The 114137-nt window shown below is 59.5% G+C and carries 99 protein-coding genes, 4 tRNA genes, 5 pseudogenes and 2 riboswitches (1 of these 110 cut by a window edge); of the genes and pseudogenes, 71 read left to right on the top strand and 37 right to left on the bottom strand.

Annotation, left to right across the window (positions count from 1 at the left end; genetic code table 11):
* Window positions 1-69: 69 nt before the first annotated feature.
* The 6 genes from M2401_RS20890 (at window position 70) to arfB (ending at window position 5764) form a co-directional block, all read left to right on the top strand.
* The gene (locus M2401_RS20890; RefSeq protein WP_259105767.1) at window positions 70-768 is read left to right on the top strand and encodes a ScpA family protein; all 699 of its coding nucleotides are present in this window, start codon (window positions 70-72) and stop codon (window positions 766-768) included.
* Between the two features lie 183 nt (window positions 769-951).
* Window positions 952-1722, top strand: coding sequence for an SMC-Scp complex subunit ScpB (scpB, locus tag M2401_RS20885; protein WP_259105707.1), 771 nt, complete (start codon window positions 952-954; stop codon window positions 1720-1722).
* A gap of 191 nt (window positions 1723-1913) precedes the next feature.
* A complete protein-coding gene (locus M2401_RS20880; protein ID WP_259105706.1) occupies window positions 1914-2105 on the top strand; it encodes a DUF1289 domain-containing protein in 192 nt (63 codons plus the stop codon).
* A gap of 185 nt (window positions 2106-2290) precedes the next feature.
* Entirely contained in the window at window positions 2291-3496 is a 1206-nt protein-coding gene (gene rluB, locus M2401_RS20875; protein WP_259105705.1) for a 23S rRNA pseudouridine(2605) synthase RluB, read from the top strand.
* Window positions 3497-3936: 440 nt separating this feature from the next.
* Window positions 3937-5340, top strand: coding sequence for an amino acid permease (locus M2401_RS20870; RefSeq protein WP_259105704.1), 1404 nt, complete (start codon window positions 3937-3939; stop codon window positions 5338-5340).
* Between the two features lie 10 nt (window positions 5341-5350).
* A complete protein-coding gene (gene arfB / locus M2401_RS20865; protein ID WP_259105702.1) occupies window positions 5351-5764 on the top strand; it encodes an alternative ribosome rescue aminoacyl-tRNA hydrolase ArfB in 414 nt (137 codons plus the stop codon).
* On the opposite strand, the gene M2401_RS20860 is transcribed toward arfB, so the two are convergent.
* From M2401_RS20860 to phhA, 6 genes are all read right to left on the bottom strand, one after another.
* Entirely contained in the window at window positions 5761-6972 is a 1212-nt protein-coding gene (locus tag M2401_RS20860) for an MFS transporter (protein ID WP_259105700.1), read from the bottom strand. The two genes, arfB and M2401_RS20860, sit on opposite strands and share 4 nt — an antisense overlap.
* Before the next feature lie 222 nt (window positions 6973-7194).
* Complete coding sequence (locus tag M2401_RS20855) at window positions 7195-7377, bottom strand: hypothetical protein (RefSeq protein WP_259105699.1); 183 nt, start codon at window positions 7375-7377, stop codon at window positions 7195-7197.
* Between the two features lie 71 nt (window positions 7378-7448).
* Window positions 7449-7592, bottom strand: coding sequence for a hypothetical protein (locus M2401_RS20850; protein WP_259105697.1), 144 nt, complete (start codon window positions 7590-7592; stop codon window positions 7449-7451).
* 191 nt (window positions 7593-7783) lie between these two features.
* A complete protein-coding gene (locus M2401_RS20845) occupies window positions 7784-8974 on the bottom strand; it encodes an amino acid aminotransferase (protein WP_259105695.1) in 1191 nt (396 codons plus the stop codon).
* On the bottom strand, window positions 8975-9331 hold the full coding sequence (locus tag M2401_RS20840; RefSeq protein ID WP_259105693.1) for a 4a-hydroxytetrahydrobiopterin dehydratase: 357 nt from the start codon (window positions 9329-9331) through the stop codon (window positions 8975-8977). It abuts the gene before it with no gap.
* 13 nt (window positions 9332-9344) lie between these two features.
* The gene (phhA, locus tag M2401_RS20835; protein WP_259105692.1) at window positions 9345-10145 is read right to left on the bottom strand and encodes a phenylalanine 4-monooxygenase; all 801 of its coding nucleotides are present in this window, start codon (window positions 10143-10145) and stop codon (window positions 9345-9347) included.
* Between the two features lie 245 nt (window positions 10146-10390).
* Here phhA and M2401_RS20830 point away from each other — a divergent pair, with 245 nt between their 5' ends.
* Entirely contained in the window at window positions 10391-11974 is a 1584-nt protein-coding gene (locus M2401_RS20830) for a sigma-54-dependent transcriptional regulator (protein ID WP_259105691.1), read from the top strand.
* A gap of 84 nt (window positions 11975-12058) precedes the next feature.
* On the opposite strand, the gene M2401_RS20825 is transcribed toward M2401_RS20830, so the two are convergent.
* Complete coding sequence (locus tag M2401_RS20825) at window positions 12059-12325, bottom strand: DUF2790 domain-containing protein (RefSeq protein ID WP_259105689.1); 267 nt, start codon at window positions 12323-12325, stop codon at window positions 12059-12061.
* A 468-nt stretch (window positions 12326-12793) separates the two neighbouring features.
* Here M2401_RS20825 and acs point away from each other — a divergent pair, with 468 nt between their 5' ends.
* The 7 genes from acs to argR all read left to right on the top strand — a co-directional run bounded on the left by acs (window position 12794) and on the right by argR (window position 20735).
* Complete coding sequence (acs, locus tag M2401_RS20820; protein WP_259105687.1) at window positions 12794-14749, top strand: acetate--CoA ligase; 1956 nt, start codon at window positions 12794-12796, stop codon at window positions 14747-14749.
* Window positions 14750-15467: 718 nt separating this feature from the next.
* Window positions 15468-16244 (top strand): ABC transporter substrate-binding protein, encoded by a 777-nt coding sequence (locus M2401_RS20815; RefSeq protein ID WP_259105684.1) that lies wholly within the window; start codon window positions 15468-15470, stop codon window positions 16242-16244.
* Between the two features lie 92 nt (window positions 16245-16336).
* On the top strand, window positions 16337-17026 hold the full coding sequence (locus M2401_RS20810; protein WP_259105682.1) for an ABC transporter permease: 690 nt from the start codon (window positions 16337-16339) through the stop codon (window positions 17024-17026).
* Window positions 17023-17721, top strand: coding sequence for an ABC transporter permease (locus M2401_RS20805; RefSeq protein ID WP_259105680.1), 699 nt, complete (start codon window positions 17023-17025; stop codon window positions 17719-17721). The genes M2401_RS20810 and M2401_RS20805 overlap by 4 nt, the downstream gene beginning before the upstream one ends.
* A 3-nt stretch (window positions 17722-17724) precedes the next feature.
* Complete coding sequence (locus tag M2401_RS20800; protein ID WP_259105678.1) at window positions 17725-18837, top strand: succinylglutamate desuccinylase/aspartoacylase family protein; 1113 nt, start codon at window positions 17725-17727, stop codon at window positions 18835-18837.
* Window positions 18838-18853: 16 nt separating this feature from the next.
* A complete protein-coding gene (locus M2401_RS20795; RefSeq protein WP_259105676.1) occupies window positions 18854-19618 on the top strand; it encodes an ABC transporter ATP-binding protein in 765 nt (254 codons plus the stop codon).
* 133 nt (window positions 19619-19751) lie between these two features.
* On the top strand, window positions 19752-20735 hold the full coding sequence (gene argR / locus M2401_RS20790) for a transcriptional regulator ArgR (RefSeq protein ID WP_259105674.1): 984 nt from the start codon (window positions 19752-19754) through the stop codon (window positions 20733-20735).
* A 301-nt stretch (window positions 20736-21036) separates the two neighbouring features.
* Here the strand turns inward: argR and M2401_RS20785 are convergent, their stop codons facing one another.
* From M2401_RS20785 to M2401_RS20775, 3 genes are all read right to left on the bottom strand, one after another.
* Window positions 21037-23493, bottom strand: coding sequence for a TonB-dependent siderophore receptor (locus tag M2401_RS20785; protein ID WP_259105673.1), 2457 nt, complete (start codon window positions 23491-23493; stop codon window positions 21037-21039).
* 99 nt (window positions 23494-23592) lie between these two features.
* Window positions 23593-24543, bottom strand: coding sequence for a FecR domain-containing protein (locus M2401_RS20780; RefSeq protein WP_259105671.1), 951 nt, complete (start codon window positions 24541-24543; stop codon window positions 23593-23595).
* A 2-nt stretch (window positions 24544-24545) separates the two neighbouring features.
* Window positions 24546-25055 carry a sigma-70 family RNA polymerase sigma factor gene (locus tag M2401_RS20775; protein ID WP_259105669.1) on the bottom strand — a complete coding sequence of 170 codons (510 nt, stop codon included), beginning with the start codon at window positions 25053-25055 and terminating at the stop codon, window positions 24546-24548.
* Window positions 25056-25582: 527 nt separating this feature from the next.
* Between M2401_RS20775 and M2401_RS20770 the strand changes: the two genes are divergently transcribed.
* From M2401_RS20770 to astE, 7 genes are all read left to right on the top strand, one after another.
* Window positions 25583-26803 (top strand): aspartate aminotransferase family protein, encoded by a 1221-nt coding sequence (locus M2401_RS20770; RefSeq protein WP_259105667.1) that lies wholly within the window; start codon window positions 25583-25585, stop codon window positions 26801-26803.
* A gap of 139 nt (window positions 26804-26942) precedes the next feature.
* Window positions 26943-27959 carry an arginine/ornithine succinyltransferase subunit alpha gene (aruF, locus tag M2401_RS20765; RefSeq protein WP_259105665.1) on the top strand — a complete coding sequence of 339 codons (1017 nt, stop codon included), beginning with the start codon at window positions 26943-26945 and terminating at the stop codon, window positions 27957-27959.
* Window positions 27960-28158: 199 nt separating this feature from the next.
* Window positions 28159-29184 carry an arginine N-succinyltransferase gene (gene astA, locus M2401_RS20760; protein WP_259105664.1) on the top strand — a complete coding sequence of 342 codons (1026 nt, stop codon included), beginning with the start codon at window positions 28159-28161 and terminating at the stop codon, window positions 29182-29184.
* Window positions 29181-30650, top strand: a complete 1470-nt coding sequence (astD, locus tag M2401_RS20755; RefSeq protein ID WP_259105766.1) for a succinylglutamate-semialdehyde dehydrogenase — start codon at window positions 29181-29183, stop codon at window positions 30648-30650. The genes astA and astD overlap by 4 nt, the downstream gene beginning before the upstream one ends.
* Window positions 30651-30710: 60 nt before the next feature.
* A complete protein-coding gene (gene astB / locus M2401_RS20750; RefSeq protein WP_259105662.1) occupies window positions 30711-32057 on the top strand; it encodes an N-succinylarginine dihydrolase in 1347 nt (448 codons plus the stop codon).
* 32 nt (window positions 32058-32089) lie between these two features.
* Window positions 32090-32380: a topoisomerase II gene (locus M2401_RS20745; protein WP_259105660.1), complete on the top strand. Its 291-nt coding sequence runs from the start codon at window positions 32090-32092 to the stop codon at window positions 32378-32380.
* A 13-nt stretch (window positions 32381-32393) separates the two neighbouring features.
* Window positions 32394-33401 carry a succinylglutamate desuccinylase gene (gene astE / locus M2401_RS20740; RefSeq protein ID WP_259105658.1) on the top strand — a complete coding sequence of 336 codons (1008 nt, stop codon included), beginning with the start codon at window positions 32394-32396 and terminating at the stop codon, window positions 33399-33401.
* 75 nt (window positions 33402-33476) lie between these two features.
* Here the strand turns inward: astE and M2401_RS20735 are convergent, their stop codons facing one another.
* Complete coding sequence (locus M2401_RS20735) at window positions 33477-33986, bottom strand: 6,7-dimethyl-8-ribityllumazine synthase (protein WP_259105656.1); 510 nt, start codon at window positions 33984-33986, stop codon at window positions 33477-33479.
* A gap of 117 nt (window positions 33987-34103) precedes the next feature.
* A riboswitch (FMN riboswitch) is annotated at window positions 34104-34265 on the bottom strand.
* Window positions 34266-34481: 216 nt separating this feature from the next.
* On the opposite strand from M2401_RS20735, the gene ltaE reads away from it, so the two are divergent.
* From ltaE to M2401_RS20700, 7 genes are all read left to right on the top strand, one after another.
* Window positions 34482-35486: a low-specificity L-threonine aldolase gene (gene ltaE / locus M2401_RS20730; protein WP_259105655.1), complete on the top strand. Its 1005-nt coding sequence runs from the start codon at window positions 34482-34484 to the stop codon at window positions 35484-35486.
* Window positions 35487-35612: 126 nt separating this feature from the next.
* Window positions 35613-38237: an alanine--tRNA ligase gene (alaS, locus tag M2401_RS20725; protein WP_259105653.1), complete on the top strand. Its 2625-nt coding sequence runs from the start codon at window positions 35613-35615 to the stop codon at window positions 38235-38237.
* A gap of 92 nt (window positions 38238-38329) precedes the next feature.
* On the top strand, window positions 38330-39562 hold the full coding sequence (locus M2401_RS20720; protein ID WP_259105652.1) for an aspartate kinase: 1233 nt from the start codon (window positions 38330-38332) through the stop codon (window positions 39560-39562).
* Between the two features lie 194 nt (window positions 39563-39756).
* Window positions 39757-39945 carry a carbon storage regulator CsrA gene (csrA, locus tag M2401_RS20715; RefSeq protein WP_002554426.1) on the top strand — a complete coding sequence of 63 codons (189 nt, stop codon included), beginning with the start codon at window positions 39757-39759 and terminating at the stop codon, window positions 39943-39945.
* Between the two features lie 62 nt (window positions 39946-40007).
* Window positions 40008-40098: transfer RNA gene (locus M2401_RS20710), tRNA-Ser, on the top strand.
* 107 nt (window positions 40099-40205) lie between these two features.
* Window positions 40206-40282, top strand: a tRNA-Arg gene (locus M2401_RS20705).
* Window positions 40283-40355: 73 nt separating this feature from the next.
* Window positions 40356-40432: transfer RNA gene (locus tag M2401_RS20700), tRNA-Arg, on the top strand.
* A 164-nt stretch (window positions 40433-40596) separates the two neighbouring features.
* Here M2401_RS20700 and M2401_RS20695 read toward each other — a convergent pair.
* Window positions 40597-41103, bottom strand: coding sequence for a cell envelope protein SmpA (locus M2401_RS20695; RefSeq protein WP_259105594.1), 507 nt, complete (start codon window positions 41101-41103; stop codon window positions 40597-40599).
* A 321-nt stretch (window positions 41104-41424) separates the two neighbouring features.
* Between M2401_RS20695 and mgtE the strand changes: the two genes are divergently transcribed.
* Window positions 41425-42867: a magnesium transporter gene (gene mgtE, locus M2401_RS20690; RefSeq protein ID WP_259105593.1), complete on the top strand. Its 1443-nt coding sequence runs from the start codon at window positions 41425-41427 to the stop codon at window positions 42865-42867.
* 135 nt (window positions 42868-43002) lie between these two features.
* Here mgtE and M2401_RS20685 read toward each other — a convergent pair whose 3' ends face one another.
* The 3 genes from M2401_RS20685 to M2401_RS20675 form a co-directional block, all read right to left on the bottom strand.
* Entirely contained in the window at window positions 43003-43335 is a 333-nt protein-coding gene (locus M2401_RS20685) for an Arc family DNA-binding protein (RefSeq protein WP_259105592.1), read from the bottom strand.
* A 372-nt stretch (window positions 43336-43707) separates the two neighbouring features.
* Window positions 43708-43893, bottom strand: coding sequence for a PA3371 family protein (locus M2401_RS20680; RefSeq protein ID WP_259105591.1), 186 nt, complete (start codon window positions 43891-43893; stop codon window positions 43708-43710).
* A 29-nt stretch (window positions 43894-43922) separates the two neighbouring features.
* Window positions 43923-44147, bottom strand: coding sequence for a hypothetical protein (locus tag M2401_RS20675; protein ID WP_259105590.1), 225 nt, complete (start codon window positions 44145-44147; stop codon window positions 43923-43925).
* Between the two features lie 318 nt (window positions 44148-44465).
* Between M2401_RS20675 and M2401_RS20670 the strand changes: the two genes are divergently transcribed.
* From M2401_RS20670 to M2401_RS20660, 3 genes are all read left to right on the top strand, one after another.
* Window positions 44466-44542: transfer RNA gene (locus tag M2401_RS20670), tRNA-Arg, on the top strand.
* 284 nt (window positions 44543-44826) lie between these two features.
* Window positions 44827-45966, top strand: a complete 1140-nt coding sequence (locus M2401_RS20665; protein WP_259105589.1) for a mandelate racemase/muconate lactonizing enzyme family protein — start codon at window positions 44827-44829, stop codon at window positions 45964-45966.
* Window positions 45967-46008: 42 nt separating this feature from the next.
* Window positions 46009-47304: an MFS transporter gene (locus tag M2401_RS20660; RefSeq protein WP_259105588.1), complete on the top strand. Its 1296-nt coding sequence runs from the start codon at window positions 46009-46011 to the stop codon at window positions 47302-47304.
* A 20-nt stretch (window positions 47305-47324) separates the two neighbouring features.
* Here M2401_RS20660 and M2401_RS20655 read toward each other — a convergent pair whose 3' ends face one another.
* Complete coding sequence (locus M2401_RS20655; RefSeq protein WP_259105586.1) at window positions 47325-48173, bottom strand: LysR substrate-binding domain-containing protein; 849 nt, start codon at window positions 48171-48173, stop codon at window positions 47325-47327.
* 222 nt (window positions 48174-48395) lie between these two features.
* On the opposite strand from M2401_RS20655, the gene M2401_RS20650 reads away from it, so the two are divergent.
* Together M2401_RS20650 and M2401_RS20645 are read left to right on the top strand one after the other, a co-directional pair.
* Window positions 48396-49487, top strand: coding sequence for an Ldh family oxidoreductase (locus tag M2401_RS20650; protein ID WP_259105584.1), 1092 nt, complete (start codon window positions 48396-48398; stop codon window positions 49485-49487).
* Between the two features lie 126 nt (window positions 49488-49613).
* A complete protein-coding gene (locus M2401_RS20645) occupies window positions 49614-49868 on the top strand; it encodes a DUF1652 domain-containing protein (RefSeq protein ID WP_259105582.1) in 255 nt (84 codons plus the stop codon).
* A 76-nt stretch (window positions 49869-49944) separates the two neighbouring features.
* On the opposite strand, the gene M2401_RS20640 is transcribed toward M2401_RS20645, so the two are convergent.
* From M2401_RS20640 to M2401_RS20630, 3 genes and pseudogenes are all read right to left on the bottom strand, one after another.
* Complete coding sequence (locus M2401_RS20640) at window positions 49945-50154, bottom strand: SPOR domain-containing protein (RefSeq protein ID WP_259105581.1); 210 nt, start codon at window positions 50152-50154, stop codon at window positions 49945-49947.
* A 118-nt stretch (window positions 50155-50272) separates the two neighbouring features.
* A pseudogene (locus M2401_RS20635) lies at window positions 50273-50407 on the bottom strand (carboxymuconolactone decarboxylase family protein); the annotation flags it as partial.
* A 59-nt stretch (window positions 50408-50466) separates the two neighbouring features.
* Window positions 50467-51939, bottom strand: a complete 1473-nt coding sequence (locus M2401_RS20630; protein WP_259105579.1) for an MmgE/PrpD family protein — start codon at window positions 51937-51939, stop codon at window positions 50467-50469.
* A gap of 118 nt (window positions 51940-52057) precedes the next feature.
* Here M2401_RS20630 and M2401_RS20625 point away from each other — a divergent pair, with 118 nt between their 5' ends.
* Window positions 52058-52957 carry a LysR family transcriptional regulator gene (locus tag M2401_RS20625; protein ID WP_259105578.1) on the top strand — a complete coding sequence of 300 codons (900 nt, stop codon included), beginning with the start codon at window positions 52058-52060 and terminating at the stop codon, window positions 52955-52957.
* A gap of 106 nt (window positions 52958-53063) precedes the next feature.
* Here the strand turns inward: M2401_RS20625 and M2401_RS20620 are convergent, their stop codons facing one another.
* The gene (locus M2401_RS20620; protein WP_259105576.1) at window positions 53064-53957 is read right to left on the bottom strand and encodes a LysR family transcriptional regulator; all 894 of its coding nucleotides are present in this window, start codon (window positions 53955-53957) and stop codon (window positions 53064-53066) included.
* 119 nt (window positions 53958-54076) lie between these two features.
* Here M2401_RS20620 and M2401_RS20615 point away from each other — a divergent pair, with 119 nt between their 5' ends.
* The 4 genes and pseudogenes from M2401_RS20615 (at window position 54077) to M2401_RS34660 (ending at window position 58498) form a co-directional block, all read left to right on the top strand.
* Window positions 54077-55471, top strand: coding sequence for a M20 family metallopeptidase (locus M2401_RS20615; protein ID WP_259105574.1), 1395 nt, complete (start codon window positions 54077-54079; stop codon window positions 55469-55471).
* A gap of 62 nt (window positions 55472-55533) precedes the next feature.
* Window positions 55534-56820, top strand: coding sequence for an MFS transporter (locus M2401_RS20610; protein ID WP_259105572.1), 1287 nt, complete (start codon window positions 55534-55536; stop codon window positions 56818-56820).
* 52 nt (window positions 56821-56872) lie between these two features.
* A pseudogene (locus tag M2401_RS34665) lies at window positions 56873-57640 on the top strand (MCP four helix bundle domain-containing protein); the annotation flags it as partial.
* Window positions 57635-58498, top strand: coding sequence for a methyl-accepting chemotaxis protein (locus M2401_RS34660; protein ID WP_409033961.1), 864 nt, complete (start codon window positions 57635-57637; stop codon window positions 58496-58498). The pseudogene M2401_RS34665 and the gene M2401_RS34660, both read left to right, overlap by 6 nt.
* Window positions 58499-58571: 73 nt before the next feature.
* On the opposite strand, the gene M2401_RS20600 is transcribed toward M2401_RS34660, so the two are convergent.
* On the bottom strand, window positions 58572-60770 hold the full coding sequence (locus tag M2401_RS20600; RefSeq protein WP_259105569.1) for a TonB-dependent siderophore receptor: 2199 nt from the start codon (window positions 60768-60770) through the stop codon (window positions 58572-58574).
* Between the two features lie 295 nt (window positions 60771-61065).
* Between M2401_RS20600 and M2401_RS20595 the strand changes: the two genes are divergently transcribed.
* Together M2401_RS20595 and M2401_RS20590 are read left to right on the top strand one after the other, a co-directional pair.
* The gene (locus tag M2401_RS20595; protein ID WP_259105568.1) at window positions 61066-61635 is read left to right on the top strand and encodes a TetR/AcrR family transcriptional regulator; all 570 of its coding nucleotides are present in this window, start codon (window positions 61066-61068) and stop codon (window positions 61633-61635) included.
* Between the two features lie 33 nt (window positions 61636-61668).
* Window positions 61669-62892, top strand: a complete 1224-nt coding sequence (locus tag M2401_RS20590) for a nitrate/nitrite transporter (protein ID WP_259105567.1) — start codon at window positions 61669-61671, stop codon at window positions 62890-62892.
* 12 nt (window positions 62893-62904) lie between these two features.
* Here the strand turns inward: M2401_RS20590 and M2401_RS20585 are convergent, their stop codons facing one another.
* The 5 genes and pseudogenes from M2401_RS20585 to M2401_RS34650 all read right to left on the bottom strand — a co-directional run.
* Window positions 62905-63633, bottom strand: a complete 729-nt coding sequence (locus M2401_RS20585) for a DUF4198 domain-containing protein (protein ID WP_259105566.1) — start codon at window positions 63631-63633, stop codon at window positions 62905-62907.
* A 166-nt stretch (window positions 63634-63799) separates the two neighbouring features.
* The gene (locus M2401_RS20580) at window positions 63800-65905 is read right to left on the bottom strand and encodes a TonB-dependent siderophore receptor (protein WP_259105565.1); all 2106 of its coding nucleotides are present in this window, start codon (window positions 65903-65905) and stop codon (window positions 63800-63802) included.
* A 251-nt stretch (window positions 65906-66156) separates the two neighbouring features.
* Window positions 66157-68274, bottom strand: coding sequence for a TonB-dependent siderophore receptor (locus tag M2401_RS20575; protein ID WP_259105564.1), 2118 nt, complete (start codon window positions 68272-68274; stop codon window positions 66157-66159).
* A gap of 112 nt (window positions 68275-68386) precedes the next feature.
* A riboswitch (cobalamin riboswitch) is annotated at window positions 68387-68593 on the bottom strand.
* Between the two features lie 35 nt (window positions 68594-68628).
* Window positions 68629-69228 (bottom strand): annotated as a pseudogene (locus M2401_RS34655) (methyl-accepting chemotaxis protein); the annotation flags it as partial.
* Window positions 69229-69483: 255 nt separating this feature from the next.
* Window positions 69484-70188: pseudogene (locus M2401_RS34650) on the bottom strand (MCP four helix bundle domain-containing protein); the annotation flags it as partial.
* Between the two features lie 435 nt (window positions 70189-70623).
* Between M2401_RS34650 and M2401_RS20565 the strand changes: the two are divergent.
* The 6 genes from M2401_RS20565 (at window position 70624) to M2401_RS20540 (ending at window position 76327) form a co-directional block, all read left to right on the top strand.
* Entirely contained in the window at window positions 70624-71145 is a 522-nt protein-coding gene (locus M2401_RS20565) for a DUF2946 domain-containing protein (RefSeq protein ID WP_259105562.1), read from the top strand.
* A gap of 126 nt (window positions 71146-71271) precedes the next feature.
* Window positions 71272-73386, top strand: coding sequence for a TonB-dependent copper receptor (locus tag M2401_RS20560; protein WP_259105561.1), 2115 nt, complete (start codon window positions 71272-71274; stop codon window positions 73384-73386).
* A 180-nt stretch (window positions 73387-73566) separates the two neighbouring features.
* Window positions 73567-74172, top strand: coding sequence for an SCO family protein (locus M2401_RS20555; protein WP_259105560.1), 606 nt, complete (start codon window positions 73567-73569; stop codon window positions 74170-74172).
* Entirely contained in the window at window positions 74172-74654 is a 483-nt protein-coding gene (locus M2401_RS20550; protein ID WP_259105559.1) for a copper chaperone PCu(A)C, read from the top strand. Before M2401_RS20555 ends, M2401_RS20550 begins: the two co-directional genes overlap by 1 nt.
* An 8-nt stretch (window positions 74655-74662) precedes the next feature.
* On the top strand, window positions 74663-75181 hold the full coding sequence (locus M2401_RS20545) for a GNAT family N-acetyltransferase (protein ID WP_259105558.1): 519 nt from the start codon (window positions 74663-74665) through the stop codon (window positions 75179-75181).
* A gap of 522 nt (window positions 75182-75703) precedes the next feature.
* The gene (locus M2401_RS20540; protein WP_259105557.1) at window positions 75704-76327 is read left to right on the top strand and encodes a LysE family translocator; all 624 of its coding nucleotides are present in this window, start codon (window positions 75704-75706) and stop codon (window positions 76325-76327) included.
* 444 nt (window positions 76328-76771) lie between these two features.
* On the opposite strand, the gene M2401_RS20535 is transcribed toward M2401_RS20540, so the two are convergent.
* Together M2401_RS20535 and M2401_RS20530 are read right to left on the bottom strand one after the other, a co-directional pair.
* On the bottom strand, window positions 76772-77146 hold the full coding sequence (locus M2401_RS20535) for a hypothetical protein (protein WP_259105556.1): 375 nt from the start codon (window positions 77144-77146) through the stop codon (window positions 76772-76774).
* Between the two features lie 136 nt (window positions 77147-77282).
* A complete protein-coding gene (locus M2401_RS20530; protein ID WP_259105555.1) occupies window positions 77283-78617 on the bottom strand; it encodes a PAAR domain-containing protein in 1335 nt (444 codons plus the stop codon).
* Window positions 78618-79208: 591 nt separating this feature from the next.
* On the opposite strand from M2401_RS20530, the gene M2401_RS20525 reads away from it, so the two are divergent.
* The 3 genes from M2401_RS20525 to M2401_RS20515 all read left to right on the top strand — a co-directional run bounded on the left by M2401_RS20525 (window position 79209) and on the right by M2401_RS20515 (window position 81197).
* Window positions 79209-79427 (top strand): DUF6124 family protein, encoded by a 219-nt coding sequence (locus M2401_RS20525; RefSeq protein WP_259105554.1) that lies wholly within the window; start codon window positions 79209-79211, stop codon window positions 79425-79427.
* 203 nt (window positions 79428-79630) lie between these two features.
* Window positions 79631-80425, top strand: a complete 795-nt coding sequence (locus M2401_RS20520) for an AraC family transcriptional regulator (RefSeq protein ID WP_259105553.1) — start codon at window positions 79631-79633, stop codon at window positions 80423-80425.
* 157 nt (window positions 80426-80582) lie between these two features.
* Complete coding sequence (locus M2401_RS20515) at window positions 80583-81197, top strand: LysE family translocator (protein WP_259105552.1); 615 nt, start codon at window positions 80583-80585, stop codon at window positions 81195-81197.
* Between the two features lie 137 nt (window positions 81198-81334).
* Here M2401_RS20515 and M2401_RS20510 read toward each other — a convergent pair whose 3' ends face one another.
* The gene (locus M2401_RS20510) at window positions 81335-82159 is read right to left on the bottom strand and encodes an NAD(P)-dependent oxidoreductase (RefSeq protein ID WP_259105551.1); all 825 of its coding nucleotides are present in this window, start codon (window positions 82157-82159) and stop codon (window positions 81335-81337) included.
* Window positions 82160-82480: 321 nt separating this feature from the next.
* Here M2401_RS20510 and M2401_RS20505 point away from each other — a divergent pair, with 321 nt between their 5' ends.
* Together M2401_RS20505 and M2401_RS20500 are read left to right on the top strand one after the other, a co-directional pair.
* Window positions 82481-83779 (top strand): MFS transporter, encoded by a 1299-nt coding sequence (locus M2401_RS20505; protein ID WP_259105548.1) that lies wholly within the window; start codon window positions 82481-82483, stop codon window positions 83777-83779.
* 71 nt (window positions 83780-83850) lie between these two features.
* On the top strand, window positions 83851-84984 hold the full coding sequence (locus M2401_RS20500) for a lactonase family protein (protein WP_259105547.1): 1134 nt from the start codon (window positions 83851-83853) through the stop codon (window positions 84982-84984).
* Between the two features lie 163 nt (window positions 84985-85147).
* Here M2401_RS20500 and M2401_RS34645 read toward each other — a convergent pair whose 3' ends face one another.
* Complete coding sequence (locus M2401_RS34645) at window positions 85148-86011, bottom strand: methyl-accepting chemotaxis protein (RefSeq protein ID WP_409033960.1); 864 nt, start codon at window positions 86009-86011, stop codon at window positions 85148-85150.
* Window positions 86006-86788, bottom strand: a pseudogene (locus tag M2401_RS34640) (MCP four helix bundle domain-containing protein); the annotation flags it as partial. The pseudogene M2401_RS34640 and the gene M2401_RS34645, both read right to left, overlap by 6 nt.
* A 462-nt stretch (window positions 86789-87250) precedes the next feature.
* Here M2401_RS34640 and M2401_RS20490 point away from each other — a divergent pair.
* The 4 genes from M2401_RS20490 to M2401_RS20475 are packed head-to-tail and all read left to right on the top strand — an operon-like array spanning window position 87251 to window position 91189.
* Window positions 87251-88855, top strand: coding sequence for a tetratricopeptide repeat-containing response regulator (locus M2401_RS20490; RefSeq protein WP_259105544.1), 1605 nt, complete (start codon window positions 87251-87253; stop codon window positions 88853-88855).
* Window positions 88852-89544 (top strand): sensor histidine kinase KdpD, encoded by a 693-nt coding sequence (locus M2401_RS20485; RefSeq protein ID WP_259105542.1) that lies wholly within the window; start codon window positions 88852-88854, stop codon window positions 89542-89544. The genes M2401_RS20490 and M2401_RS20485 overlap by 4 nt, the downstream gene beginning before the upstream one ends.
* A 59-nt stretch (window positions 89545-89603) precedes the next feature.
* Window positions 89604-90470 carry a hypothetical protein gene (locus M2401_RS20480; RefSeq protein WP_259105540.1) on the top strand — a complete coding sequence of 289 codons (867 nt, stop codon included), beginning with the start codon at window positions 89604-89606 and terminating at the stop codon, window positions 90468-90470.
* Window positions 90467-91189 carry a TylF/MycF family methyltransferase gene (locus M2401_RS20475; RefSeq protein ID WP_259105538.1) on the top strand — a complete coding sequence of 241 codons (723 nt, stop codon included), beginning with the start codon at window positions 90467-90469 and terminating at the stop codon, window positions 91187-91189. Before M2401_RS20480 ends, M2401_RS20475 begins: the two co-directional genes overlap by 4 nt.
* A 125-nt stretch (window positions 91190-91314) precedes the next feature.
* On the opposite strand, the gene M2401_RS20470 is transcribed toward M2401_RS20475, so the two are convergent.
* Window positions 91315-94866 (bottom strand): glycosyltransferase, encoded by a 3552-nt coding sequence (locus M2401_RS20470; RefSeq protein ID WP_259105536.1) that lies wholly within the window; start codon window positions 94864-94866, stop codon window positions 91315-91317.
* Between the two features lie 359 nt (window positions 94867-95225).
* Between M2401_RS20470 and M2401_RS20465 the strand changes: the two genes are divergently transcribed.
* Both M2401_RS20465 and M2401_RS20460 read left to right on the top strand, forming a co-directional pair.
* Complete coding sequence (locus M2401_RS20465; RefSeq protein ID WP_259105764.1) at window positions 95226-96467, top strand: glutamine synthetase family protein; 1242 nt, start codon at window positions 95226-95228, stop codon at window positions 96465-96467.
* 52 nt (window positions 96468-96519) lie between these two features.
* On the top strand, window positions 96520-97845 hold the full coding sequence (locus M2401_RS20460) for an MFS transporter (protein WP_259105534.1): 1326 nt from the start codon (window positions 96520-96522) through the stop codon (window positions 97843-97845).
* 129 nt (window positions 97846-97974) lie between these two features.
* Here M2401_RS20460 and M2401_RS20455 read toward each other — a convergent pair whose 3' ends face one another.
* The 4 genes from M2401_RS20455 to flgA form a co-directional block, all read right to left on the bottom strand.
* Window positions 97975-98721, bottom strand: a complete 747-nt coding sequence (locus tag M2401_RS20455) for a flagellar brake protein (RefSeq protein WP_259105532.1) — start codon at window positions 98719-98721, stop codon at window positions 97975-97977.
* An 82-nt stretch (window positions 98722-98803) separates the two neighbouring features.
* On the bottom strand, window positions 98804-99268 hold the full coding sequence (locus tag M2401_RS20450) for a flagella synthesis protein FlgN (protein ID WP_259105530.1): 465 nt from the start codon (window positions 99266-99268) through the stop codon (window positions 98804-98806).
* A gap of 50 nt (window positions 99269-99318) precedes the next feature.
* Window positions 99319-99639: a flagellar biosynthesis anti-sigma factor FlgM gene (gene flgM / locus M2401_RS20445; RefSeq protein WP_259105762.1), complete on the bottom strand. Its 321-nt coding sequence runs from the start codon at window positions 99637-99639 to the stop codon at window positions 99319-99321.
* Between the two features lie 158 nt (window positions 99640-99797).
* Window positions 99798-100556, bottom strand: a complete 759-nt coding sequence (gene flgA, locus M2401_RS20440) for a flagellar basal body P-ring formation chaperone FlgA (RefSeq protein ID WP_259105528.1) — start codon at window positions 100554-100556, stop codon at window positions 99798-99800.
* Window positions 100557-100636: 80 nt separating this feature from the next.
* Here flgA and M2401_RS20435 point away from each other — a divergent pair, with 80 nt between their 5' ends.
* From M2401_RS20435 to M2401_RS20405, 7 genes are all read left to right on the top strand, one after another.
* Window positions 100637-101569 (top strand): chemotaxis protein CheV, encoded by a 933-nt coding sequence (locus M2401_RS20435; protein WP_259105526.1) that lies wholly within the window; start codon window positions 100637-100639, stop codon window positions 101567-101569.
* A 44-nt stretch (window positions 101570-101613) separates the two neighbouring features.
* A complete protein-coding gene (cheR, locus tag M2401_RS20430) occupies window positions 101614-102441 on the top strand; it encodes a protein-glutamate O-methyltransferase CheR (protein WP_259105524.1) in 828 nt (275 codons plus the stop codon).
* 374 nt (window positions 102442-102815) lie between these two features.
* Window positions 102816-103226: a flagellar basal body rod protein FlgB gene (gene flgB / locus M2401_RS20425; protein WP_259105523.1), complete on the top strand. Its 411-nt coding sequence runs from the start codon at window positions 102816-102818 to the stop codon at window positions 103224-103226.
* Window positions 103227-103229: 3 nt separating this feature from the next.
* Window positions 103230-103673, top strand: coding sequence for a flagellar basal body rod protein FlgC (gene flgC / locus M2401_RS20420; RefSeq protein WP_259105521.1), 444 nt, complete (start codon window positions 103230-103232; stop codon window positions 103671-103673).
* Window positions 103674-103688: 15 nt separating this feature from the next.
* Window positions 103689-104378: a flagellar hook assembly protein FlgD gene (locus tag M2401_RS20415; RefSeq protein WP_259105520.1), complete on the top strand. Its 690-nt coding sequence runs from the start codon at window positions 103689-103691 to the stop codon at window positions 104376-104378.
* 28 nt (window positions 104379-104406) lie between these two features.
* A complete protein-coding gene (gene flgE, locus M2401_RS20410) occupies window positions 104407-105747 on the top strand; it encodes a flagellar hook protein FlgE (protein ID WP_259105519.1) in 1341 nt (446 codons plus the stop codon).
* Between the two features lie 278 nt (window positions 105748-106025).
* The gene (locus M2401_RS20405) at window positions 106026-108248 is read left to right on the top strand and encodes a flagellar hook-basal body complex protein (RefSeq protein ID WP_259105518.1); all 2223 of its coding nucleotides are present in this window, start codon (window positions 106026-106028) and stop codon (window positions 108246-108248) included.
* A gap of 213 nt (window positions 108249-108461) precedes the next feature.
* Here M2401_RS20405 and M2401_RS20400 read toward each other — a convergent pair whose 3' ends face one another.
* Complete coding sequence (locus tag M2401_RS20400) at window positions 108462-108638, bottom strand: hypothetical protein (RefSeq protein WP_259105516.1); 177 nt, start codon at window positions 108636-108638, stop codon at window positions 108462-108464.
* Window positions 108639-108879: 241 nt separating this feature from the next.
* On the opposite strand from M2401_RS20400, the gene M2401_RS20395 reads away from it, so the two are divergent.
* The 6 genes from M2401_RS20395 to flgK form a co-directional block, all read left to right on the top strand.
* A complete protein-coding gene (locus M2401_RS20395; protein ID WP_259105514.1) occupies window positions 108880-109617 on the top strand; it encodes a flagellar basal body rod protein FlgF in 738 nt (245 codons plus the stop codon).
* Window positions 109618-109664: 47 nt separating this feature from the next.
* Window positions 109665-110453 carry a flagellar basal-body rod protein FlgG gene (flgG, locus tag M2401_RS20390; RefSeq protein ID WP_259105512.1) on the top strand — a complete coding sequence of 263 codons (789 nt, stop codon included), beginning with the start codon at window positions 109665-109667 and terminating at the stop codon, window positions 110451-110453.
* 103 nt (window positions 110454-110556) lie between these two features.
* Window positions 110557-111270: a flagellar basal body L-ring protein FlgH gene (flgH, locus tag M2401_RS20385; RefSeq protein WP_259105511.1), complete on the top strand. Its 714-nt coding sequence runs from the start codon at window positions 110557-110559 to the stop codon at window positions 111268-111270.
* Window positions 111271-111283: 13 nt separating this feature from the next.
* Window positions 111284-112393, top strand: coding sequence for a flagellar basal body P-ring protein FlgI (locus tag M2401_RS20380; protein ID WP_259105509.1), 1110 nt, complete (start codon window positions 111284-111286; stop codon window positions 112391-112393).
* A 10-nt stretch (window positions 112394-112403) separates the two neighbouring features.
* Complete coding sequence (gene flgJ, locus M2401_RS20375) at window positions 112404-113645, top strand: flagellar assembly peptidoglycan hydrolase FlgJ (protein ID WP_259105507.1); 1242 nt, start codon at window positions 112404-112406, stop codon at window positions 113643-113645.
* A gap of 10 nt (window positions 113646-113655) precedes the next feature.
* A protein-coding gene (gene flgK / locus M2401_RS20370) for a flagellar hook-associated protein FlgK (protein ID WP_259105505.1) crosses the window boundary here: on the top strand, window positions 113656-114137 show its start. Its footprint extends 1588 nt past the window's final position; only the first 482 of its 2070 coding nucleotides appear in the window; the start codon lies at window positions 113656-113658; its stop codon lies off the right edge, out of view.

The following is a 114137-nucleotide window of genomic DNA, read 5'->3' as shown; positions in this document are numbered from 1 at the left end:
CCGTTCGCCCTGGTCTATGGCCAGGCGGTTACCCAGATGCCCCTGGACCTGTATATCCCGCCGGATGCCCTGGAGGTTTTTCTCGAGGCTTTCGAAGGGCCGCTGGACCTGTTGCTGTACCTGATCCGCAAACAGAACATCGATATCCTCGACATCCCGGTGGCTGAAATCACCCGGCAGTACATGGGTTACGTCGAGTTGATGAAGAACGTGCGCCTGGAGCTGGCGGCGGAATACCTGGTAATGGCGGCGATGTTGGCCGAGATCAAATCGCGCATGCTGCTGCCGCGCTCGGCCGAGATCGAGGAAGAGGAAGACGACCCCCGCGCCGAACTGATTCGCCGTCTGCAGGAGTACGAACGCTTCAAGGCCGCCGCCGAGGGTATCGATGGCCTGACCCGGGTCGGCCGCGATGTCAGCGTGCCCAAGCTCGATGCCCCCGAGGCCCGGGCGCGCAAGTTGTTGCCGGATGTCAGCCTCGAAGAGCTGCTGATGTCCATGGCCGAGGTGCTGCGCCAGGGCGATATGTTCGAAAGCCACCAGGTCAGCCGCGAAGCCCTGTCCACCCGCGAGCGCATGAGCGATGTGCTGGAACGGCTCAAGGGCGGTGGTTTCGTGCCCTTTGCCGAGCTGTTTACCGCCGAGGAAGGGCGTCTGGGGGTGGTCGTGACCTTTATGGCGATCCTTGAACTGGTCAAGGAATCCCTGGTCGAGTTGGTGCAGAACGAGCCGTTTGCAGTGATTCATGTGCGGGCGCGGGCGGAGTAAAACCAGACACCGAGCTGTCGCGTAGCAAACCCTGATCGGGGTGGGAGCGAATTTATTCGCGAAGAGGCCGGAGCACTCTATGCATCTTCATCATTCGAATTACCGCTTTCGCGAATGAATTCGCTCCCACAGAGATTTTGCTTCAAGCCATAAGAGTGCGTTGTTTTTGATGGAAGCTGATCGATGAACCTCAACGAACCCCGCGAGCTGGCGCAATTGCTCGAAGCTTTCCTGCTGGCCTCCGGAAAACCGCAATCGCTGGAGCGCCTGTTCGAGCTTTTTGAGGAAGGTGAACGGCCGGAGCCTGCAGTCTTCAAGAAAGCCCTGGAAGTGCTGCGCAAATCCTGCGAGGGGCGGGCGTTCGAGCTTAAGGAAGTGGCGTCGGGGTATCGCCTGCAGATTCGTGAGCGTTTTTCGCCCTGGGTCGGGCGTCTTTGGGAGGAACGGCCGCAGCGTTATTCCCGGGCGATGCTGGAAACCCTGGCGCTGGTCGCCTATCGCCAGCCGATCACCCGCGGCGAGATCGAAGACGTACGCGGTGTGGCGGTGAACAGCAATATCGTCAAGACCCTGCTGGAGCGGGAGTGGATTCGCGTGGTCGGCTACCGCGATGTGCCGGGCAAACCGGCGATGTTCGCCACCACCAAGGGCTTTCTCGACCACTTCAACCTGAAAAATCTCGACGACCTGCCGCCCCTGGCCGACCTGCGGGAAATGGAGCCGGACCCGATCCTCGATTTCGACGACGCCCCGGTCCCCGCCCATTTGCAAGCCCTGGCCGACGCCAGCCTTGATCCGGACGCCGAAGCCGAAGAACCCGACCCGCCTCGTGACGAAACCAGCTTCCGCAGCCTGCTGGCAGAACTGGACACCATGGAACAGGGTCTCAAGACCGACTTCGATGATTTATTGGTTGAAGAGAAGCCGGAAGACGATCAGGACCTGACTCATTGATGGGTGTGAATTCTGAATTTTGTGGGCGCCGAGTCCTATGGGAGCGAACTTTGTGGGAGCGAATTCATTCGCGAATAGGCCAGTACAGGCAATACATCTCTATCGCCTGAAACACTGCCCTTCGCGGATGAATCCGCACACAACTCCATTCCACAACGGATCCGTATGCTTATGAATGATGGAGAGAGGTTATGAGCACCCCCAAAGACCCCTGCATCAGCGTCTGTAAATTCGACGACGATATCTGTCGCGGCTGCGGGCGCAGCAAGCGTGAGATCAAGGGCTGGAAGAAGATGGACAAGGACGAGAAGCGCGCCGTACTGGTCGAATCGGCCAAGCGCCTGATCCAGCTCAAGGCCACCGGTCGGCGGAAAAAGAAGTAGCCGCGAAATTTTCAACTAGCCTGTGATGCGCAACCGGCGCCATGAGCGTATGATTCGCGACCTTTTGGCGTTTCATACGCGCCTCAGGCTTTCAGAATTTTGCCTCGCCGCTCCATGCGCGGCGCCAGGCTACGGTCACGTCGGTCCTCGACGGGCCATGAATCGACACACCGGGAGGTGTCCAGATGAGCGAAAAAGACAAGCAAGACAGCCAGGAAATCGGACCAGCAGGCGAAAAACTGCAAAAGGTTCTGGCCCGTATCGGCGTGGGTTCGCGCCGGGACGTGGAAACCTGGATCAGCCAGGGCCGGATCAAGGTCAATGGCAAGGATGCGACCCTCGGTCAGCGCGTCGATCTGCACGATGCCATCACCGTTGACGGGCGTGTCATCAAGCGCGAAGAAGCGGCCGAGACGGTCCGTCGCGTGATCATGTACAACAAGCCGGACGGCGAAATCTGCACCCGTGACGACCCGGAAGGTCGTCCGACCGTGTTCGATCGCCTGCCGCGTCCGAAAGAAGGCCGCTGGATCAATATTGGCCGTCTGGACATCAACACCACCGGTTTGCTGATGTTCACCACCGACGGTGAGCTGGCCAACCGCCTGATGCACCCCTCGTTCGAGATGGACCGCGAATACGCCGTGCGCGTACGTGGCGAAGTCGATGACGACATGCTCCTGCGTCTGAAGAACGGCGTGATCCTCGAAGACGGTCCTGCGCGTTTCACCGATATCCAGCAGGCGCCGGGTGGTGAAGGCTTCAACCGTTGGTATCACTGCGTGGTGATGGAAGGTCGCAACCGCGAGGTCCGTCGCCTGTGGGAATCCCAGGGTCTGGTGGTCAGCCGTCTGAAGCGCGTGCGTTACGGGCCGGTGTTCCTCAACTCCGACCTGCCCATGGGCCGCTGGCGCGAAATGAGCCAGCAGGAAGTCGACATTCTCAGTATCGAAGTCGGCCTGACTCCTGTGGCCCAGCCGCAGATGAACGCCAAGACCAAGGACAAGCTCGAGCGCCTGCAACGGCAATCGTCGCGTCCACTGGGCAAGGGCGAGCGTGTACGCACCCTGCGTCCGGCCAAGGACGGCGCTGCACCGGCCGGTCCACGTCCGGCTCGCGAGCCGCGCGTGACCGACACCGAGCGTTCGCGTCCGGCCAGCGTCAAGGGCGAGCGCCCGGCCCGCAAGCCGCGTGAGGATGCGGCCTCGCGTCCGGTGAAAGGTCGCGGTACGCCGGTTGCCGAGCGTCCAAACGAAACCAAGCGTCCGGCCAAGCCGGCAGCGAAGCGTCCAGGCATCTCCCTGGTCGACGACGCGCCGTCGGGCAAACGCCGCGGCCCGCCAGCCGCATCGGGCCAACGCCCGGGCTTCGGTCGCCGCAAGCCGCAATAAGGCTGCAGGCTGAAAAATAAACGCCGGTGTAAAACACCGGCGTTTTTTTTCGCCTGGAATAAAACAACATCTGACTTGAGTCTCGGCTCCCGCACTGCAAACCCAAGCCAGGCAGGCAAGGCCTGGGGCGGCTAATGTGGGAGCGAATTCATTCGCGAAGAGGCCAGTACATCCGATGTATTTTCATCGATTGGAGCACCGCTTTCGCGAATGAATTCGCTCCCACAAAAGCTTGTCACCCTGACACAAGGCAATCCTGACCATCTGTATGGTTTTTCCTACATCCCTGGCGTGTACAATGCGCCGCCTTTTCTCTGGGATTTAAACGCGCAAGCGCATCCCCCAACAACCAGGGCCTACCCGGCCTTGCGGCACTCCGTTGCGTCACGAGCGCAACGGGTTCGATTCCGTCACAGAGAAGAACAATCAGGTGACTATCCATGAGTGAACACATTTCCTCTTCCGGTGAGCTGAAGCGGGGCCTGAAAAACCGCCATATCCAGCTGATCGCCCTCGGCGGCGCCATCGGCACCGGCCTGTTCCTCGGTTCGGCCGGGGTGCTCAAGTCGGCTGGCCCGTCGATGATTCTGGGTTACGCCATTTGCGGCTTCATTGCCTTCATGATCATGCGCCAGCTGGGCGAAATGATCGTTGAAGAGCCCGTGGCCGGCTCCTTCAGCCACTTTGCCCATCAATACTGGGGCGGCTTTGCCGGCTTCCTGTCGGGCTGGAACTGCTGGGTGCTGTATATCCTGGTGGGCATGTCCGAGCTGACGGCCGTGGGTAAATATGTGCACTACTGGTGGCCAGAGATTCCGACCTGGGTCTCGGCGGCAGTGTTCTTCGTGATGATCAACGCCATCAACCTGGCCAACGTCAAAGTCTTTGGCGAGGCCGAGTTCTGGTTTGCCATTATCAAGGTGGTGGCCATCGTCGGCATGATCGCCCTGGGCAGCTACCTGCTGGTCAGCGGCCACGGCGGCCCCCAGGCGGCGGTGAGCAACCTGTGGGAACACGGCGGTTTCTTCCCCAACGGCGTGTCCGGCCTGGTCATGGCCCTGGCGTTTATCATGTTTTCCTTCGGCGGCCTGGAAATGCTCGGCTTTACCGCTGCCGAAGCCGATCAGCCGAAGACGGTGATCCCCAAGGCGATCAATCAGGTGATCTACCGCATCCTGATTTTCTATATCGGCGCCCTGGTCGTTCTGCTGTCGCTGACCCCGTGGGATTCGCTGCTGGCCAGCCTCAATGCCTCCGGCGACGCCTATAGCAGCAGCCCGTTCGTGCAGGTGTTCTCCATGCTGGGCAGCAACACGGCGGCGCATATCCTTAACTTCGTGGTGCTGACCGCTGCCCTGTCTGTGTATAACAGCGGCACCTATTGCAATGCGCGCATGCTGTTCGGCATGGCCGAGCAGGGTGATGCGCCCCAGGCCCTGGCCAAGGTCGACAAGCGCGGAGTGCCGGTGCGGGCGATTCTGGTCTCGGCACTGGTGACCCTGATTGCCGTAGTGCTCAACTACCTGATCCCGCAGCATGCCCTTGAGCTGCTGATGTCTCTGGTGGTGGCCACCCTGGTGATCAACTGGGCGATGATCAGCTACTCGCACCTGAAATTCCGCCAGCACATGCTGCGCATCGGTCAGGTGCCATTGTTCAAGGCGCTGTGGTATCCCTATGGCAACTACCTGTGCCTGGCGTTCGTGGTGTTGATCCTCGGGATCATGCTGATGATCCCCGGCATTCAGGTGTCGGTGTATGCGATTCCGGTCTGGCTGCTGGTCATGTGGGCCTGCTACGGGATCAAGAACAAGCGCAGCGCATCCGCCCTGACGCAGCTTTAGAGAACCACCCATGCTGGTGATTTCCAACAATGTGCATCTGCCCGATGCCGAGATCGAGTTGACCGCCATCCGTGCCCAGGGCGCGGGTGGGCAGAATGTCAATAAGGTCTCGAGTGCGGTGCACCTGCGTTTCGATATCAACGCCTCGTCCTTGCCGCCGTTCTACAAGGAACGGCTGCTGGCCTTGCGTGACAGTCGGATCACCAGCGATGGGGTGATCGTGCTCAAGGCCCAGCAGTACCGGACCCAGGAGCAGAACCGCGCCGATGCCCTGGAGCGCTTGAGCGAGCTGATCGTCAACGCCGCCAAGGTGGAAAAGAAACGTCGCCCGACCAAACCGACCCTGGGTTCCAAGACCCGGCGCCTGGAATCCAAGACCAAGCGCGGCAATATCAAAGCCGGACGGGGCAAGATCGACTTTTAGACTTCTTTGTTCTCGCGCATCACCTGCGCCTGTTTATACAAATAGATGCTCAAGCCCAGCCCGCTCAGGGCCGCCAGGGCCGCGAACAGAAAGATCGAAGCGAAGCCAAAGCCCGCCGCAATGGCCCCGGCCACTGGCCCGGTGATACCCAGGGACAGGTCGATAAACAGCGAATAAGCCCCCACTGCCGCACCGCGACTGGCCGCCGGCACCAGATTCACCGCCTCCACGCCCAAGGCCGGGAAGACCAGGGAGAAGCCAAAGCCGGTCAGCGCCGCACCCGCCAGGGCCAGGCCGGGTGTCGGTGCCAGCCAGAGCAACAGCAGGCCCAGGCTTTCCACCGACAGGCAGGCAATCGCCACGCGAAACCCGCCAAGCCGGTTGATGAAGTTGCCGAACAGCAGCCGCGCACCGATAAAACTGGCGCCGAACAGGCTCAGGCACAGCACCGCATTGGGCCAGCTGTGACTGGCGTAATACAGAGTGATAAAGGTGGCGATGGTGCCGAAACCGATGGAGCCCAATGCCAGGCCCATGCCGTGGGGCAATACCCGGCCCAGCACATGCAGGAATGGCAGACGCTCACCGTGGACGATGGGCGCGGCGGGTTTCTTCAGGGTCAGGAACATGCCCAGAGCGGCCAGCAGGATGATACTGGCACCCATGCTCCACAGCCCCAGGGCGTCGACCAGCAATACCCCCAGCGGCGCGCCGATGGCCAATGCGCCGTAGCTGGCAATACCGTTCCAGGAAATCACTTTGGCAGTATTGGCCGCGCCGACCCGGCCAATGCCCCAGCCAATCGAGCCGGAGCCGACCAGGCTTTCCGCGCTGCCCAATACCAGTCGTCCGAGGAAAATCGCCAGCAGGCTGAGCATCGGCCAGCTCTGAGTCAGTGCCGCCAGCAACATCAATACACCGCTCAAACCGCAGCCGGCGAGGCCGTATTGCACGGCCTTCTTGCTGCCCAGGTTGTCGATGATGCGCCCGGCATAGGGGCGGCTGAGCAGGGTCGCCAGGTATTGCACGCTGATCACCAGCCCGGCGGTAACGGCACCGAAACCCAGGTCGGTGTGCACATAGCCGGGCAGCACCGCCAGGGGGATGCCTATATTCAGGTAGCCAATAAAAGTGAACAGAACAATGGAAACGACCTGCAACGTCACGTCGAGAGGACGTTGCGTGGCGGCGGACTGCGGTTCAGACATGGGTAAATCCAGGAAAGTAAGCCGATCATTAGCAAGCTTGCTAAGTGGCTATGATAGCGGCGCTTTGGACATTGCTGGGTTTGAATTGGAAAAAAAGGTCGAATGCCCCTCTGGTGGGAGCGGATTTATCCGCGAAAGCGGTATGTCTGTGAGGAAAAATGGTGAATGTACCGACGCCTTCGCGGATAAATCCGCTCCCACCGAATGTGTGGGGCAGCAGAGTCAGTCTTCGCTGACAGGTGCAACCAACTGGGTGGTCACCAATGCCGCAAGGGCATTTTCCTGGGTGCCGAAACGGGCGAGCAGGGCGCTCTGTTTTTCCGGGCTCAGGCGGCTCCAGACATTGATCATTTTTTCGGCGGCGTGGATCAGGGCGCTGGCTTGTTTTTCGTCGAATTCGGTCATGGCATTCTTTGGCATTTCAGGCGTATGGAAGCAAAACGAATCCAGCTTCAATACGCCTGAACCATCAGCTTTCAGTTCTTACTGGAAGCTTTTTGGCTCTCTTGAGCCTTTGGTGCTGCTTTCATTGCATTGAGTTGGCCGGATTCGCGTCGGGCCAGGGCAGTTTGCTGCTGTTCATGCAGGCTTGGGAAGGGGAAGTTCGGGATTTCATGCATTGTCATCGCTCCTCACAAGATCTGAAGTTGCAGGATCACGTCGGTTAAGCCGACTTGGTTAGACACTGTGTTCAGAAAGCTCAGGGAGGATAGCGCACTGGAAATGACAATCAGATGTTTAATTTCAGCCGCTGGTCTTCTTTAGTCTCAAGGCGCCATTGCGGCGCCCTGAAATTCGCAGCTCGCTACGATCAGCAAACGGCGGCGATGGCCGCTGCCAATGCGTGCAGACGGGTTGCGTCGATCCCTGCGACGTTGGCGCGACCGGCGTTGACCATGTACACGCTGTGTTCATGGCGCAGACGGGCGACTTGATCGTCGTTGAGACCGGTGTAGGAAAACATCCCGCGTTGCTGCGCGATATGCGCAAAGCGCTGACCCAGACCCAACGGCGTCAGGGCTTGCACCAGGCCGCTGCGCAGTTGCGCGATACGCTGGCGCATCTCTTCCACTTCCTCGGCCCACAGTTGTTTCAGCTCGGCATCTCCGAGAATCTCGGCGACTACCGCCGCGCCATGGTCCGGCGGGTTGGACCACAAGTTGCGGGCGATCGACGACAGTTGGCTGCGCACGTCGAGGGACTTCTCGGCATCGGCGCAGCAGACGATCAGCGCGCCGGTGCGTTCGCGGTACAGGCCGAAATTCTTCGAGCAGGAGCTGGTGATGAGCAATTCCGGCAGCTCGGCGGCAAACAGGCGCGCTGCCCAGGCATCTTCTTCCAGGCCGTCACCGAAGCCCTGATAGGCGAAGTCGATCAATGGCAGCAGGTTGCGTCGACGGACTACTTCGAGAACACGCTTCCAGTCCTCATGCCCCAGATCGAAGCCGGTGGGGTTGTGACAGCAGGCGTGCAGCAGCACCACGTCACCGCTGGGAATGGTCTCGAAGGCGGCGAGCATGGCGTCGACGGTCAGACGGTTTTCCCGGTCGACATACGGGTAGTGGCTGACCTTGAGGCCGGCCTTGGCGAAAATGGTCTCGTGGATCGGCCAGGTCGGATCACTGAGCCAGATGCCACGGCCGGGCAGGCACTCTGCAATGAAGTCGCCGCTCAGACGCAGGGCGCCGGTGCCACCTGGGGTTTGCGTGGCGCTGACGCGTCTGGCAGCGAGCAATGGCGAATTGTCGCCCAGTACCAACTGGCTGATCAGGGTGCCGAAGCGCGGCTCGCCATGGCCGCCGATATAGGTCTTGGTCAACTGCTTGTCGACCAGACGCTGTTCGGCCAGTTTCACCGCGCGGGGAATGGTGGTCAGGCCCTGGGCGTCTTTATAGACACCCACGCCCAGGTCGAATTTGTTCGGGTTGGTATCGTTGGCGTAGGCCTCGATCAATCCCAGAATCGGATCACCCGGCACTCGCTGGATATCGGAGAAATGCATTTACTTGCGGCCCTCGGCATCTTTGGCCACCTCGTCAGTGCGGGCGGCCATGATGAAGTCGTTGCGGTGCAGCCCTTTGATCGAATGGCTCCACCAGGTCACGGTCACCTTGCCCCATTCGGTCAAAAGACCCGGGTGGTGACCTTCGGCTTCGGCAATTTCGCCGACCGCGTTGGTAAACGCCAGCGCAAATTTGAAATTCTTGAATAGAAAGATCTTCTCCAACTGCATCACGCCGTCGCGTACTTCGATATTCCAGTCCGGAATCTGCTTGATCAGCGCGGGCAGTTCCGCCTCGCTGACTTGCGGGGCATCGGCGCGGCAGGCTTCGCAATGGGCTTGGTTGAGAGTCGTCATGGGTCGGGTCCTGTCAGGCGGCGTGAGTTTTGGAGGGTTGAATTTTAGGTGGAAAGGTTGGCGCATGCAGGCCCAACTGCATACCGGTCTGGACCATGGCCATGATGTCCTCATGGGCCAGCTCGAACAAACGCTTGAGATCGGGCAGGACAAAGTACAGCGGTTGCAGGATGTCGATGCGATAGGGCGTGCGCATGGCTTCCAGCGGGTCGAACGGATGATGCGCGGGCTCGGCGGACAGGCTGTAGACCGCCTCTTTCGGTGAGGACAGGATGCCGCCGCCGTAGATGCGCCGGCCTTTTGGCGTGTCCACCAGGCCGAATTCGATGGTCATCCAGTACAGCCGCGCCAGGTAGACCCGCTGTTCCTTGCTCGCACTCAGGCCGAGCTTGCCGTACATGTGGGTGAATTCGCCGAACCAGGGGTTGGTCAGCAGCGGGCAGTGGCCGAATATCTCGTGAAAGATGTCGGGTTCCTGCAGGTAATCCAGTTCTTCCTCGGTGCGAATAAAGGTCGCTACCGGAAAGCGCTTGCTCGCCAGCAGTTCAAAGAAGGTCTGGAAGGGAATCAGTGCCGGAACCCTTTCTACCTGCCAGCCAGTGGTTGCTGCCAGCACGCGGTTGATCTCGTCCAACTGCGGGATGCGCTCGTGGGGCAGGCCCAACAGCTCGATACCGTCCAGGTACTCCTGGCAGGCGCGATCCTTGATGATGTCCAGCTGGCGCGTGATCAGGATGTTCCACACCCGGTGTTCGGCGGGGCTGTAGTGGATGAAACCCTGGGCGTCAGGCTCGCGAGCAACGTAGTGGGTCATGCTGTTCTCCTGCTGCAATGCGCGAAGGATTTGTTGTTCTGATGCAGCAAGAGATAGCGCAAAGACGCGTAGGTTTCAGCCCTGATAGCGGGAGGTCGAGAGTCCGGAGCGGCGTTTTTCGTAACGAAAAGTTTACGTGCGTTGCTAATACCCGCTCGTCGCGAGAATTTTTAACTGTATGTGTCACGAATTCTTGACGGTTAATATGAACCCATTAGAAAAAGTTGCCGTCACAGGGTCGGATCATGCGTATCAAAGTTCATTGTCAAAATCGCATCGGGATTCTGCGTGACATCCTCGATCTGCTGGTGGACTACGGCGTCAACGTTGCTCGTGGCGAGGTCGGCGGTGAACATGGCGACGCCATTTATCTGCACTGTCCGAACCTGATCAACCTGCAATTCCAGGCCCTGCGCCCGCGCTTCGAGGCCATTGCCGGAGTGTTTGGTGTCAAGCGCGTTGGTTTGATGCCCAGCGAGCGGCGGCATATGGAGCTCAATGCCCTGCTCGGCGCTCTGGAGTTTCCGGTGCTGTCCATTGATATGGCCGGGGCCATAGTCGCCGCCAACCGCGCGGCGGCGCAGTTGCTTGGGGTGCGGGTCGATGAGGTGCCGGGGATTGCCCTGTCGAAATATGCCGAGGACTTTGACCTGCCCGAGCTGATTCGCGCCAGTAAATCGCGGATCAACGGTTTGCGGGTCAAGGTGCGTGGTGATGTATTTCTCGCGGATATCGCGCCTTTGCAGTCCGAGCACGACGACAGCGAAGCCCTCGCCGGGGCGGTGCTGACCCTGCACCGCGCCGACCGTGTCGGTGAGCGCATCTACCATGTGCGCAAGCAGGAACTGCGCGGCTTCGACAGCATCTTCCAGAGCTCGAAAGTCATGGCCGCGGTGGTCCGTGAAGCCCGGCGCATGGCGCCATTGGACGCACCTTTATTGATTGAAGGAGAGACCGGCACCGGCAAGGAGCTGCTGGCCCGTGCCTGTCACCTGGCCAGCCCGCGCGGGCAGGCACCGATGATGTCGCTCAACTGCGCCGGGTTGTCGGAATCCATGGCCGAGACCGAGTTGTTCGGCTACGGCCCCGGAGCCTTTGATGGCGCCCGTGCGGAAGGCCGTCTCGGCCTGCTGGAACTCACCGCAGGCGGCACCCTGTTCCTCGACGGTGTGACGGAAATGAGCCCGCGCTTGCAGGCCAAACTGTTGCGCTTTCTGCAAGAAGGCTGCTTTCGCCGGGTCGGCAGCGATGAAGAGGTGTATCTGGATGTGCGGGTCATCTGCGCCACTCAGGTCGATCTGTCCGAACTGTGTGCTCGCGGCGAGTTTCGTCAGGACCTGTATCACCGGCTCAACGTGCTGTCTTTGCATATTCCACCGCTGCGCGAATGCCTCGACGGCCTGGAGCCGCTGGTTCAGCACTTTCTCGATCAAGCCAGCCGCCAGATCGGCTGCCCTCTGCCGAAAATCGCTGATCAGGCGCTGGCGCGGCTGCATCAATACCATTGGCCGGGGAATGTGCGGCAATTGGAGAATGTGTTGTTTCAGGCGGTCTCACTGTGCGAGGGCGGGAGGGTGAAGGCCGAACATATTCGTTTGCCGGATTATGGCGTGGCACAACCCATGGGTAATTTTTCCCTTGAGGGAACATTGGAGGAAGTTGTCGGGCGCTTCGAGCGTTCAGTGTTGGAGCAACTTTATCGCCTGCATCCGAGCAGTCGCCAGTTGGGAAAACGCCTGGGTGTTTCCCATACAACCATTGCCAACAAGTTACGCGATTATGATATTGGTCGAGTCACTTCGGCAAAGGAAGACTCGGCAGATAGTTAAGCGATCAGTTTAAAGTTGATGACGCAAAAAGAAGCACGCCCCGTCGGATCACTCCGCGAGGCGTTTGCACATCCAGACGGTGGATCAGCCGTTGTTGCAACCGCTACCCATGACCTGGTAGGCCATGATGTGCTGCTGACCCTGGGAATCCAGGTAGGTCATGCGCGCCGGTACGACCGAGCAGACATTTGGAACTTCGCTGACGGAAACAACCTTGGCAATATCCGGGTGGCTGGAGTAAGTATATTGCTCGACACGGGCTTGCTGTTGATTAACCTTGGCGCCGGATTCTTCAGCCATTGCAAAAGTGCTGAAGCCACACAGAGCCAATACCAACATTGAAACTTTCATTTTAAATAACCTTCTTTGGTTCGAAAGGGGACACATAACCCTTGTGGGGTTATGTGTGACGCGCTTTGTTTGTTGCTGGATCAACAAGCCATTGTGGGGGCTGTAAGTTGTCAATCATTTGCCGATTTGGCGAGATTGATTCTATGCCTGTGACGAAGAGACATATAGAAACAGTTTTGATAAAGACTATTGAGCATTCCTGCAACAATCCGTTGCGGTGCTTTGGTCGTGGGTCGTTGGGAGGGGTAAATGCAGCCCTGTAGGACTGGCTTTAGGCGCGAGGACGCGCTCCCGGCTAAAGCCGGTCCTACCCTCCGTCTATAGCGAGCACACCCGGTTCCACCTTGCGATAGGGACGAGTATGGTAGTAGCTCTCTGGATTGGTAAGACCATCGTCGAATGGCCCTGAGTGAGCCATCTCGATAAAAAGGTGTCATAAAACAACAACTACCCACCGAGGTAAGAAAGATGAGTGCGGCTTCCCTGTACCCCGTCCGCCCTGAGGTTGCAGCCAACACGCTGACCGACGAGGCGACCTACAAGGCCATGTACCAGCAGTCGGTGGTCAACCCCGATGGTTTCTGGCGCGAGCAGGCCAAGCGCCTGGACTGGATCAAGCCCTTCACCACCGTGAAGCAGACCTCCTTCGACGACCACCGCGTCGATATCAAATGGTTCGCCGACGGCACCTTGAACGTCGCGTACAACTGCCTTGACCGCCATCTGGCCGAGCGTGGCGACCAGATCGCCATTATCTGGGAAGGCGACGATCCTTCCGAGCACCGCAACATCACCTACCGCGAACTGCATGAAGAAGTCTGCAAGTTCGCCAACGCCCTGCGTGGTCAGGACGTGCATCGCGGTGACGTGGTAACCCTTTACATGCCGATGATCCCCGAGGCCGTGGTCGCCATGCTGGCCTGTGCCCGTATCGGCGCGATCCACTCGGTAGTGTTCGGTGGCTTCTCTCCTGAAGCCCTGGCCGGTCGCATCATCGACTGCAAATCGAAAGTGGTCATCACCGCTGACGAAGGCCTGCGGGGCGGCAAGAAGACCCCGCTCAAGGGTAACGTCGACCGCGCCCTGACCAACCCGGAAACCAGCAGCGTGCAGAAAGTCATCGTGTGCAAGCGCACCGGTGGCGATATCGAATGGAACCGCCATCGCGACATCTGGTACCACTCGTTGCTGGAAGTGGCGTCGAGCACCTGCGCGCCGAAAGAAATGGGCGCTGAAGAGTCGCTGTTCATCCTTTACACCTCCGGTTCTACCGGCAAGCCCAAGGGCGTGCTGCACACCACCGCCGGTTACCTGTTATACGCAGCCCTGACCCACGAACGTGTATTCGACTACCGTCCGGGCGAAGTCTACTGGTGCACCGCCGACGTCGGCTGGGTCACCGGCCACAGCTATATCGTCTACGGCCCGCTGGCCAATGGCGCGACCACGCTGCTGTTCGAAGGCATTCCGAACTATCCGGATATCACCCGCGTGTCGAAGGTCATCGACAAGCACAAGGTCAATATCCTCTACACCGCGCCAACCGCCATCCGCGCGATGATGGCCGAAGGCACCAAGGCTGTTGAAGGCGCTGACGGTTCGAGCCTGCGCCTGCTGGGTTCGGTCGGCGAGCCGATCAACCCGGAAGCCTGGAACTGGTACTACAACACCGTTGGCAAGCAACGCTGCCCGATCGTCGATACCTGGTGGCAAACCGAAACCGGTGGCGTGCTGATCAGCCCGCTGCCTGGTGCGACGGCCCTCAAGCCGGGCTCGGCGACCCGTCCATTCTTCGGCGTGATTCCGGCGCTGGTGGACAACCTGGGCAACCTGATCGAAGGTGCGGCCGAAGGCAACCTGGTGATTCTCGACTCCTGGCCGGGTCAGGCGCGTTCGCTGTTTGGCGACCACGACCGTTTCGTCGACACCTACTTCAAGACCTTCCGTGGCATGTACTTCACCGGTGACGGCGCCCGTCGTGATGAAGACGGTTACTACTGGATCACCGGTCGTGTGGACGACGTGCTTAACGTCTCCGGGCACCGCATGGGTACGGCGGAAATCGAAAGCGCCATGGTCGCCCACCCGAAAGTCGCCGAAGCGGCAGTGGTTGGCGTGCCTCACGACCTGAAAGGGCAGGGCATCTATGTCTACGTCACCCTCAACGGTGGCGAAGTGCCGGACGAAGCCCTGCGTGTAGAGCTGCGTAACTGGGTGCGCAAGGAAATCGGTCCGATTGCCTCGCCCGACGTCATTCAGTGGGCACCGGGCCTGCCGAAAACCCGTTCGGGCAAGATCATGCGCCGCATCCTGCGCAAGATTGCCACCGGCGAGTACGATTCCCTGGGCGATATCTCGACCCTGGCCGATCCAGGCGTCGTGCAGCACCTGATCGATACCCACAAGAGCATGAAAGTCGCCTGACGTTCAGCTTTGAAAACGCCCCGCCCGGTGTGAGCCTGGCGGGGCATTTTTATTTGCAGAGCATCCAGGACACACACAAATCTTGTGGGAGCGAGGCTTGTCGGACCGCCGCACCGCCGCGAAGAGGCCAGTACATTCAATACATCTCCTGCGTCTGTCCCATCGCCTTCGCGGGCAAGCCTCGCTCCCACGGGGTTCCGAGTCGTTTGCGGATAACCGCGATTTCGTTGGAGCCGGGCTTGCCCGCGAAGAGGCCGGTTGGCCGTGTGCCTATCCCGATAATTACCGAACTGTTACTGCTGTAACATTGTGTGTAACCGCCTGCACTGATGTGAGGCAAAGCCTCCCAGTTTTGTCGGATTGGTCCCTGTTTTTGGTCTGCGTTTAAACATGGCGATACGCTGCACTTGCCGTATTTCAAGGTGTTGCCAATAATGGGCGCGATTTTTGCTGTTATGATCGGTTGCCTTTCTTTCGCCATGCATAAAATTATGCAGGCTGTCAATCATGCAGGTGCCCGATTCCGGTGCTTCTGTAACTAGTTGTCGCATTGAAGAAATATCGACTTCGACGCTATCGCTAAAATGCCGATCACTCGCCGAGCTGTACCGGACTCCGGTTGCGGTTCTCAGGCGTCGCCAACAAAAGTCATTCCTTCGCATCGCAGGCCTTTTGCCTGTACTGCCATTTGTTTCGCTGTACCGATGGAGTTCTGCAAATGAAAAAGCTCATGCTTCTTGGCGCATTGGCGCTGTCCGTGCTGGCGCAGCCGGTATTCGCCGATGAAAAGCCGCTGAAGATCGGTATCGAAGCCGCTTACCCTCCATTCGCATCCAAGGCGCCGGACGGCAGCATCGTCGGTTTCGACTACGACATCGGCAACGCCCTGTGCGAAGAGATGAAGGTCAAGTGCACTTGGGTCGAGCAGGAGTTCGATGGCCTGATCCCGGCCCTCAAAGTGCGCAAGATCGACGCCATCCTGTCGTCGATGTCGATTACCGAAGAGCGCAAGCAGTCTGTTGATTTCACCAACAAGTACTACAACAGCCCGGCCCGTCTGGTCATGAAGGAAGGCACCGCTGTCAGCGACGGCCTGACCGAACTCAAGGGCAAGAATATCGGCGTGCAGCGCGGCTCGATCCACGAGCGCTTCGCCAAGGAAGTCCTCGCGCCACTGGGTGCCGAGATCAAGCCGTACGGCTCGCAGAATGAAATCTACCTGGACATCGGCGCCGGTCGCCTTGATGGCACTCTGGCCGACGCCACCCTGCTGCAGGACGGTTTCCTCAAGACTGATTCGGGCAAGGGTTATGCCTTCGTAGGTCCGGCCTTCACCGACGCCAAGTACTTCGGCGACGGTATCGGTATTGCGGTACGCAAGGGCGACAGCGCCAACCTCAAGCGCATTAACGACGCCATCGCCGCGATCCGTGCCAATGGCAAGTACAAGGCGATCCAGGACAAGTACTTCGACTTCGATATCTACGGCAAGTAAATCCCGTCGTCATTGATTGTCCGCAATGGCGCAAGCCGCACGCTGGTTGGGCTTGCGCCATTTTCTTTTCCCTCGCTTGAGGACTGCACATCATGTTGAAAGGCTACGGGGCCGTCATCCTCGACGGCGCATGGCTGACGTTGCAGCTGGCCCTGTCTTCCATGGCACTGGCCATTGTCCTCGGCTTGATCGGTGTGGCCCTGCGCCTGTCGCCGGTGCGCTGGCTGGCCTGGCTGGGCGATCTGTATTCGACGGTGATCCGCGGCATTCCCGACCTGGTGCTGATCCTGCTGATCTTCTACGGCGGCCAGGACCTGCTCAATCGCGTCGCGCCGCTGCTCGGTTATGACGACTACATCGATTTGAATCCGCTGCTGGCCGGCATTGGCACCCTGGGCTTTATCTTTGGTGCTTATCTGTCCGAGACCTTCCGCGGTGCGTTCATGGCCATTCCCAAGGGGCAGGCTGAAGCGGGCATGGCCTATGGCATGAGCCCGTTCAACGTGTTTTTCCGCATTCTCGTACCGCAGATGGTCCGCCTGGCGATCCCCGGCTTCACCAATAACTGGCTGGTACTGACCAAGGCCACCGCGTTGATTTCCGTGGTCGGCCTGCAAGACATGATGTTCAAGGCCAAGCAGGCGGCCGACGCCACCCGCGAACCCTTTACCTTTTTCCTCGCAGTGGCCGCGATGTACCTGGTCATCACCAGTGTTTCGCTGTTGGTCCTGCGCCAATTGGAACGACGCTACTCGGTAGGCGTAAGGGCGGCTGACCTATGATGTTCGACTACAACGTGGTCTGGAACAGCCTGCCGCTGTACTTCGGCGGCTTGCTCATCACCCTCAAGCTGCTGGCGATCTCCCTGCTGTTCGGCCTGCTCGCCGCCGTGCCCCTGGGCCTGATGCGCGTCTCCAAAAAACCACTGGTGAACATGAGCGCCTGGCTCTACACCTATGTGATTCGCGGCACGCCGATGCTGGTGCAACTGTTCCTGATCTATTACGGCCTGGCCCAGTTCCAGGCAGTGCGCGACAGTATCTTCTGGCCTTGGCTGTCCAGCGCGACCTTCTGCGCCTGCCTGGCCTTCGCCATCAACACCAGCGCCTATACCGCCGAAATCATCGCTGGCAGCCTCAAGGCCACGCCCGCCGGGGAGATCGAAGCGGCCCGGGCGATGGGCATGTCCAAGGCCAAAATGTACCGCCGGATCCTGCTGCCTTCGGCCCTGCGCCGGGCGCTGCCGCAGTACAGCAACGAAGTGATCATGATGCTGCAGACCACCAGTCTGGCTTCCATCGTCACGTTGATGGACATCACCGGCGCGGCCCGTGAGGTCAATGCCAAGTATTACCTGCCGTTCGAGGCCTATATCACGGCAGGCGTGTTCTATCTGTGCCTGACATTCATCCTGGTGCGGTTGTTCAAGCGGGCGGAACGTCGCTGGCTGGGCTACCTCGCTCCGCGAAAGGGCTGACCCATGCAAAGAATCGATCATGTATTGCCCTGGAGCACCCTGGGCAGCGAACGTCGCCTGAGTGTGTTCCGCTTCGGCCACGGTGAGCGCAAGGCCTATATCCAGGCCAGCCTGCACGCCGACGAACTGCCCGGCATGCGCACCGCCTGGGAATTGAAGAAACGCCTGACCGAGCTTGAAGCACAAGGCTTGCTCAAGGGCGTGATCGAATTGGTTCCCGTGGCCAACCCCATGGGCCTGGGCCAGTTGCTGCAAGGCTCGCATCAGGGGCGTTTCGAGTTTGGCAGCGGACGCAATTTCAATCGTGATTTCTGCGAGCTGAGCGGGCCGGTGGCTGAGCGTCTGAACGGTCAACTGGGCGATGATCCCCACGCCAATATTCAGCTGATTCGTCAGGCCATGGCTGATGTCCTGGCCGATCTGCCGCCTGCCCAGAGCCAGTTGCAGGGCATGCAGCGGGTTCTGCTCAGTCATGCCTGTACCGCTGATGTGGTACTGGATCTGCATTGTGATGCCGAGGCTGCGCTGCATATGTATGCGTTGCCACAGCACTGGCCGCAGTGGCGCTCCCTGGCCGCCCACCTGGGCATGAGCGTCGGCCTGCTGGCGGAAGATTCCGGCGGCAGCTCCTTTGACGAAGCCTGTTCGTTGCCGTGGCTGCGCCTGTCGCGCACCTTTCCCGAGGCGGCGATCCCCCTGGCCTGCCTGGCCACGACCCTGGAACTGGGTGGCCAGGCCGATACCGGCAAGGACGACGCCGAGGCCCATGCCGCAGGCATCCTCGCCTTCCTCGCCGAACAGGGGCTGATCGGCGGTGACTGGCCGCAGCCTGAGCGCGAAGCGTGCGAAGGCATGCCGTTCGAAGGCACCGAACTGCTGTATGCGCCGCATCCGGGCGTCGTCACCTTCCTGCGCCCGGCCGGTGCCTGGGTCGAGGTCGGCGAGCCGTTGTTCGAAGTCATCGACCCGCTGTCCGATCAGGTCAGCATCGTCTGCACTCAAACTGCCGGGGTGGTCTATGCCATCGAGCGGCTTCGTTATGCCCAACCGGGTTTCTGGCTGGCGAAAGTGGCGGGGCGCACGGCGCTGCGTCATGGCCGTCTGCTCAGCGACTGATTTGCGAGAGCCAAGCATGTACAAACTCGAAGTCCAGGACCTGCACAAGCGCTACGGCAGTCACGAAGTGCTCAAGGGTATTTCCATGACCGCCAAGGCCGGCGATGTGATCAGCATCATCGGCTCCAGCGGTTCGGGCAAAAGCACGTTTTTGCGCTGCATCAACCTGCTGGAGCAGCCCCATGCGGGCAAGATCCTGCTCAACAATGAAGAGTTGAAACTGGTGCCCAGCAAGGATGGCGGCCTGCGGGCGGCGGATCCTAAACAGTTGCAGCGTATGCGTTCGCGCCTGTCCATGGTGTTCCAGCACTTCAACCTGTGGTCGCACATGACGGCCCTGGAAAACATTATCGAAGCGCCGATCCATGTACTCGGCGTGCCGAAAAAGGAAGCCCTGGAAAAGGCCGAGCATTACCTGGCCAAGGTCGGCGTGGCTCATCGCAAGGATGCCTACCCTGGGCATATGTCCGGTGGTGAGCAGCAGCGCGTGGCGATTGCCCGGGCTTTGGCGATGGAGCCGGAAGTCATGCTGTTCGATGAACCGACCTCGGCGCTGGACCCGGAACTGGTGGGCGATGTGCTCAAGGTTATGCAGGCCCTGGCTCAGGAAGGCCGCACCATGGTGGTGGTGACCCACGAAATGGGCTTTGCCCGCGAGGTCTCCAATCAGTTGGTGTTCCTGCATAAAGGTCTGGTCGAAGAGCGCGGCAACCCGCGGGAAGTGTTGGTCAATCCGCAGTCGGAGCGTTTGCAGCAGTTTCTTTCCGGCAGCCTAAAGTGATACCCGGCGTCGTTTGACGATGCCTTTTGTAAAAGAACCGGTCATGCTGCGCTTCATTTGAAGAACCGGGTTACTCCTGATCGGGCGCCGAGTCGCCTGAACCACTTGTGCAACACGTTTCGGACTTCACTCAATGACTGCTCATCGAATAGGTTTTCTGATCTGGCCCAGCACCAAAGCCCTGACTCTGGCGCTGGCTGAAGAAGCCCTGCGCGTGGCCCAGCGGGTGCATCCGGACGTGACCTACGAACTGTCATTTCTGCAGGCCGAATCGCCGACGGAAGGCGGTGCATGGCAATTGCCGGGCGAGCCATGGGCAGGGCGCCTGGAAGGCTGTCAGAAGTTGTTCCTGCTGGCTGATGAACCGCCCGCGCCCATGAGCTCGTTGCTGAGCAGCGCCCTCAAGCAACTGGTGCGCAGCGGTTGCCAGATCGGCGGCTTGTCGGCGGGGATCTATCCGTTGGCGCAACTGGGCCTGCTCGATGGCTATCGTGCTGCCGTGCACTGGCGCTGGCAGGATGATTTCAGCGAGCGTTTCCCCAAGGTCATCGCCACCAGCCATCTGTTCGACTGGGACCGTGATCGCCTCACGGCTTGCGGCGGCATGGCGGTGCTTGACCTGCTGCTGGCGGTACTGGCCCGTGACCACGGCGCCGAACTGGCCGGTGCGGTGTCGGAAGAACTGGTGGTGGAGCGTATTCGCGAAGGCGGCGAGCGCCAGCGTATTCCGTTGCAGAACCGCCTGGGCTCCAGCCATCCAAAGCTGACTCAGGCCGTGCTGTTGATGGAAGCCAATATCGAAGAGCCCCTGACCACCGACGAAATCGCCCAGCATGTCTGCGTGTCGCGCCGTCAACTGGAGCGGATCTTCAAGCAATACCTCAATCGCGTGCCAAGCCAGTACTACCTGGAACTGCGCCTGAACAAGGCCCGACAGATGCTGATGCAGACCAGCAAATCGATAATCCAGATCGGCCTGTCCTGCGGCTTCTCCTCCGGCCCGCACTTCTCCAGCGCCTACCGCAATTTCTTCGGCGCCACCCCCCGCGAAGACCGCAATCAACGCCGCAGCAGCAGCCCGTTTGAACTGTCGTCGGTGCCCGCCGAGCGCGGCTGATTCCGCAAAAACAACACAATCCCGGTGGGAGCAGGCTTGCCTGCAAATACGCGCAAACGACATAGAACTTGTGAGAACTGTCCCGCCGCTAATGTGCCGCTATGTCGCGCAGCAAACACTAACCGGGGCAGGGGCAAATCTTGTGGGAGCGAATTCATTCGCGAGGAGGCCGGTGAATTCGCAGCATCTTCATCGCCTGGAACACCGCTTTCGCGAATGAATTCGCTCCCACAGAGTCTTTGTCATTCAGTACGTTGCGCGTTGTTTGATGAGAGCGAGGCCTGTGCCTGTTATTCGACGATCACCACGAATACTTGACGCTGGTCAGCACGATCCGTCGCAGCCCCGGGTAGCACTCGTACAGGTCGTCGCAGGTGGCGGTGTAGGTCTTGTTGAACAGGTTCTGCGCGTTCACTGCCAGGGTCACGTTCTTGTTCAACGGGTAGCTGGCGCCCGCGTCGAACAGGGTGTAGCTGTCGACGTGGAACGTGTTGTCGTTATCGCCGTACAGCTCGCCGGTATAGCGCGCGCCGCCGCCCAGGCTCAGGCCGTTGAGCAGACTGTCGTGGAAGGTGTAGTTCAACCAGGCGGAGGCCATGTTTTTCGGCACGTTGGCCGGGCGGTTGCCCTGGTCGCCGCGGGTGCTCTTGGTGATTTCGGCGTCGGTGTAGGTATAGGAAGCAATCAGGTCCCAATTCTGGTCGATGCGCGCCTTGATCTCGGCTTCGATGCCCCGTGATTTCTGTTCACCCGAGGCGACGCTGAAACCGGTGATCACGCCATTGACCACTTCGTTGGTCAGCACGTTGGTCTTGGTCAGGTCGTAGGCGGCCACGGTCATCAGGATGGCGTCGGTAGGCTGGTACTTCACGCCGACTTCCCACTGATGCGCCATGCTCGGGTCGAAGGCGCTGGCGCGGCTGTCGGTGCCGGTGTTAGGGGTGAAGGATTCGGCGTAGCTGACATAGGGCGCCAGGCCGAAATCGGTAACGTAGGTCAGGCCCAGGCGACCGGTGAAAGCGTTGTCTTTCTGGGTGGACGAGGCGCCGACGTGGTTATCCATGGCATTGCGCACGTAGTCGTAACGCCCGCCCGCCGTCAGAATCCAGTGATCGTCGAATTTGATCTGATCCTGCACATAACCGCCTACCTGCTCGATATTCTGGTCGTAGTCGATGGTGCTCAGGCTGTTGGCGGCGCTGGGCCGGGTGACGTCCTTGCCGTACTGCGGGTTGTAGATATTCAGGCTCGGCCCGAGGTTGCGCCAGCGGGCGATATCAGCGTCTTGCCAGGTGTAGTCGACGCCCATCAATAGCTTGTGGATCAGCGGGCCAGTGTTGAAATCGGCCTGCAACTGGTTGTCCAGATTGAACGCATCCATGTGCTGATCGAAGCGGTCGGCGGCGCGGGTCACGTTGCCGGTGCTGGGATTGATGCTGCCGGGCAGCAGGTTCTGGAAGATCACGTCGACCTGACCGTAGCGGGCATTCTGGCGAAACTCCCAGGTCTCGTTGAGGCGGTGACGCAATTCATAGCCCAGGCTGTATTGCTCCTGGTTCAGGTGATTGAAGCTGTGATCGCCCAGCAACGTGCTGGTGGTATGGCCGTCCAGTGTGCTGTAGGCAAACACCGAACCCCCGTTTTTGTCCCGCGCAAAGTTGGTCAGCAGGGTGAGGCTGGTGTCTTCGTCCGGCGCCCAGGTAAAGGACGGCGCTATATAAAGGTGATCGTCTTTGAGTTCGTGACCGTCGCTGTAATCCACTTGCGTGTTGGCGTCCCGCGCCAGGCCAACCACGCGGTAAAGCAGGTGCTGGTCATCACTCAGGCTGCCGCCGATATCGAACTGGCCTTGCCGACGATCGTTGTTACCGGCAGTGAGCTCGACTTCGTTGACGTGATTGGCTTCTGGTTTCTTGCTGACCCGGTTGATGATGCCGCCAGCATCGCCCTGGCCAAACAGGCTTGAGGCCGGGCCGCGCACGACGTCGATGCGGTCATAGGCGTAGGGTTCGCTGCGGAAAAACGCATAGCTGTTGTTCTGCTGGCGCAGACCGTCCAGGTAGTCGCTGCTGGCCTGGCCGTTGAAGCCGCGAATGTACAGCCAGTCGAAACCCTTGGGGTCCAGGCCGTAGGCTTCAACCTTGACGCCGGGCACGTAGCGCAGGGCGTTGGTCACCGTCTGCGCACCCTGAGCCTGCATTTGCTGGCGGGTGATCACCGATACTGATTGTGGGATTTCGATGATAGGCGTGTCGGTCTTGCTCCCCGATGCAGTGCGCAGAGCGACGTAGCTATCGACAGGGCCGCCTGCCGATTCGCCCGCGCGCCCGGAAATACTGGTCGGCTCCAGTTGCACGGTATCGCCCTCGGCTTTGGCGATCAGGGAGTAGCTGCCATTGGCCAGGGGCACAGCCTGCAATTTGCTGCCCGCCAGAAGTTGGCGCAGCCCGGCGTCTACCGTATAGCGACCCTGCAAGCCCTGGGATTTCTGCCCCTGGGCGACGCTCGGTGCAAAGGAAATATTCACCCCGGCTGCTGTAGCGAATTGCGCCAGGGCAGTATTCATGGCGCCAGCGGGAATATCGAATTCGCTTTCCACGCGGCTCTCGGCCAGGGCAGCGGGTGCGGCGGCGAGCATAGCCAGCGGTGCGCCCAGCAGCATGCCCAGGGCGACCCGTTGAATGGCACGGGTCAGGGCAGACGGCGCGGGAGCAAAACGGCTGGAAGTATTACGATCGGTGAGCTGATAAGCGGACATGCAGTTTCCTTTCGCCTTTGGCAGGGTGGCGGCGTCTGTAGCGCCTCTATCTACCAAGTCGAACGAGAATCAGAATCGACAACACCTTGTGCGTTTTTTTTAAACTGCTTCGACACTGGCCCAGAAACGGCTGAATCGACGAATGCGCACGGGCAGGGTGGAGGTGAGGTTTTCCAGGATGACGTCGGTATCGATCAGATGAAACGCCCCGGAAATACGCAGCTGCGCCACGGCCGGATCGCAGCCCAGATGGCCGGGGCGGTAGCGTTGCAACTCGCCGATAAAGTCGTCCAGGCGCCAGTTGTCCACCACCAGCATGTCCCGGACCCAGGCGTCGGCCTGGGGTGTAGCGGCTTGCACGCTGCCCATTTTGTCTTCGCCGAAACTCAATTGCTGACCGGCCTCGACCCGCACGGCGGTGCTCGGGCTGGCATTGCGTACTTCGACGGCATGTTCCAGCACGCAGACCCGGGTCTGTCCGACTTCTCTGCGCACGATGAAGCGCGTGCCCAGGGCGCGAATACTGCCTTCGGCGGTGTGTACGACAAAGGGCCGGGACAGATTATCGCGGGCGGTTTCGATAAGGATCTCGCCCCTGAGCAGACGCAGTTCCCGCAGGCTTGGGCTATAGCGTATGTCCAATGCCGTGGCGGTGTTGAGTTGCACATGGCCGCCATCCTCGAGGCGTATCCGTCGACGTTCGCCAACGTCGGTGCGCTGGTCGGCCATCAGCGTCGGTAGCGGCGTGGTCCGCCAGGCCAGGGCACCACTTGCGCCAGCGGCCAGCAGGATCGACAGCACTTTCAATACTTCCCGGCGCTTGGCCCGGGCGTTGGTCAGGGTCGGCCGGGCGATGCCGGGGCTGACTCGGTCGAAGCGTTCCTGCAAACGGCCCAGGCGTTCCCAGGCCAGGCGATGGCGCGGGTCATGTTCAAGCCAGCGGCGATGGGCTTCGTGGGTGGCTTCGGTGGATTCCTCACAACGCAGGTCGATGTACCAGCGGGCGGCGGCTTCGAGGGTGGCGTGGTCCAGTGCTGGAGCGGCAGCCATGCTTATTCCTCCACGGCCAGCAGGCAATGGGTCAGGGCGCGCACGGCATGTTTCTTCACCGTATTGACCGACACATTCAACTGACGGCCGATCTCCACGTAGCTCAAGCCGTCGAGTTGGGCCATGAGAAAAATCTCCCGGGTGCGTCCGCCCAGGCCGTCGAGCAATTGGTCAATCTCCACCAGAGTCTCGAGAATCAGCAGCCGGGTCTCCGGGGAAATATCCACCGCCTCGGGGCGGGCGGCGAGGGTTTCCAGGTAAGCCTGCTCCAGCGCCCGGCGGCGAAAGGTATCGATCATCAGGCTGCGGGCAATGGTGCTCAGATAAGCACGCGGTTCACGCAGCTCCTGAGCCTTACGCTGAGTCAGCACGCGAATGAAGGTGTCCTGAGCCAGGTCCGCCGCATGGTCGACACAGCCAAGCTTTTTGCGCAGCCACCCGCAGAGCCAGTGATGGTGCTCTTGGTAAAGAGACTGCACGGCCTGGTGTTGGGAAAGGTCAACGGAGAACATGGCGTGAACCTGAGATTGCTTATGATAATGAATCTCATTTTCGTGATTGGCGAAACATTTGGCAAGGGTTGCCGTCGTCAATGACCGTACGGCCTGGCGTAGGACCGGCTTTAGCCGGGAGAGCGTCATCAGTTGCAAAGACCCCCTCCCGGCTAAAGCCGGTCCTACGGATAAGGGGGCAGATCTGTAGGAGCGAGGCTTGCCCGCGAAGAGGCCGGTCCTGTCGATACATTTATGGAGTCTCACACACCGCCTTCGCGGGCAAGCCTCGTTGCCACGACTGCATGCGCTCTGGCCTTATTGATGTATCCCGCCAAATCAAATCATCTGTATCTGCAACAACCCGCCACCAACGTTTAAACTGCGCCTTTGTGACGGTATATGTCGCATTGCCGAAAGCCTTGAAAAAACCGGGTTTTGCGCTGTAACAAGTTGTCGCTTGGCGGCAAGGCCGAACATGAATCTGTCCTTACAATCCTTCCATCGCTCGCCAGTTCCAGGTGGGCGTTCCTCTTCAGGAGACTCCGATGTCCGTTGAGCAAGCACCAGTGCACCGCGCCGATTTCGACCAGGTAATGGTCCCTAACTATGCACCGGCCGCTTTTATCCCCGTGCGTGGTCTCGGTTCCCGTGTGTGGGACCAGGCGGGTCGTGAGCTGGTGGACTTCTCCGGCGGTATTGCCGTGAACGTGCTGGGCCATTGCCATCCGGCGCTGGTCGGGGCATTGACCGTGCAGGGCAATCAGCTGTGGCATGTCTCCAACGTCTTCACCAATGAGCCGGCCCTGCGCCTGGCCAAGAAACTGGTGGACGCAACCTTCGCCGAGCGCGTGTTCTTCTGTAACTCCGGCGCCGAAGCCAACGAGGCCGCTTTCAAGCTGGCCCGTCGCGTGGCGTTTGAGCTGTACGGCGAAGAGAAGTACGAAATCGTTGCTGCCCTCAACAGCTTCCACGGTCGTACCCTGTTCACCGTGACCGTGGGCGGCCAGTCCAAGTATTCCGACGGTTTCGGGCCGAAGATTACTGGCATCAAGCATGTGCCGTTCAACGATCTGGACGCCCTGAAAGCTGCAGTGTCCGACAAGACCTGCGCCGTGGTGCTGGAGCCGATCCAGGGTGAAGGTGGCGTACTGCCGGCTGACCTGGCTTACCTGCAAGGCGCCCGCGCGCTGTGCGACCAGTTCAACGCGCTGCTGGTGTTCGACGAAGTGCAGAGCGGCATGGGCCGCAGCGGCGAGTTGTTCGCCTACATGCACTATGGCGTGACCCCGGACATTCTCTCCAGTGCCAAGAGCATCGGCGGCGGTTTCCCGATGGCGGCCATGATGACCACCGAGAAACTGGCCAAGCACCTGGGCGTCGGCGTCCACGGCACGACCTATGGCGGCAACCCCCTGGCTTGCGCCGTAGGCAACGCGGTCATGGACGTGGTCAACACCCCTGAAGTGTTGGCCGGCGTGAAAGCCAAGCATCAGCTGTTCCGCACCCGCCTCGAGAAAATCGGCGAGCAGTACGGTGTGTTCAGCGAAGTGCGCGGCATGGGCCTGTTGATCGGCTGCGTGCTGACCGATGCCTGGAAAGGCAAGGCCAAGGACATTTTCAATGCGGCAGAGCAGCAGGACCTGATGATTCTGCAAGCCGGTCCTGACGTAGTTCGCTTCGCCCCAAGCCTGGTCATCGAAAACGCGGATATCGAAGAAGGTTTGAACCGCTTCGAACGCGCCATCATCAAGCTGACCCAGGCCTGATACACCCGTTATACCCGCCGATGCCCCGCGACGGGCATCGGCCTTTTTCCCTCGTGCCAGGCGGCCATTGCCGCGTGGCGCTTTTTTGTCCGGCCGGTCGTAATCGGTCTGTTTTTCCGCAAGGTTAAGGAGTGACACCATGCTGGTGATGCGCCCCGCGCAAATGGCTGATCTGGCCGAGGTTCAACGCCTCGCTGCCGACAGCCCGATTGGTGTCACATCCCTGCCGGATGATGCTGGCCGTTTGGGCGACAAGATTTCTGCCTCGGAAGCCTCGTTTGCCGCCGAAGTCAGTTTCAATGGCGAGGAAAGCTATTTCTTCGTCCTCGAAGACAGTGACAGTGGGCGACTGGTGGGCTGTTCCGGGATTGTGGCTTCGGCGGGTTATTCCGAGCCGTTCTACAGCTTCCGCAACGAAACCTTCGTCCATGCTTCCCGCGAGCTGAAGATTCACAACAAGATTCACGTGCTCTCCCAGTGCCATGATCTGACCGGCAACAGCCTGCTCACCAGTTTCTATGTGGTCCCGGAGCTGGTCGGTACGCCCTGGTCGGAACTCAATTCCCGTGGCCGCCTGATGTTCGTCGCGTCCCACCCCGAGCGTTTCGCTGATTCGGTGGTGACCGAGATCGTCGGCTACAGCGATGAAAATGGCGATTCGCCATTTTGGGATGCCATTGGCCGCAACTTCTTCGACCTCAATTACGCGGAAGCCGAGCGCCTGTGCGGCCTGAAAAGCCGGACGTTCCTCGCTGAGCTGATGCCGCACTATCCGATCTATGTGCCGCTGCTGCCGGACGCCGCTCAGGAATCCATGGGCCAGGTGCATCCACGGGCGCAGATCACCTTCGACATCCTGATGCGCGAAGGCTTCGAGACCGATCACTACATCGACATCTTCGACGGCGGGCCGACCCTGCATGCGCGGGTCTCGGGGATTCGTTCGATTGCCCAGAGCCGCGTCGTGCCGGTCAAGGTGGGCGAGCCGGGTAAAGGCGGGCGCCTGTATCTGGTGGCCAACGGCCAATTGCAGGACTACCGCGCCGTGCTGCTGGAGCTGGACTGGGCACCGGGTAAACCGGTGTTGCTGCCCGCGGAAGCGGCTGAGGCGTTAGGAGTGGGCGAGGCTGCCAGCGTGCGGATTGTTGCGGTTTGAAAACTACTGCGCTCGACAATACTGCGTTAAAAACAGGCTCGGAATGCTCATTTAGGTTCCCTAAACTCCGCTTCCTCGCCTGTTTTTGCCTTGTCTTGTCTTCGCTCGTGACGTTTTCAAAAGGTTTGTTTTGGCTGCTGAATATTGAGTTTGCGAGTTTCGCGGGTCGCCCCGAAGGCGCCCGTGTCGAGGAGATAGCATGATCGTTCGTCCCGTACGCAACAGTGACCTGCCGGCGCTGATCGAGCTGGCGCGCAACACCGGCGCCGGTTTGACCACCTTGCCTGCCAATGAAAAGCGCCTGGCGCACCGGGTCGGCTGGGCCGAGAAAACCTTTCGGGGCGAAGCCGAGCGCGGCGACGCGGACTATCTGTTCGTACTCGAGGACGATCAGGAGCGGGTCGTCGGCATTTCCGCCATTGCCGGTGCGGTCGGCCTGCGGGAGCCCTGGTACAACTACCGGGTCGGCCTGACGGTCAGCGCCTCCCAAGAGCTGAATATCTACCGCGAGATTCCAACGCTGTTTCTGGCCAACGACCTGACCGGCAACTCCGAGCTGTGCTCGCTGTTCCTGCACAGCGACTTCCGTACCGGTCTTAACGGTCGCCTGCTGGCCAAGTCGCGAATGTTGTTCATCGCCGAGTTCCCGCAGTTGTTCGGCCCCAAAATCATCGCCGAGATGCGTGGCATGTCCGACGAGAACGGCCGTTCGCCGTTCTGGGAAAGCCTGGGCCGGCACTTCTTCAAGATGGAGTTCAGCCAGGCCGACTACCTGACCGGTGTCGGTAATAAGGCGTTCATTGCCGAGCTGATGCCCAAGTTCCCGCTGTACAGCTGCTTCCTGTCCGAAACTGCGCGTGAAGTCATTGGTCGCGTGCATGCCGATACCGAGCCAGCCCTGACCATGCTCAAAAGCGAGGGCTTCAGCTACCAGGGCTATGTCGATATCTTCGACGCCGGCCCGGCAGTGGAATGCGAGACCCGCAAGATTCGCGCGGTCCACGACAGTCAGGCGCTAGTCCTGGCCATCGGCACCCCGGGCGACGACGCCACGCCTTTCCTGATTCATAACCGCAAGCGCGAAGAGTGTCGCATTACCGTCGGCCCTGGCCGTTTCGCCGCTGGCACTTTGGTGGTGGACCCGCTGACCGCGCGCCGCCTGCGTCTGAATGCCGGTGATCAGGTGCGTGCCGTGCCTCTGTCGGCGAACAAGGAGTCGGTCTGATGAGCACCTTGTATATCGCCGGGGCCTGGCAGGCCGGGCAGGGTGATGCGTTTGAATCCTTGAATCCTGTGACTCAGCGAGTGGTCTGGAGTGGGCAGGGTGCCACCGAGGCTCAGGTTGATGCCGCAGTCAAAGCGGCGCGCCAGGCTTTTCCGGCCTGGGCGACGCGTTCTCTTGATGAGCGCATTGCCGTGCTGGAAGCCTTTGCCGCCAGCCTGAAAAGCCATGCTGATGAACTGGCCCATTGCATCGGTGAGGAAACCGGCAAGCCGCTGTGGGAATCGGCGACGGAAGTCACCAGCATGATCAACAAGGTGGCGATCTCGGTGCAGAGCTACCGTGAGCGCACCGGCGAGAAAAGCGGCCCGCTGGGCGATGCTTCGGCGGTGCTGCGGCACAAGCCCCACGGCGTGGTCGCGGTATTTGGCCCTTACAATTTTCCCGGCCACCTACCCAACGGCCATATCGTCCCGGCGTTGCTGGCCGGTAACGCGGTGCTGTTCAAGCCGAGCGAGCTGACGCCGAAAGTCGCCGAGCTGACGGTCAAGTGCTGGATCGAAGCCGGCTTGCCTGCCGGTGTCCTGAACCTGTTGCAGGGCGCCCGGGAAACCGGCATCGCCCTGGCCGCGAACAACGGCATCGACGGCCTGTTCTTCACCGGTTCCAGCCGTACCGGCAACGCCCTGCACCAACAGTTCGCCGGGCGCCCGGACAAGATCCTGGCCCTGGAAATGGGCGGCAACAACCCGCTGGTGGTGGATCAGGTACAGGACGTCGATGCGGCGGTGTACACGGTGATTCAGTCGGCGTTCATTTCCGCCGGGCAGCGTTGCACCTGTGCGCGCCGCCTGCTGGTGCCGCAAGGGGTGTGGGGCGATGCCTTCCTGGAACGACTGGTGGCTGTGACTGAAACCATCCAGGTCGGTGCTTTCGACCAACAGCCTGCGCCGTTCATGGGCTCGGTGATATCCCTGCATGCGGCGCAAGCCCTGCTCGCCGCTCAGGAGCAACTGCTGGCCAATGGTGCCGTCAGTCTGCTGCCAATGACCCAACCGCTGGCCACTGCCGCCTTGCTGACACCGGGAATTGTCGATGTCAGCGAGGTCAGCGATCGTCTTGACGAGGAGCTGTTTGGGCCGTTGCTGCAAGTGGTGCGCTATAGCGATTTCGACGGGGCGATTGCCGAAGCCAATGACACCCAGTACGGCCTGGCGGCCGGTCTGCTGTCCGATTCCGAGGCGCGCTACCAGCAGTTCTGGCTGCAAAGCCGGGCCGGTATCGTCAACTGGAACAAGCAGCTGACCGGTGCCGCCAGTACTGCGCCTTTCGGTGGCGTCGGAGCTTCGGGCAATCACCGCGCCAGCGCCTACTACGCGGCGGACTACTGCGCGTACCCGGTGGCGTCGCTTGAGGCTGCCGCCCTGACCTTGCCTGCCACCCTGACGCCGGGCATCAGCTTGTCCTGATTCGCGACCGCCTTGTGATGTGCCGTAGCTGTATAAAAATAGATCCATGGAGCCAAGCCGATGAAATCCTGTGAAGTCAACTTTGACGGTTTAGTGGGGCCCACCCACAACTACGGCGGGCTGTCCTACGGCAACGTCGCGTCCCAGAGCAACAGCCAGCAGACCTCCAACCCCCGTGAGGCGGCATTGCAGGGCCTGGCCAAGATGAAAGCGCTGATGGATATGGGCTTCACCCAGGGCGTGCTGGCACCCCAGGAACGCCCGGATATTGCCGGCCTGCGCAAGCTGGGCTTCAGCGGCACTGACGCCGAAGTGATCGCCAAGGTGGCGAAACAGGATATGCCGCTGCTGGTGGCCAGTTGCTCGGCGTCGAGCATGTGGGTGGCCAACGCCGCCACCGTCAGCCCCAGCGCCGATACCGCTGACGGCCGCGTGCATTTCACCGCCGCCAACCTCAACTGCAAATACCACCGCAGCATCGAGCACCCGACCACCAGCCGTGTATTGCAGGCGATGTTTGCCGATCAGCAGCATTTTGCCCATCACGCCGCCTTGCCTGCCGTTGCCCAGTTCGGCGACGAGGGCGCGGCCAACCATACGCGTTTCTGCCGTGACTATGGCGATGCCGGGGTGGAGTTCTTTGTGTTCGGTCGCAGTGCCTTCGATACCCGTTACCCGGCGCCGCAGAAATACCCGGCACGGCAGACTCTGGAAGCGTCCCAGGCCGTGGCCCGGCTGCATGGCCTGAGTGCCGAGGGCGTGGTCTACGGCCAGCAGAACCCGGCAGTGATCGATCAGGGGGTGTTCCATAACGACGTAATTGCAGTCGGCAATGGCGAAGTTCTGTTCTATCACGAGGACGCCTTCCTCAATACCGAGGCCCTGGTGGCCGAACTGCACGACAAGCTCAGCCGTCGCGGTGGGCGTCTGCAAGCCATTTGCGTACCCCGCGCTGAAGTGGCGGTGGAGGACGCGGTGCGTTCCTACCTCTTCAACAGCCAGTTGCTGGCGCGTGGCGATGGCTCGATGCTGCTGATCGTGCCGGAAGAGTGCCGGGCCAACGAACGGGTCTGGAACTACCTGCAACGCTTGATCGCCGACGAGAGCCCGATCGCCGAGGTCAAGGTCTTCGATCTCAAGCAGAGCATGCAGAACGGCGGCGGCCCGGCGTGTCTACGCCTGCGCGTGGCGCTCAAGGACACTGAGCTGGCAGCGGTCAACCCCGGCGTGATCATGACCGCGCCGCTGTACGACAGCCTGACCCAGTGGGTCGACCGTCATTACCGCGACCGCATGGGCGAAAACGACCTGACTGATCCACAATTGCTCCTTGAATGCCGTACGGCACTGGATGAACTGACGCAAATCCTTAAACTGGGCGCCGTTTATCCGTTTCAGCTGGGCTGAAACCCTTTTTCATCTTTACGAGAAGTCAGACCATGAGCGATTCCCTGCAGTTGATCCTTGAAGACACCGATGGCACCCAGCTGGAAACTTCCTGCACCCGCGTTGCCGTTATCTGGCAGGGCAAGGAGCTGTGGATTCAGCAGGACGGCCGTGGCCAGTTGCTGATCGGCGTCGATGTCGAGGAAGGTGATGCCGAATACGCCAACCTGCTGCTGCGTCCACTGGCCACCAATCTGGTCAGCCTGCAACTGGAAATGGAACCGGCGGACATGGGTGACAACGAAGACCACGTCCACGGCCCCGACTGCAATCACGATCACTGATAAGGAGTAGCGGATGCTCGCCCTCGGCAAACTGCTTGAACTGACCCTGGCCGGGCGCGAGCCTGCGGAAAAGACTCAACTGACCGCCGACGGCACGCGTCTGCGCTGGCTCGGTGAGGGTGCGCTGGAAGTGCGCCCGCCCGATGCCCGGGATAACGCCACGGACCTGTTGCTGTCCGCTGGCATCCACGGCAATGAAACCGCCCCGATCGAGCTGTTGGATGAGCTGATCCAGGGCATCGCCCGTGGCCAGTTGAAGCCACGGGCACGCATTCTGTTCCTGTTTGGTAACCCCGAGGCCATGCGCTGCGGCGAGCGTTACATCGAGCAGGACGTCAACCGGCTGTTCAACGGTCGGCATGAATTCGCCATCGGCAGTGAGGCCATGCGCGCTGCGGAACTGGAACGCCTGGCTGCCAGCTTCTTCAGTCTCGAAGGTCGCCAGCGCGTGCATTACGACCTGCATACGGCGATTCGTGGCTCGAAGATTGAACAGTTCGCCCTCTACCCCTGGAAGGATGGGCGCAGGCATTCGCGCCGTGAGCTGGCCCGCCTGCGCGCTGCGGGCATGACCGCGGTGCTGCTGCAAAACAAGGCGTCGATTGTCTTCAGTGCCTACACCTACGACCAGTTGGGCGCCGAAGCCTTCACTCTGGAACTGGGCAAGGCGCGGCCATTCGGGCAGAACCAGGACGTCAACCTGACGCTGCTGCGCCAACGTCTGCAATTGATGATCGAGGGCAATGAGCCCGAAGCCGAGGAATCCCTGGACGGCTTGCAGCTGTTCAGCGTCGCCCGGGAAATCATCAAGCGCAGCGATGCCTTCACTCTCAACCTGACGGCGGATGTGGAGAATTTTTCGCTGTTGGAAAAAGGCTACCTGTTGGCTCAGGACCCTGGGCACCCATCGTGGGTGATCGAGGAAGAGGGCGCTCGCATCATCTTTCCCAACCCCAACGTCAAGAATGGCCTGCGGGCGGGGATTCTGATTGTGCCGGCGGGTGAAGACGCCCTGATCTGAAGCAGCCCTGTAGGACCGGCCTCAGCCGGGAGAGCGACCTCGCGGCTGAAGCCGCTCCTACGGATTATGTTTCAATCAAACTGCGCGCTTGTGCAACTCATGGTTACGAATCGCGCGCAGCTTGCTCAGGGTGTCGGCGCAGGTTTTTGCGGCTTCCTGGCCCTTGTGCACGAAGTGCTGGAAGAAATAGTTGTGGTGCTCTTCGCCGCCATGGAAGTGGTGCGGGGTCAGGACCACGGAGAATACCGGCACTTCGGTTTCCAGCTGGACCTGCATCAGCCCGCTGATCACGGATTGGGCAACGAATTCGTGGCGATAAATGCCGCCGTCCACGACCAGACCCGCAGCCACGATGCCGGCATAACGGCCGGAGTTGGCCAGCAGTTTGGCGTGCAGCGGAATTTCAAAGGCGCCGCCGACTTCGAAGAAGTCGATGTCCTGTTCGGTATAGCCGTGGGCAGCCATTTCGGTGACGAAGCCTTTACGGCTCTGATCGACGATATCTTTGTGCCAGCAAGCCTGAATGAACGCGATACGTTCGTTCGAATGGTTTTTGCTTTTGCTGTCGATTGCGGTGGGTTGCATCTGTTCTGACTCCTGTTTATGAAAAAAACAGGGCATTTTGGATCGAATGGGATTTCCGGCAGCCGCCAGCCTTGCGCGCACGTCGTCGTGCGCAGAAAGTAGCAGCCCTGTTGCCAATCCCGTTCTCTCTTCATCCGGACTATGACCGTCGGCCCCGGAATCACACCGGGTCTGCTAGACCTTGGCCGTTGCCGAAGCAAGTGGACAAGCGCTCGCGGGCTAGACGCTTTGCACGTCATTACCGCCGGTGGGGAATTACGCCCCGCCCTGAGAACGTTGCTGACACAATCGGTGTCGGCGCGCAGTTTTTAACATAGATTTTCGAGAAGTGCATCGACACTTTCGTGCAGTAGACCTGCGCTTTTCTTATATAAAGGCTCTTTATTAGCGATTGCAGGCCTTGATTATCCGGCCTTTGAGCCTCAGTAATGCCTTGTTTACGCCTCATGAATACGTTCAGTATTGAGGTTCGATTTTTTTCAGGGAGCTTTGACCGTGACCGCTATCGATTTGCGCAGTGACACCGTGACCCAGCCCACCGCCGGCATGCGCGAAGCCATGGCCCAGGCGCCTCTGGGCGATGATGTCTATGGTGAGGACCCGACGGTCAACCGTCTCGAGGCATTCCTGGCCGAACGCCTGGGTTTTGCTGCGGCGTTGTTCGTACCCACGGGCACCATGAGCAACCTGTTGGGCCTGATGGCCCATTGCGAGCGCGGCGACGAGTACATCGTCGGTCAGCAGGCTCATACCTACAAATACGAAGGCGGTGGCGCGGCAGTGCTGGGTTCGATCCAGCCGCAGCCGCTGGAAGTGCAGGCCGACGGTTCGCTTGATCTTGATCAGGTAGTCGGCGCAATCAAGGCAGATGATTTCCACTTTGCCCGTACCCGCCTGCTGGCGCTGGAGAACACCATGCAGGGCAAGGTCCTGCCGCTGGAGTATCTCGCTGCGGCGCGCAAAGTCACCACCGAGCAAGGCCTGGCCCTGCATCTGGATGGCGCGCGCCTGTATAACGCAGCGGTCAAGCTGGGCGTTGATGCCCGGGAGATTACCCGGCATTTCGATTCGGTCTCGGTGTGTCTGTCCAAGGGCCTCGGCGCGCCGGTCGGCTCGGTCCTGTGTGGCTCCGAAGCATTGATCGGCAAAGCCCGGCGCCTGCGCAAAATGGTCGGCGGCGGGATGCGCCAAGCCGGTCTGCTGGCGGCCGCGGGCCTGTATGCCCTGGAACACCAGGTCGAACGCCTGGCCGATGACCACGCCAATGCCGCTCTCCTGGCCAAAGGGCTGAGCGAGCTGGGCTATGAGGTCGAGCCGGTGCAGACCAATATGGTCTATGTGCAGATTGGCGATCAGGCCCAGGCGCTGAAAAACTTCTGTGCCGAACAGGGCATCGTGCTCAGTGCCGCGCCGCGCTTGCGCATGGTCACCCACCTGGATGTGTCCCGTGCCGGGATTGAGCAGGTGGTCGCCGCATTCGCCCGGTTTAGAGCGCAATAATCGACCGATAATCCAGTTGCTTGTTTCTATCGTACAAACAGACTGTACCGACAGCGCAACGCCTATATAATGCGGCCCTTTGCAAGTCGTACTTGCCTTTGCCCGCAATCGCCGTGGAAGAACCTAATGAAAAGCGCAGAAATCCGTGAAGCCTTCCTGAGCTTCTTCGAAGAGCAAGGCCACACCCGTGTCGCCTCCAGCTCGCTGATCCCGGGCAACGACCCCACCCTGCTGTTCACCAACGCGGGCATGAACCAGTTCAAGGATTGCTTCCTGGGCCAGGAAAAGCGCGCCTACACCCGCGCGGTCAGCAGCCAGAAGTGCGTGCGCGCAGGCGGCAAGCACAATGACCTGGAAAACGTCGGTTACACCGCACGTCACCATACCTTCTTCGAAATGCTCGGCAACTTCAGCTTCGGTGATTACTTCAAGCGCGATGCGATCACCTACGCCTGGACCTTCCTGACCTCGGACAAGTGGCTGAACCTGCCCAAGGAAAAGCTCTGGGTCACGGTCTACGCCAGCGATGACGAAGCCTACGACATCTGGACCAAGGAAATCGGTGTGCCGGCCGAGCGCATGGTCCGTATCGGTGACAACAAGGGCGCGCCGTACGCTTCCGACAACTTCTGGACCATGGGCGATACCGGCCCGTGCGGTCCTTGCACCGAGATCTTCTACGACCACGGCGCCGACATCTGGGGCGGCCCACCGGGCTCGCCGGAAGAAGACGGCGACCGTTACATCGAGATCTGGAACAACGTCTTCATGCAGTTCAACCGCACCGCCGATGGCGTGCTGCACCCGCTGCCTGCGCCGTCGGTGGACACCGGCATGGGCCTGGAGCGGATCAGCGCCGTACTGCAGCACGTGCATTCGAACTACGAGATCGACCTGTTCCAGAGCCTGCTGAGCGCGTCGGCTGCAGCCATCGGTTGCAGCAATGACAACCAACCGTCGCTGAAAGTCGTGGCCGACCACATCCGTTCTTGCGGTTTCCTGATCGCTGATGGCGTGCTGCCGTCCAACGAAGGCCGCGGCTATGTGTTGCGCCGCATCATTCGTCGCGCCTGCCGTCACGGCAACAAACTGGGCGCCAAGGGCAGCTTCTTCTATCAGATCGTTGCCGCGCTGGTCACCGAGATGGGTATTGCCTTCCCGGAACTGAATTCCCAACAGGCGCACATCGAGCGCGTTCTGAAAGCCGAAGAAGAGCAGTTCGCCAAGACCCTGGAGCAGGGCCTGAAGATCCTCGAGCAGGATCTGTCCGACCTCAAAGGCACGGTGATTCCGGGCGACGTGGTGTTCAAACTGTATGACACCTACGGTTTCCCGATGGACCTGACCGGCGACATCGCCCGTGAGCGCAACCTGACCCTCGATGAGGAAGGTTTCGAGCGCGAGATGGAAGCCCAGCGCGTGCGTGCCCGTTCGGCCAGCTCGTTCGGCATGGACTACAACAGCCTGGTCAAGGTTGACGTGGCCACCGAGTTCACCGGCTACAAGGCGACTCGTGGCAGCGCCAAAATCGTTGCCCTCTATAAAGAAGGCCAGTCGGTCGAGCAATTGAACGAAGGCGACGAGGGCGTTGTGATCCTCGATACCACGCCGTTCTATGCTGAATCCGGCGGCCAGATCGGTGATTGCGGCTTCCTCCAGGCCGGTGCCGTACGTTTCGACGTGCGCGATACCACCAAGACTGGCGGCGCTTTCCTGCACCACGGTGTAGTCGCGAGCGGCAGCCTCAAGGTTGGCGCCCAGGTAGAAGCAGAGGCCGAGGCTGACGTCCGTCAGGCCACATCCCTGAACCACTCGGCCACTCACTTGCTGCACGCAGCCCTGCGCCAGGTGCTGGGTGATCACGTTCAGCAGAAAGGTTCGTTGGTCGACAGCCAACGCCTGCGTTTCGACTTCAGCCACTTCGAAGCGATCAAGCCGGAGCAGATCAAGGCCCTGGAAGAAATCGTCAACGCCGAAGTGCGCAAGAACACCCCGGTCGAGACCGAAGAAACCGATATCGAGACCGCCAAGAAGAAGGGCGCCATGGCGCTGTTCGGTGAGAAGTACGGCGACAGCGTGCGTGTGCTGAGCATGGGCGGTGATTTCTCCGTCGAACTTTGCGGCGGTATCCACGCCAACCGTACCGGCGACATCGCGCTGTTCAAGATCACCAGCGAAGGCGGTGTGGCGGCAGGCGTGCGTCGTATCGAAGCAGTGACCGGCGCAGCAGCCCTGGCCTACCTCAACGGTGCCGAAGAACAACTCAAGGAAGCCGCGACCCTGGTCAAGGGCAATCGCGACAACCTGTTGGACAAGCTGAGCGCGGTGCTCGAACGCAACCGCCAGCTGGAAAAACAACTGGAACAACTGCAAGCCAAGGCCGCCAGCGCTGCGGGCGACGACCTGTCGTCCTCGGCCGTGGACGTCAAGGGCGTCAAGGTGCTCGCTGCACGCCTGGACGGTCAGGATGGCAAGGCGCTGCTGGCGCTGGTCGACCAGTTGAAGAACAAGCTCGGCCGCGCAGTGATCCTGCTCGGCGGGGTCCATGAGGACAAGGTTGTCTTGGTCGCCGGTGTGACCAAGGACCTGACTGGCCAACTCAAAGCCGGTGATTTGATGAAGCAAGCGGCGGCCGCCGTGGGTGGTAAAGGCGGCGGTCGTCCTGACATGGCGCAAGGTGGCGGTGTCGATGCAGCGGCTCTGGACGCGGCGCTGGCACTGACGGTTCCTTTCGTCGAGCAGGGTATTTAAGTCGACCTCCCGGCCCGCTGTTCGCGGCGGGCCGTGTTGTTGGGTTCGAACGTTTTAATGGCGCCCTTCGTGGGCTCTGAGGCGGCTTTGAGATGGCTTTGATCGTACAGAAATTTGGAGGCACCTCCGTGGGCTCTGTCGAGCGCATCGAGCAGGTAGCCGACAAAGTCAAAAAATTCCGCGAGTCGGGCGACGACCTGGTGGTCGTGCTGTCCGCCATGAGCGGTGAAACCAACCGTCTGATCGATCTGGCCAAACAGATCAGCGATCAGCCGGTTCCGCGCGAGCTGGATGTGATTGTGTCCACCGGCGAGCAGGTGACGATTGCCCTGCTGGCCATGGCGCTGATCAAGCGCGGCGTGCCAGCGGTGTCGTACACCGGTAATCAGGTGCGCATTCTTACCGACAGCGCGCACAACAAGGCGCGTATCCTGCAGATCGACGACCAGAAAATCCGCTCCGACCTCAAGGCCGGTCGCGTGGTAGTGGTAGCCGGTTTCCAGGGTGTCGACGAGAACGGCAATATCACCACCCTGGGTCGTGGCGGTTCGGATACCACGGGCGTGGCACTGGCTGCCGCCCTGAAGGCTGATGAGTGCCAGATCTACACCGATGTCGATGGTGTCTACACCACGGATCCACGTGTGGTGTCCCAGGCCCAGCGCCTGGACAAGATCACCTTCGAAGAGATGCTGGAAATGGCCAGCCTCGGTTCCAAGGTCCTGCAAATCCGTGCGGTGGAATTCGCCGGCAAGTACAACGTCCCGCTGCGCGTTCTGCACAGCTTCAAGGAGGGGCCGGGCACCCTCATTACTATTGATGAAGAGGAATCCATGGAACAGCCGATCATTTCCGGCATCGCCTTCAACCGCGATGAAGCCAAGCTGACCATCCGTGGCGTGCCAGACACCCCGGGCGTGGCCTTCAAGATCCTCGGCCCGATCAGCGCCGCCAATATCGAAGTCGACATGATCGTGCAGAACGTTGCGCACGATAACACCACCGACTTCACCTTCACCGTGCACCGCAACGACTACCTCGCGGCGCTGCAGGTGCTGGAAAACACCGCTCGCGAAATCGGTGCCCGTGAAGTCAAGGGTGATACCAAGATCGCCAAGGTTTCCATCGTCGGTGTCGGCATGCGTTCCCACGCAGGTGTTGCCAGCCGCATGTTCGAAGCCCTGGCCAAGGAGAGCATCAATATCCAGATGATCTCTACGTCGGAAATCAAGGTTTCCGTGGTCATCGAAGAGAAGTACCTGGAGCTGGCTGTGCGTGCACTGCACACCGCTTTCGAGCTCGACGCTCCCCGCCAGGGCGAGTAATGCTGGATCCAGAGGCGCGGTCTTCCGTCAGGCAGGCCGCGCCTTTGCGCTTTTACCGGTTCTGCACATAAAGTCTGCTGTTTTGCCCGCACTGGTCAATACTCAGGCTTGGCACACCACATGTTTGCGCGTGGGGCTGTGCCTGGGGGTTGTGCAGACAGTAGTCCCTGAATGTATTGAGTGAGGAGAAAGGTATGCTGATTCTGACTCGTCGGTGCGCGGAAAGCCTGATCATCGGTGACGGTGAAATCACGGTTACAGTGCTTGGCGTCAAGGGCAATCAGGTGCGTATTGGTGTCAATGCGCCCAAGGAAGTGGCTGTTCACCGCGAAGAGATTTACCTGCGAATCAAGAAAGAGAAGGACGAGGAACCAAGCCATTAATTTTTATTGAATTTTTGGTTTGCAAACGGGGAAAAGGGTGGTTATTATACGCCCCGTGTTGCGGAGAGCTGGCCGAGTGGCCGAAGGCGCTCCCCTGCTAAGGGAGTACACCTCAAAAGGGTGTCGGGGGTTCGAATCCCCCGTTCTCCGCCATTATTTACTTAGTGCGTTGAATCTGGCTTGAGCTGTAAGTGATTGAATTTACTAGCAAAAAGCGCTTTACAAAGAGATTTAACGACCTATAATGCGCGGCAACAAATGCACTCGTAGCTCAGCTGGATAGAGTACTCGGCTACGAACCGAGCGGTCACAGGTTCGAATCCTGTCGAGTGCACCATTTACAAGGTTGTTTACAGTAATGTAGATAACTGGCTTTAACCAGGGGTAATCTGGTTTATCAAGTACCACATGCACTCGTAGCTCAGCTGGATAGAGTACTCGGCTACGAACCGAGCGGTCACAGGTTCGAATCCTGTCGAGTGCACCATACACCAAAAAGCCCATATCGAAAGATATGGGCTTTTTGCTTTTCAGCGTCTTTTATCTGGAATGAGATCGCGTAGGAGCTGCCGTAGGCTGCGAATGGGTCTATCTGATGCGCCGCCTTCGCCGCCTTAGGCAGCTCCTACAGTTCGCTGTGTGCTGTTGGAGCTACTTCTTACCTTTCACACACCCATCCAGATCAAATATCACGCTATTGCTGCGACCTTCCTCGTTTTTATAGGTGAAGTGCTGCTCGCCATTGCGGCTGGTGATGCGATCAGGCCTGCCCAGCATATTTTCCACATCCCGACGGGTCATACCGGGCGGTGTCTGATGATTCATGATTGCCTTGCGGCGTTGTTCGGGGCTCAGGCGATTGCCGCAGCCGTCCTGCCATTCCCCTACAACCAGAATCTCCTCTTCCTTTATCGGCTTGCCGGCGCTCCTGCGGTTGTATTGCTGGCGTGATTCTGCCGGTGGCAGCACGGCAAATCCGCCTCCGGGTGGCGGGTTATATGCGTGTTGTACAGTGCGTTCGTGGTTCATCGGGCAGGAGAGGGTGGTGAAGGTGATATTGCCCTCTGCGTCCTCGCAACGATTGACCAGGGTGGCCGAAGACATGGCGGGCAGGCAGATCAGGGTGGCAAGCAATATTCCTGGGCGGTAGGCTGGCATTCGACGTCCTCCTTGACGGCAGAACGATAGCCTAGCCAAGCGCTTTTTTTCCGGCGAGCGTGTTTTCTTGGCTGAATGTAACGTCGCACTATTAAATGTTTCCTCGTTGACTCAAGTGTGTGTTGCAAGCATTTGTTTCAGGTTGAATTTTGTCGCCTCCGGCATGCCCAAGCGGTGTATCATTGCGCCCGTCAGCCCCGCCGGGGCTTGTGGAAAACCTCCATGGACTTACCCAGTAGTTACTTGACCGTACGATTCAACAATCATGCACTAACTGATTGATCCCCCGGCGTGCTCCTCCGCTGGGGGTGGAGTTCGCCTATGACCGAAATCGAAGTAAAAAAGACGCAGGAAAGCTTGCAGGATCGACTGGCTCAGGTCGTCGAGCTGCTGCAGCGCCAGCGTGTTGTCGAAGACCTGACTCACCGCCAGGAAGGTCAGAACCAGGATCGTGTGGAAAACCTGGTGCATCGGCAAAATCTCGTCGAGCTGCAACGCAAGCTCGATGATCTGCACTCCGCTGACGTTGCCTATATCCTCGAAGCATTGCCCCTCGAAGAGCGTCTGACGGTCTGGCAGCTCGTCAAGGCCGAGCGCGACGGCGACATCCTCCTCGAAGTATCCGATTCTGTTCGTGAAACCCTGATCGCCGACATGGACGATCACGAGTTGTTGGCGGCGGCCAAGGAAATGGACGCCGACGAACTGGCTGACCTTGCCCCCGAACTGCCCCGTGATGTCGTTCATGAGCTGATGGAAGCTCTGGATGTGCAGCAGCGCGAGCGTGTACGTTCGGCGCTGTCCTACGAAGAGGATCAGATCGGTGCGCTGATGGACTTCGAGATGGTCACCATCCGCGAAGACGTCAGCCTGGAAGTGGTCCTGCGTTACCTGCGCCGCCTCAAAGAGCTGCCGAGCCATACCGACAAGCTGTTTGTTGTTGACTACGACGGCATTCTCAAGGGCGTGCTGCCGATCAAGCGTCTGCTGGTCAACGATCCCGACAAGCAGGTTGGAGAAGTCATGGCCAACGATCCGGTGAGTTTCCATCCGGATGAAGACGCCTACGACGCGGCCCAGGCCTTCGAGCGTTACGACCTGATCTCGTCCCCGGTGGTCGATAAGAACGGCAAGCTGATCGGCCGTCTGACCATCGATGAGATGGTTGACCTGATCCGTGAGGAGAGCGAGAGCGAAGTCCTGAGCATGGCCGGTCTGCGCGAAGAAGAAGATATCTTCGCCTCGGTCTGGCGCTCTCTGCGTAACCGTTGGGCCTGGCTGGCCGTCAACCTGATCACTGCGTTTATCGCTTCGCGGGTCATTGGCTTGTTCGAAGGCTCCATCGAGAAGTTGGTCGCACTGGCGGCGTTGATGCCCATCGTGGCGGGTATCGGCGGTAACTCTGGCAACCAGACCATCACCATGATCGTGCGCGCCATGGCGTTGGACCAGGTCAGCACCGGCAATACCAGTCGCCTGCTCCGCAAGGAGCTGGCGGTTTCTCTGATCAACGGCGTGATCTGGGGCGGCGTGATCGGTATCGTTTCCTACCTGCTCTATAACAGCTGGTCACTGGGCGTGGTAATGACCGCAGCGATGACCCTGAACCTGCTGTTGGCGGCACTCATGGGCGTTACCATCCCCATGGGTCTGGCGCGTCTGGGGCGCGATCCGGCCATGGGGTCGAGCGTGATGATCACTGCGGTGACCGACAGTGGCGGCTTCTTCATCTTCCTCGGCCTGGCGACCATCTTCCTGATGTAACCCAAGCCTGCTCTGCGCTCAAAAAAATGCCCCGCATCCACCAATGCGGGGCATTTTTGTTGGCGCTGTCGTCAGCTTGCGGCAGGCACAAAAAAGCCGGCAAGGGCTGCCGGCTTTTTGTTGTAGCTCTGCATATCAAGCTTCAGCTTCTGCTGCGGCCATTTCGGTGTCGTGAGCGATAAGGGCAAGCAAAGCGTTCTGTTGGCGGTGGGCCAGTTGCCGAAAACGTTGCAGCAACTCGCGTTCGTGCAAGGACAACTCAGGGCTGTCAAGGCGCATGCTTGGCTCTTGGCCAAAAGCACCTTCCTGAACCAGGCTCTGTTCGAGTCGAGCGATGATTTCGGAGTTCATGCTGCGGTGGTGGTTTTTCGCCACTTCAGCTATGTGTTCACGCATGCCGTCTGGCAGACGTACAACGAACTTGTCAGCCGTGCGGCTGGAATAAACAGCCTGTTTTATTGGGCGCATATAGTTAACCGGTAAGTTCAGAGGAGCGGTTCTCGCAATTGGCCGCAAGGTGTCATGTTCTGACAGCCACATTGGCAAAATGTTCAACCTGGATTGTCAATTGAGGTCAGCATCATGCCCCAAACTGCCAGATCCTTGGCGTCAATTCTGTGACCAAATATTGACTCAGGTAACGGCGATTTGCCAGCACCAATTATCAGAATTGCGAGCGGTTTTGCAAAGCACTATGCAGCAACGCTCATCTGATAGCCGTTTTCAAATCGCCTTACATTTTGACCGATGATGGCTATCTGTCTTCAGCGTAGAAGGTTGCGGGGCAATTGCGCGGATTTGCCGACAAACGCGGCAGGATGACGGGGAGAACTGCGCCGATCAGCGCAGGACTGGATCAAACTTGAAACGGCGTCCGACGATCAGCGCGGCAATAAACAACGTGAAGAAAACGCCGGCAGTGATTCTGGCTAGAGTGGTGAAGGCGGGTGCCTGATCGGGTATCAGGTAGCTGACAACCACGGCCATCAGAGTCAGTATCGCGAACGACAGGGCGGATTTCGACATGACGCAGGCTCCTTCGTGGACGGCAGACGCTAGAAAACCCAGCGCGGGGTGGTGTCAGGTGTGGTCACTTCACTGTCGTTGGCCAGTACGGTGCTTGCCGGCGTGGTGCGCAGCGCCAGGCGAGTCGCCGGTTGCATCAAGTGCGGTTGCGATTGAACGATGACCTGCTCACTCCGCTCGTCAGCGCCCGAGAAATGCAGTGTTGCCAGGGTAGCCAGGGCTGCGACGTTGAGTGCGCAAAGGAACATGTTCATTTCGAGTACCTCCACTTGAGACTATTTTTTGGGGGTGTCCACGAGGATGAATAATGCAGCCTGCATGCCAATAGTTTATCGAATAAAAACCCTTTTAAATCAATATGTTAATAGTGTATGACAAGCCTGTTGCATTGCGTTTTGCAATGATGGCTTTTCGCTGTGTTGCAATTTGCACGATGGCCGTTGTCGGGGGGGCGTCCTTCAGACGCGTACTACAGGTTTGAGGGCCAATGACAACATGACAAAACCGGCCCTTATCGCTAAGATGCACGCCGTTCTCACCGACGCCATTCGCGCGTCAGTCCGGCGCCCAGTGTCTCAGTAGCTCAATTGGATAGAGCATCCCCCTCCTAAGGGGAAGGTTGGCAGTTCGAACCTGCCCTGGGACACCATATAACCAGTGGGTCAGAATTTGCCCCTCATGCGGTTGGTGTACCTACCTTTGCTGTATTGAGTACGTGGCAGTGACCTGATGAGTCGCTGAAGCGGATTTAATGGCTCGTGCCTCCATATTTCGAAACCCTCGCTTTGTTGGCTAAGCCATCCCCGCGCTACCCATGTCCCTTGCTGGTCGCCAGCATTACAAAATGTTTCATGCTCCTCTCTATGGTTGTACGATAACGTACGAGATCAACTGCACACCCACAAATCCAATAACACTTGGGGAGAGCGAGCTATGGTCATTCATAGTATTGAAATCATCCGTATCAGCATGCCGTTCACTACAGGCACAGAACATCGGCAGAATCTTGGCCAGGCCAAGGACGACGATGCGTTCAACGCCGCTTCGCCGACTCACCGCAAAATGGAAAGCCTGATGCTCAAGGTCACCACCGAAGGCGGAATGGTGGGCTGGGGCGAAGCGTTCGGCCACGGTTCCAATCCGGTGACATTCAAAGCCTTGTCCGATGTCGTCGGGCCGATGTTTATCGGTACGCGGCTTGTTGATCGTGAGCAGACCATGGAAAAAGCCAAGCGTGCTCTGCACGGCTTCGGTTCAACGGGGGCGATGGTCTATGCGCTTTCGGGCATCGACATTGCGCTATGGGACCTCGCCGCTCAGCAGGCCGGGGTGCCGCTCTATCAACTACTGGGGGGAACGGCGCGCACGCTGGAGTTGTATGCCAGCCTGGTCAGTTACGGCAATGACCCGGCCGAAGTGCATCGTCAGGTCAGCCGCGCTCGGGAGTTGGGCTTTCGCAAGATCAAACTCCATGAAAACCAGGTCGAAGCGATTGCTGCGGCGCGCTCGGCGCTGCCGGTGGCTGCGGGTGAATTGATGGTCGATGTCAATTGTCCGTGGTCGGTGAGCGAGGCCAGTGATATCGCGCGGCAACTGCAACCGCTGGAATTAACCTGGCTGGAAGAGCCGGTCTGGCCGCCTGATGACGTGGCTGGCCTGGCCCAGGTACGCCGGGAAGGCGTGCGGTTATCTGCGGGCGAAAACGCCGCCGGTGTGCAAGGCATCAAGGCCTTGCTCGAGCAGCAGGCCGTCGACGTCCTGCAGCCTAGCGTGGCGAAGATTGGTGGCATCGGTGCGATGCTCCAGGTCTTCGCCCTGGCCAGGGAGCACGGCGTGAAGGTGGTGCCGCACTGTTTCTATTTTGGCCCCGGTCTGCTGGCCGTAGCGCACTTGTGCACCTTGCTGCCTGAAGAGGTGGCCGTGGAAGTGCCGTTCATTGAGTTCGAGCGCTTGCTCTATCCGGCCTTGGCCTTTACGCCACGCATGGATCTGCCTGCGGCCGCCGGTCTGGGTTTTGCCCCGGATGTCCAGGTGATCGAAGACTACTGCATCGGGCGCGTTGTGATCGATTAAGTCCACGCTGCTGTTTCACTCTACAAAAAAGGCCATAGAAAAATGAAAGGCAACTATCGCTGGTACATCGCCGCCCTGTTGTTCTTTGCAGGCATGCTCAATTATCTGGATCGTGCAGCGCTCTCAGTGGTCGCACCACTGCTCAAGAGCGAATTGCACATTGATGATGCGCAGATGGGGTTTATCTTCAGCGCCTTCTTCATCGGCTATTGCGCACTGTGCTTTATCGGTGGCTGGGCGGCCGACAAGTATGGCCCAAAAAAAGTGTTCGCCTGGGCGGCGGGTGGTTGGTCGGTGTTCTGTGGGTTGACCGCAGTGATTACCGGCTACGTACAGTTGTTGATTTTTCGGGTGCTGTTCGGCATGGGCGAGGGGCCCATGGGCACTACCACCAATAAAGCCATTACCAACTGGTTTCCCCGGGAAGAAGCAGGTCTGGCCCTGGGGCTGACCAACTGCGGGCAACCCTTGGGCGCGGCGGTGGCGGGACCGGTGGTAGGGCTGGTTGCCTACAACTATGGCTGGCGCGTGTCCTTTGTTGTGATCGCAGTGCTGGGGGCTTTGTGGTTGTTTACCTGGCTGACGATTTTCAAGGACTCGCCCGAGCAACATCCCAAAGTGTCCCCGGCTGAGCGCGAGTTGATCAGAGTCAGCCGCGAAGAAGTGCTGGTGGAAAGTGTCGAGGAGGGCCGCAGCCTATTTAGCTATATCTTTTCCGTTCCAGTGCTGGCGGTGGCGACTGCATTCTTCTGCTTCAACTACGTCCTGTACTTTTTCCTGACCTGGTTACCCAGCTATTTCATGGACTATCAGCATCTGGATATCAAAAGCATGAGCATCATCGGCGTGATTCCCTGGCTGGGCGCGGCGGTGGGTTTTCTCGGCGGCGGCTTTGTCACCGATCTATTGGGCCGCAAGCTCGGCAATGTGATTCGCGCCCGTAAAATCATGCTCACTATAGGTCTGGGTGTTGCCGCAGCCTGTGTGCTGATTACCACGCAAGTAGCGTCGCTGGGGATGGCGGTTGCCTGCATCACGGTGTCCAGTATTTTCCTGTTCGTGACTCCGCAGATCTGCTGGGGACTGATCCAGGATATTGTGCCCAAGAATCGTGTTGGCGGCACAGGCGGCTTCGTTCACCTGCTTGCCAACCTGGCCGGGATCATTGCGCCGACCTTGACTGGACTGGTGGTGCAATACGGTGGCGGTTACAACGTGGCGTTCGTTATCTCGGCCGCAGTGTGCGGCGTCGGGATGGCGGTGGTGGTGCTGGCGGTGAAGGGGGTAAACCACCGGACAGCGGTTGCGCTAACCCGCCAGGCTCCTGTGCCTGACTGATACCCCTTGGTACGCGACGGTTAGAAGCTCCTGTTCTCCAACGACTCAAAAAGCCGTCGCGCCAAAGCATTATTGCCGATTGAACCCAGATAAAGCTTGAAACTGACATCCGGCAATCGCGGCAGGGCCATGTCATCGCCCAATACCCGTAGATCATTCCCCAGCATTTCTACCGAGCGCGCCGTTACACCCAGCCCGGCGCGTACGGCTGCGCGCACGCCGACCAGGGTCGGCGAGGTGTAGGTCACTCGCCAGGCAATTGCGCCGCGATCCAGTGCCTCGGTGGCGATGCGTCGGAAATAGCTGCCTTCTTCGGCGACGATCAAAGGCAACGGCTGGCTCGGATCGTAGTGAAACGAGCCCGCACACATCCAGACGATGGGTGATGTGCGCAGGGTAATGAAGCGCAGGCCGGGTGCCTCGATCCCGGCCACGGTCATATCGATTTCCCCTTGTCGCAGCGCTTGAAGCAGTTGTGGGCTGCGACCGATATGAATCGATATTTTCAACTCGGGAAAGTTGGCCGAAAAATGCGCCAGCAGATTGGGCAGCAGGCTGTCGGTGATGTCGTGGGGCGCGCCCAGACGGACTTCGCCGCTCAACGCCGTGCCGCCCAGGGCGATGCAGGCTTCGTCGTTGAGGGCCAACAGACGCCGGGCATAGTCCAGCACCTTGAGGCCGTCGCCGGTCAGTTGCTTGCCCCGGCCGACGCGGCTGAACAAGGTCTTGCCGAGTTGTGCCTCCAGGCGCTGCATCTGTTGCGTCACCGCCGATTGGGTGCGTGACACCGCTTCTGCGCCTGCAGCAAAGGACCCGCCTTCGATGATCGCGACGAAGGTGCGCAGCAGTTCGATATCGAGGTTCTGCATGGTCAGTTCAGTTTTTCTAATGAATTTTGCTGGGGAATTGGCTTATTTGGCTGGCGGGGCATGTTTATAGTTGATGAAAGATAAGCGTTGAGCAAGCGCTACGACTGACTAGTAAGCCTGCTGAATAAACGCGGTGTTCCCGTAGGAGCGGCTTTAGCCGCGAGCAGGCCCTCCCGGCTAAAGCCGGTCCTACGCAATCTCACTTCATCAAGAGGTCCCCTCATGACTGCTGCCGATAACCCCGAAGCCCCAACCATCCGCATCGCCCCGGACCGCCTGGTGGAGTTTGCCGCCGATGTCTACCAACGCATGGGTGTGCCCCGTGAGGACGCCTTGTTCACGGCAGACTCCCTGGTCCAGGCCGACCTGTGGGGCCATCAGTCCCATGGCCTGTTGCGCCTGGGCTGGTATATGGCGCGCCTGCAGTCCGGGGCCATGAAACCAGAGACTCTATGTCGGCTGGAAGTGGATAGCGGCGCGATTGCGGTGCTCGATGGGGGTGATGGCCTGGGCCAGGTCGTCGCCAAACGAGCCACCGAGGAGGCGGTGCAACGCGCCAAAAAGCACGGGGTGGGCGTGGTATCGGTGCGTAACTCCAACCATTTCGGCACCTGCATGTATTTCACCCGGATGGGCGCGCAGCAGAATTGCATCACCCTGCTGATGAGTAACGGCGGGCCGAACATGGCGCCCTGGGGCGGGCTGAAGAAAAAGATCGGCACTAACCCCTGGTCCATTGCTGCGCCAGCAGGGCGCTATGCGCCCATGGTCATGGACATGGCCAACTCCGGGGTCGCCCGGGGCAAGATTTATCTGGCCAACAATCGCCGCGAACCCATACCTGCGGACTGGGCGATTGATGCCCAGGGCCATCCCACCACTGATCCCAAGGCCGCGCTTGAGGGCTTTATCCTGCCCATGGCCGGGCACAAGGGCTATGTGATGGGTGTCATGGTCGATGTTTTGTCCGGTGTGTTGTCGCGCAGTGGCTTTCTGGAGGGCGTACATGGGCCTTACGATCCGGTCAATCGCAGCCGCGCTGGCCATCTCGTACTGGCCTTGAACGTCGAGGCGTTTCAGCCTGTCGCCGACTTTCATGCCTGCATGGAGAGCTATATCGAATCCCTTAAAGACGTGCCCCTGGCTGCCGGACATAAACAGGTCTTTTATCCGGGGGAAATGGAGCAGCAGGCTGACGAGGCCAATCGCGCTCAGGGCGGGGTCATGCTGGCCATCGATACCCTTAACGATCTGCGGCGGATCGAGCAGGAATTGGGGCTTTCGTATCCAGACCTCTTCGAGCGGGTGGGCTGACAGGCACGCACACGTTAAATAGTGAACGTAAATGACGTATTTCAGGCGTCAACAAAGCGCATTGATGTGATTATAATTTTCGGACTGATACCTCAGGCATCCAACCAATAACAAGCGAGGCCCGAAATGATCTCCAGCCTGGAGTTACGTCACATCATTGAAGCGGCGTTTCTACCGACAAAATGTGCCTGCACCATCAGTTCAGACGGCACCATGACGATTCAACTGAGCAGCCCGGACAACGCCGAAGAGCAACTGACCGTGACCGGCATCGATGCCACATCCATGGCCAGCAGTCGCGCCATTGCTGCTCTGGTGGCTGAACTCAAGGAAGAATTGCGGCTCGGGCGGCTGACCATTCAGGAACGGCTGAAGGCTTGATCACCTTCAAACCCGCTGATCCATGGCCGCGAGCTTTGCTTGCGGCCATGCCATTACCGCCGTCGCCATTCCGTGGTCAATGCAGGTTCGACGGCTTTTGCGTAGGTGCCGATTGTTCCGGCCTCTCCTTGTAGCCGGGCAGGGATGCCGCGAAGGCCAGGGCCTCTTCTCGCGAACCAAAGGCACCCAGTCGATCGGACTTGGTGCACACTCGCCAATCGCCACTGTTGGCGCTTATTACGTCATAGCCATTCATATGTATCTTTGTGAATGTTGGAGCAGTCATGGTCACCTCCGGTGCCCGCCATATCGGGCGTGATTGTTGGAGGCACGACGCTTTTGCTCGTTCTGCCTGAGTTGCCGAGCGGTCGTACCCTTCGTCGGCTGTCGATGCAGATAACCTCCTAACCCTGCGCGGTCCTGGCCGCAAAAACTTCCTTGAGCACCGGCACCGCCGACATCGCCTTCGGCCAACCGACGTAAAACGCCAGATGGGTTACCACCTCGCTGGCCTGGATCTGGGTCAGACCATTATCCAGGCCCAGCTTCCCGGCTAAAGCCGGTCCCACAAAAGCCATCTCCATGGTCGTCAGAAAAACTACACCACCGCCGCCTTGGCAATCTGCGCCGCGCTGTCGAGCTTCTCCACCGACCAGCAGGTGTCGATCAGTTTGCGCACCTGGGCGTCGGGCAGGATGCCTTTGGCCAGGTCGGTGAACTTGGCTTCCAGTTGCTGATCGGTCATGGGCACTTCCAGGCTGCCGATCGCGTGCTCGATGTATTTATGCAGGGTGCGGCCATCTTTCAGGGTGATGGTCATGTCGACCTGCTCCGGTTTGATGGCCGGATCGATGGTCGCCACGACCCGTTCGCGCAGCGCGATGACCTTGGGGTCGTTGACCGCGCGGTCGCTGTACTGGCGTTCCCCGGCGGCGCCTTCGATGATGGCCACGGCCACCGAGTGATAGATGCTGAACTTGCCTTCGAGGCCGATCTTCGGGGTTTTCTTGCCGGTCAGTTCGATCACCAGCGGGTGCACCTTGAGGTCGATGCGGGCGATCTGGTCTTCGCTCAGTTTGTACTCGTTGCGCAGTTGAATCGCCGCGTCCAGTGCCGGGTGAATGACGATGCCGCAAGCGAACGGCTTGTAGGTATTGAGCGCCGCTTCATAGCGTTGGCCCAGGCCTTCGGTGATTTCCCGATAGTCCTGCTTGGTGCTGATGGTATTGGCCCAGCCGCGCTTGGCTTCGATCATGCCATCGGAACTGGTGTAGTCCTGCGCCGCCAGCAGTGCCGCGAACAGGCCGTTGCTGGCGGCCCGACCGGGGTTGAAGCTCTTGTTCATCGAGCCGAAGGATTCGCGCAGGCCCACAGGCTGCGATGCTGCCAGGCCCAGTGCCCAGACCATCTGTTGCTCGCTCAGGCCGAGAATCTTACCGGCCGCCGCCGCGGCGCCGAATACCCCGGCGGTCCCGGTAATGTGCCAGCCGACGTCGTAGTGGTTCGGATACACCGAGTTGCCGATGCGGCATTCGGTTTCCACGCCCAGTATCAGCGCATTGAGAAAGTCTTTGCCGGACACCGGATGGTATTCGGACAGCGCCAGGATCGCCGACACCACAGGGCCGGCCGGGTGGATGATGGTCTTCAGGTGGGTGTCGTCGAAGTCGAAGATATGGCTGGCTACGCCATTGAGGAACGCGGTGTTCATGATGTCCAGACGTTCCGTGCGACCCAGCAGGCTGGCCTGGGCCGGGCCGGAGAAGGGCTTGAGCGCCGACAATGCGCGCTCGACGGTCTCGTGATGGGAGCCGCCTACGGCCACGCCGACCCAGTTGAGCAGGGTGCGAGTGCCTTCCTTGCGCACATTGGCCGGCAGGTCTTCGTAACGGGCGTTGACCAGGTAATGCGCGAGGATGCGGGTCACCGGTTCAGGCGTGGCGGGTGCTTCGGCGGGTTTCTTGATGGTCTCTCCTTGCGCCAGGGCGGACAGGGAAATGCCCGAGGTGCTTGCGGCAATCGAGGCAAACGCGCCCGCTTTCAACAGGCCGCGGCGATTGATCGTGCTCATGGGGATGTGTGCTCCATTAGTTATGATTGTCTGGTTGCACGTGCTTGCAGGGCAGCACGGGCCAATCATGGCGTCACGGTGCTAGCATGTGAATTGCAATAATCTTATGGATCTATGCATGCCGAACATGAATCTGGAAATGAGCGACTTGCGCGCCTTTGTCGCCGTCGCCGAACTGGGCACCTTCAGCGCCGCCGCTCATGATTTGCATCTGTCGCAACCGGCCCTGTCACGACGCATTTCCAAGCTGGAAGCCAAACTCGGCGTGCGCCTGCTCGAACGCACCACGCGGCGGGTCGACCTGACGGCGTTTGGTCGGGATTTCGCGCGCAAGGCTCGGGATATCCTCAATAGCCTGGACGAGTCACTGCTGGGCCTGGGCGAGGTAGCGGGGCGCATGAATGGCGAAGTCACGGTGGCCTGCGTGCCGTCGGTGGTGCGCTATTTCCTGCCCCAGGTGCTGCGGGCATTCCATGAGAAATACCCGCGCATCCTCATCCGGGTGATGGATGAGGGCGCCAGCGAGGTGCTGTCCAGTGTGGTGCGCAGCGAGGCTGATTTCGGCCTGAACTACATTGGCGTGCAGGAGGCCAATATCGAGTTTCAGCCGGTGCTGAAAGAGGCGTTCGTGGTGGCCTGTCGCCGTGATCATGCACTGGCGGGCCGTGCGCACGTCAGCTGGAGCGAGTTGGGGCAGTACGATTACATGAGCGTGGCCAAGGCCAGCGGCAACCGTTTCCTGCTGGACCTGGCCCTGGCCGACAGCCCGGATTTGCCGCGAGCGTTTTGCGAAGTTCGACATGTCATGAGCGTGGTCAGCCTGGTCGAGGCCGGAGTGGGCATTGCCGCGGTTCCGCGCCTGGCCATGCCGGACGATGATCATCCCCTGTTGGTCAGCGTGCCCCTGGTGGATCCGGTGGTCAGCCGCACGGTGGGGTTGATTCGGCGGCGGGGGCGGGTGTTGTCAGCGGCGGCGCAGCAGCTTTATGACCTGATCAGTGAAAAGAGCGCTTCATAAGGGGGTTGCGCACCGCGCTGGCGCGCAGCAACACAGCACCGTAGGACCGGCTTTAGCCGGGAGGGCGCGCTCGCGGCTAAAGCCGCTCTTACGGCAAATCCTCTGTTCAGTGCGCCCTAGCAAGACCTTCCAGATGTTCGATCAACGCCCCGATAAACACCTGCAACGACCCCGGTAGCGAGCGCTTGGGCATCACCAGTACCTGAATGGCGCGATCGGCGAATTGCGGGTTGGATAACGCAACGGAGACCAGGCCATCTTCGCCCTTGGCCCGCTGGCTGATGGCGCCGCCGAAGGCGATCGTATCGGAGTGGCGGACAAACTCGTGGATGGCGCCGGAGTAGTTGCAGGTCATGACGTGATTGAAGCTCAGCGCTTCCATCTGGCAGACCAGATCAAACAACTGCCGCTGGGTCGTGCCCTTGGGCGTCAGGGCCAGGGGAAAGGGCAACAGCGAGCGCAGCGATAAGTGTTTCTGCTGTGCCAGGGGATGGGTCGCGCGCATGACGGCGCGGATAGCGGAGCGGCCCGAGTGAAGCACCTCGACGCCCTCGCTGGGTTCGGTACTGAAGGTCAGACCGACGTCGGCATCGCCACGCCTGATTTTTTCGGCGCATTCGTGGGGTGACATGACTTCGAGAGCGTACTGGAAGCCGGGATGCTGCAGGGAGTGCTGAATCAACACCGAGGGCAGAAAATAGCGCGACAACCCTTCGGTCGACACAAGTCGAATGACTTTGGCCCCTGGATAATCCCCTTCACGCAGATCCGCCAGCAGGTTCTGTTCTTCCAGCGAAGCGCGCCGGGCATGGTCGGCCAGGGTATTTCCGGCGGCAGTGGGCTCCATGCCCCGTGGTCGTCGCTCGAACAAGGGCACGCCGATACTTTCTTCCAGCAAGGTAATCTGCCGGCTCACGGCGCTGGGCGCGATATGCAGGCGTTCGCCCGCGCCAGCCAGGGAACCGGCATCGATCACGGCGAGAAAGTAACGATAATCCACGGCGGAGTTCCTGATTTTTTGGCTTCTAATAATTAGAAGTCATCCGTCAAAAAACAGCAATATACAGTTCGATGACCTTGCTTTTATATTGGCCTGAACTTCCTCCACCCGGAACTGCAATGTCCAAGCAACTTGCACTCGCCAATGTTCGCCAGTATCTGTCCGACGGCCATTTTGAAGATGATCTGCGGCGTCGTGTCGCCATTCGCAGCGAAAGCCAGGACCCGGATCAGGCACCCGAATTGGCGCGTTATCTCCACGAAGAAATTGAGCCAGTGCTGATACGGATGGGCTTTGCGTGCCGGGCGCTGGAAAACCCGAATGGGGCGGGGCCTTTGCTGTTTGCTTCACGGCACGAAGGTGATGATTTGCCCACGCTGCTGACTTACGGGCATGGCGATGTGGTACTTGGCTATGACGAGCAGTGGCAACAAGGGCTCAGCCCCTGGACCCTGACCCGGGAAGGGGAGCGTTGGTACGGGCGCGGCACCGCCGATAACAAAGGCCAGCACAGTATCAATCTGGCGGCCCTGGAACAGGTGATCAAGGCTCGGGAAGGGCGTCTGGGCTTCAACGTCAAGGTGCTCTTCGAAACCGGTGAAGAGCGTGGTTCGCCCGGATTGCGCGAGGTCTGCACCGAGCACCGGGAGTTGCTGGCCGCCGATGTATTCATTGCCTCCGATGGCCCGCGCCTGAACGACAGTCGGCCGACGATATTTCTCGGCTCCCGGGGTTCAGCGTTGTTCTCCCTTGAGGTGCGGGCGCGGGACAAGGGGCTGCATTCGGGCAACTGGGGCGGCGTCATGGTCAATCCCGCCGTGGTTCTGAGCAACGCCCTGGCCAGCCTGGTTGATCAGCACGGTCGTATCCGTTGCCGTGGGCTGGTTCCCTCATCCATTCCCGGGCCGGTGCGCGAAGCAGTCAAGGATCTGGGGATCGACCGGCATTCATTGGGGCGAAGCCTTGACGAGCACTGGGGCGAACCCGGCCTCACCCTTGGCGAGCGCTTGTTTGCCTGGAACACCGTTGAAATCCTGACCTTTACCGCAGGCAACCCGGCCAAACCGGTGAACGCCATTCCGCCGTCAGCGCTCGCTCATTGCCAACTGCGCTTTGTGGTGGGCACCGACTGGCAGCATCTCGAAAGCATCCTGCGCCAGCACCTGGATGCCGAAGGTTTTCAACAGGTGGAGATCAAGATTGATCGCTGCACTCCGGCCACCCGACTGGACCCCGATAACCCTTGGGTACGTTTCGCCAAAGACTCCATCGGCCGGACCACGCCGCGCAAGATTGCCATCTTGCCCAACCTGGCCGGCACCTTGCCCAACGACATTTTTGCCGATGTGCTGGGGCTGCCCACCCTGTGGATTCCGCATTCCTATCCCGGTTGCTCGCAACATGCGCCGGACGAACACATGCTCGAACCCGTCATCCTCGAGGGTCTGGAAATCATGACAGCGCTGTTCTGGGACCTGGGCAGCGTCGACTGCCGCAAAAACAATAATAAGTAAGGGTCTGCACAGACCTATTTGTATCTGCCGCTCACACACTTACAACATCAGGAGCGCCTGGCATGTCAGCATTATCTTCAACCGCTACCCCCGCAGCCGAACAAGGCAAGTCCATCTGGAAAGCGGTTTTTGCCGCCCTGATCGGCAACACCCTTGAGTGGTTTGACCTGTCGGTCTACGCGTACTTTGCGCTGACCATCAGCAAGGTGTTCTTTCCTGCTTCGGACCCCGCCGTATCGCTGTTCATGGCGTTCGCCACGTTCGGCATTTCCTTTCTGATTCGCCCGCTGGGGGCTGCGGTGCTGGGCTCCTATGCGGACCGCCAGGGCCGCAAGAAAGCGCTGACGCTGTCGATCATGTTGATGCTGGCCGGGACTGCGATGATCGCGATCATGCCGGGCTACGCCGCCATCGGTATTGTCGCGCCCATCGGCATCTTGCTGGCGCGTCTGCTGCAGGGCTTCTCGGCCGGGGGGGAGTTCGGCAGTTCGACGGCCTTCATGATGGAGCATGCACCGCAAAAGACCCGCAATTTTGTCGCCAGTCTGCAGTTCGCCAGCCAGGGTTTTGGCGTGGTCATCGCGTCATTGTTCGGCTATTTCCTCACCACAGGCCTCAACGACCAGCAGATGCTCGATTGGGGCTGGCGCGTACCGTTCTTCTTCGGCCTGATTCTCGGGCCGGTCGGGCTGTATATCCGTAACACCGTGGACGAATCGCCGGCCTTCAAGGAAAGCGAGCCCGGCTCTCGGCCGTTGCGCGAAGTGCTGGTTTCGCAGAAAACCCTGCTGCTGGTGGCCATGGGTGTATTGATCGTGTCGACGGCGTCGAACTTCATGATCAAGTACATGCCGTCCTACGCTTCGACCACCCTGAATATTCCTCAGTCCTCGGGCTTTCTGGCGACTTTGACTGGCGGCCTGATCCTGACTCTGGTCACGCCGGTGGTGGGCTATATCACCGGTTATGTCAGCCGCATCAAGATCATGCTCTGGGCGTCGATCATCTACATCCTGGCGATCTTTCCGGCGTTCTTCTGGCTCAATAAAGTGCCCAGCGCCACCTCGTTGCTGTTGGTGGTGTCGATGATGGCGCTGATCAAGGCGGTCTACTTCGCACCCTTGGCTGCGTTGATGGCGGATGTCTTTCCGATCCAGACCCGGGTCACTGGCATGTCCCTGAGCTACAACCTGTCGGTCACCATTTTCGGCGGTTTTGCCCCGGTCATCGCTACAGGTCTGATCGCGCTGACCGGCTCGCAACTGGCGCCCAGCTTTTACCTGATCGGCGCCGCCGCCCTGAGTATTACCGCTCTGCTGGTGGCCAGCCGCAAACTCAAGCTGGTCTGATCAACCGCTACCTCGCTTAGCCACGCTTTCTCTATCTAACGAGCACACGACCATGTTTCTTCGAAATGTGTCCATCGCCCGCCGCGCGGGTGTTGGCTTTGCCTTGATTTCCCTGTTGGTCGCGTTGCTGGGTTGGTTCGCCTTGCTGCAGATGTCGGCCATCCGGCAGAGCGAGGTGACGGTTGAAAGCCGTTGGATGCCGAGCATGCGCCTGGTCAACGATATCCGCGACTCGCTGCTGCGTACCCGGACAATCTCGCTGCGCATGGCGCTCGACCTGGACCCGGCGCAGATGAGCGAGTATCACCGGCAGATGGATGTGCGTAATCAGGATTTGGCGAAAAGACTGGAAACCTTCGCCGGCTTTCCCAATACCCCGCAAGAGCGGCAGTTGACGGATCAGTTCAGGGCCTCCCTGGCCAATTATCAGCAGTTGATCGTGCAGGCGTTCGACCTGGCGCAGCGAGGCGACTCGAAGGCCCTGGCCCGGCTGTTGCTGGTCGACATGAAACAGGTCGTTGATGAGTCCGGCAAACAGATCAATGAACTGTGTGATTTTTACGCCCGGAAAATCGACGAAGAAGGCGTGCAGGCTCAGGCGCAATACAGCCGCTCACACAGCGTTGTGTTGATCGTGGTAATAGCGGCGGCGCTGAGCACGATTATCATGGCCTGGCTGCTCACCCGCAGCATTACCGGGCCGTTGAGAGAGGCAGTGATTGCCGCTGAGTTTGTGGCCGCAGGGGATTTGACCCAGACCATCGGCATTGTCGGCAAAGACGAGGTGACCCGCTTGTTCCAGGCCCTGGAGCAGATGCAGAACAACCTGCGCGGCACCCTGCGGCAGATCGGCAGTTCGGCCACGCAACTGGCCTCGGCGGCCACTGAGCTGAATTCGGTCACCCAGAACAGCAACCGCGATCTGCATCAACAAAATGCCGAGATCGAACAGGCGGCGACTGCCGTCAACGAGATGACTTCGGCGGTCGAAGAAGTGGCGCGCAATGCGGTATCGACGGCCGAAGCTTCCACTCAGTCCAACGATTCGGCGCGAATTGGCCAGGCGAAGGTCATGGACACGGTGCAGGCCATCGAGCGCTTGAGCGGCACGGTGACCAGGACGGCGACACAGGTGCAGAACCTCGCCGATCGCTCCCAGGATATCGGCAAGGTGCTTAACGTCATTCGTTCGATCGCCGAGCAGACCAACCTGCTGGCGCTGAATGCTGCGATCGAGGCCGCCCGGGCGGGTGAGTCCGGACGCGGCTTCGCCGTGGTGGCCGATGAAGTCCGTGCCTTGGCTCACCGAACCCAGCAATCGACTCTGGAGATCGACAGCATGGTCAATGCCATGCGTGACGGCTCGACGCAGGCCCTGGAGTCGATGCTGGTCAGCCGCGAACACGCCGATTCAACCCTGCAATTGGCCAAGGGGGCAGGGGCGTCGCTGAGCGATATCACCCATTCGATCAATCAGATTTCCGAGCGCAATCTGGTCATCGCCAGTGCCGCCGAGCAGCAGGCGCAGGTAGCCCGGGAGGTGGATCGCAATATCGTCAATATCCGTGATCTGTCCATGCAGTCGTCCTCGGGGGCCCAGCAGATCAGCGTTTCCAGCGAAGAGCTGTCGCGCCTGGCTGTGGAGTTGAATGAGGTGGTGACCCGTTTCAGGGTTTGATGGGCAATGCTTGTGGAGAAACAAAGCCCCGCTCAGGCATGACCTGGCGGGGCTTTTTTGTGCGGCGGGTGAATCAGAAATCGATAGTCCCGGAGAACTTGACCAGACGCGGATCGCCCTGAGTCAGGTAGCCGCCGTTGGCTGATTCCCAGTAGTTCTTGTTGGCGATGTTTTCGACGTTGGCGCGCAGGGTCACGTCCTTCTGCTCGACCTTGAAGGTGTAGCGCGCGCCGGCATCGAAGCGGTTCCAGGTCGGCAGGCTCAGGTTGTTGGCCTGATCCGCGTACTGCCCGCCGGTGCGCAGCATCCGCGCGTTCAGCGCCACACCTTGCAAGCCTGGTACATCCCAATCGACGCTGGCGTTCATCAGGAAGGTTGGTACGCCAACGGCATGGTTGCCGTCGTTGAGGCCGCCTTGAGTGTTCTTCAGCTCCGAGGTCATGCGCGTACCGCCTGCCATCAGGCGCAAGCCTTGTACCGGTTCGCCGAACACGCTCAACTCCACGCCACGGTTGACCTGCTCACCATCGCGCAGAAACAGCTGGGTGTTGGCGTCCAGGTAGCCATCAGTCGGCTTCTCGATGCGGAATACCGCGAGATTGGCGCCGAATGAGCTCATGTCCAGCTTGATACCCGCTTCCAGCTGCTTGGTGCGGCCTGGCGGGAAGGACTGGCCTGCGTTGAGCGCGGTACCAGAGGCGGTCGCCCCCTGGGCCAGACCTTCAATGCGGTTGGCATACAGGGAAACGTACTGCACTGGCTTGTAGACGATGCCATACACCGGCGTGGTGATGGCTTCGTCATACAGTGCACTGCGGCTGCCGTCGTTGCTGCCGTAGGCCTTGCCGCCGGAGGTAGTGCCTTCGTAAGTGTAGTTTTCCACGCGCAGTTGCTGGCGGCGCAGGCCGTAGGTCAGCAGCAGGCTGTCGTCGAACAGGCCGACGGTGTCGGAGATGGCCAGGCTGCGGTTGCGGGTCTTGCCGGTCACGCCCGGATCACCCAAATCACCGCCGGTCAAGGTCACGGTGGTGGGTTTGGCCAGGCTCGGTGTGTTGTAGATATTGGTCGCTCTGGTACTGAAGAAGGTGTAGGCGTTCTCCTGCTGGGTCCAGATGCTCGCCGCCCCGATATTGATCTGATGGCTGACCGGGCCGGTCTGCAGCTTGCCGTTGAGGCCGGCCATGACCGTGGTGTTGTCTTCGTTGTGCGGAATCATCGAGCCACCGATGGTGGCGGCGCCGGTGGCGGCGTTGGTCAGGGTCGGGGTGCCGTAGACGCCGGTTTCCCGGGTGTGCTTGGCGCCGCCGGCCAGGTAGGCGGTCCAGCTGTCGTTGAGGTCCCATTCGCCGCGGGCCATACCGAAGGTGTCTTCGGTTTCGGCATGGGTCCAGTCCTGACCATAGTTATGATCGGCATCCGGAGCATGAGGAATGCTGGTCAGGCCGCTGCCGATCTGCACGCTGTTACGTAGATGATTGATGCGCTGCTTCTGGTAGCCGAAGTCGGTGGACAGGCGGAAATTGTCGCCGCGGTAGTCGAGCCCTGCAACGAACAGCTTGGTGCGCTGGTCTTCATCGTTGATCGCAGTTTCACCTTCGCGCTGGCTCAGGTTGACACGCGCGCCGAAGCGGTTGTCCTCACCGAAGCGCTGGCCCAGATCCAAGTGTTCGCCGATACGGCCATCGGTGCTGATGTCCTGGGTGTAGCGGCGGATCGGTGTGTCGGTGGCGCGCTTGGGTTGCAGGTTGACGTTGCCGCCCAGGCCGGTGCCGGTGGGGCTGGCACCGTTGATAAAGGCGTTGGGGCCCTTGAATACTTCGACGCGCTCGACAGCGTCGGTGGACATGATCTGCCGCGGCAGTACGCCATACAGGCCGTTGAAGGAAATATCATCGCCGCTCAGAGGCAGACCGCGGATGACGAAGACCTGGGACTGGTTACCGAAGCCCATGGACTGGCGCACGGACGGGTCGTTGAGCAGCACGTCACCGATATTTTCTGCCTGCTGGTCCTCGATCAGTTTCGAGGTGTAGCTGGTCATGGTGAACGGCACATCCATATTGTCCTGATTGCCCAGAACCCCCATTTGCCCGCCGCGAGCGACCTGGCCACCGGCATAGGCCTCAGGCAGTTCGTTGCTGGACTGCTTGAGCGCATCGGCATTGATCGGCGTGGCGCCCAGTTCAATGGCCTGATCGGCAGCATAGGCGGTGAAACTTACTGAGCAGCACAGTGCCAGCAGCGTTGGGTGGGAAGGGAAGCGGAGGATCATGTACGCGATACCTATCGGGACTGTAGGAATTTGCCTCCATGGCAGTGAGATTGATTCTCAAGGCGCGAATGCTATCAGGAAGTAATTGGGAATTGTTATCGATAAATTACAAAATTTTCACATTCTTCGCCGCGCATGAGGAGAAGTGGGTGGTGATCCTGTGGGAAGCGCTCCGACGGGACCGCGTTCGAAAATGACGCTCATCGGAAGAATGTCGCAGGAGGTGCACAGAGGGCGTTTTTATGCTGTTATTAGGTTTACCGGTCAGTATAGCTCTGCCCAGAGGTGAAGCCGAATGAACAGCAAATCTGCCGATAACAACCAACGCCTGGTCAATGCCGCTGCCGAGCTGTTTCTGCGCGACGGTATTCATGCCACCGGCATTGCCGCCGTCGCCGAGCACGCCGGGGTGTCGAAAATGACGCTCTATGCGCACTTCGCTTCCAAGGACGAGCTGATCGTCGTCTATCTCGATCAACGCAACGAAGCCTGGAACGCGGCGGTGGATGTCAGCCTCGATAACATTGCCGGGCCTGCGGAAAAACTGCTGGGCCTGTTCGATCTGTACCGCGAGTGGCTCCTCAAGGGCAATGCCCGGGGCTGTGCCTATGTCAATTGCGCCGCCGAGTTTCCCGAGCGCGATCATCCGGTGCGCCAGGCCGTGGCCCGCCACAAACAGAGTGTCAGGGCGCATTTGTTGAACCTGGCTACGGCGGCAGGGCTGAACGATCCCCAACTCGTTGCTCAGCGCCTGTTCCTGCTGCTCGAAGGCGCCTTTCTGACCGGCGCACTGGAAAACGATGACGGCGTTTTCGACGTGGCCCGGCAGTTGGCCAGTGAGCTGATCCACAGCGCTTCCCGCTAAAGACAAATACCTGCAAAGTAGGCTGTGATGCGCATGAATGCTGCAATCGTGGTGTTGTTGACGGGGCTGGTCGGTGCCACCTTTGGTTTTGGTATCTACCTGTTTGCCCAACTGGTCCCGGACATGCGCGCCAGCCTGGGCTTTGACCTGTCCTGGGTCGGTGCGATTACGGCGTCGGGGCAGTGCGGCTATCTGGCCGCGGCGTTGCTGGCGGCATGGCTGACGCCGCGAATTGGCGGCGGTCGAGTGATCTTTGTCTCGGGAGTGGTCTGCGCCGTTGCGCTGATGTTGATTCCACTGACTGACAATATCCTGCTGATCGGGGCACTGCTGACTTTGTTGGCGGCCAGCGCGGCGACCATCTTCGTGCCCATGGTCGATGTGGTCTCGAAGGTGGTGAGCTGGCGCTATCGAGGCATGGCCATGGGCCTGGTTTCCAGCGGCACCAGTTATGGCGTGTTCGTCAACAGCCTGCTGGTGCCTGTTTATGCACCCCAGGGCGAATGGCGGATGGTCTGGTGGTGGGTCGGTCTGCTGACGGTGATCATGAGCATCATGGTGCTGTGGACGTTCAAACGCAGCGGGTTGTTCAGCAAGGCGGTGACTGAGCCTGCACCTGCGGCCGTTGCCCCGGCATCCCTCAAGCGCTCCGGTTCACTGGCGTGGATCAAGCCCTGGGTGCTGATTGTCTGGGCCATGAATTTTCTTATGGGTTTTTCCACCTTTGCGTTTCAGAACTACCTGTCGTCCTACCTGCGCAGCGAGCTGGGCTTCGACGTGTCCTACACCGCTCAAATCTGGGCGGCCATAGGCTTTGTCGGCATGTTCTCCGGGCTGGCGGTGGGCATGCTTTCGGATCGCATCGGCCTGCGTACGACCATGGTGCTGGTCTTCCTCAGTGTGCTGCTGGCGGCGCTGATCTTCGTGTTCCAGCCAACGGGTTACTGGCCATTGGTGGCGGGGGTGTTGTTCTCGCTGGCGTTCTATCCGATCTTCGGCCTGATTCCGGCTTATGTGTCCAAGCTGGCCAGTTCAGCTTCCATGGCTGTGGCCATTTTCGCCATCGCCAATGTGATGCAGGGCACGGGCGGCATGCTCGGCAACTATGGCGCTGGCCTGCTGGCCAGCCACAGTGGCAGCTTTGCCGGGGTCTATGGGGTGATTGGTGTGGTGGCGGTGATGCTTGTCGCGCTGACGCTGACGTTGCCCGGTGAAGCACGGCACGTCGAAACTGCGGGCGTGCCGTCTTCCAGTTAGTGTCCGTGTCGATCAGTGTTTGTGCTCGGCACCGACGAAGGTCAGGGAGGTGAACAGCCCGCGTTCGCTGATATCCGGGTTGCCGCTGACCGGCAGCACGGTCTGGGCGGCGATGACGTTCAAGCCTTCGTTGCCGACGATGATTTCGGCGCGACCTTCGGCGTTGGTCTGGGCGCTGACATGGTCCGGATTGGCGCGGAAGTCGCCGTACAGCTTGATGTCCGCAGCCGGTTTGCCATCCACCAGCACCTTGACCGGCAGGGCCTTGCCGACGCCGACGCGCAGAGGATCGGCCAGGGGTACGATGACCATTTTCAGGCCATCCAGTGCGGGTAATCTGGCGCCGGGCTCATAGAGGGCCAGGCTGTATTTGTAGGTCTGGATCGCGGTCACGGCGCCGGGCACTTTGCTGCGGCCAAGATTGGTCCATTTCTTGTCGGCGGTCTGGGACCACATGCCGTTGTCCAGCGCTACAGCCATCAACGCAGGCGGCGAGAGCGGCACCAGACGGGCGTGATCAGTCAGGCGCTCGACGGTGACCGGGATCATTTCCCCGGCCATGTCATAGGCCCAGGCGCGGCTGACTTTCTCCGGCCTGTAGGCATCGTCGGCGGCACCTTCGCCATAGATCACTTCGACATTGCCACGGCGTTGTTCAGTCCACAGGCCGTGGGCGCTGGCGCTGCTTATCGTCAGACTGAGCAGGCTGGTGGCGAGCAGGGTGGCGGTAAGGTTTTTCATGGTGGTCCTTGGTTGATTCGCAGAGAGAACAGGTACGTCATATGAGTCGCCTCGGCGGCGATCCTTTGGCGCGAGGCTTGCCCGGGAATCAGGCGACGCGGGATGTCAGGCACACCGCGTCCGGCCTTCGCGGGCAAGCCTCGCTCCTACAGGGGCTCGTTCCAATTCAGAGGCTAAGGGTCAGGCTGACGGTGAAATTGCGTGGATCACCGGGTGTTACCCAGTAATTGCTGTAGGAGCGCTCGTAATATTTCGCGTCTAACAGGTTGTTCAGGTTCAGCCCTACGGTGACGCTTTCGCTGGCCTTGTAGTGGGCCAGCAGATCCACCGTGTGATAGGCCGGTAGCTCGAAGCTGCCGCCAGCCTCGCCGGAGCGGTCGCCGACATAAGTCAGGGCAGCGCCCAGGTCCGAACCGCGCAGGCTGCCGTTCTGGAACTGATAGACGCTCAACAGGCTGCCGCTATGTCTGGCGACGCCGAGGATGGGGCTGCCGGCCGGGATGGTTGCATCGCCCTTGGTCACCTCTGCATCGATATAGGCGTAGGCGCCGATCAGCCGCACGGCGTCGCTGAGCTGCCCGCTTATCTGCATGTCCAGGCCCTGGCTGCGGGCCTTGCCCATGGCGCGGTTGCTGTCGGTGGCGGGGTCCAGGGCCAGGACGTTTTTCTTCTCGATATGGAACGCCGCCACCGTGGCACTCAGACGATGCTCCAGCAGCTCGGCCTTGATGCCGCTTTCGTAGCCCAGGCCTTCTTCCGGGTCGAAGGTCTTGCCGCTGGCATCCAGGCCGGTATTGGGCTTGAACGAGGTGGAAACGTTGGCGAACACCCCCAGTTCCGGCGTCAGTTGGTAGAGCAGCCCGGCGCGCTGGGTCACGGCGTCCTGGCGCTGGCGGCTGCGCTTGTCGGTGGTGAAGTCTTCGACCTGCTGATCGAAATGCTCGTAACGCATGCCGATAACTCCGCGCAGACGCTCGCTGAAGACAATCTGGTCCTGCAGGTTGAGAGCCTGGCTTTCGATATGCTCGAAGAAGTCGGTGCCCGAGCGCTTGCCGTTGGGCTTGGCCTGGCCGTAGATCGGGTCGTACAGGTCGATGGCGTAGGTGCTGCCAGCGATGGTGGTGACGCGCTCGTTCTTGCGGTAGTTCTCGTATTCACTGCCAACCAGCAATTCATGCTGCAAGCCGCCGAGGTCAAAATGCCCGCGCAGCTCCAGTTGGGTAATGCTGTCGTGCCAATTGTTGTCCCGTTCACGGTAGCGGCGGGGGACGGTATGGCCATCGGCGGCCAGCGGGCGGCTTTCGGAGGCAAAGCCGGACAGCTTGCCATCGGTGTAGTGGCTGGCCAGGCGCAGTGACCAGTTGTCATCGAGGGCGTGTTCGAGGGCGACCTGGAGCAGGTTGTTGTCGTTGTCGATATTGCCGTCGTTGGGCTCGCCGAGGAAGGTCGAGCGCGAAACCCCGCTCCAGTGATTGTTTGGCGCAACGATGCCGCGGTCGAAGGTCGAGCTGTGACGCATGACTTCGGCTTCCACCGACAGGCGCGTATCGGGGTTGAGCTGCCAGCTGAAGGACGGCGCTACGAAGAGGCGCTGCGCATCGACGTGGTCGCGGAAGCTGTGATTATCCTCGACCGCGACATTGAGTCGGGACAGCAGGCGCTTATCGTCATCCAGCGGCGCGTTCACATCCAGCGCGGTGCGATAACGGTCCCAGCTGCCCGCACTGGTCTGTAGCGTGGCGAAGGCCTGCTCTTGGGGTTTCTTGCTGACGATATTCACCGTGCCGCCAGGGTCGCCACGGCCATACAGGCTGGCCGCAGGGCCCTTGAGCACTTCAATGCGTTCGATATTGGCCACGTCCGGTGTGCTCGGGTAGCCACGGTTGGCGCTAAAACCGTCCTTGTAGAACTCTGACGTGGTGAAGCCGCGGATGCTGTATTCGTAGAGGGTCAGGCCACCGAAATTGTTCTGCCGGGAAACGCCACCGGCATATTCCAGCGCGCGCTCGACGCTGGTACTGCCCAGATCCTTGAGCACGCTCTGCGGGATGACGCTGATGGACTGCGGGATATCGCTGATGGCGCTGTCGGTCTTGGTTGCACTGGCCGATCGTGTGGCCCGGTAGCCTTTGACCGGGCCGTTGGCGGATTCGGAATCGTAGTCGGAGGTGACGTTGATGGTTTCCAGTTCCACCGGGTCATTGGCCATCGCAGGCTGCGCGAGAATACCCAGGGTGATGGCGGCCAGACGGCCAAATTGCAGAGATGACATCGAGAGAGCTACCGATAATTGTATTGTTATAATGTAACAATATCGGTTTGTTAAGAATCGTTTCTACTTGTAACAAGTTGTAACTTTTGCCGTTGTGCGAGGAGGGCTGCTATAAGAACCATTGAACTGTGCGAGGGTGGCTCACTTGTGGCGTTTCATATAGCCCAGGCTGCCTGAATGTTCATGCTGAGAACGCCCTCGGTGATTGTTTCGCCGAGGGCGCGTGTTCCCATTCAACAGGCTCTTTGCCGTCAGAAACTGTAATCCGCCGTCACGAAAAACGACCGTGGTTGCCCCATCAACCATTGATCGCCGTTGTTCTGCTGGGTGACCACGTAGCGGCGGTCGAGCAGGTTGTTCAGTTGCAGGCCCAGGCGCAGGTCGTCGATGGCCTGCCAGCCGAGGTTGGCGTCGAGCACGGTGTAGCCGGGCACTTGAGTGGTGTTGGCGGTGTTGGCGTAGCGGGCGTCGACGTAGCGCAGACCCATGCCAGCTTCGACCTTTTCGGTAATGGCATTGCTCAGCCACAGGTTGGCGGTGCGCCGTGGCACATCCGTCGGGCGATTGCCTTTGCGCGAGACCGTTTGGCCATTGACGCTTTCGTTGAAACTGTCGTACTCGGCGCGCACCACCGAGGCGTTGGCGGACAGTTGCCAGTCATGGGCGAGGGCCAGTTCCAGCGACGCTTCCAGACCGTCGGAAGATTGCTGGCCGACCTGCTCTGCCAGGCGCGTGACCGGGTCGGTGGTCAGCAGCTTTTTCTTGACGATGTGATAGGCCGCCAGGGTCCATTCGCCACGGCCATCCCAGAATTGCTGCTTGAGGCCGAACTCGGTCTGTTTCGATTCGGTCAGGTCCATCTGCTGCTGGGTCGGATTGAGGGTGATCAGGTTGCTGACGCCATCTTCACTGGTGCTGTACTGGCCGTACAACGACAGCTGCCCGGTCACGGCAAACACCAGGCCGACGCGCCAATTGCCGCCATCCAGACTTTGATCAGAGCGGGTATTGGCGCGCAGATCATCGCGCTCGATATGGTTATGGTCGCGGCGCACGCCGGTGACCAGGGACCAGCGCTCGGACAGTTGCAGACGGTTCTCCGCGAACAGGGCGAAGGTGCGGGTCGTGCTGTCGCTCAGGCCGCGATAGGCCGACTGACTGTCGAAGTAGCCGGGAGTCGGGTTCCACGGGTCAATGTAGTCGCCGCCGATATCGTTGTATGGCGAGTTGTTATTGAGGTGGAAGCGGATCCTGTTGTACTCGGCGCCGACCACGGTGCGGCTGTCGAGGCCCAATACCTGGTGATTGAAGGTGAAGGTCTGACGGTCGCCGATCTGCTCTTCGTTGTGCTTGATCGCCAGGTAGTCGCTGCGCAGCAGTTGTTGCTGGCTGTTGCTCCAGCTGTAGGTCTCGGCGTTGCGCCAGTAGCGGCGGGCCTTGATGTAGTAGAGCTGGTTGCTGGCGCTGACCGAATCGCTGATGTTCCAGTCGGTATTGAGCCGGGTCCATTGGTCGTCGTAGCGCTGCACGGCGTTGTGGAGGTTGTAGTTCTTGTCGTGCAGGCTGTCGCGGTAGTGGCCGTCAATCAGGGGGGTGCCGTAGTAGCTGGTCGGCTGGCTTTGGCCCTGATCGTGGGAGAAGGTGAAGCTCAGATCGTCATTGGCCTGCCAGCGCACGGCGGCGCTGAGGCCGAGGTCTTTCGACTCGCCGCGATCAACCCAGCCATTGCTCTGCTGCTGGTTGAGGCTCAGGCGATAGCTCAGGGTGTCGGTCAGCGAGCCGCCGCTGTCCAGGCCCAGTTGCTGGCGGTCGTCGGAGCCGTAACCCAGGCGCAGGTGGTTGCGGATCTCACCTTCGAAAGGTTTCTTCGGCACCACATTGATCACCGCACCGGTCGCGCCTTCGCCATACAGTACCGAGGCCGGGCCGCGAATTACGTCGATGCGCTCGACCATCCACGGATCGGTGGGGAAGGTCTGCGTGCCCATGCCGGTATACAGGCGCGACCCGTCGAACAGGGTCATCACCGAGGTGTGCCCGGTGAAGCCCCGGGCGGACAGCGCGGTGTTGCCGTTGCCGGGCGCAGCGATGCTGGTAATGCCGGGGGAGCGGGTGACCGCATCCTGCACCGTCAGGTTGTTGCGCCCGAGGATTTCCTCGCTGCTGATGCTGCTGACACTGGAGGGATTTTCCAGGGCCGTGAGGTTCAGTCGCGAGCCGGCCGGGCGTGGGCTGTCCAGATGCGTCGCATCACTGGCGATGACCTCGCTGATGGCCGTGGCGGGCAGGGTCATGTCGGCGGCCAGAGTTGAGGCACTGAGGGTCAGGCAGGGGATCAGCGAGAGTTGCACAAGAGAATTGCGGGACATGCTATTCCAACTACGTCAGAGGAAAGATGAATCCCGGGGGAATAACGCACGAGCAGAGGAAACGCAGGCGCAAACGCCCGCGAAAACCGGCCTGCGCCCGCCCACCGCGGGGTTGCCAAACGAGTTTGCAGGCCGGTCTCCGGGCTCGCGAGGGTCATGAAGCATTCGCCTTCCCATGCCTTGGCACAGTGACGTAATTGAATGCTTCGCTCGCTTACCGTTGCGGGGGCAGCGCCGGACTTGTCACGCAAGTGACTCACCGGCTTCCCGTTTAATCCCATGCTCGGCGGCAGGGGACACCTGAAACTGGCGCGCATCTGACCATCGTTGGCAGATGGCGTCAATCGATGCCGCTTACAGACTGAAGCGCGAAACCATGCCGTTGAGGTCAACCGCCAGGCGCGTCAGCTCGCTGCTGGCAGCGCTGGTCTGGGACGCGCCGTCGGACGATTGCACGGACAGATCGCGGATGTTGACCAGGTTGCGATCCACTTCGCGGGCGACTTGCGCCTGCTCTTCGGCGGCGCTGGCGATGACCAGGTTGCGTTCATTGATTTCGACGATAGCGGTGTTGATGGTGTCCAGCGCCAGGCCTGCACCCTTGGCGATGCTCAGGGTCGACTCGGCGCGTTCGGTGCTGTTGCGCATCGAGTTGACGGCCTGCTCGGTGCCGCCCTGGATGCTGCCGATCATGCGTTCGATTTCGCTGGTGGACTGCTGGGTACGATGGGCCAGGGCCCGCACTTCATCAGCCACAACGGCGAAACCGCGACCGGCTTCACCGGCGCGTGCCGCTTCGATGGCCGCGTTGAGCGCGAGCAGGTTGGTCTGATCGGCCAGGCCGCGAATCACATCCAGCACCTTGCCGATATCCCGCGATTCGTCCGCCAGATTGCCGACCAGGTTGGCCGTGCTCTGCACATCCGCGCTCATGCGTTCGATGGCGGTGACGGTTTCCTGAACCAGATCACGGCCGTCGCCTGCCGAGGTGGTGGCGTGCTTCGAGGCTTCGGAGGTGCTTACGGCATTGCGCGCCACTTCTTCCACGGCACTGGTCATTTCGTTGACGGCGGTGGCCGCCTGTTCGATTTCGTCGTTCTGTCGAGCCATGCCGCGTGCACCCTCTTCGGTGACCGCATTGAGCTCTTCGGCTGCCGACGCCAGCTGCGTCGCCGAGCCGGAAATGCGCATCAAGGTATCGCGCAGTTTCTCCTGCATCTTCTCCATCGCCAGCAACAGGCGACCGGCTTCATCACGGCCATCGACCTTGATCGGACGGGTCAGGTTGCCCTCGGCAATGGTCTCGGCCGCTTCGAGGGCCGAGGCAATCGGCCGGGTGATGCTGTTGGTCAGCAGCCAGGCGAACAGCATGGTCAGCACCGTGGCAATGATCAGCAAACCCACCACCAGGTTGAATGCCGAAGAATACTGGTCGGCGGCATTGTCATTGGTGGTCTTTAACTGTTTGCCGTTGATCTCGTTCAGCCTGGCCAGCACCGTATTCATCTGGTCAGAGTTGCTTGCCGACTCGCCATTGAGCAGCTTGGTCATTTCATCAACATTCCCAGCACGGCTCAGGCTGATCAGGCGCGCCTCGATCTGCCGGTATTCACCCAACAGCCGCACATAGTCGGCGTAGGCTGCCTGTTCTTCAGGCGAGGCGATGAGTTTTTCATACACCGCCTGGGCGTCACTGATCTGCTTGTTACGGGTGGCGAACAGGCCGATGGTGTTGTCCTGCACCGCCGCATCACGGTTGGTCAGCAGGCGATAGGACAGTACGCGCAAGCGGATGCCGGTCACGGTGAGTGCGTCCAGGTTCTGGATGCTTGGCACGCTGTTTTTCGCGACCTGATCACCGGCGTCGCGGATTTTGCTCATCTGCGACAGGGCGAAGATACCGAGGATCAGCATGAGTGCGCCGATCAGGGAGAAGCCCAGGAATGCGCGGGGGGCGATGTTCATGGATCTGAGGGACATAGGTTTTCCAGAGGGTGAGGCGCATTCCATGCGAGCGGGAGAACAAAGATGAAGAAAATTTTAATAAGTATCGGTCGTATGACGGCAGTCTTGAGATGCAAGGACTGGTTGTGCCGCAACTAAAGATGAAGGGTAAGCCTGGACGCAGGCAGCGATGAAGCAAGGACCGACGCCGCGACTTGCCCGGTTGTTGCCTGAAAAAACGTAACTATATGAATCTAATTGTTTTTTACTTTTTTGCAGGTGAGTGCTTGTATCGCTGCGCCAGCACGGGCGTCGCCAGGCAGTGGCAAACGGGCTGGATCAGCTGCGCGATTATGTCGCACCCTGGCGCGCAGCTCGGCCTGGCAAGGGGTTGGTCTGGACTCGATGGATTATTCACCGGCCCTGCAACTATTTCGCAGTGTCTCGCCGGACGCGACAGTGCTAAATTCCCGTGCCATGAATTTCGCCCGAACCCATCGATCCCTCATTGCCTGGATGCTGTGCAGCTTCATCCTGTTCAGCGGGCTCGCGTGCAGTCTGGGGCACGGGCAGATGCTCAAGGCGTTTTCTGCCGCCGACCCGGCCATGGATTGCGGCGATCAGCATGGCGGCGATCAGCATGATGCCGACGACATGGACATGTCCGCCATGGATAGGTCGACGATGGCCATGCCTGAAATGAACATGCCGGGCATGGACATGGCGAAAATGGGCGAGCATGCCCTGATCATGAAAATGTCCATGACCGACTGCGCCTTTGCCGGCACCCTGGCCCTTTCGCTGCTGTTCTTTATCGGCCTGGGCTGGCTGATTCGCCGCACGCGGCCACGCTTGCCTGCCGTCTACCGGTTCTGCCGGATTCCTTCGCGTCACACCTTCCCCGGACTCGTCCCCCAGGCTCCCTGAGCGGTCGTCTGCACCTGCAATTTCTGTTGAGCGTGGCTGCCCCCGAGTCGACGTCGCATTGTGCGCGTCATTTTCGGTCGGTGAATGCCTGCGCTCGGACACCTGACTTGCTCCGGAATACCTGCCATGAACTCGACCAATAACGAGCCGCTGTTCACCCTTGCCCGGCCGCATCTGCGCTGGCGCCAGGCTTTTTGTCTACTGTTGACCCTACCCGCGTTGGCCCAGGCCGATGACGTCGATCCCCCGCAACCCTTGGGTCTGTCACCCTTGGTGATCACCGCGGTGCAGCAAAGCTCGCCGCTGACCATCGTCACCAACCCTAAGGAAGCCCGGCAGCCAGTACCCGCCAGTGACGGCACCGACTACCTCAAAACCATCCCCGGCTTTTCGGCGATTCGCAGCGGTGGCTCCAACGGCGACCCGGTGCTGCGTGGCATGTTCGGTTCGCGCCTGAACCTGCGCACCAACGGCGGCCTGATGCTCGGCGCCTGTCCGTATCGGATGGATGCGCCCAGTTCCTATATCGCCCCAGAAACCTTCGACAAACTCACTGTGATCAAAGGCCCGCAAACCGTGCAGTGGGGGCCGGGCGCCTCGGCGGGTACGGTGCTGTTCGAACGCGGACCGGAGCATTTCGGTGAATTGGGCAGCCGCCTCAACGGCAGCGTACTGGTGGGCTCCAACGGGCGTTTCGACAAGGTTCTCGATGGCGCCGTCGGCGGTCCGCAAGGTTATCTGCGGGCGGTGGGCAATCAGTCCGAGGCCGACGACTATAAGGACGGTCACGGCCATAGCGTGCCGTCGCGCTGGGACAAGTGGAACGGCGATGTGGCCCTGGGCTGGACGCCGGACGCGGACACCCTGGTCGAGCTGACAGCAGGCAAGGGCAACGGCGAGGCGCGCCTGGGCGGGCGCGGTATGGACAGCTCGCAACTGGAGCGCGAAAGCCTCGGCCTGAAGTTCGAGAAGCGCAACCTCGGCGGCGTGCTGGACAAGCTCGAAGCCCAGGTCTACTACAACTACGCCGACCACATCATGGACAACTTCCGCCTGCGCACGCCGGATCCAACCAGCTCCATGGCCATGCCCATGGCCTCCCAGGTCGACCGGCGGACCATGGGCGGGCGTCTGGCCGCAACCTGGAAATGGGCGGACGTCGAGCTGGTCACCGGCGTCGATGCCCTGCGCAGCGAGCACCGCACGCGCAACTCCAGCTACAACATGATGACCAACGTCTACACCGACACCAATGCGATTGCCTGGAACAAGGACGCCGTCGAGCACAACTACGGCGCCTTCGCCGAGATGACCTGGTACGCCGCCGAGCGCAACCGCGTGGTCAGCGGCGCACGTCTGGATCGGGCCTCGGCCAAGGATTATCGGCAATCGATCAGCGGCATGAGCATGAGCATGAGCCGCGCCAACCCCACTGCGGACGACACCCGCGCCGACACGCTGCCCAGCGGTTTTGCCCGCTACGAATACGATCTGGCCGACTCGCCGACCACCCTCTACGCCGGTATCGGCCATGTGCAGCGCTTCCCTGATTACTGGGAGCTGTTCTCTGCTGGCAGCGGGCCGAGCGGTTCGCGCAATGCCTTCGACGGGGTGAAACCGGAGAAAACCACCCAGCTGGATTTCGGCGCGCAATACAACGGCGACGACTTGCAGGCCTGGGCCTCGGGTTATGTCGGGCAGGTGCGTGACTTCATCCTGTTCGACTACAGCAGCGACATGATGGGCATGAGCAGCACCCGTACGCAGAACGTCGACGCGCGGATCATGGGCGGTGAACTGGGGGTTGCCTATCGCCTGACGGCGAACTGGAAAACCGACGCCACCCTGGCCTACGCCTGGGGCAAGAACACCTCCGATGGCCAGGCCCTGCCGCAAATGCCGCCGCTGGAAAGCAAGCTCGGCCTGACCTACGAGCAGGACGTCTGGAGCGCCGGAGTGCTATGGCGCGTGGTGGCGGCACAGGATCGCGTGGCCGTGGGCAAAGGCAACGTGGTCGGCCAGGATTTTGGCAACAGCGCCGGTTTCGGCGTGTTCTCCCTCAATGGCAGCTACAAGCTTAGCAAGCAGCTCAAGGTCAGTACCGGGGTCGATAACCTGTTCGGCCAGAACTACGCCGAGCACCTGAACCTGGCAGGGGATGCGGGCTTCGGCTTCCCCGGCGACAAGGCCCTCAACGAGCCGGGCCGGACCTTGTGGACCAAGGTGGATTTCAGTTTTTAGTGCGCCCTTAAAAACCTATAACCCCATGAATTAATTTGTTTTTTTGTGGGAGCGAATCATTCGCGAAGAAGTCGGTACATCCGATGGATAGTGGCTGTATGGAATGCCGCTTTCGCGAATGAATTCGCTCCCACAATTGCCCAAAGATTGCCTTCGCGCACGCTATAGAGGAAACAGCGAATGAATACGCTTCTAACCAGGCGCCAGCTTATCGGTGGCCTGAGTGTACTGAGCCTGGGCCTGCTGGCTGGCTGTGATGATTCGAACAAACTGGCGTTCAAGTACGGCAAGGACATGAGCGACAAGATCACCGGACGCAGCTTTCGGCTCAAGGATCCCCAGGGGCGCATCCGTACCCTGTCGAGCTTCGGCGGCATGATGCCCATGGTGTTTTTCGGCTTTACCCAATGCCCGGCCGTGTGCCCGACGACATTGGCGCGTGCGGCAAAGATCAAGAAACTCATGGGCCGCGACGGTGACAAGCTGCAGGTGATCTTCATCACCGTCGACCCGGAGCGGGACAAGCCCGAGATGCTCAACGCCTACGTCAAGGCCTTCGATCCGTCCTTTGTCGGCCTCTACGGCACCCTCGAAGAAACCGCCGCCACCGCCAAGGAGTTCGGCGTGTTCTATGAAAAAGTCCCCAACGGTTCGACCTACACCATGTCCCACACGGCGACCAGTTTCATCTTCGACACCCAGGGCGTGATGCGCCTGAGCCTGTCGCCGTCCCTCACCGCCCAAGAATGCACCGAAGACTTGCTTACCCTGATGGAGGTCTGCTGATGAACCTGCTGAAAAACCTGTTGCTTGGCCTGTCCCTGATTACCCTGGCTGGCCATGCTGCTGCACAAACAATGGTCGAAAATGCCTGGGTCCGCGCCACCGTGCCGGGGCAGGCGTCCAGCGGTGCCTTCATGACCGTCACCGCCAGCGCCGACAGCAAGCTGCTCAACGTGCAATCGCCGGTGGCGAAGATCGTGCAGATCCATCAGTCGAGCATGAAAAACGACGTGATGATCATGCAGGAAGTCGAATCGGTGGCGCTGCCCGCAGGCAAACCGGTAGTGTTCGACACCAATAGCTATCACGTCATGCTGATCGACCTGACGGCGCAGGTGAAGGAGGGCGATCATGTGCCCCTGACCCTGATCGTCGAAGACGCCCAGGGCGTGAAAACTTCCATGAAAGTCGATGCCACTGCCCGCGCCCTGACCACCGACGATCACGGCGACATGCACGACCACAGCACAATGAAAATGAACTGAGCAACGCCATGACCCAGCAGCGCACCACGTCCCGTCTTATCCTGCGACCACCCCGGCTCGACGATCTGGCCAGCCTGTTCGCCATCTACGGCGACCCGGCCACCAACCAGTTCAACCCGTCCGGACCACTTGCCGATATCCACAAGGCCGAGGCGCTGCTGGACACCTGGCTCAAGCACTGGCGCGACAAGGGCTACGGTCAATGGACCATCGCCACTGTCGCCAACCCCGACGAAATCATTGGCTTCGGCGGCCTCGACGCACGCCTGTACCTGGACACCGAACGCCTCAACCTCGGCTACCGCTTCGCCGCCTCGGCCTGGGGCCAGGGCTACGCCACGGAACTGAGCCGCGCGGCACTGGAATACGGCTTCGCTGAACTGGCCGTGCCAGAAGTCTTCGCCGTGGTCAGGCCTGCCCATATGGCCTCGATCAAGGTGCTGGAGAAGATCGGCATGCAGCTGGTGGAGACTTTGGATGATGTGCCGGGGCAGGCGCAGAGTTTGGTGTATCGGGTGGGGCGGTAGCGCCATCCTTTGGGAGGCGTCCTGACACAGCGCTGTCACTCGGCAAATACAGAACTCGTGGGAGCCGGCTTGTCGGATCGCCGCACCGTGGCGATCAAGTGCGAAGCGCTCGTAAAGATGTTAGCGGCTGGTCCGGCGCAATCAGCAGGAGTGAAGCGTCGGCCGCCCCCTCGTACCATTTCGAATCAATAATGGTCATCTTTGCGAAGTGCGAGCGACCAGCGTTCAGACCCTACCCGCGAAGCACGATGATGTGGATTACCGGGCAGATGCGGTGATGTATGTAGTTAGTAATAACAGTTGTAGGATATTTCTATTTTTGTTGAGTGATATTTCCGAGACGGTTTAATCCGCTTGTCTAGAGGTGCATTCAGATACTAATGTGCGTTGGCGGCCAAAAATATGCCCGGTTTAAGGTGTAGGGTGATTCAGGGTATCGCATAAAGGATGCTGCTGGTTGCCTCGTGGTAATAATATAAAGCCGGTATCCAGAGTTTCATAATTAATTTAGAGAGTCTCTGCATGCTAAATATTATTTTAGGCGCCATGGCATTGGGCGTGATATTCAGTCTGTACCCTGGCGCTCAGATTATTCAGACTTTACGCCTAGGATTACAGCAAGGTTTCATATCGGCGCTTTGCGTGCAGATCGGGTGGTTGCTCGGCTTGGTGATCTGGGCTGTGATTAATCCAGCCGGGACGGACTGGGTGTTTGAGCAACCGGACGTAAAGCTATTATCGCTGAGCTGGATATTATGTCTGACTTGGTTGGGCGTGGGGAGCCTGCGCGACGCCTGGCGTCCGCCGGTGACTCATAACCAGGTTGGAAGAAATGCGCGTAGTGGATTGATCGTGGGGGTGGTGCTGTCCTTAAGTCATCCTATGCATATCGTTGAATGGGACACAGTTGTAAGTCTGATTCCGAAAGGCGCGGGTTATACGACGAGCCTTTCCGATAAACTGATCTTCTTTGGTGTCGGGGTATTGAGCGCAGTGATCTGCTGCTTTGCTATAGCCGGGCTGGTGCACCTGCTGCAAAAGAAAATATCCAGCCGCTGGGAAAGAATAAGCTACGGAATTTGCGGTGTGACACTGATCTCTTTGGCGGGAGTGACGTTGATGGATGTGGTAAGTGTTATGCGATAGATGGCTTTTAGGGGGAGGTAACGTTTATCGTAAATGTCGTGTTTGGGCGAATGCCCTCTATATTCCACGATTCGTGGTTGATATGGTTGGTGGTATTTTAATTTTCTGACGACAGGATACGCCTGCAATTTTGGTTGGCTTCACGCTGTCTAATTTTTTCGTAATGACTTACGAAAAGCACTTTGGGAGTTAAAAAAGTGACGATAATTAATTTATTATTCTGCCTGATTCGAGGCTTTCTGAATTTGAAATAGTGAGGGTTAGCTAAGATAATAGAAATGTTGGTGTTTTGTGCGATAATTAATCTAATGAAATAGGTGGGTTTTAGCCGTTGGAGCGAGGCTTGCCCGCGAAGAACGCAACGCGGGCGCTGTGATAACTTGGTAAACCTCCTTTGTGGGCAGGTTTGAACACCACCTGCTAGCTTTAACGGTTGTTCGAGAATTATTCGGGCTCCACATCCCAAGACTCGTGGTTGATATAAGTAATAGGCTTCTTTTTGAATGTGGCGTAATAACCCCGTTTGCAGGTATCCATTTCTTCCTGGGTTTTCATTTCGATTACGATGCCTAGATGATATTTACAGTAGTCGATCGCATACCGGCGATCTTCTTTATTTACCTTGAAAAGCAGAGCCCTGTCTTCCGATTCCGTAGCGAAAATGTTGACGAATCTAAATTGTAGGGTAGGTTTTTTTTTGATAAAGAAAACAATCCTGTCGTCCTCTTTCTCTCCCCAGCGCGTCTCGTAATATCCAGTGAATAGCACTATAGGAAGCGAGAGTATAAATGCTGCGATAAGGGTGCTGGGTTTTTTCATGACGTGGAAATGTTCTTAAGTGGTTATGCCACGAGTGGCTGGCTAGCGTTTTTGTAAGGCTTGGTGTTTTGGTGATTATAGGGGTGATGGATCTTCATAGTCTTTGCGTGGAGCAGGAGGTGGTAGTAGTTGAGTTTTAATTCGGATTTTTTTTTACTAGCTTCATACCTACATTGCCAGGGCATATTTTTCCCTCGCCTTCCAATGGCCCAGGATATTCCTTGTGACCCCCAAAGTGCCGAATGATAAAAATACTTCGCAGGGCTGCTATCAGATTGAGTGCTGCATCTATCTGCGGTGCAGGTATTTGATTTGTGGTGTCTGCACCTAACGATTTCTTAATTCTGCGTATAATACTCACCTCATCATTGCCCTCCTCTGGCGTGGTCAGATTATTCAGCAGAACTATTCCAATAACTCCTGTGTTGAAGTGTAGAACGCTTGCCCCTTTGAAGCGTATATCGCGCCCTTCGTAAATAGCCCCAAGGCAGTCAATTGCAAAATGGTAGCTGATATCATCAAATTTTTTTTGGTGAAAATTCTGAGTGTCCAGCATTTGTTTATTGCCATTACCACATGAGTAGCTTCTTCCGGCGTGATGTAACGCGATCATGCTGTAGTCCCAATCATATTCCAGCGGATTCTTTGGAGGGCGTGCTTTCCATTCTGAGCGCTCTACAAACTCATGCCCAAGCGATCGTACTTGGCGAATAATCGCCTCACGTGTGGCTGCCCGATCATTGACGGTGATCTCAATGGGCCCGAAGGGGCGGTCCGATTGCAGCTCTTGCGCCTGGGTTTGGGTTTTGAAGTTATTGCCCACCATCGGTTGGATCGTCAGCTCATTCAGTACCCGTGCCGGAGACTGGAACGGGACATGTATCGAAATAGCTGAGCCCTCTGCAGGTGCCATTACATGAGCCACACCGTAGGCATCTGTCATGCCGACCTTTTGCCGCCCCTCTACCGTTTCGATAAATATTCGATTGGAAAAAGGAAGACGAGTTTCGCTGTCGATAATGGAAAAGGTTCGACCGTAAACGGGTTGGGGCCTGGTTGCCGTCTGTGCGACGGGCGAAGGTGTCTCGAGTTGGCTGCTCTGGGCTGACTGCGAGGGTTGAGCGTGTGTCGATGCGGTGCCATTCGGTTGTGCCGTTGGCCCTGACGAGGTCCTGCTTTCAGGCGCTCGTTCACACGGGGCAATCAGCCGGTTGCTGCCGGGTGGGCAGCCGCAGCGGATGATTGCGCCATCCAGCGCGGTGGGTATTCCCTCCCACTTCATGGCCGGATAGCTTTCGACGATTTTGCCGGGTCTTGAGCACTTGGGGCAGGTTGTAGTCACGTCCCCGAGCCTTAGTACTCCAGTTTGTTCAAAAGATGCGTGTGGCAGGCTGCTGATGCACACCGCGCCGGTAGTGGTCAGGTCACCATGGGTTCCTATTCCCAGTCCGTTGGCACTGCGTCGTCCCATGGTTCAGTCCTCGGTTAGTGCTTGAAAGTGTTTGGTGACAGATGCGGTTTTTCTTAACGGGCGCTCAGGTGATATGTGTAAAGGCGTATTCATGATCATTATCCTGATTGGCATTTTTGCGGCATGACCAGGAAGCGATTGCCGCAATATGAAGGAAGCTAAATGAAAATTAGGATTAGTTATGTAGGAAAGGTCCCAAAAACCTTTAGGTAATTTCTCGAAAGAATTTGTTGCGATATATACCACCCGATAAGCCGACGGTTCGGGTAGCAATATTGCGTCGCAGTAGGATCTGCCTCTTTCTTTTGAACGAAATTTCCTAGATGATTTCAGCTACTTGCATCTGAGTATTTCGGCTACTAATGTGCGCCGGTCGCTGCAAAAGCAGTGGCTGGGTTTAGTAGCCTTGTCTCAGTACGCACAGTGTTTTTCCTTAACTCAGGCGTTTTAACGCGTCCGTTTTATGGCTGCTGTGCGTAGGGCATCTTCGGGTGCGCCGGTTGCTGAGATCCGGTCTACTAACCTACGCACAGCTGCCACCCGTTTAGTAGCGGTAAATGGCAGTCACTTTAATATCTCAGAGTGTTTCCTATGCCTAATCCACCTGTACCTCCTGCCAACCTCGAACAATCCCTCAACACTATCTCTCATATCCTGCAATGCGCCGCCGCTACAGCCTATGAAACCGGCGATCAGCTCAAAGGCTCGGACCGCGATCTGGCGTTCTCGGTCATGCATCTGGTCGAGCTGGCCAAGACGCGGATGGATGAGGTTTTGAGAGGGCTGTCGACGGAGGCGGTCATTCACTAAACGAGATAAATCTCCTTAGAAGCCGGCTTGCTAGCATCGGGCGTCAGGTTGGTCAGCGACGCTATTACGAGCGCTTCGCACTCGATTGCCAGCAAGCCGGCTCCTAGCCATTCCAATCCGGAAAGCCTCGTTGTTTTTACTGGTTACAAAAACAGCGCCAGGCGCTAGCCTGTTTCGCCACCACCCAGCCAATGACATCCGCCATGACTGACACCCTGCGTCAAGCCCGGCTCGGGCCCTATGAACTGTGCAGTGCCTCAAGCGTAGGCATGCAGTTTGCGCGGCACAGTCATGACGAGTGTGTGATTGGCGTCAATCTCAGTGGTGAGGAGCATGTCTGGCTGGATCGGCGCACCTTTCACGCGAGCCGTGGCGATATCACCTTCTATAACCCCGGGCAGATTCAGGGCGGCGGGGCGAAGGTGGGGCAGGCGTGGAGTTATGTCGGGTTGTATGTCCGTCAGGAACAACTGGCAGCGGATCTGGGGTTGCCGGGCGTGGAGTTCGAGCGGGCGCTTTGTCATTCGCCAAAGGTGGCTGGGGCATTGGCCGGGGCGATTCAGGGGGCGTTCTCTGCGGATGCTTTTTTGCGAGAGCGGGCCGAAGAGCAATTGCTGATGGCGTTGGCGGATGCGTTGGCATTCAACCGGACGCGCATGCCGGTTGCCGTACCGGTTGATCAGGGGCTGGTGACGTCGGTGCAGGAGTGGCTGGCCGAGTGCTTGCAGGACACGCCTGATCTGGAGCCGCTGAGCGCAGCCTTCGGCGTATCGAAATTCCAGTTATTGCGCGCCTTTCAAAAAGAAACCGGCCTTACGCCCCGACAGTGGGCGATGCAGCTGCGCACCCGACGGGCCCGGGGCCTGTTGCGGGCCGGATTGCCCGCCGTGGCCATTGCCCATGAGTTGGGTTTTGCCGATCAGAGCCATTTTCACCGGCATTTCCGTGCCGCTTACGGGATGGCGCCGGGGGCGTTTCAGCGGGCGGTGAGGGGCTGAGGCTGCAATCTGGTTCAAGACAGGCAGAGCCCGCGGGAGCGAGGCTTGCCCGCGAAGGCCTTGACGCGGCCATCCTGATACAGCGCATCGCCCATTTCGCGGGCAAGCCCGGCTCCAACGGGCTGTCGTCTTGATTTCTGTTCGGTGAATGTTGCCCATGCTAACGATTTTCCTCAGCGCCTTTGTCTTCGGCGTGGTGTTCTGCCTGTCCCCCGGCGCGATCCTGGCCGAGACCTTGCGCCGTGGCTTGCAGCATGGCTTTGCCCCGGCGCTCTGCGTGCAGGTCGGCTCATTGCTGGGGGATGCGTTGTGGGCGCTGATTGGCCTGACCGGGCTGGCGCTGTTGTTTGAATACCCCGCGTTCAAGTTGCCCTTGGGGCTGGCCTGTGCGCTGTACCTGGCCTGGCTTGGGATTGGCAGTCTGCGCGATGCCTGGCATTTGCCGGTGGCGGATAGCGAGGCAGTGGGCGGCGAGCGCAGTGCCCTCGCGGTGGGGGCGGCGTTGTCGTTGACCAATCCGAAGAACATTGTCTATTGGGGCGCGCTGGGTACGGCACTGGCGGGGATCGTTGGAGATACCCCGAGCCATGCCCAGACCCTGACCTTCTTTGGCGGCTTTATGCTGGCTTCGGTGCTGTGTTGTTTCGTGACGGCGGGGTTGGTGGAACTGCTGCGCACGTCGGCATCGGATCGTTGGCAGCGGGTCAGTTACGGGTTGTGCGGGGTGGCGTTGTTGTATTTGGCGGGGTTGGCGTTGCGCGGGGTTTTGTAGCGCCAAGACGGGTTCGGATAATCTGTGGGAGCGGATTCATCCGCGAAGACGGCATTGAATACGATAGAAATCCATCGAATGTACCGACCTCTTCACGGATAAATCCGCTCCCACAAAGTCTTGCATGGCGTTCGGGGTCAGTTGCTCTCGAACGGTCCCGACGCCACAAACGCGCCACCCTGATAAACCATGGCCGGATCATCCGCTGCCGGCATCGGCTGGGCTTCGACCTTGGCGCGGAATTGTTCCGAGCTGTCCTTGGGCTGGTAATTCAGGTGTGCGGCGAAGCGGTTGTCCCACCAAGTGACTTTGTTCGCCGAAGCGCCATAAACGATGGTGTGGCCAACATTCGGGGTGAACAGCGAGCGTTCGATCAGTTGCGTCAGATCATCAAAGCTCAGCCAGGTGCAGAGCATGCGGCGGTTCTGTGCTTCGGGGAAGGACGAGCCGATGCGGATGCTCACGGTCTCGATGCCGTAGCGGTCGAAATAGAAGCTGGCCATGTCTTCGCCATAAGCCTTGGACAGGCCGTAGTAACTGTCCGGGCGCTTGGCGCTATGGGCGTCGAGGACTTCGTCCTGCTTGTGAAAGCCGATCACATGGTTGGAGCTGGCGAAGATCACGCGCTTGACGCCGTGGCGCCGTGCCGCTTCGTAAATGTGGAAAATCCCGCTGATATTGGCGCCGAGCACTTCTTCGAACGGCCGCTCCACGGAGACCCCGCCGAAATGCGCGATGGCATCGACACCGGCCACCAGCTTGTCAACGGCCTGTTTATCCGACAGATCGCAGACCTGGACTTCTTCGCTGGCATCCGCCGCCGGGGCCATTTCGGCGATATCGGACAGGCGCAGGACTTCGCAGAAAGGCTTGAGGCGCTGACGCAATTCCTTGCCAAGGCCACCGGCGGCGCCGGTCAGCAGCAGGCGGGGGAGTGGAGTGTGGGATGAAGAAGTGGTCATGGCCGGTGAATCCTCGGGTTTTTATTTTTTGGTTGTCGTACGACTCAATTAAATCGACTGTTGATTGGCCTTGTCAATCACTCAGATTCGGCCAACACACTGGGCTTATGAGTGCTGGTTTGTCACCGGATGGTGACAAATTGTTCTTTAGAGCACGCTGGCCTTGAGGTTAGTCCTGGCCCTATTCTGCGAGCTGCGGGGAAATGTAAGAAAATGTTTCGCGAGCTTCGTTTTATCTCATACGATGACGTATAACTTGCGCTTCGACCAACCTGGTCACCGCGCACCCATCACCTCTCAAAAAAAATAATCGGGTGAAACATGAAAGTGAAAGGAATGCGTTGGTGGATCGTCTGCCTGCTGTCCGGCGGCCTGGTGATCAATTACCTGGCGCGCAACACGCTCTCGGTGGCCGCGCCCACCATGATGACCCAGCTTGATATCTCGACCGAGCAATACTCCCATATCGTGATTGCCTGGCAGATGGCCTATGCCTTCATGCAGCCGGTGGCCGGTTACGTGATCGATGCTATCGGCACCAAGATGGGCCTGGCGATTTTTGCCCTGGCCTGGTCGGCGATGTGTGCGGCGGCGGCACTGGCGACCGGCTGGCAGAGCCTGGCGTTTCTGCGCGGCCTGCTCGGTTTTACCGAGGCGGCGGGCTATCCGGCCGGGGTCAAGGTGGTCACCGAGTGGTTCCCGGCCAAGGAGCGTTCCGTGGCCATCGGCTGGTTCAATATTGGTTCGTCCCTCGGTGCATTGCTGGCGCCGCCGCTAGTGGTCTGGTCGATCCTCAACAGCGGCTGGCAGCTGGCATTTATCGTTGTCGGCGTGCTGGGCGGGCTGTGGACGCTGCTGTGGATCTGGCTGTACAAGCGTCCGCATCAAAGCTCCATCAGCGACGCCGAGCGGGCCTATATCCTCGAAGGCCAGGAAGCTCATTTCAGCGATGCGGTCGCCGAGAAAGCCAACTGGAAAAAGACCATCACCAAGCGCAATTTCTTTGCCGTCGGTCTGGCGCGAGTGCTCTCGGAGCCGGCCTGGCAGACGTTCAACGCCTGGATTCCGCTGTTCTTGATGACCGAACGGCACATGAATATCAAGGAAATTGCCATGTTCGCCTGGCTGCCGTTCCTCGCGGCGGACCTGGGCTCGGTACTGGGCGGTTACCTCAGCCCGATTTTCCACCGTTATCTGAAGGTGTCGCTGTTCACCTCGCGCAAACTGGTGATGCTCACCGGCTCGCTGTGCATGATCGGCCCGGCCTGTGTCGGCCTGGTCAGCAGCCCGTATGCGGCGATCGCCTTACTTTGTGCCGGTGGTTTCGCGCACCAGATGTTGTCCGGGGCGTTGTACTCGATCACCTCTGACTCCTTCGGCAAGAACGAAGTGGCCACCGCCACGGGCCTGGCCGGGATGTTCGGCTTCCTTGGCGCGGCGCTGTTCACCTTGGTGTTCGGCATTATGGTGACCAGGATCGGCTACAGTCCGCTGTTCGTGGTACTGGCGATTTTCGATATCGTCGCGGCCTGCGTGATCCTCACGGTTGCCCGCGAAGCGACGCGCCCGGCTGCGTCGACCATCGAGCCAAAGGGCACTTCACCTGAGGCTGCGGTCTGACACTATTCTCGCTGACCGTCTTCGCCATGAGGACGGTCATTGGTTTTTTCCCACAATAAGAAGGATCTACCATGAAACAGCCCCTGGTTCTCGCGGCAGTCATGGCCTGCACCCTGGCCGTCAACGTTCACGCGGCCACCTTTGCCTATATCTCCAGCCCCGGCGACGGCCTGGTTACTCAGTATCAACTCGATGAAAACACCGGTGCCCTGACGCTGGTCGAGCAGACGCTGGTGGGAGATCAGGTCAATCCACTGGCCATCAGCCCGGACGGCAAGGTGTTGTTTGCCGCCCAGCGGGTCAAGCCGTTTCAGGTTCAGGGCTTCAGCATCGATCAGAAAAACGGACACTTGCAGGCCATCAGCAAGGCGCCGCTGGCCGATAGCCTGGCCTACCTGTCTGTCGATCGTTCCGGACATTTCCTGCTCGGTGCGTCCTATGGGGCTGACTTGCTCAGCGTCCAGGCCATCGACGGCGGAACGCGCCCCAGCGAGCAGATCCAGACGATCAAGACCGGCCCCCACGCTCACTCGATCCGCACGGACCTGAGCAACCGCTTCGTCTACGCCGGTAACCTGGGCGCCGATCATGTCCTGCAATACCGTCTCGATGCCAAGACCGGCAGCCTGAGCCCCATCGGTACAGGGTTCGTCAGCGTCCCCGCCAAGACCGGCCCCCGCCACCTGGCCTTCGCGCCCAATGGCAAGTACCTGTATGTGGTCGGTGAGATGAGTGGCACGGTGACCAGTTTTGCCATCGACCCGGACAGCGGCGCCCTGACCCAGGTCGCGGTGGCCGACGGTATTCCGGCGAGCCTGAAACTGGCCCACGGTGAAGTGCGCGACGCCAGCAACAATGATTTGAAAGATGATCCGACGCCACGCATCTGGGCGGCGGACCTGCGCATTTCCGCCGACGGCACGCTGCTGTACATGACCGAACGCACCAGCAGCAGCGTTTCGGCCTTTCATCTCGAGCCGGCCAGCGGCCAGTTGAGCTTTCTCGGCAACTACCCGGTCGAGGAAAAACAGCCGCGCAATATCGCGCTTTCAGCCAACGGTCGCTGGTTGTTGGTGACCGGGGAGAAGAGCGCCACAGTGGGCAGCTATGCCATCGGTGACAAGGGCGCGCTGAAGCGAGTCAGCGAAGCACCGTCGGGCAAGGGCGCGTTGTGGATCGAGATGTTGCATATGCCGGGGGTATAAAAGTACGAGGTGTGGAAGCGGATTCTGTGTGAGGGATGAAGACTCTGTGGGAGCGAATTTATTCGCGAAGAGGCCAGTACAGACGATAAATGTGTGTCGTCCGGAATGCCTTTTTCGCGGATGAATCCGCTCCCACATGTTCAATTTCCCTGAGGTTCGCTCGTTAGAGCTTGAACCGCGCCACCAGAACATCAAACGAGCTGGCCAGTTTCGACAGTTCCTGACTGGCGGCATTGCTCGAGCGGGCGCCTTCGGCGGTGTTGTTGGACAGGTCCTGGATATTGATCAGGTTGCGGTCCACTTCCCGCGCGACCTGAGCCTGTTCTTCCGAAGCGCTGGCGATGATCAGGTTGCGATCGTTGATACCCGCGACACTGGCGGCGATGCGTTCCAGGGATTCCCCGGTGGCCCTGGCCAGTTCCTGAGTATTGGCGGCCAGCGTCCGGCTGCTGCCCATGGCGGCGACGGCCTGGTCGGCGCTGCTGTGTACGGCGCTGATCATGCTCTCGATTTCGGTGGTCGAAGCCTGAGTGCGGGCGGCGAGGGCGCGGACTTCGTCGGCGACCACGGCAAAGCCGCGACCCTGTTCCCCGGCCCGTGCCGCTTCGATGGCGGCGTTGAGGGCCAGCAGGTTGGTCTGCTCGGCAATCGAGCGAATCACCTCCAGCACCTTGCCGATATCGCGAACCTGCCCGGCCAGGGTTTCCACCAGGCCTGTGGACTTGTTGATTTCGGCGTTGACGTTGGTGATTGCAGTGACCGCGTCGCGGGCTTGATCGCGGCCGGTGGCGGATTCAGAACTGGCGGCGGAGGACGCTTCCGAGGTCGAGATGGCATTGCGCGCAACCTCTTCCACCGCCGTGGTCATTTCCGTCACTGCGGTTGCAGCCTGCTGGATTTCGGCGTTCTGTTGGTTGAGGCTGTGGCTGCTGTCCTGAGTGATGGTGCTCAGTTCGGTCGCCGCCGACGCCAGTTGCGTCGACGCTGCGGCGATCTGCGCCAGGGTGCCCTTGAGGCTGCCTTGCATGGCGTTCAGCGCATTGAGCAACTGCCCGGTTTCATCGGTGTTGGCGGATTTGATCTGCTGGGTCAGGTCGCCAGCGGCAATACGCTGGGCAAAACCGACGGCCTGGGTAATCGGCGGGCTGATCAAGCGCGTGATCAATAGGCCCAGGCCGATGGCAGCGAGAAAGGCAACGGCAACGCCCGAGTACAGCACCCAGTTGGCCGAGGTGGCGATATGCCTGGCTTGCATGGCGCTTTCGTCGATCTGCCGGTTATTGGAGTCGACGATGGTGTTCAACTGGCCAAGAATGCTCTGGAACAGTTTCTCCACATCGGCGCTGAGCAGCAGCCGTGAGCCACCCAGGTCATCCTGTTTGAGTTTGTCCAGAAACCCATCGATCTGCCGTTGATAAACCGGCCAGTCTTTTTCCAGCTGATCACCGGCCGCACGTTCGTCGTCAGCCAGATCGGTGGTGCGGTATTCCTTGAAGGCTTTCTCGCTCAGGGCCTGGTTCTCCTTGAGCGTCTTGATGATGGCGTCAATTTCGGCCGGAGGACGATCTTCTGCCGCCGCCGAGAGTGCGCGGTACAGGTCGCGGTTCTGGGAGATGGCCCGGGACTTGGCTTCGGAGCTTTTGGTCACCGAATAAACATTGTTGGCGAAGACTTCGTCCATGTTGTCGGAAATCCGCGCGATACCGCGGCTGCCCAACGCTCCAACAACTAAAGTGATGACTGCACACAAGACGAATGCGATCAGCAGTTTTGTCGCGATTTTTGCCTGATTTAACCAATTCATCGAATAAATCCCTGAATGCCTGGCGCTTGCTCCGGCCCTGTCGAAGGGGTCCACGTTTTGCCAGTGAAGACGTGTTCCAGTAAATGTCGTCCAATTTGTCGGGGAATTGAGAAATTGTTGGCAAACCCGACGAGATGTTTCCCATCGGCGGCACTAACACCTTGGCTTTACCCTTTGATGACAAGGGTCGGCAAGGCTTGCGGGGCAGGGGAGGGATCTGAGAACCCGTACCTTGCACATGGGGTAAAGCCCCTATAATTTCGTTTTTACTTCCTCGGGAAAACCCTTGCAGCCGACCTAAGGTACTCGACAGGCAGAAGGGTATCGAGTTCGTGTAAAATCGGCCGATATCAAATGGCCAATAGCCGAAATCTGCGCGCTCACTGGCGCAGGGAAGCTGAACCCGTTATGCCTTTGCCCTAGGGCTCACCTTCCATACTTATCTGCAGAACAGGAATCTCGATGCTGGCGTACAACGAAAAAAAGTTTCTGATCGTCGATGATTTTTCTGATTTCCGCAGTTCGGTCCGTTCCATGCTGCGCGAACTGGGGGTCAAGGAAGTCGATACGGCTGACACCGGTGAGCAGGCGCTGAAAATGTGCTCGCAGAAGCGCTACGATTTTGTCCTGCACGACTTCAACCTCGGCGACGGCAAGAAAAATGGCCAGCAGGTACTCGAAGACCTGATGACCGATCGCCTGCTCAGCTATGAAAGCGTGTTCATCATGGTCACGGCCGAGAACAGCCAGGCCATGGTCATGAGTGCCCTGGAATGGGAGCCAGACGCCTATCTGACCAAGCCGTTCAACCGCGCCGGCCTTGCCCAGCGTTTGGAAAAACTGGTCCAGCGCAAGACCCTGCTCAAGCCGATCCTGCAGGCCCTGGATCGCGGCAAGCCTGCAGAGGTACTGGCGGCCTGCACCGCGCTGTCACAGAAAGACCCGCGTTTCGCGCCCCTGTGCCTGCGTTTTCGCGCCGACGCCCTGCGTGACCTGAATCAGCACGAGACCCTGGAAAACTTCCTCAAGAAAATCCTCGCCGACCGTCCGCAGCCCTGGGCCTACGCGGCACTGGGCAAGGTGTTGCTCAAGCGTGGCAAGCACACTGAGGCGCAGGCGGTTTTCGAGCAGGCGGTCAAGGCATTCCCGATGATGCCGGTGCTGTTCGACGGTCTGGCCGATGCGCTGGTTGCCCGTGGCGATCTCAAGCGTGCGCAGAAGGTCCTTGAGGATGCCGTGCGCCTGTCACCCTTGGCCGTGCGCCGTCAGCGCATGCTGGGCAAGCTGGCGCTGGATAACGAAGATTTTGAGAGCGCCTCCAAGGCCTATCGCCAGGCGGTCTCCCAAGGCCAGTTCTCGCGCTTCAAGGATCCGGAAACCAATCTGGGCCTGGCCCAGGCGCTGATCAGCAAGGGCGGTGACCAGGGCCTGGATGCGCGCTCCCGGGTGGAGATCAATCAGGCCCTTGGCGAAGTGGCCAAGGAGAACGCCGACGATCCAGGCCTGCAGGTCCGTGCGCGCCTGATGAAGGCCACCAGCCTGCAGCGCAGCGACCCGGAAATGGCTGCCAAGCTGACGGCTTCGGCTATGGAGCACTTGTCGGGCATGGAGCAGTTTCTCAGTGCCGATGCCGCCCTGGCCGTGGCCGCGCAGTTGAAGAACCTGGGGGAGGAGGATGCCAGTTCCGGGTTGCTCAAGAACTGTGCAGAAATCTACGGCGATGACCCGACCGTGATGCAGAGCATCGCCCGTCAAACCGATGACCCGGAAATTCTCGGCGCCAACAAGACCGCCATCGACCTCAATCTGCAGGGCGTGCGCAGCTACAAGGCCGGTGAATTGGCCGAGGCTCAGGGGTTGTTCCGCAAGGCCCTGGCGCTGCAACCGAAGAACATCAGTATTGCCCTGAATATGGCGCAGTCCTTGCTGCACCTGAAGGTCGAGAACCTCAATCCACAGCAACTGGCCGAGTGCCAGGCGTGTCTGAAGATGGTCGGCAAGATGCCCGACACCGATGCTCGTTTCGAGCGTTTCCAGAAGTTGCAGAGCAAGGCGTTTGCTACATGAGTGAGCAGGATTCGGGGCTGGATTTTTCCATGGTGATCGCCTCCACCGTGCATGACATGAAGAACTCCCTGGCGACCCTGATGCACGCCCACAGCGATTGGCTTGGACAGTTGTCGCCGGAGCAGCGCAAGACCCCTGAAGGCGCGGTGATCGATTACGAGTTCGCTCACCTCAACGGCATGCTTGTGCAGTTGCTGGGGTTGTACAAACTCGGCGTCAATCAATTGCCGTTGCGCCCCGACTATCACGAGCTGGATGACTTCATCGAGGCGCAACTGGCCCATCACCGCGAGGTGCTGGACAGCCGTGGCATCACGGCCAGCTACGAGGTCGAAGGTATCAGTACGCTCGGGTTCTTCGACCGCGAGCTGATCGGCTCGGTCGTGGCCAATATCATCATCAACGCCATCCGTTTTGCCCGCAGCGCGATCCTGATCAGCGCTCGGGAAGAGGACGAGCAACTGGTGATCAGCATCAACGACGACGGCCCAGGCTACCCCGACTACATGATCGGCACTCAGGCCGAGTACGTGCAGGGTATCAATCAGCGCAGCGGCAGCACTGGCCTGGGTCTGTACTTCTCCACCCACATCGCCCAGCGCCACGAGCGCAACGGTGTGCATGGGCGCATCGAGATCAGTAACGGCGGCGCCCTGGGTGGCGGGCTGTTCAGTATCTATCTGCCCTGACTTCAGTTTTCCCCCGGGCCGCCGACTATTATCCGAGGACGGCCTTAAGGAGCAAAACCGTGAATCTGTACATCAACCAACTCAACAAGAAGGCTGATTTCAAGGAGCGCGTCTACGCCGGGGATATTTTCCTCGATACAGCCCTTCAGGCTCCGGCCGAGCTGTGCGCTTTCGCCCGTCAGAGCATTACTGCCGCGTTCGATGGCGAGACCGATCACAAGGCCTTGCACACCAAGATGCCGGTCACCGAGTTCATCCGCCTGGTGACCCGCCTCAAGGGGCAGTTCACCAATTGCCTGGACGTCAAAGAGATGATCCGGCGCTTTGCCCTGGAAATCGGTATCGACCCCAATGAGTACCTGTTCGATGTACCGCGCCTGCGCGTAGTGCCCAACTACGAATACCTGCACGCGGGCGTCAGCTACGCCTACAAGCCGCACCGGGATACCTGGTACGGCAGCTCCCAGGCGCAGATCAATACCTGGATGCCGGTCTACACCATCGAGCCCGGCCAGACCATGATGATCAACGCCGGTTACTTCGCCGAGCCGGTGAAGAACTCGTCGGTGGACTGGAGCCTGAACGAGTGGATCAACGTGCAGCGCCCGCTGGCTGGCAGCAATGTCACTGAAGAAGTCCGGGTTCATCCACTGCCACTGGAAGAGATTTCCACGGCTTCGGAGCTGCGCATTGCCGGTAATGCCGGTGAGATGCTGACGTTCTCCGGAGCGCATCTGCACGGCACCGTCGCCAATCACACCAACGAGACCCGCTTCAGTGTCGATTTCCGTTTGCTGCACATCGCCGATCTGTTGAGCGGACGCGGTGCGGTCAACGTCGACAGCGGCGTCAAGGATTCCGAGGCCGGTTACAAGGACCTCTTTCACCTCAACGATTTTTCGTCATTCCAGGGAGTCAACCAATGACCAAGCGCCGCCTGACCGGGCCTGAGGCCGAGTACAACGAAAAACGTGCCAATGTGCTCAAGCGCGTGGATTCCCAATACGTGGCCGACGCGCCGTTCGTATTTGCCAACCGCATTGCGGTCACGGCTGCGCTGTCGCGTATCGAGCTGTTCAAGATGGTCCAGGACATTCCTGGCGCGATCATTGAGTGCGGTGTGTACAAAGGCAACTCGCTGATGCTGTACATGCAGCTGTCGATGATCCTCGAGCCTTATGCGATCAACCGCTCGATCATCGGTTTCGACACGTTCTCAGGCTTTGCCAGCATCGACTCGGAAGAAGACCCGGCCGATATCAACGAAACCATGTTCTCTGACACCGACGAGTCGCTGATCCAGGACATGATTGATGCCAACGACCTGGTGCGTCCGGTCAACCGTATCCCGCGTTGCGAGATCATCAAGGGCGACATCATGGAGACCGTCCCGGCGTTCCCGAAAACCCGTCCGGACCTGGTCGTGGCGATGCTGATCCTCGACACCGACCTGTATTCGTCGACCAAGGTCGCCTTGGAAACCTTCCTGCCGTACATGCCAAAAGGCGCCATCGTGGTGCTGGACGAAGTGGCTTACCGCAACTTCCCCGGCGAAACCAGCGCCCTGCGCGAAGTGCTGGACCTGAACAAGGTCGAGCTCAAGCGCCTGCCGTTTGATTCGTGCGTGGGTTATTTCCGCATCTGATGGTGTGGGAGCGAATTCATTCGCGAAAGCTGTCGTTCCAACGCCGAAAATGCGTTGAGTGTACTGGCTTATTCGCGAATAAATTCGCTTCCACATTTCACTTCATTACTCGCCCTGCAATACCTCTACCGCACCAACCACGCCTCGCCCCACGCCAGCAGATGAGCCTGTTGCCAGGTCCAGTCTCTGAGCACCTGCCTGCGCAGTTGCTGTCCCAGATTGACTGCACCCTGCGGATCATTGATATGGGCGGCAATGGCTGACAGCCATTCATCGCTGCCATTCCTTACTCGAGTCACCGGCAAGTCGCCGTCGTGGCAGCGGGCCTCGCTGCAGACCACGGGAATACCCGCTGCGCCGAAGTGCAGCAGGGCCAGGTTGCTCTTGCAGTCGCTGTACAGGTTCTGCACGGCCGGCGCCAGGCCCAGGTCGAGATTGAGGCTGGCAAGCAGGCCCGGCAGGCTGTGGGACTCATTGTCGTCGTGGACTTCACACAACAGCTCGCGCAGTGCCGGCGGGTAGTTGCCGATCATGATCCAGTCCACCTCATCGGCCAGCGCCTGCAGGGTCGGCAGCAGTTCCTGCAGGTCTTCCAACTGACAGGATCTGCCCAGCAGGCCGATACGCGGCCTGGCATTGGCCGTGCGCGCGGCAATGACCGGGAAGTTATTGCTGTCCAGGCGGTGTTCGATGACGCGTACATCGTTGTGCAGGCCCCTGGCGATCTGCGCCAGGGCCTGGCTAGGTACGACGACCCGGTCGACCTGTCGCACGATGGCGTGGAGCAGCTCGAAGGCGGCTTCGTAGCGATTGTCCGGGTCGTGGCCGACCGCTGCGAGTTCGATCGGCAGCTCGCCCAGCTCCAGGATGATCAGAGCTCCGCAGTAGCGGCGGGCCTGTTCCATGGCGTCGAGCAGGGCCTGATCAAGACGGCACTGGAACACCAGCACATCCGGCTTGTAGCGCTCCATATCGATGACCGACAGTGTGCGTGTGCTGATCGAACCATCGATCAGGCCAGCATCACGCAGTTTCAGGAAGGGGGCAATCAGGCCGTAGCTGGCGATTTCCTCGGAACCACCTGGATGCACCAGCGTGACCGGCAGCGGGCGCCACGGCATGGGCTGCCAGGTCTGGCTCAGGCTTTCCAGTTCGATGGACGTGACGTGAGTGGCCATGTTGCGATTGATGGCCGGGTCGTTGGCCAGCACGGGTAGCCACTTGCGGTACATGGCTGCCTGTTCTGCCTCGAAGCGCCTGCGTTTCTCCCTGCCTTTATCGGTGTCCATGTACACCTGGCTGATGCTGCCTTCGTGGATCAGCACCGAATGCGGCGTCCATACGTGCAGATAACCGAGGGCGCCGACATTCATGCACAGGTCGACATCGTTGTAGGAAACCGTGAAGTCCTGTTCGTTGAGACCGCCGACTTCTTCGTAGATCGAGCGGCGAATCATCATGCAGGCCGCCGTGACCGCGCTGTAGTTGTTATCGACCTGGACGCGCTGCATATAGCCAGCGGTATACATGCTGTCGCCAACAAAAATATGCGTGGCCGGGCCGCTGTAACCCAGCAGCACACCGGCGTGTTGCAGGCGACCACTGGTAAACAGCAATTTGGCGCCGACCGTGCCGACTTCCGGGCGCAGGGCGTGGTTGAGCAACTCGTCCAGCCAGTTTCCGTGGACCACTGCCGTGTCGTTGTTGAGCAGAACCAGGTATTCGCCCCGGGCCTGGCGCGCGGCCATGTTATTGATCGCCGAATAGTTGAAGGGCAGGGGGTAGCGCAGGATGCGTACCTTGTCGTCGTTCAGCGCGTCGATCCCGGCGAACCACTCCAGCGCCTCAGGGGTTTCGCTGTTGTTATCGACGATCAACAGCTCATAGTCGGTGTACAGGGTCTTTTCCAGCAGGCTGTCAACACAGCGCCGCAGCATCGGCAACTGGTCCTTGGTCGGCACGATGATCGACACCAGCGGCCGGGCTTTATGGCCGTACTGCACGTGATAGCGGCGCGGCACGCTGTGCAGCACTTGAGCGTCGGGGTAGCCGCGCACCTGCAGATGGCGTTGCAGTGCGCGCATTTCATCGGGGTTGTCGTCCGGCACGGGAATGTCCCGCACCAGCAGGGGTTCGCTGACGTGCTCGATGTCTTTCAGGCCGTCGCGCTCGATCAGGCGCAGGATCACGTCGAACTCCGCAGCCCCGGCATAAGCCGGGTCGAAGCCGTCGAGTTGCAACAGCTCATCCCGACGGAAGAACCAGTGACCGGCCATGATCAGCGGAAAGCTGAGCAGGTAGTCCAGGTTTAGGTCCGGACGCATGGCGGAACTCATCTGGCCCAGTTGATCGCGGTACATTTCGTCGGCGAACAGGGCGCGGCAGTGCAGCGAGGTCGCCAGTCGGATGGCCACGGCGGCGAGGCCGAACGCGGTGAAGCGGGTCCCTGCCTCGGTAAACATGACCCAGTCAAAGGTAAAGCGATCGATCACTTGGTTCATCAGCGACGCGCGGTCGGCGCCGTTGTGTGGATGCAGGGTCAGGCTGCCGCTGAACGATGTCCCTGGCAGCGCATGGCGAGGCGAGACCACCACGACTTCCAGGGCCGGCAATTGGGGACTCAGACCTTCCAGGCTTTGCAGCGTGTGATCCAGTGCCTGATCGCTGCCGGAGTCGTCGAATACGACGATCAGCAGGGACTGATGATTCTGCGGAGCCGCCAGGTAGTCTTCGATCAGCGGTAGCTGGGTCGCATTGGGTTGACGCCCGTTCTGCCAGTTTTCCACCTGTTCAGCGCTGAGAATCAACTCAGGCTGCCATGAACTCACCAGCAGGTTGTAGTGCCGCACGATCTGCGGGGCGCTGAGAGCCACGCCCTTGGCCAGATGGTTGATCAGCAGCGGTGCGCTCAGCCCCGCTTCACGCATCAGGCGCTGAAACTGGATGTGCTCCTCGGTGTGCCGCCCCGGCACGATGGGCAAAGGCGCATCGGCATGAGGTGGAACCAGGCGACTGGTCACCATGGGCTCGCTGAGCATGATCAGGTGGCCCTTGCGCAGCAGGTTGGCGAACAGCAGCAGTTCGCTGATGGCTGGCAGGGATTGGCCTTTGAGGCTGAATGCCGCGTTGCCCAGTGCGAGAAAGGCGCTGCGGCGAAACAGTACGCTGCCCAGTTCACCGATGAAGTTGCAGGCATGCCCGGCCAGGAAGGCCAGGGTGTCGCTGCTGTCGAGCATGGCGTCTTCGACGAACAGCGGGTTCTCCACGGTCAGGGTGTCGACGGGCTGGCCCTGGGCGTCGATCCACTGGCGCCGCGAAGTGACCAGGCTGGCGCTGTCATGCCGCTGCAGGGCGCCCAGCATGCGCTCGACGCATTCGGGGGCAAGCACGGCGCCGTCCTGCAACACCTTGATATACAGCCCCTGCGCCTGCTCGATGGCACGGCTGAGGCTTGCCGTCTCACCGGCTGGCACAACGTTGCGCAGATAGCGGATGGGGTGCGTGGTGGACGGACGCAGGGTCTCGACGATGTTCTCGATAGCACCGTCGGTACTGTCATCGCAGATCACGATTTCGCAGGCAGCGTGGCTCTGCGCCAGGGCACTGGCCAGGGTCTGTTCAAGGAAGTCGGCGCGCAAGGCAGGAATGACAATACTGACCAGTCGGGAGGAGTCCATGCATACATCCAGAAAATTCAAGAAAAACAGTAATGAACCGTCACTAAACCGGCGGTTCATCTGCGGGCTTTGCTGAAGCAATAACCCGGCCAGATGAACGGTTATCGGCTGCAACTGCAATGGTCTGTAATACCTTTTCTCCGGCCGCCGACCGGGTAGAGAATATCCCTTAGTCGTGCTTGAAATTTCGAACGGCTGCTGCGTATTTTGTACACCTTGCCGCCGAGCGGCCTGTCTAACTCTCAAGGATCTGCGTCATGACCAGCGATGGCCACAATTCACTTGCTCAACGCCTGGCCGGCGTTGCTGAAATTGAATGCGTTACCCCGGATTTGAATGGCGTGCCACGGGGCAAGGTCATGACTGCCGAAGGATTTCTCGAGGGGCGACGATTGCAGCTGGCGCGCGGGGTTCTGTTGCAGTGCATCATGGGCGGTTATCCACCGTCGCGGTTCTACGGCAGCGATGACGGGGATGTAGCGATGGTCGCCGACCCCCGGCAGATCCACCGCCTGCCCTGGAGCGAGCAGCCCCGGGCCCTGGCCATCTGCGATACCGAGGAACTCAGTGGTGGCGGTTCGCCGCTGTCGACTCGCGTCCTGTTGAAAAACATCATTGCCCGTTATGCCGAGTGTGGCCTGTCGCCAGTGGTCGCGACGGAGCTAGAGTTCTTTGTCTTTGCGCCCAATCCCGACCCGCGTCAGCCATTCCAGCCGCCCGTGGGCCTGGATGGGCGTCGCGAGGACGGCCAATCGGCATTCAGTATCAGCTCGAACAACGGGCTGCGTCCGTTCTTCCAGGAGGTCTATGCCTGCATGGCGGCGCTTGAGCTGCCCCGTGACACCTTCATGCACGAGATGGGCGTCAGCCAGTTCGAGATCAATCTGCTGCATGGCGACCCTTTGTTGCTGGCCGACCAGACTTTCCTGTTCAAGCACCTGCTCAAGGAGGTAGCGCTCAAGCATGGCCTGACCGTGGTGTGCATGGCCAAACCCTTGGCGCACACGCCGGGCAGCTCGATGCATATCCATCAGAGCGTGGTCGATTCGACCAGTGGGCGCAATGTGTTCAGCGCCGCAGACGGTTCGCCCACGGCGCTGTTTCATCAATTCATTGCCGGTCAGCAGGCGTGCATGGCGCAGTTCACGGCGTTGTTTGCGCCGAACGTCAATTCTTATCAGCGCCTGTGTCATCCCTTTGCGTCGCCGAACAATGCCTGCTGGTCGTACGATAACCGCTCGGCGGGCCTAAGGATCCCGGCCAGTGCGCCGATAGCCCGGCGTGTCGAGAATCGCCTGCCCGGCGCTGACGCCAACCCTTACCTGGCCATCGCTGCCAGCCTGGCGGCGGGGCTGTATGGCATCGAGCAGGAGCTTGCACCGACGCCGCCGATTCAGGGCGATTTCACCGTGCCCGATGAATTGTCGCTGCCATGTACCTTGCACGACGCTCTGGAGCGTCTGAAGCGCAGTCAATTGGCCCGAGAATTGTTCGGCGCCGAGTTTGTCGAAGGCTACATTGCTTCTAAAGTCATGGAACTGACCAGTTTCTTTGACGAAATTACCCCCTGGGAACGCCGCGTACTGGCTGCTCAGGCTTAAAAACCCGCTGTTTGGAGGCCGTCTCAAGAGGGCCTCTTATATTGGAAAGTCCATGCGTCAAATCTGGAAGTCCTTTCGTGCGCTGTATTTCGCCTCGCTGATGATGTTGATCGGCTCAGGCCTGTTGAGTACCTACCTGGCCCTGCGCCTGGCGGCCGATCATGTCGATGGGCTGTGGGTCGGTGGCTTGATGGCGGCCAACTATTTCGGCCTGGTGCTGGGCGGCAAGATCGGCCACCGCCTGATCGGTCGGGTCGGGCATATTCGTGCCTACGCCACCTGTGCCGGTATCGTCAGTGCCGCCGTGCTGGGTCACGGTCTGATCGATTGGCTGCCGGCCTGGCTGTTCCTGCGTCTGATCGTCGGCCTGGGCATGATGTGCCAGTACATGGTGATCGAGAGCTGGCTCAATGAGCAGGCCGATGCCAAGCAGCGCGGTACGGTGTTCAGCGGCTATATGATCGCCTCGTACCTGGGGTTGGTGCTGGGCCAACTGATTCTGGTGGTCCATCCACATCTGGGCCTGGAATTGCTGATGCTGGTTGCCCTGTGTTTCGCCCTGTGTCTGGTGCCAGTGGCCATGACCCGCAGCATTCACCCGGCGCCCATGCATCCGGCACCGCTGGAACCGCGCTTCTTCATGAAGCGGGTGCCGCAATCCCTGACCACCGTGCTGTGCGCCGGCTCCATGCTCGGTTCGTTCTACGGCCTGGCGCCGCTGTATGCGCAGCAGCAGGGCCTGTCCACCGAAGAAATTGGCTGGTTCATGGGGTGCTGCATTCTGGCCGGGCTGCTGGTGCAGGGGCCGCTGGGGCGGTTGTCGGACCGTTACGACCGGGCCAAGTTGATCCGTGGCTTTGCCGGTGTGCTGTTCGTCGCGGTGTTGCCACTGGCGGTCTTTCCGCATTTGCCGCTTGAGGTGATGTTTGTTCTGGGCTTTACGGCGTCGTTGCTGTTGTTCGGCCTGTATCCATTGGCTGTGGCATTCTCCAACGACCATATCGAAGGCGAGCGCCGGGTCTCCCTGACGGCCATGCTGCTGATGACTTATGGCATCGGCGCCAGCATTGGTCCGCTGCTTACCGGCGTCATGATGAAGTCGTTCGGCAGCAATATGCTGTATGCCTTCGACGCGTTCGTGGCGCTGATGCTGGTCTGGCGGATCCGCCCGAAAGCGGTCACCAACCTGCATCAGGTCGAGGATGCGCCGCTGCATCACGTCGCCATGCCGGACAGCATGTGCGCCTCGCCACTGGTGGTGGCACTTGATCCGCGGGTCGATGAGAAGGTGGTGCAGGATCAGATGCAGAATACGGTCGAGCCGGTTGCCGAGCCGGAAGTGGCGGAGCCTGTGGCCGAGACCGAGAAAGTGGTCTGACGCTGTTTCGCATACCTGCAGGAGCGGCTTCAGCCGCGAGGGCGCCCTCCCGGCTGAAGCCGCTCCTGCAGGGGGCGAGCGCATAAAAAAGGGCTGCCCTATGGCAGCCCTTTTTTGTTGGCGCGTGGATCAGAAGTCGTCGTCTTTATCGAAGCGACGCGCTTCACGCTGCAACTGGTACACGAAACGTTCAACCTGACGCTGCACCAGCCCGCTCATGTTGTGGAAGCGCACACCGGCGAAGGTGGTGTTGAAGCGCTCTTCGAAGTGCAGGTAACGCAGTTCGACCGGTGCGGTCATGTTGCCGAATGGCAGCTTGGCGAGGAAGCGCTCGTAAACCTGGCCCAATTGCATGCTTTCCGACAGGTCACCATCGAAACGCAGCTTGGCGCCGGTTGCCGAGATATCCAGGAGCTTGCCGGGCAGCGGCTTCTTGAGCTTGTCGCCATCCATCTGGATGCTGACCAGTTGCGCCAGCTTCAACGCCGCACGGAAGGCATTGCGACGCTGGTGGTAGACGATTTCTTCAGGCAGCGTGCCGCGATAGAAGCGCTGGCTGTCGCTGTCGACGATTTCCATCTGTTCGCTGCATTCCCAGGCGATGCGCACGCCGTCGTGGAAGCCTTCGACCTTGAAGGGTTCGCCAGCGGCCAGGTAGCGCTCGCCGTCACGGGGGATCATTTCATCGAGCGCAAGCACATTGGTGTCGCGGTCGACCTCAATGACATAGCTTTGAAAGCGCTGGGAACGCTCATGAAAAGTAATGATCAGCGGATCATGACTTTCGAGTAGCTGCCGCAGGTTAGCGGCAATTTCCAAAGGAGTGGTGAGAACCTTTGGGGGCTGCGGAGCATCTTCCGCGCTTGAGCCATTCACTTTTTTCCATCTCCAGGCAAAATACGACAGCAACGCAATAGCAGGCATTTTGCCAGTATGCACGGCGCCTTGATACAGGAAGTTACGCCTGGCTTAACGGGCGTGGTTTCGATCTGCCAGCAGTCGACCCACGGCTGTCATACAGCGTGGGCGTTTCGCCGGTCAGAATCCTGAGTTGGTGGGCAGTGCTGATTTGTTGCAGCTGGATCAGATTGCCATTGTTCTCATTGGCTGCCTGGCATTGAGCGAGCAGATCGCTCAACTCGTCGCCTGCGGCAATCAATTGCTCACCGATAGATGACTGGGCGGCGAGTGCGACCAGGCCATTACGGTTCTGGGGCAGGCCCATGCTGGCCAGCAACTGGCTGCGCTTGCGGCCATGCTGGTCGAGGACAATCACCAGCGCCTGCTTCTGCGCCAGGATATTTTCCATTTCGAACATATCGCGGCCGTGCAGGACCAGTGTTTCAGCCTGGAGCAGGCCCAGCAGTTGCTGTGCCGGGACGATATCGTCAGTGATCAGTTGAAGCAAAGTAGTGTCTTGCATCGCATGCTCTGGTTTTTAAGCGTCCATAATTCCAGCGCAAGCTTTTCGGGCTATTGCTGAGCTTCGAAATTGAGCAGCTTGCTGGCGACGCGGTTGCTGTCGACTTTATAGCTGCCGTCGGCGATAGCCTGTTTCAACTCAGCCACACGGCTGCTGTTGACGGTAGGCAGATCGCGCAGGGTGTCGGTAACCTTCTGCAATTTTTGGGCCTCGCTGCTGAAGTGAACGGATTCACCGCTGCCGCTGACCTGTTCACTCGATGCGCTGCCTGTTGCCTGCGTATCGGTCTTGCCGGTTTCTTTGCCGCTGCTGGTGCGTGTGGTGCCTCCAACGGATGGAGCATTATTCAAACGACTGAAGTCGATGACCATGATGAAAACCTCTGGGTAATTGGACGCTTGCCATGTTTTCGACCAACCCAGAAAAAACTTTAGGCTAGATGCGAAATCCGTTTCAAATGGACTGCGCATGACCGGATCAGGTTCCCAGTCTAGGAAAAACGTGGGTTGTACGCCAGTCTCCTAGTGATTTACATGGCGACTTCCACCTGGCCGGGGCCAGTTACGTTGGCTTTTATCACCCTTTGCGAGTTGAGGTTCTTTACCCGTATCTGTTCGTTGAAACCGCCGTCGGACAAGGCTTCCCCCGGCATGCGCACGGACAGGCTGCCGCTGCGCGCGGTAATGACCACCTGATCGCCCTTGCGCACCATCTCCGGTTGCTCGACGAAGTTGGGCGCCAATACCTGATCGACGACCGTTGGTCGGAGTAATTTCTGCCCGACCGCCTGGTCCAGTGATGGCAGGAAACCCTGACCCAGTTGACCGATATCCCGCTCGCGGATGGCAACATCTTCTTCGCTGATGATCGCCAGGCGCTTGAGCGGTCGCACAGTGACGACGACGTTGCGAAATAGATGAACCTGGGCGGGCACAAAGACTGTCCAGGGGCCTGCGCCTTCGCAGCGTACCCTGACCGTGACCCGGCCCACGGGTTTCGGGCTTTCCAGGGTGGCTGTCAAATCCTTGTCGCATCCGGGCATGCGTAGACGTGGATCGAGGTTGTTGACTTCGATCTGATAGCGTCCATCAATTTGATTGGTCGCCAAATAGTCTTCCACAGTGAATTCAAGAAACCCCTGCGTGACGCCGATAAGCTGTTCAGGCAAGGTGGCGGTGTCTGTCTGGCCATGGCTGTCGAGGCTGAACAGGCACAAGGCCACGATGACGCAAAATAAGCGGCATTTTTCAAAAGTGCTGTGTCGGGAAATTGTCGTTTTCGCGTTCATGACGTATAAAAAGCAAGGCCCGTGCCGCTTGGCCGGTTTGGCGCAACGGTGGTTGGTCGCTTTGGATGAAGGAGTGCGGAATGGCGGGTGTATTGGATTCGGTGAACCAGCGCACTCAGCTGGTGGGGCAGAATCGCCTTGAGCTGCTGCTTTTCCGTCTGGACGGCAAGCAGTTGTATGGGATTAACGTGTTCAAGGTAAAAGAGGTGCTGCAATGCCCCAAACTTACCATCATGCCTAAATCCAATCGGGTGGTACGGGGCGTTGCGAACATTCGCGGCGGCACGATTCCGATCCTCGACCTGGCAATGGCGACCGGCTTGCCGGGGCAGACGCAGCTCGACAACGCGTTTGTAATCATTACCGAGTACAACACCAAGGTTCAGGGTTTTCTGGTGCATTCAGTAGAACGCATCGTCAACATGAACTGGGAAGAGATTCATCCACCACCCAAGGGCACCGGCCGCGATCACTACCTTACGGCAGTGACCCGGGTCGATAACCAGTTGGTGGAAATCATCGATGTCGAGAAGATTCTGGCTGAAGTGGCGCCCATGTCGGAGTCCATTTCCGTCGGTGTGATCGACGCCGAAACGCAACACAAGGCCGTTTCCCTGCGGGTCCTGACGGTCGATGACTCGTCGGTGGCGCGCAAGCAGGTCAGCCGTTGCCTGGAAACCGTCGGTGTCGAAGTTACGGCGCTGAATGACGGGCGCCAGGCCCTGGATTACCTGAAACAGATGGTGGCTGAGGGGAAAAAACCGGAAGAAGAATTCCTGATGATGATCTCCGACATTGAAATGCCGGAGATGGATGGCTATACCCTCACTGCGGAGATTCGAAATGATCCCCGTATGCAAAAGCTACATATCATCCTGCATACTTCTTTGTCTGGCGTTTTCAACCAGGCGATGGTCAAGAAGGTCGGTGCTGATGACTTTCTGGCCAAGTTCCGGCCCGACGACCTTGCGGCCAGGGTCATCGACCGGATCAAGGCGGCAGATATCAGCTAGGGGCGTCGCTCCTGGTGGTTCACATGATTTGAGAGGCGGCATCTTTGTCTACGGCTAATTTGGATTTCGAACAGTTCCGGGGTTTCCTGGAAAAAGCCTGTGGCATCTTGCTCGGTGAAAACAAGCAGTACCTGGTCTCCAGCCGTCTCAACAAGCTGATGGAGCAGCAGGGTATCAAGTCCCTGGGCGAGTTGGTCCAGCGTATCCAGACCCAGCCACGCAGTGGTTTGCGCGAGCAGGTGGTGGATGCGATGACAACCAACGAAACCCTGTGGTTTCGTGATACCTATCCGTTTGAGGTGCTCAAGAACAAGGTGCTTCCCGAGATGATCAAGGCAAGCCCCGGCCAGCGGTTGCGCATCTGGTCGGCTGCATGTTCCTCGGGGCAGGAGCCGTACTCGTTGTCGATGTCGATCGATGAGTTCGAGCGCAGCAATCCCAGTGCGCTCAGGTCGGGCGCGCAGATTGTTGCCACGGACTTGTCTGGCACCATGCTCACCAACTGCAAGGCAGGTGAGTACGACAGCCTGGCGATTGCCCGCGGCCTGTCGCCGGAGCGATTGCAGCGCTACTTCGACGTCAAGTCGCCGGGGCGTTGGGCGATCAAGGCGCCGATCAAAAGTCGCGTCGAGTTTCGCTCGTTCAATCTGCTGGACAGCTACGCGAGCCTGGGCAAGTTCGATATCGTCTTCTGTCGCAACGTGCTGATCTATTTTTCGGCCGAAGTGAAGAAAGACATCCTTATGCGTATCCACAGCACCCTGAAACCGGGCGGTTATCTGTTTCTCGGGGCATCGGAAGCCCTGAACGGTTTGCCGACTCATTATCAGATGGTGCAATGCAGCCCCGGTATCATCTATCAGGCCAAGTGATACGGGTGGATGTACAAGGAAGAGACCTCAGGGTCTCTTTTTTTGTGGGCAAACTTTAGTGGCGTTAGGTGGGACCGGCTTTAGCCGGGAAGGCAATACGTCAGGCGCTATGGCGGTATCAAACCATCGCCTTCCCGGCTAAAGCCGGTCCTACGCTCATCCTGCTACTGGAATCTCCGGCAAGGCCCCTGGCAGAAAAACGACGCCACCCTTGCCGCTTTGCCGTTATCAGGCGGAAATCACTTGCCGCTTTTCTGGCATTGCCGCCCGCCGACGCAGGAAAAATCCTTTGAATACAGGCCTAAGGGGATTTGGCACGCCGATTGCTATATCTCTGGTACGTCAATCAGGTCAGCCGGCAAAGGTTTCCCGACATGAGCATCAACTTCGATAAAGCACTGGGTATCCACGAGAAGGCATTGAGCTTCCGTGCGCAGCGTGCCGAGGTGTTGGCCAACAACATCACCAACGCTGACACGCCGAACTACAAGGCCCGCGATCTGGATTTCTCCTCGGTGCTGGCCGCCCAGAGCGAAAAGAGCCAGAACGGCACTTTCTCCCTGGCTACCACCAATAGTCGCCATATCGAAGCGGAAAACGTCGATAGCGAAGGCGATGGCACTCTTCTATATCGCACGCCGTCGCAGCCGTCCCTGGACCAGAACACCGTTGACGCTCAGGTCGAGCAGGCCAACTACGCACAGAACTCTGTCGGGTTCCAGGCCAGCTTCACCTTGCTCAACAGCAAATTCAAGGGGCTGGTAGCAGCCCTGCGCGGGGAGTAATTCATGTCTCTAGCCAATGTTTTCAATATCGCCGGCAGCGGCATGAGTGCCCAGACCACCCGTCTGAACACCACCGCCAGTAACATCGCCAACGCCGAAACCGTGTCCTCGAGCATGGACACCACCTACCGTGCCCGGCACCCGGTGTTCGCCACCGTGTTCCAGCAGAGCCAGAGTGCCGGTGGCACCTCGCTGTTCCAGGACCAGGGTGAAGCGGGGCAGGGCGTATCGGTTTCCGGCATCGTCGAAGATCCATCGAACCTGGAAGCACGTTACGAGCCCAACCATCCGGCAGCGGACAAGAACGGCTACGTCTACTACCCGAACGTCAACGTGGTTCAGGAAATGGCCGACATGATTTCCGCCAGCCGTTCGTTCCAGACCAACGCGGACATTATGAATACCGCCAAGACAATGATGCAGAAAGTACTGACTCTGGGTCAGTAACAAGGGGCGCAATAAATGACTACCACTAGCGATGTAACCAGCAATGCGTTCATCACCGCACTGCAGAACCCGACGCCGACCGTTCCTAACTCAAGCAGCTCCACCTTGGGCAAAGACGCGTTCCTGCAGTTGCTCACGACCCAGTTGCGTAACCAGGACCCCTTGAGCCCTCAGGACAACACCGCGTTCGTGTCCCAGTTGGCACAGTTCAGCAGCCTGGAAAGCATGCAGAACCTGACGTCTTCCGTGGACTCGATCTCTACCAGCTATCAGTCGTCCCAGGCTCTGCAGGCTTCTTCCCTGGTTGGCCGTTCGGTGATCGTCAACGCCGGCGCCACTTACGTGGATCCCGCCACCAAAGAGATGGCCGGTTCGGTGGTTATCCCCGATACCACCACCGCGACCACCATCAAGGTCAGCGATTCGACGGGCACGCTGGTCGACACCATCGACCTGGGTCCGCAGAAAGCCGGTACCACCTCGTTTACCTGGGATGGCAAAGACAGCGCCGGCAACACCCTGGCAGCGGGCAACTACAGCTTCGTGGCCAACGGCACGATCAATGGTGCGGGCACGGGTCTGGTGACCTACCTGCCAGCCACCGTCAACAGTGTTACCACCGCGACCAACGGCGGCAGCATGACTCTCAACCTGGCGGGCGGCACCAGCATTGCCCTGTCTCAAGTCCAAACCATCGGAATCTAGAGCCGGCTCGACGGCAGAGGAGTGATACATGTCTTACAATATCGGTCTTAGCGGGCTCTTCGCAGCAAACAAGGCTCTGGACGTAACCGGCAACAACATTGCCAACGTCGCGACCACCGGCTTCAAGGCCTCCCGTGTCGAGTTCGCCGACCAGTACGCGCAATCCATTCGCGGTACTTCCGGCAACACCAACGTTGGTAGCGGCGTAACAGTTGCCGCCGTGGCCCAGCAGTTCACTCAGGGTTCCCTGACCACCGGCACCGCCAACAGCCTCGACCTGGCTATCCAGGGCAACGGTTTCTTCATGCTGAGCAACAACGGCGAGAAGCTGTACACCCGTTCCGGTGCCTTCCACACTGACAAGGACGGCTATGTCGTCAACAGTGCTGGCGATAACCTGCAAGGCTACAACGTTGACGCCAACGGCAACGTCGTAGTGGGCGCCCTGAGCAACCTGCGTGTCGACTCGTCGAACCAGGCGCCACAGACCACTACCCAGATCACCAACAAGTCCAACCTGAACTCGACTGAAGACCTGCCGGTCATCACCACGTTCGATCCGACGGTGACGACCAGCTACAACACCAAGTACAGCACGCCGATCTATGACACCCAGGGTAATGCTCACACTCTGGACCAATACTTCGTGAAAACCGGTACCAACACCTGGGACATGTACTCCCTGGTCGATGGTCGCAGCATCGATGACCCGACTGCCACTCCGCCGGTCGCTGATAAAAACACCCTGACATTTGACTCCTCGGGCAACCTGATCACTTCGGGTACCGGCGCTCCGACCGATTCGACCAACCTCAAGCTCAACACCGACGGTACTTTCCAGTTGACTGGCTGGAAACCAGGTGTGCAGACCGGTACCGGTACCACGGCGACCTGGGTTGAGAACGGTGCTGACGGCAACGGTACTACCGGCATCAAGCTGGACATGATCGCTACTACCCAGACCGCGTCGAAAACCGGTCTGATCAGCCAGAGCCAGAACGGCTACGCCACCGGCCAGATCAGCAACATGAGTGTTGACCAGACCGGTAACCTGTTCGCCACCTACACCAACGGCCAGTCCAAGGTGATCGGCCAGGTGTCCCTGACCAACTTCGCCAACGTCCAGGGCCTGTCCCCGGCCGGTGGTACCAACTGGCGTGAAACCTACGCGTCGGGCGTACCGGTCAGCGGCGCACCGACCAGCGGTACTCTGGGTTATGTTCAGGGTCAGGCGCTGGAAGATTCCAACGTCGACCTGACCAGCGAGCTGGTCAACCTGATCAAGGCGCAAAGTAACTACCAGGCGAATGCGAAAACCATTTCGACTGAAAGCACTGTCATGCAGACCACTATCCAGATGGTTGGTTAAGTGTAAGCGTCGAGCTGCTGAAAAAGCCCCTTTTCGAAGGGGCTTTTTTTTGCCCTGGATTTGATGGAATTGAAGTGTTTGATAAGTAGTTTATAGATTGAAAATTTATAGATGCATCCCACTCTATATATAGAAAATTCCTACTTTCAATGCTGCGAGAATAAAAGTCGCCTTCTCTTTATTGGTTCTGAATGGATGTTTCCAATTCGGTCTGTCGAGAGGGGTAATCAAATGATCGCATCAATGGAAGTGCCGTTTAACACGGCTCAGGAGTGTTCATGTCATTCAATATTCCCTTGGGTGGATTACAGGCTGCGCAAAAGCGTCTGGAAGTAGCCGGTAATAACATTGCCAACGTCGGTACAATTGGTTACAAGTCGTCCAGGGCCGAGTTTGCGGCGGTCTATGCCTCGTCCCATCTGGGTGGCGGCCAGGCCACAGGCGACGGCGTGCGGCTGGCCAATGTCTCCCAGGACTTTTCCTCGGGAGCGGCTATCTCCACGGCCGGGCGGCCACTGGATATGCGCATCCAGGGCAACGGTTTTTTTGTGCTGAGCGACAATGGCGTTATCAACTACAGCCGGGCGGGCGCTTTTGTCCGGGATAATCAGGGTTATGTGGTCGACGGTGATGGGCATCGTCTGCAAGGTAATACCGTCAATGCCCAGGGCGATGTCATTCGCGGTATACGCAGCGACTTATATATTGATACGGGTGATATGGCGCCGAAGGCAACTTCCATGATCAAGGAAACGATCAATCTTAATGCGGCTCAGTCGGCACGATCTTCCGTGCCCCTGTTTAATCCCGCTGATACTTCTACCTATACCAAAGTCATTGCCCGAAAAATCATGGACAATGGCGTAGCCGCCGTGCCGGAAGTTACCCGCCCTGGCGCCAATGGTGTGCCGCAATTGGTAGCGGCAGCCAAGCCGGCGATTGCCCCGGTGGAACATGAGCTCAAGCAGTACTTCGTCAAGACCGACGATAATCGCTGGCTGATGCATACCCTGATTGACGGGCGCAATCCGGCAGATCCTCAGCGGATCACGCCGTTGACCGCGACCATTACCCGCAACGCTGACGGCAGTGTTTCCCTGCTTGGCGATGGCAAGCGCATGGGCACCCGTTTCAAGCCGGAGTTGACTCTGGAAGGCTGGCAGCCGGCGGCCCAGGTCAATGGCAGTTGGGTGGCTGCCGCGACACCGGCAGTGCGCAGCCTGGCGATGCCGTTGGTTGAGGGTGACAAGAACGCGATGGAGCCGAGTGACGAAATCCATAGCGGCAGTCCGGCCTTCGATCCGGCCAATCCGGCTTCATACAGCCGTCTGCTCAGCAGCAAGGTCGTCGATGGCGAAGGTGTCGAGCACGAACTGCAAAACTACTTTACCCACGTCGGGTCCGGGCAGTGGGCACTGCGTACCCTGATCGATGGACGCAATCCCGTCGACCCTGCTTCCAGTGAGCCGCTGACGGTCACTGTCAGTCATCACCCCGGCAATCAGATGTTGCTGGCCGGAGATATCGCCCACGTCAAGAAAACCACGGCCCGCGAATTCACGGTGGATGGCTGGAAGCCGGCAATGGAAGTCAATCACACCTGGGTCGCCGGTCCGGCGGCGGGGGCCGCGGTAATTCCCCTGGAGCTGAATGATGGCGCCATTCTGGGCGTTGATGATGGGGATCCGGTGATTTCCCGGATGGTCCGTACCTTCAACCCGGCCCACACCGACTCCTATAACGAAACCTTTTCCAGTGACATCTACGACGGCCAGGGCAACAGGCATCAGCTGAGTCACTATTTCGTCAAGGACGGCGTCAACAGTTGGAACCTGCATATGTTGGTCAACGGGCGTAATCCCCTTGATCCGGAACGTACCGACCCGATGACCGCGAGCATGCTGTTTGATAGCGACGGTTCCCTGCGCACGCTCCTCGCCAGCGACGGCATGCTGGTTGAGGACAAGAAGCTGACGCTCCATGGCTGGATACCGGCCAAGGTAGACAATCCCGGTTCCCAGAATCAGAAGTGGGTGGCCAACGGCGCCCAGGCCAGTGCGGACGGCCTGACCATCGATCTGACCCGCCTGACCCAGTACAACAACAAGAACAATCGTGCATCGCCGCAGGTCGACGGCTATGCGGCGGGGAGTCTCAACGGCCTGAAAGTCGACGATGACGGCATGCTGCGCGCGGCCTTCAGCAATGGCTTGTATCGCAATGTCGGGCAAGTGCTGCTCGCCAACTTTGCCAATGTCCAGGGCTTGCAGCCACTGGACGGCACGCGTTGGCGCGAGACCTATGCCTCGGGCGCTGCCACCACTGATACGCCCAAGTCGGGGATGCTGGGAGGTGTGGTAGCGGGGTCGCTGGAGGGCTCCAATGTCGACCTGCCGGGGCAACTGATCGAGCTGATCCAGGCGCAGATGGCGTTCCAGGCCAACTCCAAGGCGGTGTCGACCGAGGCGACGGTGATACAGACCTTGCTTCAGTCGGTCTAGGTTTGAGGTTTCTGTAAGGGGGGGGCGTTTGACAGGGGGGCAAACAGGGTGGGAGTGACTTTGTGGGAGCGAATTCATTCGCGAAAGCGGCAGACCAGGCAACGAGTATCCAGCGGGTGTGCCGGCCTCTTCGCGAATGAATTCGCTCCCACATAGTTTTGCTGATTCAGCAAGTTGGGTGTTGTTTCATCGGTGCCGACTTGCTGGCGCAGCCTAAATCGAACAGTCCGACTTGACGAACGCCCCGTGCAAGCGGGTCCAACCCGGTCCGGGGCTGGTCTGGGCGCAGACAATCCGGCTGTCGCCCTGCCAGCGGTAGTAATAGGCCGGTGCGGCAATGGCGGTGCCCAGGGCAAGGCTCAGGCTGAGAAGGGCAATAAGGCGAGACATTGACGTTCCTGAAAGCGGTTATCTGCCATGAGTCCCTGCAAGTATCGGTCCGGCATCGTCATGCAGTTTTTTTGGCGCTCCTGCGAGCGGGGGTTGTGCGCGGTTTTTTCAGGCGGCGGCGCGAGCCCGTCAATGCTGGGGATTGAGGCTTTTGTATCAAGCTCGACAAGTTGGTTCAAATATTGCTTTGCCCTGTATAGAACAGCTACAGGCGGCAAGCGTCTGTCGGAGGAGGACTACTGTGGACAAGTTGATTTACGTGGCGATGAGCGGGGCGTCTGAAAACGCCGTTGCGCAAAAGGCCCATGCCAACAACCTGGCAAACGTCTCGACCAATGGCTTCATGCGCGACCTGGAACAGGCTCGCTCGATGCCGGTTTTCGGCGAGGTCAATCCTTCGCGCGCCTATGCCATGAGTGAACGTCCCGGTACCGACTTCTCCGGCGGTGCCATGGTCCAGACCGGTCGGGAACTTGACGTTGCCGTCAAGGGCGATGGCTGGATTGCCGTGCAGACACCTGACGGCAAAGAAGCCTATACCCGCTCCGCCGGTATGAACATCGACGGCCTTGGCGTGTTGCGGGCTGGCAATGGTTTGCCGGTCTTGGGCAATGGCGGGCCGATTGCCGTGCCGCCCCAGCAGCAGATCGAGATCGGTGCCGACGGTACGATCAGTGTCCGCTCCCTGGGTGAGAGCCCGCAGGTCATGGCTCAGATCGACCGCCTCAAGCTGGTCAATCCCGATGTCAAGAACATGGAAAAGGGCCCCGATGGCCTGATGCACACCAAGGATGGCTCGGCGCCTGCCGTCGATGCCAACGTTCAGGTCGAGTCCGGCTTCCTTCAGGCGAGCAACGTTAACGCCGTTGAAGAGATGACCGCCGTGATGACCCTGTCCAAGAATTTCGAATTGTCCGTCAAGATGATGAAAACCGCCGAAGATAACGATCAATCTATGGCGCGCGTCTTGCAGAGCTAAACCATTGACAGTCGGCGTCGATAATCAGGCGCCTGAGGAGAGACAGAATGCTTCCAGCACTTTACGTTGCCAAAACCGGTCTGGCCGCTCAGGACACCAACCTGACGACCATCTCCAACAACCTGGCAAACGTGTCCACCACCGGTTTCAAAAGCGATCGTGCCGAGTTCCAGGACTTGCTGTATCAGATCAAACGTCAGCCAGGCGCCCAGTCGACCCAGGACAGCGAACTGCCGTCCGGTCTGCAACTGGGTACCGGTGTGCGCATTGTCGGCACGCAGAAGAACTTCACCGCCGGCAGCCTGCAAACCACCAATAACCCGTTGGACCTGGCCGTCAATGGCCGTGGTTTCTTCCAGGTTCGTCAACCGGACGGCACCATTGCCTACAGCCGTGACGGTACTTTCCACCTGGACAGCAACGGCCAGATCGTGACCGCCAACGGTTATGCCCTTGAGCCTGCGATCGTCGTACCGCAGAACTCCCAGACCTTTACCGTAGGTCAGGACGGCACCGTGTCGATCACCACCGCTGCCAACCCGGCAACGCCACAGATCATCGGTAACATCCAGACCGCCGACTTCATCAACCCGGCCGGCCTGCAGGCCAATGGTGGCAACCTGTTCCTGGAAACCGCTTCCAGCGGCGCCCCGCAGGTCGGTACTCCGGGTCTGAACGGTCTTGGCACCACGCTGCAGAACACCCTGGAAAACTCCAACGTCAGCACCGTTGAAGAGCTGGTCAACATGATCACCACTCAGCGTGCCTACGAGATGAACTCCAAGGTGATCTCCACCGCGGACCAGATGCTGCAAAACATTACGCAAAACCTGTAACGACCTGACAGTCAGGCGCCTGGTCAAGGCGCTGCGGCTGTCGCTACAACTGATCACACACGGCGCCCGTCGGGCGTCTGCTACACCGCGAGGTTCGAGTGTCATGAAACGGCGTCCTGTTGTACGGCTTTCCCTGTTGGTGGCTCCTCTCTGTGGAATCGCTCTGCTCGCAGGATGCGTTGCGCCTACTCCCAAGCCCAATGACCCTTACTACTCGCCGGTGTTGCCGCGTACGCCGCTGCCCGCTGCGGCGAACAACGGTTCGATCTATCAGGCCGGTTTCGAGCAGAACCTCTACGGTGACCGCAAGGCTTATCGGGTGGGTGACATCATCACCATCACCCTGTCCGAGAACACCGCTGCCAGCAAGGCTGCCAGTAACGGCATCACCAAGAACAGCAGCAACAGCATCGGTCTGACTTCGCTGTTCGGCGCGGGCGCCAGCACCAACAACCCGCTGGGTGGCGGTGACCTGAGCCTCAACGTGGGCTACAACGGTGCCCGCACCACCAAGGGTGACGGCAAGGCGGCCCAGAGCAACAGCCTGACCGGCTCGGTCACTGTGACCGTGGCCGATGTAATGCCCAACGGCATTCTGGCGGTACGCGGCGAGAAGTGGATGACCCTTAATACCGGGGATGAGCTGGTGCGTATTGCCGGCCTGATCCGTGCCGATGACATCGCTACCGATAACACCGTCTCGTCGACTCGCGTCGCCGATGCGCGCATTACGTATTCAGGTACTGGGTCGTTCGCCGATTCCAGCCAGCCGGGGTGGTTCGATCGGTTCTTCCTCAGCCCGTTGTTCCCTTTCTGATAGCGGGATAAACATGATCAAGCTCAAGCAACTGATAGCGGCCGCCTTGCTGTTGTCCACAGCCTTCGGTGTTCACGCCGAACGGCTGAAGGATATCGCCAGCATTTCCGGCGTGCGCACCAACCAGCTGATTGGCTACGGTCTGGTGGTGGGCCTCAATGGTACCGGTGACCAGACGACCCAGACGCCATTCACTCTGCAGACCTTCAACAACATGCTGGCGCAGTTCGGCATCAAGGTGCCGGCCGGTTCCGGCACCGTGCAGTTGAAGAACGTTGCGGCCGTGGCGGTCTATGCCGACCTGCCGCCATTCGCCAAGCCTGGTCAGATGGTCGACATTACTGTGTCGTCCATTGGTAACTCGAAAAGCCTGCGCGGCGGCAGCCTCTTGATGACGCCGATGAAAGGTGTTGACGGCAACGTCTACGCCATCGCCCAGGGCAACCTGGTGGTGGGCGGCTTCGATGCCGAGGGTCGTGACGGTTCCAAGATCACCGTCAACGTACCGTCGTCGGGCCGCATTCCCGGCGGTGCTTCGGTTGAGCGTGCTGTACCGAGCGGTTTCAATCAGGGCAACAGTCTGACCCTTAACCTTAATCGCTTCGACTTCACCACGGCCAAGCGCATCGTCGACAAGGTCAACGACATGCTCGGCCCTGGCGTTGCCCAGGCGCTGGACGGCGGTTCGGTGCGCGTCACTGCGCCGCTGGATCCGGGGCAGCGCGTCGACTACCTGTCGATCCTGGAAAACCTGGAGATCGATCCGGGCCAGACGGCGGCCAAGGTCATCATCAACTCCCGTACCGGCACTATTGTGATCGGCCAGAACGTCAAGGTTTCGCCGGCCGCCGTCACCCACGGCAGCCTGACCGTGACCATCACCGAAGATCCGATTGTCAGCCAGCCGGGCGCCTTGTCCGGTGGTCAGACCGCTGTTGTGCCGCGCTCGAAGATCAACGCCCAACAGGAACTGCACCCAATGTTCAAGTTCGGTCCTGGCACTACCCTGGATGAGATCGTCCGTGCGGTAAACCAGGTGGGCGCAGCGCCCGGCGACCTGATGGCGATCCTCGAAGCCCTCAAGCAGGCCGGCGCATTGCAAGCCGACCTGATCGTGATCTGAGGACGCGTCCATGGATATGCCTAAAAACAGCGTGACTTCCCCGGTCGATTCGGGGGCGTACACCGACCTCAATCGCCTGGCGGCGCTGAAGAACGGCGATCGGGACAGCGAAGGCAACCTGAAGAAGGTTGCCCAGGAATTCGAGTCACTGTTCGTCAGCCAGATGCTCAAGGCCATGCGTTCAGCCAACGAAGTGCTGGCCAAGGACAATCCGCTGAATACCTCGGAGTCGCGCCAGTATCAGGAAATGTACGACCAGCAACTGGCGGTGACCCTGTCGACGCGGGGTAACGGTATCGGCCTGCAAGACGTGCTGATGCGCCAGTTGTCCAAGACCAAGGGTGTCCAGACCGCGCCCGCAGCGCCAAGCGATGCCGCAGGCGAAACCCAGACCACGGCACCGAAGACGGGCCTGGCTACCGGTATTTATCAACGTCCGCTGTGGGCGACCCGCTCTTCGGCGGCGGATCAGGCTGCGGCGGCGTCCGGCGTGCCACGCAACGACATGGCAGCGCTCAACGCCCGCCGTCTGTCGCTGCCAAGCTCGCTGACCGATCGCCTGTTGGCCGGAATCGTGCCGAGCACGGGCGAGATCGTCGATCAGGCGGCGCGTGCCAACGTCCAGGCAAACCGCATCAATATGCCTGCGCGCAGAAATGGCGACTGGACTTCGGACCCGACCCTGGCCGGCACCGACAAACGTTACGAGCGCACCATTGCCCAGCCGCCTTTGGCGCCGGCCAAGCGTGCGTTCAGCAATCACGACGAATTCGTGGCAACCATGCTGCCCCTGGCCAAGGACGCGGCTGCGCGGATTGGCGTCGACCCGACGGTACTGGTCGCCCAGGCGGCGCTGGAAACCGGTTGGGGCAAATCGATCATGCGCGCCCAGGATGGCAGCAGCAGCCACAACCTGTTCGGCATCAAGGCCCAGGGCAGTTGGCAAGGCCCCGAGGCGCGCGCCATTACCAGCGAATTCCGCGACGGCAAGATGGTCAAAGAAACAGCGGACTTCCGCTCGTACACCACCTATGCCGACAGCTTCCATGACCTGGTCAGCCTGTTGCAAAACAACAATCGCTATCAAGGTGTGGTGAAAGCGGCCGATAACCCAGAACAGTTTGTAAAAGAGTTGCAGAAGGCTGGCTACGCGACCGATCCGGACTACGCCAGCAAGATTTCGCAAATTGCCAAGCAGATGAAGAGTTACCAGAACTACGCAGCAGCACCGGGCTCTTCCACGACTTTATAAGGCTTGAATCATGTCACTGATTTCAATTGGGCTCTCAGGGCTGACTGCCAGTAGTGCGGCGATCAACACCATCGGTAACAACACGGCGAACGTGGATACCGCAGGTTACTCGCGTCAGCAGGTGATGACGACTGCCTCTGCGCAGCAGAACATCGGCATCGGTATCGGCTACATCGGTACCGGCACCACGTTGTCTGATGTGCGACGCATCTACAACAGCTACCTTGACAGCCAATTGCAATCGACCACGGCATTGGGTGCTGATGCCACGGCGTATTCCGCCCAGGCCAGCAAGACCGACAGCCTGTTGTCCGATACCAGTACCGGTATCGCCAATACGCTGGCGACCTTCTTCAGCCAGATGCAGGCGGTCGGGACGTCGGCCACCGATAGCAACGCCCGTTCGCAGTTCCTGACCACGTCTCAGGCCCTGACCGCGCGTTTGAATTCGATGTCTTCGCAATTGAGCGATCAGAATTCGACCATCAACAC

The organism is Pseudomonas sp. JUb42, assembly GCF_024807945.1.
Classification (GTDB): Bacteria; Pseudomonadota; Gammaproteobacteria; order Pseudomonadales; family Pseudomonadaceae; genus Aquipseudomonas.
Note: the sequence above shows the minus strand (reverse complement) of the source record. Positions and strands in the feature narration are given on the sequence as shown.

Excerpts from the sequence above, each read along its gene's own strand:
- M2401_RS20650 (WP_259105584.1), top strand. The coding sequence starts at position 48,396 with ATGACTGCTGCCGATAACCCCGAAGCCCCAACCATCCGCATCGCCCCG.
- M2401_RS20580 (WP_259105565.1), bottom strand. The coding sequence starts at position 65,905 with ATGTCATCTCTGCAATTTGGCCGTCTGGCCGCCATCACCCTGGGTATT.
- aruF (WP_259105665.1), top strand. The coding sequence starts at position 26,943 with ATGCTGGTGATGCGCCCCGCGCAAATGGCTGATCTGGCCGAGGTTCAA.
- M2401_RS20770 (WP_259105667.1), top strand. The coding sequence starts at position 25,583 with ATGTCCGTTGAGCAAGCACCAGTGCACCGCGCCGATTTCGACCAGGTA.
- csrA (WP_002554426.1), top strand. The coding sequence starts at position 39,757 with ATGCTGATTCTGACTCGTCGGTGCGCGGAAAGCCTGATCATCGGTGAC.
- M2401_RS20405 (WP_259105518.1), top strand. The coding sequence starts at position 106,026 with ATGTCATTCAATATTCCCTTGGGTGGATTACAGGCTGCGCAAAAGCGT.
- flgG (WP_259105512.1), top strand. The coding sequence starts at position 109,665 with ATGCTTCCAGCACTTTACGTTGCCAAAACCGGTCTGGCCGCTCAGGAC.
- M2401_RS20380 (WP_259105509.1), top strand. The coding sequence starts at position 111,284 with ATGATCAAGCTCAAGCAACTGATAGCGGCCGCCTTGCTGTTGTCCACA.
- M2401_RS20880 (WP_259105706.1), top strand. The coding sequence starts at position 1,914 with ATGAGCACCCCCAAAGACCCCTGCATCAGCGTCTGTAAATTCGACGAC.
- M2401_RS20525 (WP_259105554.1), top strand. The coding sequence starts at position 79,209 with ATGCCTAATCCACCTGTACCTCCTGCCAACCTCGAACAATCCCTCAAC.
- M2401_RS20510 (WP_259105551.1), bottom strand. The coding sequence starts at position 82,159 with ATGACCACTTCTTCATCCCACACTCCACTCCCCCGCCTGCTGCTGACC.
- M2401_RS20610 (WP_259105572.1), top strand. The coding sequence starts at position 55,534 with ATGTCAGCATTATCTTCAACCGCTACCCCCGCAGCCGAACAAGGCAAG.
- M2401_RS20680 (WP_259105591.1), bottom strand. The coding sequence starts at position 43,893 with ATGTCGAAATCCGCCCTGTCGTTCGCGATACTGACTCTGATGGCCGTG.
- M2401_RS20810 (WP_259105682.1), top strand. The coding sequence starts at position 16,337 with ATGTTGAAAGGCTACGGGGCCGTCATCCTCGACGGCGCATGGCTGACG.
- M2401_RS20780 (WP_259105671.1), bottom strand. The coding sequence starts at position 24,543 with ATGGCTGCCGCTCCAGCACTGGACCACGCCACCCTCGAAGCCGCCGCC.
- M2401_RS20565 (WP_259105562.1), top strand. The coding sequence starts at position 70,624 with ATGGATTATTCACCGGCCCTGCAACTATTTCGCAGTGTCTCGCCGGAC.
- M2401_RS20675 (WP_259105590.1), bottom strand. The coding sequence starts at position 44,147 with ATGAACATGTTCCTTTGCGCACTCAACGTCGCAGCCCTGGCTACCCTG.
- M2401_RS20665 (WP_259105589.1), top strand. The coding sequence starts at position 44,827 with ATGGTCATTCATAGTATTGAAATCATCCGTATCAGCATGCCGTTCACT.
- M2401_RS20460 (WP_259105534.1), top strand. The coding sequence starts at position 96,520 with ATGCGTCAAATCTGGAAGTCCTTTCGTGCGCTGTATTTCGCCTCGCTG.
- M2401_RS20535 (WP_259105556.1), bottom strand. The coding sequence starts at position 77,146 with ATGAAAAAACCCAGCACCCTTATCGCAGCATTTATACTCTCGCTTCCT.
- M2401_RS20585 (WP_259105566.1), bottom strand. The coding sequence starts at position 63,633 with ATGAAAAACCTTACCGCCACCCTGCTCGCCACCAGCCTGCTCAGTCTG.
- flgM (WP_259105762.1), bottom strand. The coding sequence starts at position 99,639 with ATGGTCATCGACTTCAGTCGTTTGAATAATGCTCCATCCGTTGGAGGC.
- M2401_RS20500 (WP_259105547.1), top strand. The coding sequence starts at position 83,851 with ATGAAACAGCCCCTGGTTCTCGCGGCAGTCATGGCCTGCACCCTGGCC.
- M2401_RS20485 (WP_259105542.1), top strand. The coding sequence starts at position 88,852 with ATGAGTGAGCAGGATTCGGGGCTGGATTTTTCCATGGTGATCGCCTCC.
- M2401_RS20515 (WP_259105552.1), top strand. The coding sequence starts at position 80,583 with ATGCTAACGATTTTCCTCAGCGCCTTTGTCTTCGGCGTGGTGTTCTGC.
- M2401_RS20555 (WP_259105560.1), top strand. The coding sequence starts at position 73,567 with ATGAATACGCTTCTAACCAGGCGCCAGCTTATCGGTGGCCTGAGTGTA.
- M2401_RS20735 (WP_259105656.1), bottom strand. The coding sequence starts at position 33,986 with ATGCAACCCACCGCAATCGACAGCAAAAGCAAAAACCATTCGAACGAA.
- argR (WP_259105674.1), top strand. The coding sequence starts at position 19,752 with ATGACTGCTCATCGAATAGGTTTTCTGATCTGGCCCAGCACCAAAGCC.
- flgA (WP_259105528.1), bottom strand. The coding sequence starts at position 100,556 with ATGAACGCGAAAACGACAATTTCCCGACACAGCACTTTTGAAAAATGC.
- M2401_RS20800 (WP_259105678.1), top strand. The coding sequence starts at position 17,725 with ATGCAAAGAATCGATCATGTATTGCCCTGGAGCACCCTGGGCAGCGAA.
- flgH (WP_259105511.1), top strand. The coding sequence starts at position 110,557 with ATGAAACGGCGTCCTGTTGTACGGCTTTCCCTGTTGGTGGCTCCTCTC.
- M2401_RS20550 (WP_259105559.1), top strand. The coding sequence starts at position 74,172 with ATGAACCTGCTGAAAAACCTGTTGCTTGGCCTGTCCCTGATTACCCTG.
- arfB (WP_259105702.1), top strand. The coding sequence starts at position 5,351 with ATGCTGGTGATTTCCAACAATGTGCATCTGCCCGATGCCGAGATCGAG.
- M2401_RS20615 (WP_259105574.1), top strand. The coding sequence starts at position 54,077 with ATGTCCAAGCAACTTGCACTCGCCAATGTTCGCCAGTATCTGTCCGAC.
- M2401_RS20695 (WP_259105594.1), bottom strand. The coding sequence starts at position 41,103 with ATGCCAGCCTACCGCCCAGGAATATTGCTTGCCACCCTGATCTGCCTG.
- acs (WP_259105687.1), top strand. The coding sequence starts at position 12,794 with ATGAGTGCGGCTTCCCTGTACCCCGTCCGCCCTGAGGTTGCAGCCAAC.
- astB (WP_259105662.1), top strand. The coding sequence starts at position 30,711 with ATGAAATCCTGTGAAGTCAACTTTGACGGTTTAGTGGGGCCCACCCAC.
- M2401_RS20520 (WP_259105553.1), top strand. The coding sequence starts at position 79,631 with ATGACTGACACCCTGCGTCAAGCCCGGCTCGGGCCCTATGAACTGTGC.
- M2401_RS20475 (WP_259105538.1), top strand. The coding sequence starts at position 90,467 with ATGACCAAGCGCCGCCTGACCGGGCCTGAGGCCGAGTACAACGAAAAA.
- astE (WP_259105658.1), top strand. The coding sequence starts at position 32,394 with ATGCTCGCCCTCGGCAAACTGCTTGAACTGACCCTGGCCGGGCGCGAG.
- M2401_RS20470 (WP_259105536.1), bottom strand. The coding sequence starts at position 94,866 with ATGGACTCCTCCCGACTGGTCAGTATTGTCATTCCTGCCTTGCGCGCC.
- M2401_RS20590 (WP_259105567.1), top strand. The coding sequence starts at position 61,669 with ATGAATGCTGCAATCGTGGTGTTGTTGACGGGGCTGGTCGGTGCCACC.
- M2401_RS34645 (WP_409033960.1), bottom strand. The coding sequence starts at position 86,011 with ATGCAAGGCAGCCTCAAGGGCACCCTGGCGCAGATCGCCGCAGCGTCG.
- M2401_RS20825 (WP_259105689.1), bottom strand. The coding sequence starts at position 12,325 with ATGAAAGTTTCAATGTTGGTATTGGCTCTGTGTGGCTTCAGCACTTTT.
- M2401_RS20530 (WP_259105555.1), bottom strand. The coding sequence starts at position 78,617 with ATGGGACGACGCAGTGCCAACGGACTGGGAATAGGAACCCATGGTGAC.
- M2401_RS20660 (WP_259105588.1), top strand. The coding sequence starts at position 46,009 with ATGAAAGGCAACTATCGCTGGTACATCGCCGCCCTGTTGTTCTTTGCA.
- M2401_RS20645 (WP_259105582.1), top strand. The coding sequence starts at position 49,614 with ATGATCTCCAGCCTGGAGTTACGTCACATCATTGAAGCGGCGTTTCTA.
- M2401_RS20815 (WP_259105684.1), top strand. The coding sequence starts at position 15,468 with ATGAAAAAGCTCATGCTTCTTGGCGCATTGGCGCTGTCCGTGCTGGCG.
- M2401_RS20625 (WP_259105578.1), top strand. The coding sequence starts at position 52,058 with ATGCCGAACATGAATCTGGAAATGAGCGACTTGCGCGCCTTTGTCGCC.
- M2401_RS20870 (WP_259105704.1), top strand. The coding sequence starts at position 3,937 with ATGAGTGAACACATTTCCTCTTCCGGTGAGCTGAAGCGGGGCCTGAAA.
- M2401_RS20685 (WP_259105592.1), bottom strand. The coding sequence starts at position 43,335 with ATGCGCCCAATAAAACAGGCTGTTTATTCCAGCCGCACGGCTGACAAG.
- M2401_RS20775 (WP_259105669.1), bottom strand. The coding sequence starts at position 25,055 with ATGTTCTCCGTTGACCTTTCCCAACACCAGGCCGTGCAGTCTCTTTAC.
- phhA (WP_259105692.1), bottom strand. The coding sequence starts at position 10,145 with ATGACCCACTACGTTGCTCGCGAGCCTGACGCCCAGGGTTTCATCCAC.
- M2401_RS20855 (WP_259105699.1), bottom strand. The coding sequence starts at position 7,377 with ATGACCGAATTCGACGAAAAACAAGCCAGCGCCCTGATCCACGCCGCC.
- M2401_RS20720 (WP_259105652.1), top strand. The coding sequence starts at position 38,330 with ATGGCTTTGATCGTACAGAAATTTGGAGGCACCTCCGTGGGCTCTGTC.
- M2401_RS20560 (WP_259105561.1), top strand. The coding sequence starts at position 71,272 with ATGAACTCGACCAATAACGAGCCGCTGTTCACCCTTGCCCGGCCGCAT.
- M2401_RS20400 (WP_259105516.1), bottom strand. The coding sequence starts at position 108,638 with ATGTCTCGCCTTATTGCCCTTCTCAGCCTGAGCCTTGCCCTGGGCACC.
- M2401_RS20805 (WP_259105680.1), top strand. The coding sequence starts at position 17,023 with ATGATGTTCGACTACAACGTGGTCTGGAACAGCCTGCCGCTGTACTTC.
- M2401_RS20505 (WP_259105548.1), top strand. The coding sequence starts at position 82,481 with ATGAAAGTGAAAGGAATGCGTTGGTGGATCGTCTGCCTGCTGTCCGGC.
- M2401_RS20845 (WP_259105695.1), bottom strand. The coding sequence starts at position 8,974 with ATGCATTTCTCCGATATCCAGCGAGTGCCGGGTGATCCGATTCTGGGA.
- M2401_RS20785 (WP_259105673.1), bottom strand. The coding sequence starts at position 23,493 with ATGTCCGCTTATCAGCTCACCGATCGTAATACTTCCAGCCGTTTTGCT.
- M2401_RS20745 (WP_259105660.1), top strand. The coding sequence starts at position 32,090 with ATGAGCGATTCCCTGCAGTTGATCCTTGAAGACACCGATGGCACCCAG.
- flgB (WP_259105523.1), top strand. The coding sequence starts at position 102,816 with ATGAGCATCAACTTCGATAAAGCACTGGGTATCCACGAGAAGGCATTG.
- M2401_RS20595 (WP_259105568.1), top strand. The coding sequence starts at position 61,066 with ATGAACAGCAAATCTGCCGATAACAACCAACGCCTGGTCAATGCCGCT.
- M2401_RS20540 (WP_259105557.1), top strand. The coding sequence starts at position 75,704 with ATGCTAAATATTATTTTAGGCGCCATGGCATTGGGCGTGATATTCAGT.
- M2401_RS20860 (WP_259105700.1), bottom strand. The coding sequence starts at position 6,972 with ATGTCTGAACCGCAGTCCGCCGCCACGCAACGTCCTCTCGACGTGACG.
- M2401_RS20450 (WP_259105530.1), bottom strand. The coding sequence starts at position 99,268 with ATGCAAGACACTACTTTGCTTCAACTGATCACTGACGATATCGTCCCG.
- M2401_RS20435 (WP_259105526.1), top strand. The coding sequence starts at position 100,637 with ATGGCGGGTGTATTGGATTCGGTGAACCAGCGCACTCAGCTGGTGGGG.
- M2401_RS34660 (WP_409033961.1), top strand. The coding sequence starts at position 57,635 with ATGCAGAACAACCTGCGCGGCACCCTGCGGCAGATCGGCAGTTCGGCC.
- alaS (WP_259105653.1), top strand. The coding sequence starts at position 35,613 with ATGAAAAGCGCAGAAATCCGTGAAGCCTTCCTGAGCTTCTTCGAAGAG.
- flgJ (WP_259105507.1), top strand. The coding sequence starts at position 112,404 with ATGGATATGCCTAAAAACAGCGTGACTTCCCCGGTCGATTCGGGGGCG.
- M2401_RS20795 (WP_259105676.1), top strand. The coding sequence starts at position 18,854 with ATGTACAAACTCGAAGTCCAGGACCTGCACAAGCGCTACGGCAGTCAC.
- M2401_RS20850 (WP_259105697.1), bottom strand. The coding sequence starts at position 7,592 with ATGCATGAAATCCCGAACTTCCCCTTCCCAAGCCTGCATGAACAGCAG.
- flgC (WP_259105521.1), top strand. The coding sequence starts at position 103,230 with ATGTCTCTAGCCAATGTTTTCAATATCGCCGGCAGCGGCATGAGTGCC.
- scpB (WP_259105707.1), top strand. The coding sequence starts at position 952 with ATGAACCTCAACGAACCCCGCGAGCTGGCGCAATTGCTCGAAGCTTTC.
- flgE (WP_259105519.1), top strand. The coding sequence starts at position 104,407 with ATGTCTTACAATATCGGTCTTAGCGGGCTCTTCGCAGCAAACAAGGCT.
- rluB (WP_259105705.1), top strand. The coding sequence starts at position 2,291 with ATGAGCGAAAAAGACAAGCAAGACAGCCAGGAAATCGGACCAGCAGGC.
- M2401_RS20465 (WP_259105764.1), top strand. The coding sequence starts at position 95,226 with ATGACTGCCGAAGGATTTCTCGAGGGGCGACGATTGCAGCTGGCGCGC.
- M2401_RS20600 (WP_259105569.1), bottom strand. The coding sequence starts at position 60,770 with ATGATCCTCCGCTTCCCTTCCCACCCAACGCTGCTGGCACTGTGCTGC.
- M2401_RS20640 (WP_259105581.1), bottom strand. The coding sequence starts at position 50,154 with ATGACTGCTCCAACATTCACAAAGATACATATGAATGGCTATGACGTA.
- M2401_RS20575 (WP_259105564.1), bottom strand. The coding sequence starts at position 68,274 with ATGTCCCGCAATTCTCTTGTGCAACTCTCGCTGATCCCCTGCCTGACC.
- mgtE (WP_259105593.1), top strand. The coding sequence starts at position 41,425 with ATGACCGAAATCGAAGTAAAAAAGACGCAGGAAAGCTTGCAGGATCGA.
- astA (WP_259105664.1), top strand. The coding sequence starts at position 28,159 with ATGATCGTTCGTCCCGTACGCAACAGTGACCTGCCGGCGCTGATCGAG.
- M2401_RS20630 (WP_259105579.1), bottom strand. The coding sequence starts at position 51,939 with ATGAGCACGATCAATCGCCGCGGCCTGTTGAAAGCGGGCGCGTTTGCC.
- M2401_RS20545 (WP_259105558.1), top strand. The coding sequence starts at position 74,663 with ATGACCCAGCAGCGCACCACGTCCCGTCTTATCCTGCGACCACCCCGG.
- M2401_RS20830 (WP_259105691.1), top strand. The coding sequence starts at position 10,391 with ATGCGTATCAAAGTTCATTGTCAAAATCGCATCGGGATTCTGCGTGAC.
- M2401_RS20655 (WP_259105586.1), bottom strand. The coding sequence starts at position 48,173 with ATGCAGAACCTCGATATCGAACTGCTGCGCACCTTCGTCGCGATCATC.
- M2401_RS20840 (WP_259105693.1), bottom strand. The coding sequence starts at position 9,331 with ATGACGACTCTCAACCAAGCCCATTGCGAAGCCTGCCGCGCCGATGCC.
- M2401_RS20490 (WP_259105544.1), top strand. The coding sequence starts at position 87,251 with ATGCTGGCGTACAACGAAAAAAAGTTTCTGATCGTCGATGATTTTTCT.
- M2401_RS20415 (WP_259105520.1), top strand. The coding sequence starts at position 103,689 with ATGACTACCACTAGCGATGTAACCAGCAATGCGTTCATCACCGCACTG.